Origin of the sequence: Rhodoplanes tepidamans (genome assembly GCF_030813915.1) — a bacterium.
Classification (GTDB): Bacteria; Pseudomonadota; Alphaproteobacteria; order Rhizobiales; family Xanthobacteraceae; genus Rhodoplanes; species Rhodoplanes tepidamans.
The window spans coordinates 113,701-226,678 of sequence record NZ_JAUSUJ010000009.1; the positions used below are offsets into that span (position 1 = coordinate 113,701).

Sequence of the window (112,978 nt, forward strand, 5' to 3'; positions counted from 1 at the left end):
ACTGGTCCTGATAGTCGCGATCGGTGACGACGAGCGGTGCTTCGTCGGTCGCCCGGCCATGGACGTGAACGACCTGGATCGAATGCGGATTGGCCCCAGCCGCGAAATCGAGAAGGTCGACGGCGTTGTTTTCGCCCAGAACGATGTCGCGTGCGCGACCGCCCATCGGTCCGATGCGCTCGATCTCGTCGTCGGAGAGATCGTCCTGTGCTCCGAACGTCGTTCGTTTGAAGCCCAGCTGATCGATCAGCCGCTCGATCTCCAGGTCGTAATTCGTGGTGACGAAGCGCCCGACCTCGAGACCGACCGCGAGGTGCCACAGCGGATCCTTGTCGGGCGACGCGATCTCGGTTCGGCGGATTGGGACCGTGTTCGACAAGGCCGCATCGGGGGCGATGGCACCCGCGATCGTTTTCATTCCGTCTTTTGGCGGTGTCTTCGTCAGCAGATGAAATGTCCGGATCAGATCGATAGCGAAGCCGAGAGCGTGGTAGTTGACGGGGTCGAGGCCCGCCCGTGAGTTGGAGTGCGACACCGACAACTCTTCCGACAGGCGATCGAGTATCGCGGTGGATAAAGCGAGGAGGACATGTGGGTTCTGTGGAGCGAGACTGCCCACGTAGTCACGAGCGGCACTCACGACCTTGGTCGAGAAGATGTTGTGGAGCCGGCGACTGTGGTTGCCGGGAAATCGCGTCATCGAGGTGTGCGCCAACCCACGGGCGATGGCGTCGATCGAATCGCGATCGTTGTACGGATTCGAAAGGATCCGGCGGACATGATGTGTCTCGTCGTAGGTCGCCTGCTTGATCGAACGCCGGAAGCGGTCGCGGCGATAGAGGTCGGACTTGCGTGACGGCGGGAGGTCGCGTTCGGTTTCTCCGATGCAAAAGTGGGATTCCAGCGCGTTCAGCAGCGGCTTGTCGGCCAGGATCCAGATCTGCTCGGCGATCTGCATGGCGAGCATAATGGCGTCGGACTTCTCGGCCTTGACCTCGACGAGGAGGTTCTTGAGCTGCGTCTTCAGAGAGACGATCGGACCGGGCTGAGCGTGTCCGGAACTCTCGGATGCATTAATCGTGTCGAGGATTCCGGTGACGACGTGACCTCCGAGCTCGCCCCATGACACGCGTCCATAGGCCATCGAAGCTCCGGCGCCGACGAAGGCGACCAGACGCCGGGTGTTGAGCGCGCGACAAAGAAAAAAGCGGCCTTGCGCCTCGATACGTCGCGGATCGAGCAGCGCCGTCGCGGCCTCCCAGTTGTACGGCCATGCAGCATCGTGCAATCCATTGTCGCGCAATCCGTTCGACATCGCTGTCTCTCTCTGAAATACCGCAAACAATACGCAATCAATGATAGAAAATGACAATAGTGCACGCAAGCGCTCGTCTCCCGTCGGGTTCTCGACGGCTTTCCGAATGCGATGAGCCACATTTCAAGGGGCTGCCGGTCATGCAGGAGATGCGACGACGGGGCGTAGAGCGGAGCAACGATCCTGGATCGGCACGCGAAACGGCGCCCCCTCGTGGCTGAGGCGGCGGCCCCGACGGGACAGGCTCGTCCAGGTCCGGCCAAGCAGGGGCCGGACGCACCGCCCGGCCACGGACGGCGCCGCGCGGCGTTCGGGTTCGTCTTCGTCACGGTGGCGATCGACATGCTGTCGGTCGGCATCTTCGTGCCGGTGCTGCCGCGGCTGGTCGCCGACTTCATGGGCGGCGACGAGGTGGCGGCGGCCTCGATGTACGGGCTGTTCGGCACCGCCTTCGCGCTGATGCAGTTCGCCTTCTCGCCCGTGCAGGGGGCGCTGTCGGACCGCTTCGGCCGGCGGCCCGTGATCCTGATCTCCAATCTCGGGGTCGGCCTCGACTACGTCGTCATGGCGCTGGCGCCGTCCATCTGGTGGCTGCTCGCCGGGCGGGTGATCTCCGGCATCGCCTCGGCCTCGATCGCCACCGCCTTCGCCTACATCGCCGACGTGACCGAGCCGGAGAAGCGGGCCGCCCGCTTCGGCATGCTGGGCGCCGCCTTCGGGCTCGGCTTCGTGCTCGGCCCGGCGATCGGCGGGCTCGCCGGCAGCGTCGATCCGCGCCTGCCGTTCTGGATCGCCGCCGGCCTGAGCCTGCTCAACGCCTGCTACGGCTATTTCGTGCTGCCGGAGTCGCTGCCGCCGGAGAAGCGGGCGCCGCTGTCCCTCGCCCGGGCCAACCCGCTCGGCGCGCTCGTGCTGCTGCGCTCGCAGCCGCAGCTGCTCGGCCTCGCCGGGGTGTGGTTCGTCAGCCAGCTCGCCCATTTCGTGCTGCCGACCATCGGGGTGCTCTACCTCACCTTCCGCTATGGCTGGGACGAACGCACCATCGGCTTCACCATGGCGGCCGTCGGGCTCGCGGCCGTGATCGTCCAGGGCGGCCTGATCGGGCCCGGCGTCCGCCTCGTCGGCGAGCGCGCCGCGCTGATCGGCGGCTTCGCGGCCGGCATGGTCGGGCTCTCCATCCAGGGGCTGGCGCCGGAGGGCTGGATGTTCTGGCTCGGCATCCCGTTCACCAGCCTGTGGGGCTTCGCCAACGCGGCCGGCAACAGCCTGATGAGCCGCCGCCTCGGCCCCTCCGAGCAGGGCCGCCTGCAGGGCGCCAATGCCTGCCTGATGGGGATCGCCGGGCTGATCGGGCCGGGCCTGTTCTCCCAGGTCTATGCGCTCGCGCTGGCCAGCCCGGGCACCTTCCCGGGGCCGGGCGCCCCGTTCTTCCTCGCCGTCGCGCTGATCCTCGTCGCCATGCTGATGGCGGTACGGGCCAGCCGGTAGCGCCTGCGGCCGCGGCCGAAAAACCACACCTCCCGCCCGTCCACCCCGACGCTGCGCGAACCGGCTTGCATCGCGGCGCGCCAGCCTAGAATGTTTCCGAATTGTGACGAGTCCCGGGTGGCGTGTGACAGCCCGGGCCGGGCGCATCGCGCGGCCGTGGACGATCGCCCTCGGGCGTCCGGGAGGACGCCCCGTGCGGTTCGGGGCACCGTCGGGAGGGGGCGAGAAAAGATGACGTCTCAGGACGTTACCGCCGGGAGTTTGGACGCCGTCTCGGCTGGTGCCGCGGCCCGCACACGGGTGGCTGCGCATGTCGAGACGGGCTATCGGGCCGACATCGACGGCCTGCGCGCGGTCGCCATCCTGCCGGTCGTCTGTTTCCACGCATTTCCAGCCGCGATGCCGGGCGGCTTCGTCGGGGTCGACGTCTTCTTCGTCATCTCGGGCTACCTGATCAGCGGGATCATCCTGTCCCAGCTCGATCGCGGCACCTTCGGCCTCGCCGACTACTACGCCCGCCGGGTGCGCCGCATCTTCCCGGCGCTCGGGGTCGTGCTGTCGACCTCCTATGTGACCGGCTGGTGGCTGCTCTATCCGGACGAGTTCAAGCAGCTCTGCAAGCACATCGCGGCCGGCGCCGCGTTCGTCGCCAATTTCGCGCTGCGCCGCGAGGTCGGCTATTTCGACGGCGCCGCCGAGACCAAGCCGATGCTGCATCTGTGGTCGCTCGGCGTCGAGGAGCAGTTCTACATCGTCTGGCCGCTGCTGCTGTGGGCCGCCGTCAAGGCGCGGGCGAACCTGCGCACCGTCATCCTCGCGGCGCTCGCCGTCTCGCTCGCCTGGAACCTGTGGGCGGTCGGAGCGGACGACCCCAGGAGCTTCTTCTCGCCGCTGGTGCGGGTGTGGGAGCTGGCGACCGGGGCGCTGCTGGCGCAGGCCGGCGCCGGTGCGGCCGGCCCCGGGGCGCCGCGGCGCTCGCTCGGCCGCGATGCGCTGTCGGTCGTCGGCGCGGCGCTGCTCGTCGGGGCGGTGCTGCTGATCGACCGGGAGATGCCGTTCCCCGGCTGGCGCGCGGCCGTGCCGGTTGCCGGGACGGCGCTGCTGATCGCGGCGGGGCCGGGGGCGCTGGTCAACCGCACCGTGCTGGCGAACCCGCTGATGGTCGGGATCGGGCTGATCAGCTACCCGCTGTATCTGTGGCACTGGCCGCTGCTGTCCTTCGCCCATGTGGCGGTCCTCGACGCGGCCGAGCCGCTGGTGCGCGGCCTCGCCGTGGCGGCGGCCTTCGGGCTCGCCTGGGCGACCTGGCGGTTCGTCGAGCGGCCGCTGCGCTTCGGGCGGCTCCGCCGCGTCGCCGTGCCGGGACTCGCGGCCGCGCTGGTGGCGATCGGTGGCGTCGCCTGGGCGACCAACAAGGCCGACGGGCTTCCCGGCCGCGTCCCGGCCGAGACCGGCGGGCTCGCCTCCTGGCGCTACGACACCGCGCCGGCCTACCGGTCCGGCACCTGCTTCCTCGAGGAGCTGCGCGCCAGCGCCTTCGGCGACTGCGTCGACCCGCCTGCCGCCGGACCGCGGCTGGTCTTCCTGTGGGGGGATTCGCACGCCGCCCATCTCTATGCCGGGCTGCGGACGGCGGCGCCCCGCATGGCGCAGTACACGGCCTCCGGCTGCCCGCCGCTGCTGGAGACCGATTTCGGCTACCGCGCCAATTGCCGGGTCATCAACGAGGCGGTGCTCGAGCGGCTGGTGCGGCTCGCGCCCCACACGGTCGTGCTGGCGGCCCACTGGAAGGACCACGACTGGCGGCGGCTCGATGCGACGCTCGCCGCCCTCGAACGGGCCGGCGTCCCCCGCGTCGTCGTGGTCGGGCCGGTGCCGCAATGGCAGATCGCGCTGCCCAAGGTGCTGCTGCGTTACGCGGCGCGCAGCGGCGGCGCCTATCCGGAGCGCACGAGCTGGGGGCTCGCGTCGGAGATCGGCCGGCTCGACCACGCCATGAAGCCGTTCGTCGAGGCGCGCGGCGGCGTCTACGTGTCTCCCTATGCGGCGCTGTGCGACGCGCGCGGCTGCCTCACCCATGTCGGCCCGGTGCCCGACGGCCTGATCACCTTCGACGGGCACCACCTGACCGTGGTCGGCGCGACCCATGTGGTGCGGACGCTGGCGCTGCCCTGAGCCGGCGCGGGGCAGGCGTCCGCGGACGGTGCGAGGCGCTCAGATCCGGGCGCGCAGCACCACGTCCTGGGCATGGAAGCGGCCGCCGGCGAGCAGCGCGGCGAGGCGGGCCGGGTCGGCGTCCGGCACCGGCACCAGGGCGCCGGTCGCCGGCTCGAACAGCTCCACGGTGAAGGCCGCCAGGATCTCGGCGCGATCGGGCTCCGGCAGATGGTGCATCTCGATCATCGCCGCGAAGGCGGCGAAGCTCCGCGCGGCGTCGCCGAGGCCGCGCAGCACCGCCGCCTCGTGCCCCTCGACGTCGATCTTGACCAGCACACGCTTCGCGTCGTCGTCCGTGCCGGCCGCGAGCAGGCGCGCCAGCGTCGTCGCGTGGACCAGGATCGGCTCCAGCCGGTGGCCGGCCGTCTCGGCCGGCGACACCGCCGCGGCCGACAGGCCCGACCAGGTGCGGTCGATGGTCAGCGCCAGCGTGCCCTCGCGGTCGCTCAGCGCCTTCTGCACCAGCGTCACGGGGCGGCCGGCCTCCTGCAGGGTGCGGGCGAGGTGCCAGCAGACATGCGGGTTGGGCTCGACCGCGACGACCCGGGTGCCGGCCGGCAGGTCGAGGTCGACCAGCATCTCGCCGTAGTTGGCGCCGACGTCGACCACATCGGTCCACGGCCCGGCGTCGACGAGGCGCCGCCACAGCCGCAGCGACACCGGGTTCAGGTCGCCGGCCCGCGCCAGCAGGGCGTGGCCGCGGCGGTCGTCGGGGTCGACATGGATGGCCCGGCCTCCCGGCGACCGGGCCGCGGCCGGCGTCTCGGCGTGGACCGGCGGCGGGCCGGCCGGTCGCGGCGGCGGCGGGGCGCCGGTCCAGGCCGGAAGGCCGTGCGGCCCGGAGCGGCCGCGCAGCGTCCGGGCGATCCGGCGCATCAGCCGCGCCGGCGCCGGCCGGCCGGTGCCGCCGAGCACGTAGTCGAGGCGGCGGCGCAGCTCGTGCGACTCGCGCTCGGCGTCCATCCCGGCCGTCGTCCGGAGGCCGGCGCGCAGCAGGCGCCGCTCCGCCGCGTCGATCCAGGCCGCGGCGAGGCCGCGGCCGCGCGCGGTGCGCACGGCGTCGTCGAGCGCCACGAGCGTATAGGGGTTGTCCTCCAGGCCCTCGATCGCCTCCGGCGCCGGCACGGCCCCGCCGAGCGAGGCCGGCACCGGATGCCCCAGTGCCGCGAACAGGAGCGCGGTCTGGAGGCACTTGCGGCAGCGACGGCAGGGGCCGCCGTCGGGGCCCGGGTCGACGCAGCTGCGCAGCGCGGCGACGCCCTCGGGCCAGCCGGCGATCGCGTCGGCCTTGTCGATCCGCCGCATCCAGGCGCCGTGATGCCGGACCGGAAAGCCGGGCCGGCCGAGCAGGGGATCGGAGATCGGATTGGTCTCGTGCGGCAGGTCGAGCGCGACGTAGGGATAGGCCGACGGCATCGCCACGGCAGCGTGGCCGGAGAGCAGCAGCGGCACCGCGATCACGGGCGCGAAGTAGCCGAGATGGCCGGGCCGGCCGGGCGCGACCTCCTGCCAGTTGGTGGCGGCCTCGACCAGCGGCACGCCGAGCGACTGCGCGCAGGATCGCATGCCGGCGAGAGCCCCGGCCCAGCGTCCGGCGTCGGCCAGCGCGATGTCGAGCCCGCGAATGGCGACCAGCGTCCCGAGCGAGCCGTCGCGGGCGAGCGTCAGGGCCGAGAAGGCGCTGTCGAGCCCACCCGAATACGGCAGCACGATCCTGCGCTCCGGCCGGTAGGGCTCGTCCGGGACGAGGCTGTGCTGCCGGATCGCGACCGGGCGGAACCGGTCCGGCATCCAGGCCGACCAGCCGCGCTGGAACTCGGCCAGGTTCTCGATCAGGCCGGCGGTCAGCGGTCCGTCGACGGCGAGGTCGCGGCCGGCCGCCATCGCCATCGCGACGGCCGACACCGTGAAGGCGTGGGCGACCGCGAGCGGCTCCAGCGGCGGCGCCGGCGCCGGGTCGAGGCGGTACCACAGCCGCGCCGGTCCGCCGGCGAGGCCCGCGAGCACGGCCGCCACCGTGCAGGACGTGCCGTCCCGCGTCTCCGGCTCGATGCGAAGCGTGATCGCGGCCATGGCACCTGGTCCGCGGTGCGGCGTGGTCAGTCCGGCGGATTGTAGTGGAGGAGCCGCCCGGCGCGCAGGTCGAACAGCCGGCCGGTCTCCTGGAAGCTCGGCAGGCACAGCGACAGGATCGCCGCGGCGGCGTCCTCGGGCGGCTGTACGGTCTGCGGATCCTCGCCCGGCATCAGCTGGGCCCGCATGCGGGTGCGGGTCGGGCCGGGATTGATGACGTTGACGCGCACCGGCGTCGTCACCGTCTCGGCCGCGTAGGTGCGGCCCATCATCTCGAGCGCCGCCTTGGAGATCGCATAGGGGCCGCGATAGGCCTTGCCCGAATGGGCGGCGCCGGACGAGACGAACACGACGCGGGCCGCCGGCGCCTTGCGCAGCAGCGGGTCGAAGCAGCGCAGGATGTGCAGGTTGGCGGTGACGTTCACCTGCATCAGCTCGTCCCACTCCTTGGGATCGACATGCGGCAGCGGCGTCACCGGGCCGAGCCGGCCGGCATTGGCGACCAGCACGTCGAGCCGGCCGTAGCGGTCGTTCAGGACCAGGGCGAGACGGGCGATGCCGTCCGTGTCGGCGAGGTCGAGCGGCACCAGGGTCGCCGAGCCGCCGGCGGCCTTCACGGCGTCGTCGAGCTCCTCCAGCCCGCCGACCGTGCGGGCGACCGCGACCACATGGGCGCCGGCCTTGGCGAGGGCGAGCGCGGTCGCGGAGCCGATGCCGCGCGACGCCCCGGTGACGAGCGCAATCTTGTCGGAGAGCGGTTTGGTCATGCTGTGGTCAGGTCCAATCGTGTGGTCGGATGTGATTGAAATTCAAGACATCTTGGCCGCGGCGCGAAATCACGGCGGCGAGGCGGAAGTCGTCGGTCACAACCAGCACATCCGCGGCCCGGGCGGCCGCGAGAAGTCCCGTGTCGGTCAGACCGAGGCGCACATACGCCCCGTCACGCACAGCGTCCGACGAGGGAATATAGACCTCGAACGATTTTGCAATGATCTGGCCGGCGGTCGCCGCCAGAGCGTCATGCTCGTGTTCCGGGAGCTGCCGCGTCAGGTTGTCCGTCTCGGTCGGGATCGAGGGGGTCGTGACCCGGCGAGCGGCGCGGTCGGCGAGGGCGAGAACGATGTCGAAATCCGCTGCTGTGTAACGCTCGGTCCGCTTGAATGTCGCGATACGAGGCCGGCGACAGAGGCCGATCGTCAGCAGCAGCATCAGGTTCGTATCGAGCAGAATCCCTTTCGATCGGCAGCGGGCGACGAGGGTGTCGGGGAGCACGGCGAGCTATTCGATGGGGTGCAGCGTCCGAACCTTCATGGAGTTGACATGCCCGGTCTCGGCATCGACGCGAAACTGCCGGTAGTTCCGCTTCGACGAGAGTTCGGCCAGCGTCCCGGCATCTTTTGGAATGTCGATCATGCTCAGGGTGATCACCCACTGGTTCGAGCCGTCGTCGAATTCGGTTTCTTCCAGGCGAGCCTGGCGCGCACCGATGAAATCGTCGAACTGATCGAGATAGGCGGCCGCAGCCCGAACTGCCGCCCTCACGTCGACCACCGGAACGGGCATCGCGAACCTCCACCTCGATCGATCCGGAACGATCCTCTCAGCTTGCCTCGGCCAGCAGGGAGAGCTGCGACTTGCCGTTCGACTCGGCGGCGAGGTCGGTCAGCGGGGTCGGATACTCGCCGGTGAAGCAGTGGTCGGTGAACTGCGGCCGGGCCGGGTCGCGGCGCTCCTCGCCGACCGCCCGGTAGATGCCGTCGACCGACAGGAAGGCGAGGCTGTCGGCGCCGATGTACTGGCGCATCTCCTCGATCGAGTGGGTGGCGGCGAGCAGCTTCTCGCGCTCCGGGGTGTCGATGCCGTAGTAGTCCGGGTGGGTGATCGGCGGCGAGGCGATGCGGAAATGCACCTCGGTGGCGCCGGCCTCGCGCATCATCTGGACGATCTTCACCGAGGTGGTGCCGCGCACCAGCGAGTCGTCGATCAGCACGATGCGCTTGCCGGCCACCACGGCGCGGTTGGCGTTGTGCTTGAGGCGGACGCCGAGCTCGCGCACCGACTGGGTCGGCTGGATGAAGGTGCGGCCGACATAGTGGTTGCGGATGATGCCGAGCTCGTAGGGGACCCCGGCCGCCTGGGCGTAGCCGATCGCCGCCGGCACGCCGGAGTCCGGCACCGGCACGACCACGTCGGCGGGGGCGGCCGCTTCCCTGGCGAGCTCGGCGCCCATGTTCTTGCGGACCTCGTAGACGCTGCGGCCGCCGACCATCGAGTCCGGCCGCGAGAAGTAGATGTACTCGAAGATGCACGGGCGCGGGGCGACCGGCGGGAACGGCTTGTAGGTGTGGGCACCGGTCTCGTCGAACACGAAGACCTCGCCGTTCTCGATGTCGCGCACGTATTTGGCGCCGATGATGTCGAGCGCGCAGGTCTCCGAGGTGACGATCGGGCAGCCGTCGAGCTCGCCCAGCACCAGCGGCCGGATGCCGAGCGGGTCGCGGGCGCCGATCAGCTTCTTGTTGGTCATCGCGACCAGCGAGTAGGAGCCCTCCAGCTCGCGCAGCGCCTCGACGAACTTGTCGACGAAGCGGTTGCGGCGCGACCGCGCCACCAGATGCAGGATCACCTCGGTGTCGCTGGTCGAGTGCATCATGGCGCCTTCGCCGACCAGGCGGCGCCGCAGGGTCAGGCCGTTGGTCAGGTTGCCGTTGTGGCCGACCGCGAAGCCGCCCGACTCGAGCTCGGCGAAGAACGGCTGGACGTTGCGCAGGATGGTGCCGCCGGTGGTCGAGTAGCGCACGTGGCCGACCGCCATGTGGCCGGGGAGCTGCTCGATGACGTGGCGCTTGGAGAACGTGTCCTCGACCAGCCCGAGCCGCCGCTCGGAATGGAAGCGGCTGCCGTCGAAGGAGACGATGCCGGCCGCCTCCTCGCCGCGGTGCTGCAGGGCGTGCAGGCCGAGTGCCGTGATGGCGGCCGCGTCGCGGTGCCCGTAGATGCCGAACACGCCGCATTCCTCGCGGAGCCGATCGCCGTCGAGCACCGGATCGAAGGCCGACATCCCGGACGCAGGCGCGGTCGAAACAGTCATGGACAGGTCCTCGGGCATCAGGGTGCGGACCGGCCGGGCCCGCGGGGCGGCCGGCGGCGGACCGCCGGCCATGAAAAACAGAACATCGACCGCTCCGTCGATCCTGCTTTCGCAGGGGACGGATCGGCCGACACGTCGGTCGCGGCCTGACGAGGTCGCGTCGGGGTTACAGCACGCGCACGCCCGGCCCGTCCGGCACGAGGCCGGAACGACGGTCCGCCGGGGCGCGATCGGAGCGCTGCTCCGGCGGCGGTTCGGCGTCCTCGTCGGCGGGCCGTTTCTTGAACCGCTTCAAGATGGTGTTCTCGGGGTCTTCCGGCAACAGGGACATCAGCCACTGGCCGGTGCCGCGCAGCACCACCTGCGACCGGGCGTTGCGGACGGCGTCGGGCTGCGACTTCGCCGGGACCAGCCAGTCGAAGAAGATGAAGGCGACGACCACGATCAGCAGGCCGCGGCCGAGCCCGAACAGGAAGCCCAGCGTGCGGTCGAGGGCGCCGATTCGGCTGTCCAGCACGCGGTCGGAGATGCGCACCGTGAGGGCCGAGACGATGATCAGGGTGAGCAGGAAGACGCCGCCCGCGGTGGCGCCCATCGCCACGTAGTCGTTGTTGAAATACTGCTTGGCCCAGGGCAGCAGCCGGGGAAACGAGTACAGCGTCGCGACCGCGGCGCAGCCCCAGGCGGCGATCGACAGCACCTCGCGCATGAAGCCGCGCACCATGGCCAGCAGCCCCGAGATCAGCATCACGGCGATCAGGAAGATGTCGAGGTACATCTGAGGCGGGCTCGTTCCATGGGGCCGCGGCCGGTCGCCGACCGGCCGGCGGGATGCGGGCCCGTGTATAGAGCATTTTCCGTCGGCCTGGGAACCGGCGCGGCCAGAAATCCACGGCGCTGCCCACGGTTCCGGGAGACCTGTGGCAACCCGGTCATGGGTGGGAGGCGAACCTGTCGCGGCCGGCGCGCCGGACGGCGCGGGCCGGTGACCCGGCCACGGCCGCTGACCCTCTCCCGCGAGGGGAGAGGGAAAAGGGTGCCGGTTTCCAAGGTAGGTCGAGCGATCGACCGGAGGTCTCGCTCGCGGGCGCCGTCAGCTCCGCGCCTCCCGCCGCTGCGCCGGGCGGCCGGGGACGATGCGGGCGACGAGGTCGGTCAGGCTCGCGACCGGGGCGAGGGCGAGGCCGTCGCGCTCGGCCCCGCGGGTCGCGTCGGGGACCACGGCGCGGGCGAAGCCGAGCTTCTGGGCCTCCTTCAGCCGGGCCGGCGCATGCGACACCGGGCGTACCGCGCCGGACAGCGACACCTCGCCGAAATGCACGGCGTCGGCGGGCAGGGGGGTCTTGGCGAGCGAGGAGACCAGCGCGGCCGCCGCGGCGAGGTCGGCCGCCGGCTCCTGGATGCGCAGGCCGCCGGCGACGTTGAGGTAGACGTCGTAACCGCCGAGCTTGACACCGCAATGGGCCTCGAGCACGGCCAGCACCATGGCCAGCCGGCTGGGATCCCAGCCGACCACGGCGCGGCGCGGGGTGCCGAGCGAGGTCGGCGCGACCAGGGCCTGCATCTCGACCAGCAGCGGCCGGGTGCCCTCCATGCCGGCGAACACGGCGGTGCCGGGCGCACCGAGGTCGCGCTCGGACAGGAACAGGGCGGAGGGGTTGGCGACCTCGGAGAGGCCGCCGCCCGTCATCTCGAACACGCCGATCTCGTCGGTCGGGCCGAAGCGGTTCTTCACGGCGCGCAGGATGCGGAAGTGGTGGCCGCCTTCGCCTTCGAAGGAGAGCACCGCATCGACCATGTGCTCGACCACCCGGGGGCCGGCGATCTGGCCGTCCTTGGTGACGTGGCCGACCAGGATCACGGCGGCGCCGGCCCGCTTGGCGAAGCGGATGAGGAGCTGGGCGGAGGCCCGCACCTGGGTGACGGTGCCGGGCGAGGACTCCACCATGTCGGTCCACATGGTCTGGATGGAATCGATCACCACGAGGCGTGGAACCCTGCCTTGCGAGAGGGTTGCGACGATGTCCTCGACCGAGGTCTCGGCCGCGAGCTCGACCGGCAGCCTGGTCAGGCCGAGCCGCTCGGCGCGCAGCCGCACCTGCGCGACCGACTCCTCGCCCGTGATGTAGACGGCGCGGTGGCCGGCCGCGGCGAGCGCCCCGGCGATCTGGATCAGCAGGGTCGACTTGCCGATTCCCGGGTCGCCGCCGACCAGCAGCACCGAGCCGGGGACGAGGCCGCCGCCCGCGACGCGGTCGAACTCGGCATTGCCCGAGGCGATGCGCGGCGCCTCCTTCTGCTCGCCGGCGAGCGGGGCGAGGGGGAACGGCTTGCCCTTGCGCGGGGGGCGGCCGGGGCCGGAGAACATGCGCTCGGTGGCGGCGCTCTCCTCCGAGATGGTGTTCCACTCGCCGCAGGCGTCGCACTTGCCCTGCCAGCGCTTGTAGGCGGCGCCGCAGTTCTGGCAGACGAATTCGTCGGTCTTCTTGGCCATGCCCGATACGGGCCTCGCGCCCCCGAGAAGTCAACGATTCGGCGAGCCGGGACCCGCCCGACCCTCGCAATCCGCCGCCGACGTGCTATATCAGGCTTACTGCAATATCGCAGTGAGGAGCGCCATGTCTGCGTTACCGCAGGAGAGGACCGCGCCCGACGTCCTGGCCGTCGAGCACCATCGGGCGGCCGTGACGGGGTTCTTCGCGATCATGGACCGGTGGGGCGTCGACAACCGCACCGCGCGAAAACTCCTCGGCAATCCGGCGGAGCGCACCTTCTACGACTGGAAGCGCGGACGGGTGGGGCGGCTGCCGGACGACACGCTGCGGCGGATCGGCTGGGTCGCCGGCGTCTGGAAGGCGCTGCAGATCGTCTACTCCGATCCGGCGCTGGCCGACTCGTGGCCGAACCGGCCGAACGCCGCCTTCGGCGGGCAGGCGCCGCTCGCCCGCATGGCGGCCGGCGACGTCACCGATCTGGCCGCCGTACGGGCCTATCTCGATGCCGCCCGCGCCCCCTGGTCCTGAGCCGGCCGTGCCGGCCCGGCTGGTCGACTGGCCGCAGGCCTGGCGGATCATCGCCTCGCGCTATCCGCCCATCGACCTGTTCGAGCGGCTGACGCCCGATACCGCGGTCTGGGACGCGTTGGCCGCGCTGGAGCAGGCGACCAACCCGCGCGTGCGCGACGCGCTCGGCGAGATCGCCCTCGTCCCGCCGGAGCGGCGGGTGAGCGGGCCGGGCGCCTCCTTCGTGATGGCGGCGTTCACGCATCTCAACCCGAAGGGCTCGCGCTTCTCCGACGGAACGTTCGGCGTCTACTACGCGGCCGCCTCGCTCGACACCGCGATCGCCGAGACCGTGCACCATTTCGGCCGCTTCGCCGCCGACGCCGGCGACCCGCTGCGCCGCGAGGACATGCGGGTCCTGGTCGGCACCATGCGGCATCGACTGGACGACGTCGCGGCGCTGCCCGACGCCGATCGCGGCCCGCTGCTCGACCCGGAGTCCTATGCGGCGAGCCAGCCCTTCGGCCGTGCCCGGCGCGCCGCGGGCAGCGACGGCCTCGTCTATCCGAGCGTCCGCCATCCCGGCGGCGACTGCGTCGCCGCGTTCTGGCCCGACGTGGTCGGCATCCCGGTCCAGGAGCGCCACCTGCAATACGAATGGGACGGGCGACGGGTGGCGCGATACTTCGACTACGCTCGCGGGGCCTGGATGCGGCTCGGCTGAACCGCCGTCAACCGTCGAGGAGCTGGGCGGCGAGCGACGGCTTGCCGTACATCACCGCGGCGACCAGGGCCTGGGCGGCGCGGATCTCGGGGCGGTCGTCGGACCGGAAGAAGACCGCGTCGGCCCACAGGAGCCGGTCGGGCGAGGCGACGCCGCGTCCGTTGACGCAGGCGTAGCGGCTGCAGGTCGGAAAGTCGACGAAGTGGAAGCCGTGCGTCCGCAGGAAGGCGGCGACCTCGGGGAACAGCGGCTGGCCGCGGTAGATCGCCTCGAACTCGACCTCGCAGTGGATGCAGGCGGTGTCGCGCAGCACCCGCGCGGCGCCCGTCAGGGCCATCAGCTCGGCGCCCTGGATGTCGAGCTTGAGCAGGTCGACCTGGCGCTCCGGCAGCACCGAGTCGAGCGTCCGGGTCTCGATCGCGACGGTGCGCACGGTGCGCAGCATGCAGAGATCGCGGAAGCGCGCGGTGACCGCCGGGTCGAGCGGGTAGAGCGACGAGGTGGCGTCGTTGCTGTTGACATGGAGCGTCTGGCGGGTGCCGTCGCCGATCGCGTAGGGCAGCAGCACCACGTCCTGGTCCGGCTCCGCCGCGAGGCGCTTCTCGATCTGGTCGGCGAGCGGCTCGAAGCCGGTGATCTCCACCGGGCAGAACCGCATCAGCGCGTCGTAGACATGGGTGCCCTGGCCGAGCGTCTGGGCACCGACGTCGACGATGCGCGGGCGCCGGCCGAGGGCCTGGTGCGCCTGCGCGGCGATGCGGTCGAGCGCCGGGCTGCGGGGCGGGTTCCGGAGGGCGTACTCCTCGCTCTCGACGATTCCCCGGATGGCGGTCGTCGGGTCGCCGCTGTCGGCGATCACGGTCGACCAGCTCGCCAGGCCTGCCGGATCGGGCTCCCGCTGCAGGAGGTGGCGATAGAGCAGGGCGACGACCTCCTGCGGAGTCATGGCGGGTCGGGCCGGGCGGGGCATCGCGGGTCTCGCGGACGCGGAAGGAGGGAGGCGGGGCGGTTCGGCCCGCGTCGACCGCGCGGACGCAGGCGGTGCGCCGGCCGGACCCCCGTCCGTGCTGTCCCCGAATATGGCCGCCGCCAGCCGTTCCACAATCCGCCGACAGGGCTAGGCGGATGCGCGCGGGGGCGCCTTGCCGCGGAGGACCTGCCGGGATTATGGCAGACCCGGGTGCCGTGCGGGCCCCTTCGGCCGCGGCATCGTGCCTGCAGGGCGGCGGGGCCGACGACGTGCAGCGGCGCCCGGATCTGGACGTGTGTGGATGACCGACGTGATCGTTCTCGGGGCCGGAATCGCCGGGGTGGCGGCCGCCCTGCACCTGCAGCGGCGCGGCCGCGCGGTGGCGCTGGTGGACCGGCAGGCGCCGGGGCGCGAGACCAGCTACGGCAATGCCGGCATCATCCAGAGCGAGGCGGTCGAGCCCTATCCGATGCCGCGCGATCTGGCGTCGCTGCTCGGCGTCGCCCTCGGCCGCGGCAACGACGTGCGCTATGCGCTCGGGGCGCTGCCCGGGCATGCCGGTCCGCTGCTGCGCTACTGGTGGCATTCGGCCCCGGCGCGGCACCGCAGGCTGGCGGTCGCCTGGGCCGGGCTGATCGCCCGCGCCACCGCCGAACACCAGGACCTGATGACCGCCGCCGGCGTGCCGGACGATCTCGTCCGCCGCGGCGGCTTCCACGACATGCACCGCTCGGAGAAGAAGCTCGATGCCGAGACGGTGCGGGCCGAGCGGCTGCACGCCACCTACGGGGTGAAGTTCCGGCGGCTGACGCCGACCGAGCTGCTGGCGGCCGAGCCTGGCCTGCGGCAGGCCGGGGTCGGCGCCATCCACTGGTGCGACGCCTGGGCGGTGCGGGATCCGGGTGCCCTGGTCGAGGCCTATGCGAATCTGTTCGCCCGCTCCGGCGGCACCGTCGTGCACGGCGACGCCGACACGCTGGAGACGCGCCCCGGCGGCGGCTTCAGGGTGCGGACGGCGGACGGCCCGCTGGAGGCGGCCGCCGTCGTGGTGGCGCTCGGGCCGTGGTCGCCGGCGCTGCTGCGGCGCTTCGGGGCCGCCATCCCGATGCTGCGCAAGCGCGGCTATCACCGCCACTACCGGGTCTGGCGCGGCCTCGACCGGCCGCTGCGCGATGCCGCCTTCGGCTATGTCGCGGCGCCGATGGCGGCGGGGCTGCGACTCACCACCGGGGCGGAGTTCTCCGGGATCGAGGCGCCGGCGACGCCGGTGCAGCTCGGCCGCGCCGAGCAGGCCGCCCGCGACCTCGTCGACCTCGGGCCGCCGGTGGAGAACGCGCCGTGGCTCGGCACCCGGCCGTGCCTGCCCGACATGCTGCCGCTGATCGGCGAGGCGCCCGGCCATGCCGGCCTGTGGCTGCATTTCGGCCACGGCCACCAGGGTTTCACCCTCGGCCCCGCGACCGGTCGCCTGCTCGCCGAGATGATGACGGGCGAGACGCCGGTGGTCGACCCGGCGCCGTTCCGGCCGGAACGCTGGTGGCGGTGACGTCTCCGGCCGTCGTTCCGGGGCGCGGACCGCAGGTCCGCGAACCCGGAATCCGGCGGCGAATGGCGAGGTCTGGGCTGGATGCCGGGCTCGCCGCTGCGCGGCGCCCCGGAATGACCGTCCTCAGCTCCGCCAGCTGCGGTGGTAGCGGCGGCCGAGGCTGGTCAGGACCTCGTAGCTGATCTGGCTGCCGAACGGCGCGGCGGCGTCGACGCCGAACTCCTCGCCGAGCAGCGTCACCCAGTCGCCGCGGCGCGGCGACACCTCGGGCAGGGCGGTGACGTCGATGGCGAGCAGGTCCATGGAGATGCGGCCGACGATCGGGCACCGCTTGCCGACCACCACGGCCACCGGCTTGTCCTGTCCCACCGCGGCCGCGGCGCGCAGGAAGCCGTCGCCGTAGCCGACCGCCGCGACGGCGATGCGGGATTCGCGCGGCGCCGTCCACGAGGCGCCGTAGCCGACCGTCTCGCCGCGGCGCACCTTGCGGACCTGGACGACGCGCGCCTCCAGCCGCACCACCGGCCGCATCGGGTTCGGCGCGCCGGGGGTGGGGTTGATGCCGTAGAGGGCGGCGCCCGGCCGCACCATCTCGCAATGGGTCGACGGCCCGAGGAAGATGCCGGACGAGTTGGCCAGCGAGGCGTCGATGCCGCGGAACAGCATGCGGACCTCGCGGAACGCCTGGATCTGGCGGTCGTTGAGCGGGTGCGCGGTCTGCTCGGCGCAGGCGAGGTGGCTCATCACCAGCGCGATGCCGTGGTCGGGCGTGTCGACCCGCACCGCCAGCGCCGCCGCTTCCTCGAGCGACAGGCCGAGCCGGTTCATGCCGGTGTCGACATGCAGGGCGGCGCCGCCCCTCCAGGCGTTCACCCGGCAGAACGCGTCCCACTCGACCAGCTCCGGCATGCTGCCGATCACCGGCCGCACCCGGGCGTCGGCGAAGGCGGCGGAGCCGGCCGGCGGGATGCCGTTGAGCACGTAGATCACCGCCTCCGGCACGGCGCGGCGCAGCGTCCGCGCCTCGGTCAGGTGGGCGACGAAGAAGGTCCGGCAGCCGGCCCGGGCGAGCGCGCCGGCGACCTCGACGAGGCCGCAGCCATAGGCGTCGGCCTTGACCACGGCGGCGCAGTCGGCCGGCGCGACGCGGCGCGCGAGGTCGGTCCAGTTGGCGACGATGGCGGCGAGGTCGATGGTCAGCACGCCGCCCGTCTCCATCACGGGCGGGCCGGCCTCGGCGACCGGGACGCTCGGCGGCGCGGCGGCGGCGCCGGCGGCCGCCTGGAGCTCGTCCGCGCGCGTCCTCTCCTGCACCGTCATGGCACCCTCCGTTCGGCTCGGCCCCCATGGCCTGAGGACCGGCACTAGACCCGTTCGCCGCAGAGGACAAGGGCGGGGACGGGCAGGGCGCTCGCGCTCCTTCTCCCCGCATGCGGGGAGAAGGTCGGAACGAGGGGGCATCTCGGCACCGTCCGGCCTTCGTGTCCCGGACGCGGGGCAGCGCGCAGCGCTGCAGCGCGAGCCGGGACCCAGGAGCGGCACGGCAGGGCGCACCGACCGACGGGCTTCGGTGCGGCGCCCCTGGGTCCCGGCTCTGCGGCGGATCGGGCCTGCGGCCCGTTCCGCCTGGTCCGGGACACGCGAGTCCGAGAGAGGGGGCCGGACCTCAATCCCCCATCCGCTCCGGCAGCTTGTCCTCGTCGGCGAGATCGGCGAAGCGGGTGACCTCGGCCTTGAACTGCAGCTGCACCGTGCCGGTCGGGCCGTGGCGCTGCTTGCCGATGATCACCTCGGCCTTGCCGTGCACGGCGTCCATCTCGGTCTGCCACTTGTAGTGCTCCTCGGTGCCAGGCCGCGGCTCCTTGTTCTTGAGGTAGTACTCCTCGCGGAACACGAAGATCACCACGTCGGCGTCCTGCTCGATCGAGCCGGATTCGCGCAGGTCCGAGAGCTGCGGGCGCTTGTCGTCGCGGCTCTCGACCTGGCGGGAGAGCTGGGAGAGGGCGATGATCGGCACCGCCAGCTCCTTGGCCAGCGCCTTGAGGCCGGTGGTGATCTCGGTGATCTCCTGGACCCGGCTCTCGCCGGCGCGCTTCGCCGAGCCCGAGAGGAGCTGAATGTAGTCGATGACCAGGAGGTCGAGGCCGCGCTGGCGCTTGAGCCGCCGCGCCCGGGCCGCCAGCTGGGCGATGGCGAGGCCGCCGGTCTCGTCGATGTAGAGCGGCACCACCTCCATCTCGCGGGCGGCCTCGGCGATGCGGTCGAAGTCGTAGGCCTCGATCTCGCCGCGCCGGATCTTGTAGGACGGGATCTCGGTCTGCTCCGCGATGATGCGGGTGGCGAGCTGCTCGGCCGACATTTCCAGCGAGAAGAAGCCGACGATGCCGCCATTGGTGGATTCGATCCGCCCGTCCGGCCGCACGCCGCCCTCCCAGGCCTTCGCCACGTTGTAGGCGATGTTGGTGGCGAGCGAGGTCTTTCCCATGCCGGGGCGGCCGGCCAGGATGATGAGGTCGGAGCGCTGCAGCCCGCCCATCATGCGGTCGAGGTCGCGTAGGCCGGTGGAGATGCCGGACAGCGAGCCGTCGCGCTGGTAGGCCTGGGCCGCCATGTCGACGGCCGAGGTGAGGGCCTGGGCGAAGCGCTGGAAGCCGCCGTCGTAGCGGCCCGATTCGGCGAGCTCGAACAGGCTCTTCTCGGCCGCCTCGATCTGGTCGCGGGGGCTCGAATCGACGGCCGCGTCGTAGGCCTCGTTGACCAGGTCCTCGCCGATGCCGATCAGCGCCCGGCGCAGCGCCAGGTCGTAGATGGTGCGGCCGTAGTCCATGGCGTTGATGACGGTCGTCGCCTCGGCGGCGAGCCGCGCCAGGTACTGGCTGCCGGTCAGGCCGGCGACGTCGAGGTCGGCCGGCAGGAAGGTCTTCAGGGTGACGGGCGTCGCGGTCTTGCCGGCCCGCACCAGGCTGGAGGCGAGCTCGAAGATCCGCTGGTGGATCGGCTCGAAGAAATGCGTCGGCTCGAGGAAGTCGGAGACCCGGTAGAACGCCTCGTTGTTCACCAGGATGGCGCCGAGCAGCGCCTGCTCGACCTCGATGTTGTGCGGCGCCGTGCGGAAGGCCGGCGTGGTTGCGGGGGTGAGCTTGCGGGCGACGGTCTCGAGGGCCATGGCGGTCGGCGATCTGCTTCGGCGGTTCACTGTTCTTCTGGGCGGACGCGGGACGTCCGGTGACGCCGTGCGGCGTCGGATTTTTTTACGCAAGCTCGCCAGGACTACGCGGCACCAAGCTCGGGAGGCGCGGAGATAGCGCAAGCGCGCCCCGGGCGCGACCCCCGGCACGGCGCGAATCCGAATCGTCCCCACAGATCACCGCGGAAAAAATTGTCCCGAGCGTGTCCGCGCGATCGTGCTTGACTGTGGCGACTCGGAGGAGACGGGTGCCGGCGACCGGCACGGGGCGGGAAAAGCGAAACGGGCCCCGCGTGGCGGGACCCGTTCCGGGACACGGGGGCGTCCGGCATCGGCCGATCCGGGCGCCTGCCGATCCGGGCGCCGGCGGCGGCCACCGCCGGACCGGCTGCCGGAGACGAACCCGCTACCGGGCCGTCGGGTAGCCGCGCTCCGCGTAGGGCTCGTCGCTCGAGATCGCCTTCGAGAACGGCACGAGCTGCCACAGCGCCGACACGCCGACCAGGACGTAGACGATGCGCGACAGCGCCGCACTCTGGCCGCCGAACAGGGCGGCGACGAGGTCGAACTGGAAGAGGCCGACGAGGCCCCAGTTGACGCCGCCAACGATGACGAGCAGCAGCGTGACGAGGTTGATGGCTTTCATGGCATGGCTCCTGTGAGAGGGGTCTCCCAGGAAAGAAAGGGCGGGCGTCCCGGTTGTTCCATCGCCTTGACAGCCAGGCCGTCGACCGAGGCGAACGGTCGCGCCGCCGCCGGCCCGGGCGGCGCCCGGCGGTGATCGGCGGCCGCCGGCCCGGCGACCGCGTCCCGCTCCGCACCGGCGGGACGCGCCGCGCGGCGTCCCGTCAGGTGCGATATTCCGGCGACTTGAAGCTGAGCCGGCGCGCCGCCTCCGGGGCCGCCGCGAGCTTGCGGATGTCGGCCCAGGTCTGCTTGTAGTTGGGGATCACCAGCTCGTTGACGCCGCCGTTGATGACGTTGCCCTGCACGCCGGTCGGATAGGCGAACAGCATGAAGGTCTGCCGCCGCTTCGCCGAGGGCGTCGGCTGGGCGATCGCCTGGGTCGAGCCGACGTCGTTGTGGATCTCGACCAGGTCGCCGGCGGCGACGCCGAGCTCCTTCATGTCGTCGGGGTTCATCTCGATGAACGGGTAGGGCATGCGATCCATCACGAACTCGCTGTACTGGTCCATGAAGGCGTTCTGCCACACCATGTTGGTGCGCCCGTTGTTGATCAGGAAGGCGAACCTGGCCTTCTGCTCGGCCTTGCCGGCGGCCTGCAGGCCGCGCCACGGTGTGATCATGAACCGGGCCTTGCCGTCCTTGGTCGAGAACCTGCCGTCGGTGTAGAGCCGCCTGGTCCCGACGATCCGGCCGTCCTGCACGCCGGTCGCCGGCTCCTGGAAGCCGTTGGTGCCCATCGCCCGCAGGCGCGCATAGGTGACGTGCTCGCCGCCCTTCTCGTGCTTGTGGTAGCCGTCCAGGAAGGCGTCCTCCTCGGTGGTCCAGTCGAAGCCCTCGAACTGGTCCGCATAGGCCGTCTTGCCGCGCTCGCGCAGCACCCGCTCCATCGCCTTGGCGAGCCGGGCCGCGATCAGGCAGTCGGGCAGGGCGCTGCCGGGCGGATCCATGTAGCGCTCGGTGAGCCGCATGCGGCGCTCGCCGTTCATCGAGGTGAGGTTCATCTCGCCGGCGATCGCCGCCGGCAGCCAGACATGGCTCGCCTGGCCGATCTGGGTCGGCACGATGTCGACGTCGACCGAGAACAGCCCGCCCTGGCGGATCGCCGTCATGATCGCGTCGACCATCGCCTGGCGGTCGCCCCACGGCACCGTGTTCATGGCATCCTTCACCATGTCGGTGCGGCGCTTGTAGACCTGCTTGAACTTCATCGCGTTCAGCGTGGTCTTGTAGTGGTCGCAGGCCCACACGTGATGGACGCCGCCGCGGCCCTCGATCAGCAGCTTGTCGACATAGGCGGCGGGCCGGCCGACATGGGCGTCGGAGGGGCGCGAATAGCCCTCCTGGTGGCCGCCGAGCCGCACCACGCCGCCGCCGGGCCGGCCGACATTGCCGGTGGCGAGCGCGAGATTCACGATGGCGCCGTTGGTACGGTAGTTGTCGTTGCCCCAGATGATCCCCTTCTCGTAGCCGATCATGGTGCGGCGGCGCCGGCCGCCGGCCTTGGGCTCGGCGATCCACTGCGCCGCCTTGACGATGTCCTCGGGCTTCAGGCCGGTGATGCGGGCGGCCTCCTCGATCGTGGTGCGGTTGGCGGCGACCGCGGCGGCGAAGTCGGTCAGTGGGTCCGGCGCGCCGGGGCCGCCGCCGCCGGGCCGCGACATCAGCGCCGCGCCCTGCGCCGCCGGCACGGTGCTCGCCGCGATGAAGTCGCGGTCGATCCAGCCCTTGTCGGCGATGTAGGTGAGCAGCGCGTTGAACAGCACCAGATCGGTGCCGGGCTCGATGGCGAGGTGGAGCACCCGGTCCTTGCCGGCCTCCGTCTCGCAGGCCGCGACCGTGAGGGTGCGGCGCGGATCGACGACGACGATGCGGCCGGGCTCGACCGGCTCGCCCGGGAGCTCGCGGCGCTTCTTGTCGAGCGAGGTGCCGCGCAGGTTGGGGACCCAGTGGTTGAGGAAATAGTTGGTCTGGGTCTCCAGCGGGTTGGTGCCGACCGCGACGATCGTGTCGGCGAGCTCGGCGTCCTCGTAGCAGTTGTTGAGCTCGCCGACGCCCATGTCGCGGGTCGCGTGGACCTCGGAATTGTAGGCCGGCCGGTTGTGGATGCGGACGTTCTTCACCTTCATGGCGCCGAAATACAGCTTGCCGGTGCCCCAGGTGTTCTCGTAGCCGCCGGCCGAGCCGCCGTGGTCGAACATCGAGACGAACAGGCCGTCCTCGCCCTGCTCGTCGATGACGGCGGCGGTGACGCGGGCGACGAGGTCGAGCGCGTCGTCCCAGTCGGTCGGCTGCATCGACCCGTAGCGCCACACCATCGGCGTGGTCAGGCGCGAGAGCTGGGTGCCGCGCTGGAGCGAGGTGTGGTTCTCGGCCATGCGGGCGCCGCGGATCGAGCCGAGGCCGGAGTTCACGACGCAGTCGGGATCGGGCTTGATGACCAGGTGGACGTCCTGCCCGTCCTGCCGGACGATGTTGTACATCGACGGCGCGTACCAGGCCGCCGTCTCGGCCGGCTGCTGCTGGCCGAGATCGACGCCGAGCTTGTTGGCCGTCGCGGCGACGCCGCCCTGCTGGTTGATCGGCCACGTGTAGGCCTTGTAGCCGCAGCCGACGATGCAGTAGTGGCAGGTGACGTTGTGCTCCTTGGCGCTGGTCGGGATGATCGGCAGGCGATCGACGTGGCGCTTGTAGGTCATGGCGATCTCCTCACAGCACGTTGTTGAGCCGGCCGTACAGGAGCTCGTCGACGCCCTCGGCCCAGATGTCGCCCTTGGCGTCGACGCGCAGCGCGTACTGCGCCAGGTTCTGGGTCGCGTGGCCCCAGATCTGCTGGCCGCCCTTCTCGCAGTCGTAGCGGCCGTAGTGCCCCGGGCAGTTGAGGGTCCTGTCCTCCTTGAGGTAGGCGAGCGGGAAGCCCTTGTGCGGACAGACCGTCGAGTAGCCGACGACGTCGCCGTCGGGGCCGGCGCCGCCGGGCACCCGGGTGCCGAGCTTGATCAGCACGCCGGGCGCGTCCTTGTCCGGATAGGCGACGGCGAGCGGCTCGTCGGTCTTCAGCTGGGAGAGATTGGCGAGGTGGTGCGAGGGATACTCGACCAGGGCCGGTGCCGGAGCGGCGCCCGCCTGCGGCGCCGTGGCGGCCGATGCGGCGGCCCCCGCCGCGGCGACACCGAGGCCGCCGAGGAACCGCCGGCGGCCCACCTCGACCATCAGATCACAACCTTTCATGACGTCCTCCCGAGGCATGCGACATGGAATCGTCGGCCTTTCGGCCGCGACAGTCCGTTCGGCGCCGTCGCGCGGCGCCGGAGATCCAGGTCGAGGAAGGGAAAGGGTGCCGGTCGTCACGACCGGACACCCGGTCAGGCGGAGTCCGCCGGCCCGGTCATCGCGTCTCTCTCCCTCGGTTCGTTCTTGGTTGTTATGAGTTCGAATCTATACGCCGGATACGCAACAGCCACTCACGCCCGCGTGACACCGTCCGGCCGTCCGCCGACGCGGACCCCGCAGTCGCTCCGTCCGCGGGCCGGCCGTCAGGTCCGCGGGGCCGCCGTCGATCCGCGGACCGGCACGCCCTCGTACCAGTCCTTGCTGCGGTTGACGATCCACACCACGGTCAGCATCACCGGAACCTCGATCAGCACGCCGACCACGGTGGCGAGCGCGGCGCCGGACTGGAAGCCGAACAGGCTGATCGCCGCCGCCACCGCGAGCTCGAAGAAGTTCGAGGCGCCGATCAGGGCCGACGGGCCGGCCACGCAGTGCTGCTCGCCGGCGAGGCGGTTGAGCAGATAGGCGAGGCCGGCGTTGAAATAGACCTGGATCAGGATCGGCACCGCGAGCAGCGCGATGATCAGCGGCTGGTCGAGAATCTGCTCGCCCTGGAAGCCGAACAGCAGGACGAGGGTCGCCAGCAGCGCGACGAGCGACACCGGGGCGACCCGCGCCAGCACGGCGGTCAGCGCCGGCTGGCCGCCGGAGGCGAGCAGGCGCCGGCGCAGCACCTGGGCGATCGCCACCGGCACGACGATGTACAGCACCACCGACAGCACCAGCGTGTCCCACGGCACCGTGATGGCCGACAGGCCGAGCAGCAGGCCGACGATCGGCGCGAAGGCGAACACCATGATGACGTCGTTGACGGCGACCTGCGACAGCGTGAAGTGCGGCTCGCCCTTCGTGAGGTGCGACCACACGAACACCATGGCGGTGCAGGGCGCCGCCGCCAGGATGATCAGGCCGGCGATGTAGGAGTTGATCTGGTCGGCCGGCAGCCACGGGCGGAACAGGTATCCGACGAACAGCCAGCCGAGCGCCGCCATGGAGAACGGCTTGACGGCCCAGTTGATGAACAGCGTCACGCCGATGCCGCGCCAGTGCTCGCGCACCTGCCCGAGCGCCGCGAAGTCGATCTTGATCAGCATCGGGATGATCATCAGCCAGATCAGCACCGCGACCGGCAGGTTGACCTTGGCGATCTCGGCGGCGCCGATCGCCTGGAAGACGCCCGGCATCACGTGCCCGAGGGCGATCCCGACCACGATGCACAGGGCGACCCAGACGGTCAGATAACGTTCGAACGTCGACATGTCGGTTCCTTCACGCGGTCACGCGGTGGCGAGGCGCCGTCCGGCGTCGTCGATCACCAGCTCGCCGTCCTCCTTGCGGAACGCGCCCCGCTGCGGCGGCAGCAGGTCGAGCACGAGCTCGGAGGGACGGCACAGGCGGACGCCCTTCGGGGTCACCACGAACGGCCGGTTGATCAGGATCGGATGCGCCACCATGGCGTCGAGAATGGCGTCGTCCGAGAGGGCGGGGTCGGCGAGGCCGAGCTCGTGGAAGGGCGTTCCCTTCTCGCGCAGGGCCTGCCGCGGGGTGAGGCCGGCGCGGGCGATCAGCGCGGCCAGCAGGGGCCGGCTCGGCGGGCATTTCAGGTACTCGATGACATGCGGCTCGACGCCGGCGTTGCGGATCATCGCCAGCGTGTTGCGCGACGTTCCGCACTGCGGATTGTGGTAGATGACGACGTCCATCAGGCGAGTTCCGCCCTGTGGCCGGTCGCCCCCTCCATGCGGCCGATGTCGCGGATCTTGCTGCCGATCGCCAGCGGGTCGAGGCTGCGGATCGGCAGCGCCGTGAACACCGCGATTCGGTTCTTCAGATACTTGAAGGCCTGGACGAAGGCGCGCTTCTTCTCGATCGCGATGCCCTCGACGGCGGCCGGATCCTCGATGCCCCAGTGCGCCGTCATCGGCTGGCCGGGCCACACCGGGCAGGCCTCGCTGGCGGCGTCGTCGCAGACCGTGAAGACGAAATCCATCACCGGCGCGTCCGGGCGGGCGAACTCCTCCCAGCTCTTGGAGCGCAGCCCCTCGACCGGGTACTCGCCGTCCGCCAGCACCTCGATGGCGATCGGATTGACCACCCCCTTGGGCTGGCTGCCGGCCGAGAACGCGTTGAAGCGGCCGGCGCCGAGCTTGCGCAGGATGCTCTCGGCCATGATCGAGCGGGCCGTGTTGCCGGTGCACAGGAACAGGACGTTGTAGACGCGGTCAGCCATCGACGGACTCCTTCCTCGGACAGCACGGGGTGAGATCGGCGATCAGCGTGTTGCACAGCGCCGGATGCCCGCCGCAGCAGTCGGTCAGCAGGAACAGCACCACGGCGCGGAAGCGGTCGAGGCCGGCCCGGTAGACGATCGAGCGGCCGTTCCGCTCCGCCGTGGCGAGGCCGGCGCGCGCCAGCACGGCGAGATGCGCCGACATGGTGTTGGCCGGCACGGCCAGCATCCTGGCGATGTCGCCGGCCGGCAGCCCGTCCGGCTCGTGCTGCACGAGCAGCCGGAACACCTCCAGCCGGGTCGCCTGGGACAGGGCCGCGAGGGCCTCAATGACGGTGTCGGATTCCATGATTCCAGAATAATGGAAATGTTGTGCGCGTCAAGATCGCCGGGCCGCGACGGGGCCCGGCGACCAGCCGGGAAATGGCAAAACCGCCGCTAGGCGGCGAGCCAGCGGGCGACGTCCTCGGGCTTCGGCAGCCCGCCGGCGTGCACGACCTTGCCGTCGATCACGATGCCCGGCGTGGCGGCGATGCCGAACCCGGCGATCGCCGCCATGTCGGTGACCTTCTCGACCGCGACCGCGATGCCGAGCCGGTCGGCCTCCTGCTGCACCATCTCGGCGGTGGCGGTGCAGCGCTTGCACCCCGGTCCCAGAACCTTGACATCCTTCATGGACGAGACTCCCGAAAATCACCCGAACAGGGCGTTGAACAGATAGCCGACCGCCAGGATGCCGAGCCCGACGACGCCGACGAACACGGCGATCAGGCGCACGGTGAGCACCTTGCGGAGGATGACGAGCTCCGGCGCCGACAGCGCGATCACGCTCATCATGAAGGCGAGGGTGGTGCCGAGCGCGGCGCCCTTGCCGAGCAGGGCCTCGACCACCGGCACGATGCCGGCGGCGTTGGAGTACATTGGAATGCCGAGGGCGACGGCCGCCGGCACCGACCACCAGGCGTCGCGGCCCATGATCGCGGCGAGCAGGGTCTCGGGCACCCAGCCGTGGATGAAGGCGCCGACCGCGATGCCGGCGATCACCCAGGGCCAGACCCGGCCGACGATGTCGACCACGGCCTCGCGGCCGGCGTCGATGCGGTCGGCGAGCGTCAGGGTGGGCGCCTCGACGGCGGCGGGCGCGACGCGGAGATCCCGCACCCAGGGCTCGAGCCAGTCTTCGAGCTTCAGCCGGCCGATGACGGCGCCGGCCACGATCGCGAGCATCAGCCCGAAGCCCAGATAGGCGAGCGCCACCTGCCAGCCGAGCAGGGCGAACAGCAGGCCGAGCGCCACCTCGTTGACCATCGGGGCGGCGATCAGGAACGAGAAGGTGACGCCGAGCGGCACGCCGGCCGAGACGAAGCCGATGAACAGCGGCACGGCCGAGCAGGAGCAGAACGGCGTCACGATGCCGAGGCCGGCGGCCGCGACATTGCCGACGCCCTCGCGCCGGCCGGCGAGCAGCGCGCGGGTGCGCTCGGGCGAGAAGAAGCTGCGCACCACGCCCATGGCGAACACCACCAGGGTGAGCAGCAGCAGCACCTTCGGGGTGTCGTAGAGGAAGAAGGCGAGGGCCCGGCCGGGCGGGGCCTCGGCATCGAGCGGAAGCTGCCGGACGATCCATTCGGCCGCCGGCAGCAGGCTCGCATAGACGGCGGCCCAGAGGAGCAGGAGGCCGGCGAGAAGGGCGATCCGCGGTCCGGTCGCCCGGGGCAGGGCAGGCCGGCCGGGCGAGGCGGTGCTCATGCGGCGCTCCTCTCCTGTGCGGCGGGGGCCGGCAGCGCCAGCGCGGCGTCGACCAGGGCCGCGACCTCCGGCGACAGCGTCCGGGTGCGGCGATAGCGCACCCACTGGGCGTCGCGCCGGTCGGTCACCAGGCCGGCGCTCTTGAGCACCCCCATGTGGCGCGACATCCGCGACTGGCTGGCGCCGACGAGGCGCATCAGCTCGCAGACGCAGTGCTCGCGCCCGTCCCACAGCAGGCGGACGGCGGCGAGACGGGTCGGCTCGGCGAGGGCGGTCAGGATCGTGAGGGCGTCGCTCATGGGTGAATATTACTCCTTGCGCATATGCGCGCAAGCGCAAATACTGCCGGCCGCGCCGCCCCCGTCCCGGACCCGCGCCCAGGAGAGCCCGATGACCCAGCCCGACCCGCACAGCCCCGACGTGAAGGACGTGGTCCGCGAGACCTACGCGGCCGCTGCCCGGCAGGCCGCGTCCGGGCGCAGCGCCTGCTGCGGCCCGTCCGGCGCCGGCGGCTGCGACCCGATCACCACCGATCTCTACGACGCGGCGCAGGCCGAGGGGCTGCCGGCGGAGGCGCTGCTCGCCTCGCTCGGCTGCGGCAACCCGACCGCGCTCGCCGCGCTGAACGAGGGCGAGACCGTGCTGGATCTCGGCTCCGGCGGCGGCATCGACGTGCTGCTGTCGGCCCGCCGGGTCGGCCCGACCGGCAAGGCCTACGGCCTCGACATGACCGACGAGATGCTGGCGCTCGCCCGCGACAACCAGCGCAAGGCCGGCCTCGACAACGTCGTGTTCCTGAAGGGCGAGATCGAGGCGATCCCGCTGCCCGACGCCGCGGTCGACGTGATCATCTCCAACTGCGTCATCAATCTGTCGGCCGACAAGGACCGGGTGTTCCGCGAGGCGTTCCGGGTGCTGAAGCCGGGCGGCCGCCTGGCCGTCTCCGACGTGGTGACGCGCGGCGCCATTCCGGCGGCGCTGCAGGCCGACATGCTGCTGTGGGTCGGCTGCCTCGCCGGCGCGCTCGACGAGGCCGACTACGTGGCGCGGCTCGCCGCGGCCGGCTTCACGGCGATCTCCATCACGCCGACCCGCGTCTACGAGGTCGAGGACGCGCGCGACCTGCTGGTCGGCAGGGGCCACGACGTCGATGCGCTGGCCGAGCAGGTCGACGGCCGGTTCTTCGGCGCCTTCGTTCGCGCCGAGAAGCCGGCGCCGGACCGTGACGTCGGGGCCGGCCCCTGCTGCGGGCCGACCTGCTGCGCGTGATCTGTCGACAGTCCTCGGCGGGCCACCTGTCCTGCGGCGCCGTGACGCCGTGACGCCTGTCCCGGCGGGCGCGGACGTTTGTCGCGGCCGGGAACCGCGCTATCGTGTCCGCCGCACCGCCGGCCGGCCGGCGGTGCGAAGCGAGGCGTGGACCGATGGCGAATGGACGACGTGCCGCCTGACCAGGACGATCAGCTTCGGCTCGCCGTCGAGGCCGCCGGTCTCGGGGTCTTCACCCTCGATCTCGCCACCGACAGTGCGCCGAACCGCTCGCTGCAACACGACCGGCTGTTCGGCCATGCGGCGCTGCAGCCCGCCTGGGGGCAGGCGATCTGCGAACGTCACGTGATCGAGGAGGACCGGCCGCGGTTCCGCGACGCCTTCGCGGCGGCGCTCGAGACCGGCGTGCTCGCGGTCGAGCTGCGGGTGCGCTGGCCGGACGGGAGCGTCCACTGGCTGGCGCTGCGCGGCCGCACCCGGGCGGGTCCGGACGGACGGCCGGCCCGGATCGTCGGGTCCGTCGCCGACGTCACGGCGCAGAAGGGGGCCGAGCTGCGCCACCGGATGCTGCACGAGACGATGCGCGACGCCTATGTGCTGGTCGACATGGACGGGCACATCGTCGAGACGAACGCGCTGTACCGGGAACTCGTCGGCCACACGGCCGCGGAGCTCGCGGCGCTGACCTATCAGGATCTCACGCCGGAGCGCTGGCACGCCGCCGAGGCGGCGATCGTCCGCGAGCAGGTCCTGCCGCGCGGCCATTCCGACGTGTACGAGAAGGAGTATCGGCGCAAGGACGGGACGCTGGTGCCGGTCGAGCTGCGCACCGCGCTGGCCCGCGACGACGCCGGCCGGCCGATCGCCATGTGGGCGATCGTGCGCGACATCGGCGAGCGCAAACGCACCGAGGCGCAGCTCCGCCGCGGCTACGAGACCTATCTGGACCTGATCGAGAACGCGCCGTTCGGCGTCTATCTGATCGGCGACGATTTCCGGCTCGCCCAGGTGAGCGCCGGCGCCCGCAAGGTGTTCGGTTCGGTGACGCCGCTGATCGGCCGCGACTTCGCCGAGGTGCTGCGGATCGTCTGGTCCGAGCCCTTCGCCAGCGAGGCGATCGCCCGCTTCCGCCACACGCTCGCGACCGGCGAGCCGTTCCGGGCCCACGACACGACCGAGACCCGCGGCGACATCGGCGAGGTGGAGTCCTACGACTGGCAGATCGAGCGGGTGGCGTTCCCCGACGGACGCCACGGCGTCGTCTGCTGGTTCTACGATCTCACCGAGCGCAAGCGCTACGAGCAGCGCATCGAGCTCCTGATGCACGAGGTCAACCACCGCTCCAAGAACATGCTGAGCCTCCTGCAGGCGGTGGCGCGGCAGACGGCGGCGAGCTCGCCGGAGGAGTTCCTGTCGCGCTTCACCGAGCGCATGCAGGCCCTCGCCGCGAGCCTCGATCTGCTCACCGGCAGCGGCTGGACGGGCGTTCCGCTCGACGAGCTGGTCCGGGCTCAGCTCGCGCATTTCCGCGACAGCGTCGGCCGCCGCATCCGGCTCGACGGCGAGCCCGTGGTGGTCTCGGCCACGGCGGCCCAGACGATCGGCATGGCGCTGCACGAGCTGGCGACCAACGCCGGCAAGTATGGTGCGCTGTCGGGCGAGACCGGATGGGTCGCGGTGCGGTGGGGCCTGCGCGGTGACTCCGGTGCGCCGGACTTCTCCATCGCCTGGACCGAGCACGACGGCCCGCCCGTCGTCCCGCCGACCCGCAAGGGCTTCGGCTCGGTGGTGATCGACCGTCTGGCACGCGGCGCCCTCGACGCCGACATCGCCCTCGACTACGCGCCCGGCGGCGTCGCCTGGCGGCTCACCTGCAAGGCCGCCGCCGTGCTGGAGCCGGGATCGCGGCCGGGCCCGGCGCGCTGAGGCCGGGCATGAAGCTGGCGCCGGGCATGAAAAGAGGCCGGCGCGGGGCGCCGGCCTCTCGGGCGAGATCGCGGTGACGGGCCGCGACGCGGGGGCGAAACCGCGCCGCGGCGGCGCCTCGCGCTCCCGTCAGTAGTCGATGCCGCCCTTCGCCTGATCGTGACGGTCGGGGGCCGACAGGCTCGAATAGCCGGTGCCGTGGTAGCCGTAGCCCTGGGGCGCCCAGGCATAGGCGCCCCAGGCCGCCGACGGCACGCCCGGCGCCGCGGCGTAGGCGCCCCAGGCCTGCGGGGCCGGACCGACATCGCGGGCGGCCTGTCCCTGGCCGCGGCTGGCGGCGAGCGCGCCCGTGGCGGTCGCGACGGTCAGGACGGCGGCGAGGGCGAAGCGGGCGGGGGTGCGGACCTTGATCGACATGGTTGTTGGTCTCCGATCGTTCGGCGGCGCAGACGGATGAGGTCGCCACCGTGGGAGGGTCTTCGTTGTCCGTCGCGGCCTGATGTGCGGTGCGGCATGCGGCTTCGCCAATCAACAAAAGGTGTCCCGCGACGACGTTGAAAGACGCCTGAGGCAGAATATGGAGCCGCGGAAAGATGGCGAATCGTATTCGTCGGGCGGCCGAAGATGTCGAAACCTCGGCACTGGGATGGCGTCTGCTTGCTGCGGTGCAAATACGCTCGTGCGTGGCCGCAATCCCGGCCCGAATCTCGGATGCCGACGCGCGACGACGGTCGACGACACGGAGTCGCAAAGGGCGACGACGCCCGGCCGCGCGACAGCGCCCGGCGCCGCCGCAGGCCGGTGCCGGCGTCCCGTCAGGCCTCGAAGCGGGTGACGATGTCGGCCAGCGCCGGGCGGGCGCGATCCTCGGGCGTGCCGGCGAAGCGGCCGATATGGACGAAGCCGATGAAGCGCTCGTGCTCCTCCAGGCCGAAGGCGCGCATCACCTGGGCGTCGTAGGCGAACCACTCGGTCAGCCAGCACGCGGCATAGCCGAGCGCGTGGGCGGCGAGCAGCAGGTTCTGGGCCGCCGCGGCGCCGGAGAGCTGCTGCTCCCAGGCCGGGATCTTCTGGCTCTCCACCGGGCTCGACACCACGGCGACCACGACGGGCGCGCGGGCGAGCCGGTTGGTCTCGAAATAGATCTGGTCGCCGCTGGCGTCCGGATACTTGGCCGCATAGGCCGAGGCGATGGCGGCGCCGGCCTCCTCGCGGTGGTCGCCCTCGAAGACGATGAAGCGCCACGGCACCAGCTTGCCGTGGTCGGGCACCCGCGCGGCGATGCCCAGCATGGTGTCGAGATCCTCGGCGGTCGGCGGCGGACCGGAGAGCTGGTCGGGCTTGACGGAACGGCGGGTCTTGAGGAGCGCGAGGGCGTCGGTCATGTGGGGAAACTCTCCCGTGGCGCGGTAATGGAAACGGCCGTCCGGCTACCATACGCAGGACAGCCGATAAAGGCCGCGCGGCATGAAATTGCCTCAAAGTGCCGCCTATCTGACTCGATGGGCAGGGCAGGGGGTGGCTCGATCCGATTCGTGGGCGGTTTCACCCGCGTCGCCATGGGCGTCGCGGCGGTGCTGACGCTCGCCTGCGCGGCCTCGCCGGCCGCCGCCCAGAACCGCCCCGAGCAGGCGATCGTCGGCGCGATGCAGCGCTTCGTGAACTCGCTGCCGTTCGGCGGCCTGCTGTCGCCCTCCCAGAACCAGAAGTCGCCGCCGCCGGGCCTCGGCCTGATGTCGCCGCCGGGCGGCGTGCCGGGTCCGGCTCCGCTGCCGGCCGGGCCGCAGCTCCAGTCGCTCGCCCCGGCGCCGGCCGGACCGGTGGCGCCGCTGCCGCTCGGCCCCGGGCCGCAGCTCTCCGTCCCGCCCGCCGCCGCGACGATCTCGCCGGCCGTGCCGCGCGACGTGCCGCTCTCGCTCGCCGCCCGCTACGGCCGCGACAGCGCGCCCGTGAACGGCGGCGTGGTGTGGCGCGTCTACGCGGTGCGGCCCGACATCACCGGCGCGTTCCGGCCGCTGCGCGAGGACCGCACGCCCACCCCGAATCTGGCGCTGCCGCCGGGCGACTACGTGGTGCACGTCGCCTTCGGGCTCGCCAGCGCCGCCAAGACGGTGTCGCTGCGCAACGAGCCGGTGCGCGAGGTGTTCGACCTGCCGGCCGGCGGCGTGCGCATCGAGGGCCGGGTCGGCGACGCCCGCATCCCGCACGGGCAGATCGCCTTCGACATCTTCAGCGGCAGCCAGTTCGAGACCGGCGACAAGCGCCAGGTCGCCTCCGGCATCGCCACCGGCGACGTCGTGGTGGTGCCCGAGGGCACCTATCACATCGTCTCGAACTACGGCGACTCGAACGCCGTGGTGCGCTCCGACATCAAGGTGCAGGCCGGCAAGCTCACCGACGTGACGGTGACGCACCGGGCCGCCGTGATCACCCTCAAGCTGGTCGGCGAGCGCGGCGGCGAGGCGCTCGCCAACACCAGCTGGACCGTGCTGACGCCGGGCGGCGACGTCATCAAGGAGACGGTCGGCGCCTTCCCGCGCGTCGTGCTGGCGGAGGGCGACTACCGCGCCATCGCCCGCAACGAGGGCCGCACCGTCGAGCGCGAGTTCAAGGTCATCACCGGCGTCGACGGCGAGATCGAGCTTCTGGCCCGCTGACCGGGCCCTGGCCCGATGGCAGGCTGGCCCCGCTGATCGGGCGGCGGCGCCGTCGTGGACCTTCGCGGAACCCGCGAGATGCCGATTTCACGCGACAAGGCGCCGGCTTCGCGCCATCCTGGCAGATGGAATTGCCACTCGCGACTTTTGGCCGCCGTGCCGACTTCGGGATTGCCCATGCCGCTGCGTCGTCGTTTCGCGCCCCTCGCCCTCGCCGTTCTGCTCGCGTCCGTCGCCGGGCCGGCGCCGGCCGAGTGGCTGTTCGCGCAGGGGCAGGGGCCGCGTCCGGGCGTGGCGTCGCCGGCCGATCCGGCCCGCGGCGCCGCGATCGCGCAGCGCTGGTGCGCCACCTGCCACGTCACCGCGGTCGACCAGACCCAGGCGACCGGCGAGGCCACGCCGTTCCCGAGCATCGCCCGCCGCAACACGTTCGACGCGGCCGCCCTGGCGCTGTTCCTGCTCGACCCGCATCCGCGGATGCCGGACATGAACCTCACCCGCGCCGAGGCCGCCGACCTCGCCGCCTATGTCCGCAGCCTGGCGCCGAAGTGACGGTGGTCAGCGCGGCCGGATGGGCCCGACCACGTCGTAGATCACCGGCACGCCGTCGATCGTCTGCGGCAGCGCGGACGAGTCGGCCGGCCGACTGCGCAGATTGACCTTCAAGGCGGGATCGGCGCCGGACAGCCCGATCCCGAGCCCGACCACGTCGACATCTTTCGGTGCCACCTCGGCAAACCGTTTCTTGGCTCGGCGCACGGCCGCGATCTTGCTGTCGTCCATGAGAGGCATCTAGGGACTCGCGAGCTCGATCGCCAGCTTGCGGAGGACGGGTCCGATCGGATTGGCATAGGTGAGCCCCCGGCCGTTCGTGCCGCCGGTGTCGCTCCCGGCGAACAGAAGCGCACAGCCGCGGCCGTCGCGGTCGAGGATCAGCGAGCCGGAATCGCCACCTGCGCTGAATGGACCGCGCCCAGTCGACTCGATCTCGATCTGATCGTCGAACGACAATGCTCCGGCGTCGTAGTCGACCACCACATTGTCGAGCTCGATCGCCGTGACCCGCCCCCGCGTCGTGCCTGTCGTCCGGCCGAGCTTGGCGACCTCGACGCCCGGCAGCAGCGGCGCGACACGCGGTCCCGCCAGACGGCCGAGATCATGGTAGTCGAGCGGGTCGACTGCGATCGCCCGCCGGACCTCCGCCACCGCGGCGTCCATCACGTTGGCCGTCCGCGGCTTCAACTTCACGAACCTCGTGAGCTTGGCGACGACGTCACCCGGGCGGTGCCCGCCATCGTAGGCGCCCGGCTGCAGGATGGCGTCGCCCGCCTCCGCGTCGTTCTCGTTGGCGAGAACGTGATTGTTGCTCAGGATCACGGTCCGGCCGGATCGGCGGTCGATCGCGAGGGCACCGATGGTTCCTGCCGTGATCCGGAGGTGGCCGACTGACGCTCCGGCGACCAGGGGGCGAACTCTGGACTGGTACCAGGGTCGCTTTTGACGGATCACGCGGCCGACGAAGCGGATGTCGACCTCGTTTCGCGCGCGCTTGCGGATGCGGTCGATGAGATCCTCGGCGGCCTCGAGGGAGCGGCGCTACAGCCGCACCGCGAGCGTCACGTCGCCGGCGCCGCGTCCCGCCGCCAATCCGAGGGCGAGCTGAGGCTCGACGCCGGTTCGTGCCTTTTCGAGCGAAAGGACAGTCACCGAGAGCCCGCCCTGTGCCCGGATGGCCTCGATGGCTCCGGGCACGATCCGGGTGGCGATCTCCGCTTTCAAGGCGCGCGCCGAGTCGATCTTCACCGGGGCCCCTCCTTCGGAAGGGTCTCATCGTGCGCGTAAAAATAGAAAAAGTCACACCCTCGCGTCGACGGCGCGCGCTCTCACCGCAGCGGGGCGGCGGGGGGCGGGCCGGCGTTCGGCGGGCGTCGCGGCGGGGCGCCGTTCGGCGGCGGCGCAGGCGGACCCGCGGCCATGCAGCTGATCGAGCCGATGCTGGCGGGCCCGTACTGGACGTAGCCGGACTGGGTCGGCGCCGAGTGCGGCACGTTGATCGGCAGGTACAGGTAGCACACGGTGCCGTCGGCCGGATCGCGCCAGCGCTGGATCACCGTGTCGGCGAGCGGCCCGGCGAACTGTCGCTCGAGCTGCATGCGCGGCATCTTCGACCACTCCGCCTGCTGGGCGGTGGCCGGGACGGCGGCCGTCGAGACGACGACGGCACCGAGCGGAGCAGACAGACGCTTCAGGACGTGCACGGGACCTCGGGGATTGTCACGTCGCCGGCCGCGCGAACCGTCTCGCCGCGGGACAGGCGACTGCACCTGCAACTCGAACGTTCTCGCCGGCCGGCTCGGACCGCCCGCCGGTCGAAAAATCTACCGCATGCCTCCGGGCGCGCAACCGGGCCACCGTGTCGCGGCTCAGTTCAGCGTCAGCGACGCGCCGGCGACGACGCCGTAGTCGCTCACGTCCGGCGCGCCCGAGAAGGCGGCGTTGACACGCCAGCGGTCGCTCACCGCGTAGCCCAGTCCGACGGCGAGACCCGACTGGCCGCGGTAGTGGCCGAACGCGGCGGCGAGCGACGCCTTGCCGGGCCGGTTGTCGTAGCGCAGGCCGGTGGCGGCGAGCGCCAGCGCCGTGCCGGAGCGCGCCTCGCGCTGGTTGTCGTCCACCCGGGTCTGCAGGCCGGAGACCTGGCTCTGCAGGCCGGCGATGCTCGAGCCGAAGCCGGCGGTCGCGGCCTGGAGCTGGGCGACGTTGACGGCGTCGGTGGCGTTGACGCCGGCGGCCACGTTGGTGACCCGCCGCTCGCTGCCGCTGGCGCCGACCGACACGGTGTTCGCCTCGCTCGCCACCGAGCCGGCGCCGAGCGCGACGCTGTTGGCCGCCGTCACGGTCGCGCCGTTGCCGATGGCGGTGCCGTTGGCGACCGTCGCCGACGCGCCGGGGCCGACCGCGGTGCTGCCCGCGCCGGTCGCCACCGCGTAGTCGCCGAAGGCGGCGCCGCCATTGGCGGCCGAGGCCGCGGTGCCGACCGCGACCGAGCCGGTGGCGCTCGCCCCGGTGCCGATCGCGATGGCGTTCTGGCCGGTCGACGCTGCGCCGAGCCCGATGGCGAGCGCGCCGGCCGCCGAGGCCAGCGCATTGGTGCCGATCGCCACCGCGTTGTCGCCGCTCGCCGTGGCGCCGCTGCCGGCCGCCAGCGACGCGGTGCCGGAGGCGGTCGAGGCGGCGCCCAGTGCGGTGGCACTGGTGCCCGAGGCGGTCGCCGACGGCCCGAAGGCCGCGCTGTTGGTGCCGGACGCGGTGCTCGAAGCGCCGACCGCGGTGGCGCCGTTGCCGGCCGCGCTCGCCCCGCCGCCGATCGCCACCGCCTCGCTGCCGCCGGCCGAGGCGGCCGCCGCGCTCGAATTCACCGCCGTGTAGGCGGAGGCGGCGGCGAGCGTGGTGATCTGGGTCTGCAGGCTGGTCGTGGTGGTCTGCAGCGCCGTGACCGAGGTCTGTAGCGCCGTGATGTCGGTCGCGTAGGTGGCGAGCATGGTGCCGTAGGAGGCGAGGGTGGTGCCGTAGCCGGACAGCGCGGCGTCGACCGCGGCGAAGCTGTCGGCGATGGTCGCGTAGGCGGTGCCCTGGATCGTGTAGCTCGCCGCCGCGATGGTGCCGTCGGCGTTGAGCGTGGTACCGAGGATCTGCGCCATGGTCGCGTTGGTGCCGTAGAGCTGCTTCCCCGTCACCGCGTCGGTCGAGCTGGCCGACAGCCGGCCGTCGGCGACGTTGACGATGCGCCGCTCGGTGCCGGCCGCGCCGACCGACACCGTCTCGGCCTCGTCGGCGATCGAGTTGGCACCGATCGCCACGCTGTTGTGACCCGTGACCGTGGCCCGCGCCCCGATCGCGACGGCGTTCTGCGTCGTGGCCGCTGCCGTGGTGCCGAACGCGATGCTGTCCTGTCCGCTGGCGTAACTCTGGCGTCCCATCGCGAGGGCGGAGTCTCCCGCGGCCACGGCGCTGCTGCCGACCGCCACGGCAGAGCTCGCGCTCGCCGACGCGCTCGCACCGATCGCCGTGCTGACGTCTCCGGTGGCGAAGCTGTAGCTGCCGAGCGCCGTCGAGGCGAGGCCGGACGCCGTGTTGCCGGCCCCGAGCGCCGTGGACCCGAGCCCGGATGCGACGGCGCTGGCCCCGAAGGCGGAGCTGGAGTCCGCGCCCGCCGTCGCGCTCGCCCCCATCGCGGTGCCGCTCGCCTTGGCGCTGCTGCCGCTGCCCACCGCGACGCCGAAGGCGCCGGTGACGCTCGCGGCGTTGCCGAGCGCCACGCCGCTGAAGCCCTCGTCGCTGACCCGCGACCGGTTGCCGATGGCGATGGCGTTCGCCGCCCCGGAGTCGACGAAGGCGGCATTGCCGGCCCCGCTCGCCGAATTGCCACCGATGGCGATCGAGTTCGCCGCGTTCGCCTGCGCATTGGCTCCGGTCGCGGTCGCATAGTTGCCGTTCGCCACCGCCTGCGGCCCGCAAGCGGTCGAGGCGGTCCCGGTGGCCGTCGCGGCGTAGGCGTTGCCATTGGCATCGACACAGGCCAGCTGCGCCGCGGCGCCGTGCGGCAGCGCCGCCACGGCGATCACGGCGGCCGAGGCGAGCAGGGCGCCGCGGCCCATCGCCCGGCGCCGCCGCCGGCCCGCCGTGCCGCACAGGCCCGCGATCGTGCTCCGGGCCGTCGCCTGTCGCCAGCAGTCCGTCGCCATGCCGAGACCCTCGTGCCCGAACCCGAGGGTCCCACCTGTTATGCCCGCGGGTGGTCCGGCAATTGTGGAATTTTGGGTGGATTTGCTAGCCTGACGGGATAAGGGTGGGTGTATGCCATTCATTGTACGTCGGTGAAAATACCAATGACGTTCGGGGTTTCTCCCTCCGCGGTCGCCGCCATGCGGGCCCGTCCGGGGTTCTCGGCGGGGATGCGGACCCATGCGAACGGCGTCGTCGCGTTGTTTCGCGGCAACACGGTCCTGAACCTGCTGATGAACGACCGCGCCCGTGCGCTGTTCATGCTGGTCGCGCTGTACCTCCACCACCACGGCGGCGGCGATGGCCGGCCCGGCCTGACGGTCGGCGCCCTGAAGGACATGTGCGTGAAGCTCGCCTTGTGCAGCCGCGGCCGCTGCGAGGCGATGCTCGCGGTGCTGCGGGCGGCGGGCTATCTCGAGCCGGCCGCGGACCCCGATCGCCGCCGCCGTCTGCTGGTGCCGACCGAGCGGCTGCTCGACCTGCAGAAGAAGCGGTGGGAGGCGCATTTCGCGGCGCTGGCCGAGGTGGTCCCGGCGGCATCCCGGTTCTCCGCCGCGCTCGCCCGCCCGGAGTTCGTGCCGGCCTTCGTCGGCGCCCTCGGCGAGCCCTATATCGCGGGCTTCCGGCTGCTGCAGCACGCGCCCTGCCTGGCGTCCATCTCGGACCGCAACGGCGGCATCCCGGTGCTGTTCGCGCTCGCCCTCGAAGGTCCCGAGGACGGCCCGTTCCCGCCGACGGAACCGGTCCGGCTGTCGATCAACGCGCTGGCGACGCAGTTCGGCGTCTCGCGCAAGCACGTGCTCACCCTGCTGCGCGAGCTCGAGGCCGGCGGCCTGCTGGTGCGCGGCCCCGAGCCGGACCGCGTGACCTTCCGGCCGCCGCTGCGCGAGGGCCTCGAGCTCCTGACTGCCACCATCTTCGTGTTCTTCGTGCAGGCCGGCGAGCGGGCGCTCGCCGCGATCGGCGACACCGCCGTCGTCGTCGAGCCGGCGATCTGATCACGTCGCGGCGCCGGCGCCCGGCGACGCGGCCCGACCTCGGCCTGCCGCGGACACGATCCGGTCAGAACTCCACCGCGACGCCGCCGCGGGCGATGTGCTCGGCGCCGCCCGCATTGGCGTAGCTGCCGTGCACGATCAGCGGCACCGTCGTGTTCAGCCGGTGGGCCAGGGCGACGCCGAGCGCCGTCTCGCCGTGGAAGTGGCTGGTGTTGAGCGACATGGTCGTCCGGCCCGGCGCCGACGGGGTCATCGCCACGGCGAGCGCGGCCGCGCCGGCGATGCCGCGGCGGGCCTCGCGCTGGTTGTCGGTGATCTGGCTCTGCAGGCCGGCGACCTGGGTCTGCAGGCCCGTGATGGTCGAGCCGAAGCCGGCAGTCGCGGCCTGGAGCTGGGCGACGTTGACGGCGTCGGTGGCGTTGACGCCGGCCGCCACGTTGGTGACCCGCCGCTCGCTGCCTGCGGCGCCCACCGACACGGTGTTGGCCTCGCTCGCCACCGCGCCGGCGCCGAGCGCCACGCTGTTCGCCGCCGTCACGGTCGCGCCGCTGCCGATCGCGGTGCCGCTGGCCACCGTGGCCGAGGCATTGGGCCCGACCGCCGTGCTGCTCGAGCCGGTCGCGACCGCGAAGTCGCCGAAGGCGGCGCCGCCATTGGCGGCCGCGGCGGCGGTGCCGACCGCGACCGAGCCGGTGGCGCTGGCGCCGGTGCCGATCGCGATGGCATTGGCGCCGGTCGACGATGCGCCGAGCCCGACGGCGAGCGCGCCGGCCGCCGAGGCGAGGGCGTTCGAGCCGATCGCCACCGCGTTGTCGCCGCTCGCCGTGGCGCTGCTGCCCGCCGCCAGGGAGGCGACGCCGGATGCCGATGCCGACGCCCCGAGCGCGGTGGCGCTGGCCCCGGACGCGGCGGCGGAGGCGCCGTAGGCGGCGCTGTTGGTGCCCGACGCGGTGCTCGCCGCGCCGACCGCGGTGGCGCCGTTGCCGGCGGAGCTCGCCCCGCCGCCGATCGCCACCGCCTCGCTGCCGCCGGCGACCGCCGCCGCGGCGCTGGAGTTGACGGCCGTGTAGGCGGAGGCCGCGGCGAGCGTGTTGATCTGGGTCTGCAGGCTGGTGGCCGTCGTCTGCAGCGTCGTTACCGAGGTCTGCAGCGCCGTGATGCTGGTGCCGTAGGTGGCGATCGTGGTGCCGTAGCCCGAGAGCGCGCTGTCGACCGCCGCGAAGGTGTCGGCGATGGTCGCGTAGGCGGTGCCGCCGATCGTGTAGCTCGCCGCCCCGATGGTGCCGTCGGCGTTCAATGTCGCGCCGAGGATCTGCGCCATGGAGGCGTTGGTGCCGTAGAGCTGGCGACCCGTGACGGCATCGGTCGAGCTCGTCGACAGCGTGCCGTCGCCGACATTGACGATCCGGCGCTCGTTGCCGGCCGAGCCGACCGACACCGTGTCGGCCGCGGTGGCGAGCGAGCCGGCGCCCAGAGCCACCGAATTGCTGCCGCTCGCCACCGCGCCGGTGCCGATCGCGGTGGCGCTCGCCGCCGTCGCCTGGGCGGTGGCGCCGAGTGCCGTGGCGCTCGCCGCATTGGCGCGCGAGGTGGTGCCGAGCGCGGTCGCGTTGGTCTGCCCGGCGGCGGTCGCGCCGGCCTGGGCGCCCTGGCCGATCGCCGTCGTGTTGTTGTTGGTGAAGGCGTTGCTGCCGCTGGAGTCGTAGCCGGCGAACGCGTTGTACCCGACGGCGCTACTGTTCTCCCCGGCGGCCCGCCCGTTGCTGCCCAGCGCGGTGCTGCCGAACGCCGAGGCCGCGCTGCTGACGCCGACCGCCGTCGAGGCGAGGCCGGAGGCGGTCGAGCCGGCACCGGCCGCGATGCTGTTGCCGCCCGAGGCCGTGCTGCCGACGCCGAGCGCCGTGGAGCCGCCGCCGGACGCGATGCTCGACGCGCCGAAGGCAGAGGCGTTGATGGCATTGGCGCGCGACTCGGCGCCGACCGCGGTGGCGTTGATCTGGCCCGCCGCCGTCGCGCCGGCCTGGGCGTCGCCGCCGATCGCGGTCGCGTTGTCGTTCTCGTAGGCGCTCCCGGCGGTGCCGCCGGCTTTCGAGAGATAGCCGACCGTGACGGAGTTGGCGCCGCGGGCGATCGTCTCGCCGGGTGCGCTGGCGACGCCGCCGATGGCGATGGCCCCGGTGCCGGTGGCCGCCGCGCCCGAGCCCAGCACGGTCGAGTTCGCGCCCGGCGTGACGTAGCGGTTGGCGTCGACGCCGATGGCGGTCGATCCCGACGCGCTGGCGTTCGAGTTGGCGCCGATGGCGATCGAGAAGTCGCCGCTGCTGTTGGCATTGAGGCCGTAGGCCGTGCTGCCGTTGCCGGTGGCGATGGAGCCGGTGCCGCAGGCGAGCTCCGCGGTGGCCGTGTACTGCAGACAGGTGATCGGCGTGCCGGTGCCGCCGACCGTCTGAGCCGCTGCCGGGACCGTCAGCGGACCCGCCAGGCACGCGCAGCTCGCCAGCAGGGCCGCATCGATCGTTCTGGCGCCCCGCCGCCCCCTTCCAACCGTCGTCCGCATCGTCCCCCCGCACCACTCCGGCGCGCCGAAGCGCATCCGCCTAGACCGGTACGACGAGAGTAATCCATCCCGGTACCCGCGTGTGTTGCGGCGAGGCGACAGCCGCCTGCTATCTGTGATCTGCGACCGGCCAATATTCGCGTTTTGCGGTATTGAAATACGGGGTGATGCCGAGCGGCTCAGAACTCGCCGCCGAGCCCGACGTAACCGGTGTGATCGCGGCCGCCGCCGTTACCGTAGCCCGCCACGATGGCGAGCGGCGTCGTGGTGGTGAGCCGGTGCGCCATGCCGAAGCCGACCCCGAACTCGCCGTTGAAGGTCGCGCCGCGCACCTGCCAGGTGGTCCTGCCGGCCGCCGACGGCATCGGGGCGCTGGCGGTCGCCACCGCGGCGGCGACGCCGCGGCGGGCCTCGCGCTGGTTGTCGGTGATCTGGCTCTGCAGGCCGGCGACCTGGGTTTGCAGGCCGGCGATGGTGGAGTTGAAGCCGGCGGTCGCGGCCTGGAGCTGGGCGACGTTGACGGCGTCGGTGGCGTTGACGCCGGCCGCCACGTTGGTGATCCGCCGCTCGCTGCCGCTGGCGCCGACGGACACGGTGTTGCTCTCGCTCGCGACCGAGCCGGCGCCGAGCGCGACGCTGTTGGCCGCCGTGACGGTCGCGCCGCTGCCGATGGCGGTGCCGTTGGCGACCGTCGCCGACGCACTGGGGCCGACCGCGGTGCTGCCCGCGCCGGTCGCCACCGCATAGTCGCCGAAGGCGGCGCCGCCATTGGCGGCCGCGGCGGCGGTGCCGACCGCGACCGAGCCGGTGGCGCTGGCGCCGGTGCCGATCGCGATGGCATTGGCGCCGGTCGACGACGCGCCGAGCCCGACGGCGAGCGCGCCGGCCGCCGAGGCGAGCGCGTTGGTGCCGATCGCCACCGCGTTGTCGCCGCTCGCCGTGGCGCTGCTGCCCGCCGCCAGGGAGGCCATGCCGGAGGCGGTCGAGGAGGCACCGAGCGCCGTCGCGCTGGTGCCCGAGGCGGTCGCCGACGCGCCGAAGGCCGCACTGTTGGTGCCCGAGGCGGTGCTCGAAGCGCCGACCGCGGTGGCACCGTTGCCGGCCGCGCTCGCCCCGCCGCCGATCGCCACCGCCTCGCTGCCGCCGGCCGAGGCGGCCGCCGCGGTCGAGTTGACGGCCGTGTAGGCGGAGGCGGCGACCAGGGTCGAGACCTGGGTCTGCAGCACCGTCACCGAGGTCTGCAGCGTGGTGATGCCGGTGCCATAGCTCGACAGCGCCGCGTCGATGGCCGCGAAGCTGTCGGCGATGGTCGAATAGGTCGTCCCGGCGATCGTGTAGCTCGGCGTCGCGATGGTGCCGTCGGCGTTCAGCGTGGTGCCGAGGATCTGCGCCATCGTGGCGTTGGTGCCGTAGAGCTGGCTGCCCGTCACGGCCTCGGTCGAGGCCGCCGACACGGTGCCGGCCGCGACGCCGGTGAGGACGCGGCTGCCGTCGGTGCCGGTGAAGTCGACCGAGCCGCCGCCGGTCGTCGCCGCCACCGTGATGGTCTTGGTGGTCGCATCCTGCTGCACCAGGCCGATGGTGCCGCCGGTGATCTGCGAGGTCAGGCCGGTGAGCGAGGCGTCGACCGCCGTGAAGGCCCCGGCGACGCTCGTGTAGGCGGTGCCGCCGATCGTGTAGCTCGCCGCCGCGATGGTGCCGTCGGCGTTGAGCGTGGTGCCGAGGATCTGCGCCATCGTGGCGTTGGTGCCGTAGAGCTGCTGGCCCGTCACGGCGTCGGTCGAGGTCGCCGACAGCGTGCCGGCCGCGACGTTGACGATCTTGCGCTGATTGCTGCTCGAGCCGACCGACACGGTGTTGGCGACGTCGGCGACCGAGCCGGCGCCGAGCGCGACCGCATTGGTGCCGCTCGCGGTGCTGCTCGCGCCGATCGCCGTGCTGTTGGTGCCGCTCGCCTCGCTTCCGGTGCCGAAGGCCGTGGCGTACTGCGCCGTGGCCGAGCTGGCCCATCCCACCGCGGTCGCCCACGGCCCGGAGGCGTTGGCGTCAGAGCCGATGGTCGTCGCGTACATGCCGCTCGCCGTCGCGTTGAAGCCGATCGCGATGCTGCTGTCGCCCGAGGCCAGCGCTCCGCCGCCGAGCGCGGTCGAGTAGCCCCCCTTCGCGGTGGCGGCCCAGCCGACCGCGGTGTCCCAGCTTCCGGCGGAGCTGTCGTTTCCGAGCGCCGTCGCGTAGCTGCCGCTCGCCTTGCTGTTCGTCCCGTAGGCGGAGGCGTAGGAGCCCGCCGCGGTGCTGTCGTAGCCGGTCGCGGTCGCCCCCGTGCCGCTCGCGGTGCTGCTCGCGCCGAGCGCCGTGCTGTTGGCGGCGCTGGCCGAGCTCCAGGTGCCGTAGGCCGAGGCGAGCTGCCCCGCCGCCGAGCTGGTCGATCCCGCCGCGATCGCCCACGACCCGGTGGCGGTCGAGAACGGGCCGACGGCTGTCGCCTCGTAGCCGCTCGCCGTCGTGTAAAGGCCGATCGCGATGCTGCTGTCGCCCGAGGCCACAGATGCGCTGCCGAGCGCGGTCGCGGAGCTCCCACTCGCGTTGGCGGATCCGCCGACCGCAGTTCCATAGTCCGTGGCGCTGCTGTTGGACCCGAGTGCCGTCGAGGAGGTGCCGCTCGCATTGCTGTTCGTGCCGTAGGCGGACGCGTAGTTGCCGCTGGCGGAGCTGCCGGAGCCGGACGCGATCGCGTAATCGCCGGTCGCCGTCGCGCCGCGGCCCAGCGCGAGGCTGTTCGCACCGCTCGCCGAGGCCGTGTACCCGAACGCCGCCGCGTAGTCGCCGCTCGCCGAGGCCTCGGCGCCGACCGCGGTGGCGCCGACGCCGCTCGCCGTGCTCTGGGTCCCGTAGGCCGTGGCGTAGCTCGCCAGGGCCGCGCTCTTGTAGCCGGACGCGATCGAATCCGCGCCGGTGGCCTGGGCGAAATATCCGACCGCCGTCGCATAAAAGGCGCTCGCCGTGGTCGAGGCACCCAGGGCGGTCGCGTATTCGCCCGAGGCGGCGCTCTCGGATCCGACCGCCGTCGTATAGGTTCCGCTCGCCGCGCTCTTGTAGCCGGCCGCCACCGCCGCCGCGCCCGAGGCCTGGGCATAGGGGCCTAAGCTCGCCGAGACGTTGCCGCTCGCCACCGCCGAATAGCCGCAGGCGATCGAGGCGATGCCGGTGGCCGAGGCACCGCCGTTGTCGCCGTTCTCGTCGGCGCAGGCCATCTGGGCCGCGGCGGCGTGCGGGAGCCCGGCCACCGCGACCACGGCGATGGAGGCGAGCAGTACCAGACGTCGCTCCACCGATCGCTGCCGGCCGCCGACCCGGCAGCCGCTGCCGGTCGACGTGTTCTCCAACTCGCGGCTCATGAGACAGTCCCCTCGCACCCCGTATCGGGTTCTACTTTTCGGCTTCGGGAGGGGCCGGCAATTGTGGAATTTTGGGCGGGTTTTTGCGTCGGTCGCACCGCAGGGCCGTCACCGCATCACGGCTAAGTCGTTTGCGGACGATCGGTTTGCGCCGTCACGAGACAGCGGTGAAACATGCGATCGGGCAGCTCCGCCGCGCGATCGCACCGGCAGCGTTGCCTCCCCGCCACACGGCGTCCAGCGGCAGGACGGGTCTCGGACGCGAATTTTTGCAAATGGCCGAGGTCGACGGCGTCCGTGACCTCGTCGCTGGTCGCCCCTCGGTGGGATGTCGCTCGCCGGGACGCCGACATCGCCGAAAAGGCGTCGTCGGATTCAGGCGTCCGGCGCCGTGTTCCTCAGGCCGAGCCGAAGACTGCGCAGGTCGGCCGCGACCACCTGCCGGAGAATGTCGACGAACTGGAGGGCCAGCCGGGAGCGCTCGTCGCCCGGCGGATAGACGGCCGAGAACTCGAACGGCAGGCCGGGCTTGAACCGGCGGATCTCCACCTGATCACGTCCCGGTCCGAGCACGGCGAACGGATCCGTTATGGCGAGGCCCAGTCCGGCGGCCACATAGCCGACGACCGTGGAGGAATAGAGCGTGCCGAGACGGATGCGCGGCCGCACGCCGGTCGCCCGTAACGCCTCCTCCACCCGCAGTCGCAGCAGACTGCTGCTGCCCAGCGAGACGAAATCCTCGCCGTCGAGGTCGCGGACATGGATCACCTTGCCGCGGGCCAGCCGGTGGCCGCGCGGCATCACGCACACCGCCTCGACGGCGGCGAGTGGCGTGTGGGCAACGTCGGCGCGGTCGGCCGGGATCGAGCTCAGCCCGAGATCCAGCTGCCCGTGGCTCACCATTTCGACGATGTCGAGCGAGCTGTCGGAGTGGATCGAGACGGTGACGTCGGGATGGCGACCGAGAAAGGCCTGCACGGCGCGCGGCAGGCAGCCGGTCGACAGCGTCAGCATCGCGCCGATCCGCAGATGGCCGGTCCTGAGCTCGCGGATCGCCCGCGCAGCCTCGCGGATGTGCGCCACGCCACTGAAATAGCGCTCGACCTCACGATGGAGCTGACGAGCCTCGGCCGTCGGTGAGATGTGGGTGCCGGAGCGACGGAACAGCGGCAGGTCGAGCTCGATCTCCAGGTCGCGGATCAGCCGTGTCACGGCTGGTTGCGAGATGGTCATCAGCTTGCCGGCGGCGGTCATGCTGCCTGTCAGCATGACTGCTCTGAAGGCTTCGATGCGACGAAAATTGAGCGGACGCTGCATAAGTTTTCATCATAACATTAGAGCATTCACCGATACGAACATTGTATTCGACATTATTCGAGGCCGTCACGACAATTCCGTTCTCGCACCCGCCGGGGTTCGTGAGAGGGTACGAAAAGGAATTGCCGACATGCCGGATATCTCGGGAGAGTACATCGATCGCCTGGTGACGGTGGAGATGCGCAACCGCGCCATGAACCACAACATCGTCCGGCAGATCTATGACGAGGCGCGGCGAGAAGGCGGCGGCCGGCCGATCACCACGCGGGTCGCCGAGGCGCTGATCGCCGCCGTCAGGCCGGGCGACACCGTCCTCATCACGGTCGGCGCCGGTTATGCTCCGGAAGTGCCGAACGGAGAAAGCGACGGCCCGCCCGGCGGGGCCGTGCTGGCGCGGGCGCTCTACTGGGGCCTGAAGGCGGTGCCGGTCTACGTGACGGAGCGCTGTCACGAGCCGCCGATGCTGGCGTCGAGCCGCGCCGCCGGTCTGATGATCCGCGACTACGATCTGTGCAAGACCCGCCGCCTCGGCGCGGCCAGCGTGACGGCGCCGGAACGCCAGGACGAAGTCGGCCCGTGGGCCCGCAAGCTGTTCGACGACTACCAGCCGAAGGCGGTCGTCGCCATCGAGCGGCTCGGGTCCAACGAGCACGGCTACATCAACTATTCGACCGGTGTCCGACCGGAGAACTGCGTCGACCTGAAGCCCGTCTTCGAGGAGGCCGCGGCGCGCCGCATCGTCTCGATCGGCATCGGCGACAACGGCAACGAAATCGGCTTCGGGCGCATCCATCCGTTCATGAAGAGGTTCCACCCCTACGGCAGTCGCACGCAATACTGCGACGACGCCGGCGCCGTCACCACCACGGCGACCGACATCCTGCTGCCCGCCTCGGTGTCGAACTGGGGCGCCTACGGGGTCGCGGCGATGCTCGCCGTGCTGCTCGATAATCCCGAACTGATTCACTCCGCCGAGATGGAGCGCCAGATTCTGACGGCGTGCCTCGATGCCGGTGGCTGGGAGATGCGCTACTGCTCGTCGCGGTTCATCGTCGACGGGATCGAGGGCGAGGCTTCGATGGCCTTGGTCCGCCTTCTGCGCGAACTGGTGCGGCTCAACATCGCCAAGCCCGATCGCGGTCTCTCCCACGGCGTCTACGAACCGCAAGGAACATGACATGAGACTGAGCACGACGTCTGCAGCGGCGCGGTTCTTCCTGCTGGCGGTACCGCTGCTTCTCGGCGCCCTCACGCTGCCGGCGCGTGCACAGGAGTATCCGACTCACGCCATCAGGATCATCGTGCCCTACGCGCCCGGGGGGCAGGGCGACATCACCGCACGCCTGGTGGCGGAGGGTCTGCGCACGCGACTTCCGCAGACCGTCGTCGTCGAGAACCGGCCGGGCGCCAACGGCACCATCGGCACCGCGCAGGTCGCGCAGGCGGCCCCCGACGGCCATACGCTGCTGCTGGTGGTGGCTTCGCACGTGCTGACCAAGGCGCTGATGCCGAACGTCACCTTCGATCCGGTCAAGAGCTTCGTTCCGATCACCATGACGGCGCGCACGCCGGTGGTGATGGTCGTGTCCCCGACGCTGCCGGTGAAGACGCTCGCCGAGTTCGTCGCCTATGCTCGATCGAAGCCGGGCGAACTGGTCTACGCGTCGGCCGGCTCCGGAAGCAATGTTCACGTGTTCGCACAGTGGTTCAATCAGCTGGCCAAGCTGAACATGATCCATGTGCCCTACAAGGGCAGCGCCGCAGCCCATTCCGATCTGATCGCGGGCCGCGCCCACATGGTCTTCGACACGCTCCCGTCCGTGCAGGGGCACGTCGCCCAGGGCAACCTCAAGCTCGTCGCTGTCGGTGGGACCACGCGCCTGCCGCAATATCCGGACGTTCCGACCATCGCCGAATCCGGCTATCCGGAGTTCGAGGCGGCATCGTGGGGCGTCGTGCTCGCACCCGCCGGAACGCCGAAGCCGATCGTCGACAAGCTCAATCGCGAGATCGTCGCGGTCCTCCGGTCGCCGGAGGTCAAGGAGCGCTTCGCGTCCTTCGGGTCCGAGGTGGTCGCGAACTCTCCGGCGGAGATGCTGACCATCCTGCAGGCGGAGGAGAGGCGGGCCAGCGCCCTCGTGCGCGAGCTCGGCATCGAGATCGGCCAGTAAGCCGCCGAACGCGGCGCTGCTGATCCCGCTCACGGTCGCCGACGAGCCGCCGCCATCGGTGCTTTCGCAGACGAACCGGGCGCGCGCGCCGCTCGGCAGCGCCGCCATGGAGAGCACGGCGACGGAGGCGAGCAGCACCAGACGGTGCTGGGGCCGCCGCCCGCGTCCGCTCCGGCCCGCGGTGCCGGCCGGCGTCTCCTGCATCCCGCGCGTCATGACGGCATCCCCGCGTACCCCGTGTGCGGAGTCAACCTTTCGGCTCGGGGTCGGGACGGCAATTGTGGAAATTTGGGCGGAATATTCCGACGGCCGCGCCGGCACGCCAGCATCGCGCGGACGCTAAACCGTTCATGGACGGCCGGCTTCCGGCTGTCGCGCGACACCGGTGTGTCGTCGGCCCGGGCGGCTGCACCACGCGATCGAACGCGCGGCGTTGCCCTGCCGCAACACGGCAACACGCCCCTTGGGTCTCCGAGATTGCCGCCGTCGAGCATGAGAGCGATGAAGTCGCTGCTCCCGGACCATAAAAAGTCGGGCAGGTCGCGCCGCATCTCAGCGAGCATGTACGGGGAGTCGGCAGTCTCTCGCGAATGCGAGCCGCGTCCAGCCGTTGCGCGGCCCGCCTCAACACCGGCTTGAAGCCGCGGATGCCGAGTCGAGTAACGGCTTCTCACCTTGATCACCACGCGGCGTGATCTGCCGCGTATCGAACGTCAGGAGGCCCAGGATGTGTCTATCGAAGATCGAGTGTGTCTGTCGAGGACCGAGAGTGTCTGTCGAAGATAGAGTGTGTCTGTCGGCCGATTGAATGCCTCTGTGCTCGGACCACAACTCCGGGTACCATAATCAAACCGGATAGGCTTCTGAAATATACTTATGCTTCCGGGTCCCATAACAAAACTGGATAGGCCTCCAAATATTTCATATAGGGGAATCCCGGCTGACTCACCTATTGTTTTTCTGCACGGCGGTAAGGGATGCGATCATTCCGCATTCAACCAAACAGCGATACCCCCGAGCTGTGCAATTACCGCTATCGGTCGTGCAATTGTGCCGTGTGTCGCGGTTGCAGCCACGCCGGCAGGTAAAACGGGGGAGAGTCATGTCTGGCGACGAAGAGACGTCCGTCATCGAAAGAGAAGCGATGCGGAAGATTCGATGGAGAATCTTTCCGTTCATGACGATCGGGATGGCAACCTGCTTCCTTGATCGCGTCAATATCGGGTTCGCCGCCCTGCAAATGAACGCGGATATAGGCTTGACGCCCACGGCGTTCGGGTTTGCCGCAGGGGTTTTCTTCTTCGGCTATTTCTTTTTCGAAGTTCCCAGTAATCTGGCGCTCGCCAAATACGGTCCGCGACTTTGGCTGTTTCGCATCATGCTGACCTGGGGCCTGGTCTGCATGGCGACCGCCTGGGTGACCACGCCGTTCCAGCTCTATATCGTTCGTTTCCTGTTGGGCGTCGCCGAAGCGGGCTTTTTCCCGGGACTGGTCTATTACGTCACGCTCTGGTTCCGCGGGCGCGAGCATGCCCGGGCTGTCTCCTTCATCGTGTTGGGATCCTATTCGGCTGCGATGCTGGCCGGCCCGTTGTCGGGTTGGCTGATGCAGTTTACGCCTTTTGGTTTCAAGGGCTGGCAATGGCTGTTCCTCGTCGAAGGAGCGATACCATTCCTATTCAGCTTCGTGCTGCTCGCCCTCTGGACCGACCGGCCCGAGAAAGCCAAATGGCTCACGCCCGAGGAGCGCGACTGGGTCGTGAAGAGTATCGCGGCCGAAGAGGCAACCCGGGATACGCCCCGGAAGATCACGTTGCGGGAGGCCCTGACTCGTCCGGGCACGCTCGTGCTGACGCTGGTCTACTTCCTGTGGGCCGTCGGACAACTGGGCCTGCTGTTCTGGATGCCGCAACTCGTCAAGAACGTCGGCACCGGCCTCTCGTCCCTGCAGATCGGCTTCGTCACCGTGCTTCCCACGCTGTGCATGACGGTGGCGATGCTGCTGTGGGCCAGGCATTCGGACAAGACAGGGGAACGGCATTGGCACATCGTCGTGGCTGCCCTGGTCGGAGCGGCGGGCCTCTATCTCGTTCCGTTCTGTGACAGCCTCATAACGGCGGTGGGGGCGATGTCCCTGGCCGCGATCGGCCTTGGCGGCTGCCAGGCGACCTTCTGGACCGCCAGCACGGAGTTGCTCGGCCCGAAGGAGAAGGCGGCCGGACTGGCCCTGATCAATTCCGGCTCGGCGTTGGGTGGGTTCGTGGGCCCGTATGTCGCCGGTATCGCCCGCGATCTGAGTGGCAACTATTGGATCGCCATGATGATCCTGGCGACCGCGCCGGTACTGATGGCGGTCCTGATCCACGGGTTCTACTCGATGAAGCAGTCGGCACCCGCGCAGGTTTCGAAATCTACCTGATGGGAGCGATATCGACCCGGCGCGCAGCTCGGCTGCGCGCCGGGGGCACGCGTCTATCATCTCGGCACACCGGTCGAGGTGTGAGACGTCAGCGCCGACAATCGAACCGTATTGGTCACCCAGATCACGCCGTACCGCATCGACCGGTGAGGCGATTGGGCAATCGTGGGAGAAATGTATGAATCCGGATGTTCCAAAGCCCAGTGTTCTCGCGCTCGGCGCATTTCCTCCGGGGATGCTGACGACCATGGGCGAGCAGTTCACGCTTCATTACTTCACGGACTTTCCGTTGCCGCACGACGCGTTGCTGCCCGAGGTGGCGGCTGGCATTCGCGGCCTTGCCACCGAAGCCAATCGGGGCGCTCCTCGTGATCTGATCGATCGCCTTCCGAATCTCGAGATCATTTCCACGTTCGGAGTCGGCGTCGACGCTGTCGATATTCCAGCCGCACGCGCGCGGGGCATCGCGCTCACCAACACGCCGGGCGTCATCGCCGATGACGTCGCCGATCTCGCGATCGGATTGATGATCGCGGCGGCGCGCGAGATCGTCGCCGCCGACAGCTATGCTCGCGAGGGACGCTGGACCGCCAAGACGAGTTACGGACTGGCCCGTAGCGTCACCGGAAAACGTCTCGGTATCATCGGCCTGGGCGCCATCGGCAACGCCGTCGCCGAGCGCGCCTGCGGTTTCCGGATGAAGATCGCCTATTCGGACGTCGAACCGAAATCATCCGTGCCGTACTCCTATGTCGCCGATCCTGTCGAGCTTGCCCGTAACAGCGACTTTTTGGTCGTCGCCTGTTTCGGCGGCCCGTCGACACGTCATCTGGTGTCTGCCGAGGTCATTGAGGCCTTGGGCGCGAAGGGCACGCTGATCAACATCGCGCGCGGAAGCATCGTCGACGAGGGGGCGATGATAGACGCGCTGAAATCCGGCCGTCTCGGAGCCGCGGGGCTCGACGTGTTCGAGAACGAACCCGATATTCCAGCCGAGCTTCTCGCGATGCCGAATGTCGTCCTGCAACCACACGTCGGTACGGCCACGACGGAGACGCGCGAGTTGATGGGCCGGATGGTGATCGACAACCTGGCCGCCAAGTTCGCGGGGAAGCCTTTGCCAAACGAGTTGTCGGCCTAGAGCATGGTCGTTTCGAGCCGAAGCGTATTCAGCGTTGGCCCCAGTCGACAGCCCGATGATCTCTCGCGGCTGTAGAATGAGAAACCGCCGCGCGATGGGCTCGCGCGGCGGTTCCGGAGGTGTCTGGTCGTCTGTCCGATCGCGGACGCCGCCGCGCCTGGTTCAGTCGGCATCGAGATCGGCCAGTAAGCCGCCGAACGCGGCGCTGCTGATCCCGCTCACGGTCGCCGAATTGCCGCAGGCGATCGAGTTCGTCGCGGTCGCCGACGAGCCGCCGCCGTCGGTGCTTTCGCAGACGAACCGGGCGCGCGCGCCGCTCGGCAGCGCCGCCATGGAGAGCACGGCCACCGAGGCGAGCAGCACCAGACGGTGCTGGGGCCTCACCAGAACAGGGCGACGCCGCCGCGGGCGCCGACCACGCCGGTCTCGAATCCGAGCCCGACGGACCCGCTCGCCTGGACCTGATAGGTCCGGGTGTCGTGCAGGACGCCGGTGATGCCGAAGCCCGCGGCGCCGCGGCCGTCATAGGCCGCGACATTGCCGAATACGCCCACCCGGCGGCCGTTCGGCACGGCGGGGACGCCGCCCGCCGCCATGGCGACCGCGACCCCGTCCTTCAGGCGGCTGGTGTCCTCCTGCAGGCCCGCCACCTGTGTCTGCAGACTCGTGATGCTCGATCCGAACCCGGCCGCGACGCTCTGGAGCTGGCCGACATTGACGGCATCGGTCGTGTTGACGCCGGCCGCCACGTTGGTGACCCGCCGCTCGCTGCCGCTGGCGCCGACCGACACGGTGTTGCTCTCGCTCGCGACCGAGCCGGCCCCGATCGCGACGCTGTTCGCCGCCGTGACGGTGGCGCCGTTGCCGACGGCGACGCCGTTCGCCACCGTGGCCGACGCATTCGGTCCGACCGCGGTGCTGTTCGACCCGGTCGCGACCGCATAGTCGCCAAATGCGGCGCCGCCGTTGCCGGCGGAGGCGGCGGCGCCGACCGCGACCGAGCCGGTGGCGACCGCGCCGGTGCCGATCGCGATGGCGTTGACCCCGGTGGCCTGCGCGCCGGTGCCTTGCGCCATCGCGTTGGCCGCGGTCGCCTGGGCCCCGGACCCGACCGCCACCGCTCCGTCGGCGCTCGCCAGCGCGGTGGTGCCTTGCGCGATGGCGTTCGTCGCGGTCGCCTGGCTGCCGTTGCCGATCGCCACGGCGTTGGTTCCGGTCGCGTAGGCGGCAGCGCCGGCACCCGTTGCGGCATTGCCGCCGATCGCGATGGCGTTCGCTCCCTGCGCCTGCGCATTGGCGCCGATCGCGGTGGCATAGGTGCGGCCGCTGGCGGTCGTGCCAGCGAGCGCGCCGGCGCCGAGCGCCAGCGTGCCTTCGTTGCCGAACGTGCCGCCGGCATTTGCCAACGCCCCGAAGGCGGCGGAGATCCGGCCCGACGCGGTTCCCCCGGCGCCGATCGCGGCGGCGGAGTCGCCGGTCACGCTCAGGCCGTTGCCGATCGCGATCGCATTGGGGGCGTCGACATAGTTGTCCGAGCCGATCACCGAGGCGCCGGCCGCGGTGGTCGTCACGGCGACCGTGTTGTTCGAGCCGATCACCTGGATCTTGCCGACGCCGCCCATGCCGGAGACGTTGACGTTGTTGTTGCCGCCGTAGACGAAGCTCGCATTGGCGTTGACCGTGTTGAGATTGCCGATGGCGAAGCTGCCGGTGCCGGCGACCCGAAGCCCGACGCCGATCGCCCCGCTTTCGGTTCCGGTCACGGTGTTGAAGCTGCCCAGCGCGATGCTGCCCCTGCTGTTGGCGTCGACCTTGCTGCCGTTGCCGATCGCGATCGCGTTGTTCGAGGTCGCGTCGACGAAGGCCGCGCTGCCTGCACCGCTGCCGGCGCCGATCGCGATCGAGCTCGTCGCGTTGGCCTGCGCGCCGGCCCCCAGCGCCGTGGCGGACGCGGCGTTGGCGAGGGCCGACCAACCGACCGCCGTCGCGTTGGCCTGGCCCGCGGCGCCGGTGCCGGCCTGCGCGCCCATGCCGATCGCCGTCGTGTTGTCGTTGGTGAAGTCATTGTTGCCCGAGAGGTCGTAGCCGGCGAACGAGTTGTATCCGAACGCGCTGCTGTTGTTCCCGGCGGCGTGGCCATCCTTGCCGACCACGGTGCTGCCGAATCCCGACGCGTTCGCCCCGAAGCCCACCGCTGTCGAGGCGAAATTTGAGGCGCTCGAGCCGGCGCCGGCCGCGGTGCTCTCACCCTGCGAGGCGGTGCTGCCGACGCCGAGCGCCGTGGCGCCACCGCCCGACGCCGTGCTCGCTTGGCCGATCGCCGTGGTGTTGACGTTGGTCGCGCTCGCGCCCGCGCCGACCGCGGTCGTGGTGTTCCCGGTGGCGCTCGCACCGATGCCGTAAGCCGTGCTGCTGGTACCGGTGGCGACCGAGCCGGTGCCGCAGGCGAGTTGGGCCGAGCCCGCGTTCTGCAGGCAGTCCGCCGTCGTGCCGGTGCCGCCGACCGTCTGGGCGAAGGAGACCGTCGATACGGCGAACTCACCGGCGAGGGCGCAGCTCAGCGCGAGGGCCGTCTCGACCACCCGGCCGCCCGCCCGCCGCATCCGTGCCCGTGCCGTCATCATCGCCCCCGCCGTTGCTCACGCTCGGACCGAGTCCGGAACGCGCTAGGCCGGGGCTATAGTAGCGAAGTCGGATGCTGGCGTGTGTTGCGGCGGGGAGACAACCGCCTGGAAATCGCGATTGAGCGGTCGCGAGCCTCCATCGTTAGTGGTAAAATGATCCACTGAGGCGGCTGATCAGAACTCGCCGCCCAGCCCGAAATAGCCGGTATGCCCGGTGCCGCTGCCTTAGCGGGCATACCGGCGGGCGCGGCACCGTTTGATGAAGGCCGTCTGCTGCCGCCGAGCGGGTGCTCGCCGCGACCGAACCGCGCGGGTGGAGCCGGCGATGCAATCGCCGGCCCGCTCGCCGGTGCCCGGATCACTCCGCCGCGACGACCGGCGTCTCGGCTTTCAGCCGCTTGAGATCGGGCGGTACCGCCTCGTCGACGAGTGCGGCGAGCGCCTGGTCGAGCGGCACCACGGTCGACTTGTCGGAGCCGAGCCGGCGGATCGACACGGTGCGCTCCGCCGCCTCCTTCTTGCCGACCACCAGCAGCACCGGGACCTTGGCGAGCGAGTGCTCGCGGACCTTGTAGTTGATCTTCTCGTTGCGCAGGTCGATGCCGACCCGCAGGCCCAGGCGGCGCGCCGCCGCGACCGCCTCCCTGGCGTAGTCGTCGCCGTCCGAGGTGATGGTCGCCACCACGGCCTGCACGGGCGCGAGCCACAGCGGGAAGTGGCCGGCGTGGTGCTCGATCAGGATGCCGAGGAAGCGCTCCATCGAGCCGCAGATCGCCCGGTGCACCATCACGGGGGTCTTCTTCTGCCCGTCGGCGTCGATGTAGAAGGCGCCGAACCGCTCCGGCAGGTTGAAGTCCACCTGGGTGGTGCCGCACTGCCAGTCGCGGCCGATGGCGTCGCGCAGCACGTACTCGAACTTGGGCCCGTAGAACGCGCCTTCGCCGGGATTGACCGCGGTCTTGATCTTGCCGCCCGACTGCGCGGCGATCTGCTCCAGCACGCGGCCCATCACCTCTTCGGCGTGATCCCACGAGGCGTCGGAGCCGACCCGCTTCTCCGGCCGGGTCGAGAGCTTGACGGTGAGGTCGCCCGAGAAGCCGAAGTCCTCGTAGGTGCTGAGGATCAGGTCGTTGATCTTCAGGCACTCCTCGGCGAGCTGGTCCTCGTTGCAGAAGATGTGCGCGTCATCCTGGGTGAAGCCGCGCACCCGCATCAGGCCGTGCATGGCGCCGGACGGCTCGTAGCGGTGCACCAGGCCGAACTCGGCGAGGCGGATCGGCAGGTCGCGATAGCTCTTCAGCCCGTGCTTGAAGATCAGCACGTGGCCCGGGCAGTTCATCGGCTTGATGGCGAACCAGCGCTTGTCCTCGGCCTCGTCGCCCGCCGACTGTGCCGCGAACATGTTCTCCCGGTACCACTCCCAGTGGCCGGAGGTCTCCCACAGGACCTTGTCGAGCATCTGCGGCGCGTTGACCTCGTCGTAGTCGCCGGCGAGGCGGCGGCGCATGTAGGCGACGACCGACTGGAACATCGACCAGCCCTTGGCGTGCCAGAACACGACGCCCGGGCCTTCCTCCTGGAAGTGGAAGAGATCGAGCTCGCGGCCGAGCTTGCGGTGGTCGCGCTTCTCCGCCTCCTCGATCTGCTTGAGATAGGCGTCGAGGTCCTCCTGCCTGGCCCAGGCGGTGCCGTAGATGCGGGTCAGCATCGGGTTGTTGGAGTCGCCGCGCCAGTAGGCGCCCGCGACCTTCATCAGCTTGAACGCGGTGCCGATCTTGCCGGTGGAGGTCATGTGCGGGCCGCGGCACAGGTCGAACCAGTCGCCCTGCTTGTAGATCTTGATGGTCTGATCCTCGGGGATCGCGTCGACCAGCTCGACCTTGAAGTTCTCCCCCTTGTCCCGGAAGACCTGCTTGGCCTCGTCGCGCGACCACACCTCCTTGGTGAACGGCCGGTCGCGCGCGATGATCTCCTTCATCTTCTTCTCGATCGCGGCGAAGTCGTCCGGGGTGAACGGCTCGTTGCGGAAGAAGTCGTAGTAGAAGCCGTTCTGGATCACCGGGCCGATGGTCACCTGGGTCCCGGGCCACAGGCTCTGCACGGCCTCGGCCATCACGTGGGCGGCGTCGTGGCGGATCAGCTCGAGGGCGCGCGGGTCGTCGCGCGACACGAACTCGATTTTCGCATCGTGCTCGATCGGGTCGGCGAGGTCGGCGAGCACGCCGTCGAGCGCCATCGCGACGGTGCGCTTGGCGAGCGAGGGCGAGATGCCTTTGGCGATGTCGAGGCCGGTGATGCCGGTGGGGTACTCCCGACGCGCGCCGTCGGGGAAGGTCAGGGCGACCATGCAAGACTCCTGTTGCTCACTCGCTGCCTACGAACGCAGGTAAGCGGATTTCTTCGATGCCAGCGGCATATAGCAGGGCAGGGCCGAAGCGCAAGGCGGGCCTGCCGCGGCCCGGCGGCATGGCTGCGGCGGCCGTCCGCCCGCCCGCGGGGGCGCCGTCCGCGGTGGCCGGGGTTCGACTTTCGTATAGCCTATCGAGCCGCCGGACGGCCGACTCCCGTCGGCTATATCGAGTATCTTGCGTGTATCATGAAAGTGGATGGAACCGCGGGATGTCCTCGAATCCGAGGTCCGTCGTGTGATGTCGTGCGATCGCGGTGAGTTCGGTATAAGTGTAGGAAATGTCATATATAAATTATCAGGGGTCGGGCCCGAGTCTTTGTTCAAAAGTCCCAACAAAAGATAAAACATAAAGATCGTGCCGGCCTTTTCCATGGCGAGGGGCGAGCCGGGGCCGGCGCCGCTGTCGATTCGTTAGCCTTGATGGCAAAGTTGCCAAATCCGCGTGTAAAGGTATATTCGACAACCGATGGATTAGCGCGCAGATTATAGCCCACGAAGCGCCGCCAGGGCGACGACCGACGGCGTGTGCCGTCGAGAAACGACAAGCGCCAGAGCTGGATTGCGGGCCGCTGTTTGTGTGTCGGGCTCGCGGCACGGGAACGATTTCATGACTCGACGGGATTTCTTGCCTCGGACGGCTCGACGGCTTCGCGGCGGGCGTCACTGGACCGGCCTGCGGCGCATGGCCGTGGCCGCGGCGGCGATCGTCGCGGCGGCCGCATGCGTCACGGCGCTCGGCACCGCGCCGTCGGCCGCGCAGTCGCGGCCGGGCTACGACACGGGCCGCCCCGAGCAGCCGACCCACGCGACGCGGCGTGGGCCCTCCGAGGCGGCGCTCGGCTCGATCGGCGACCGGGTGAACGCCAACACGGTCACCATCGTCTCCGGCAACATCAACGGCACCTACCTGACCATCGCCTACGATCTCTCCGCCGTGCTGGACGACGGCGACTCCTTCCGGGTGCTGCCGGTGATCGGCAAGGGCGGCGGACAGAACATCCGCGACGTGCGCTTCCTGCGGGGCGTCGACCTCGGCATCACCCAGTCGAACCTGCTGCGCTACTTCCAGCGCACCAACGAGGTCGGCCGCATCGACGACAAGCTCGCCTACGTCGCCCGGTTGTTCAACGAGGAGATGCATCTCGTGGTGCGGGCGGACTCGGGCGTCCACACGATCGCCGATCTGGCCGGCCAGAAGGTGAACTTCAGCGACGCCGGCAGCGGCACCCAGCTCACCACCCGCGACGTGTTCACCCGGCTCGAAATCGCCCCGGTCGAGGTCAACATGGGCCAGGCGGACGCGTTCGAGAAGCTGCAGTCGGGCGAGATCGCCGCCACCGTGCTGATCGCCGGCAAGCCGGCGGCGGCGATGCGCAAGCTCGGCGCCACCTTCCGGATGCTGCCGATCGCCTTCGCCAGGCCGCTGCAGGGCGACTACCTGCCGGCGCGTCTGACCAGCGAGGACTACCCGGGCGTGATCCCGCCCGGCGAGGCGGTCGACACGATTGCGGTCGGGACCGTGCTGTTCGCCTACAACTGGCCCCGCAACACCGACCGCTACCGCCGCATCGCCGCCTTCGTCGACCGGTTCTTCCCGCGGCTCGCCGAGTTCCAGAAGCCGCCGCGCCATCCGAAATGGCGCGAGACCAATCTCAACGCGACGGTGCCGGGCTGGATCCGCTTTCCGGCCGCACAGGAGTGGCTGGAGCGCAACGTCGCCGCCGACACCACCCGCGAGCAGTTCGAGCGCTTCCTCGCGGCGCGCGGCCCGGTGGCCGGCGACATCGACTCGCCGGCCGAGCGCGAGCGGCTGTTCCAGAACTTCCTTCAGTGGAACCAGTCGCGCGAGCGCCGCTGACATGAGCGCCCGCGCGACCCGATCGCCCTGCACGAGGAACGGGGAGGAGTACCGATGAGTACCCCGATCGACGACGATTTCGACCCGCGCATCCGCTACGCACCGCCCTGGGTGCGCGATCCCGACGCACAGGCGCCGTCCGGCCGGCTGCCGGAGAACGGCCCGGACGACCGGCGTCGCGATCCGCGTCTCGACGCCGAAGCCGGTCCGGTCCGCGCGCCCGATCCGGCGCCGGCCGTGCTGTCGTTCACCGCGGCCCCGAGCATGGCACCCACCGCCATCGAGCGCGACGCGCCGGTGCGGCGGGGCGCTTCGGGGCGCGCCGGCGACGGCGCATCGCGCGAGCGGCCGGCGCGGTCGACGCGCGACCCGCAGCGGAGCGTGCCGGAGCCGCCCCGGACCGGAAGCCGGGTCTCGGCCCGGGGGGCGACCCGGGCCGCGACGCCGTCGGCGTCACGGCGGATGCGCCCGGTGCTGATGAGCGTCGCCGCCGCCGCCGTCACGGCAGCGGCGGTGTCGGCGCTGCTGACCGGTCCGGCCGTCCCGCCGCCGGGTGCCGAGCGGGCCGCGGCGCCCGGTCAGCCCGTCGCCAAGACCGACCGCTCGCGGCTCGGCGATCCGCGCGACGGTGCCGATCCGGCCCGGCCGGACGAGCCCGTGCGGGCGGCCGAGCCGGCGCGGCCGGCCGAGCCGGTCCGCTCCGCCGCGCCGGAGCGCCGCCAGGGCGACGAGGCGGTCGTGCAGGCGGCGGTTGGATCGGTCGCGGCGGTCTTGCCGGCGCCGACCGCGCCGCCCGCACCGGTGGCCCCGGCGGTCGCCGTGCCGTCCCGGCCGGCAGCGCCGAGCCTCGTGCTGCCGCCGGGCGAGATGCTGGTGCTGATCAAGCGCGGCCAGGACGCCATCGAGGCCGGCGACATCGCCGGCGCCCGGCTGCTGCTGACCCGCGCCGCCGAGGCCGGGAACGCGCACGCGGCGCTGCTGCTCGGCACCACCTACGATCCGGCGGCGCTGCGCGAGCGCAAGGTGCTCGGCCTCGCCGGCGATCCGCAGCAGGCCCGGTTCTGGTACGAGCGTGCCGCCGACCTCGGCTCCACCGACGCCGGGCGAAGGCTGGACGATCTGGCGCGCGGCCGCTGAGCGCCGCGTCGCCGCGGCGTCGTCGCCGCGGTGGCGGCCGTGGACGTGACCGACCGGCCGTGAGTCCGGTCGGTCGTCGCGCTGCGGGGCGCGGGTCGCGCCGCGGCTCACGTCAGATCGCGGTCCTCGCCCCATCGCGAAGACTACGGACCGCGGCTCGTGCGCGCGCCGCCTCGGGCGGTTCGGCATGGCCGGTCGACGGGCCGGCGACGGTGCCGGTGAATCGCGGTCAACCGCGCGGCAGCAAATAACAATCGGCGCAAGTCGAAATCGAAAAGAGCGGCCGTGTTTGCTCGGTCGCGACAAGCATTCGAGGCCTCGTGATCCGCAACATGCAGGGAGGCGAGGCACTTCGGGTTAAGAATTCGTTAGTGCGATCACAAAGTGGCCAAATTGCAGAGTCACGGTTTTGCTCGGGGACAGGGGGAGCTCGACCGGACAGCACGGTTCAAACATCACAATCGAAATCCTCGACCGGATCCGCCGGACGCATCGTCGATCGACGTCGTGATCGACATCGTCGGCCGGGATCGCGATCGAGACGGTCGCTCCGGCGACGTCCTGCCCATGGCGTGGTCGACGTCTCGACCGTCGTCGTGCCGGCGTGACGGTGTCGCGGCGAGCCGCATGCGTCGTCGGCCGCGAGGCCGCGGCGCGCACGGAACGGCGCGCGCTCCGGCGCGCGGCGCGGATGCCTGCGAGTCGCGTGTGCGAGTCTTGTGTCAGTCGGCGCGAGTGAGTGCGTGTGAGAGTGCGTCAGTGCGTGAGTACGTGAGCACGAGTGCGTGAGTGTGAGTGCGTGAGTGCGTGAGTTTGTGAGTTCGTGAGTTCGTGAGCGTGAGTGTGTGAGCGTGGAGAAGTTCGGCATCCGGAGCACGGGGAACGCTTCATGGATGAAGGCCTGCAGCGGGCGTGCTGGTGGCATGCCTGTTCTCGCGTCCTGACGGCAGCGGCGGCCGCTGCGGCCTTCTTCGCCATGATCGGTCTCGGGCTCGCAACCGTGCCCTCCGCCGCCGCGCAGGCGTCGCCGCCGCGCGCGGCGGCGGAGGTCTCCCAGGCGGTCGGAAGCGCCGGGCGGCCGCGTTCGGCGCCGCGCCGGTCGACCGGCGAGCCGGCGCTCGGGCCGCTCGCCGAGCAGGCCAATGCCGACACGCTGACGATCGTCGCCGACGGTGTGGAGACGACGGCGCTCGCCGCCGCCGCCGATGTCGCCGCGGTGATCGACGGCGGCGAGGGCCTGCGGGTTCTGCCGATCGCCGGCCGCGGCGGCGGCCAGGCGATCCGCGACGTGCGCCTGCTGAAGGGCGTCGATCTCGGCATCGCGCCGGCCACGGCGCTCGGCCTGCTGCAGCGGTCGAACGCGATCGGCCGGATCGACGACAAGATCAGCGTCGTCACCAAGCTGTTCAACGAAGAGATCCACGTCGTGGTGCGGACGGATTCGCCGGCCGGCACGGTCGCGGATCTGGCCGGCAAGCCGGTGGCGCTCGGCGAGACGGGCTCCGCCACCGCGCTGACGGCGGGCGACGTCTTCGACAAGCTCGGCGTCGCGGTGGACGGCGTCAACCTGCCGGGCGCCGACGCGCTGGAGAAGCTGCGCGCCGGCGAGATCGCCGCCGCCGTGCTGGTGTCGGGCAAGCCGGCCGCCGCGATGGCGCGGCTTCCGGCCGGGACGTTCCGGCTGCTGCCGCTCGACTACGCCAAGCCGCTGCAGGCCGACTATCTCCCGGCGAGGCTGACGGCCGACGACTATCCGGGCCTCGTCGCGCCGGACGCCGCGGTCGCCACCGTGGCGGTCGGCACCGTGCTGTTCGCGCCGACCTGGCCGAAGGGATCGGAGCGCTACAAGCGCATCGAGCGCTTCGTCGGAGCCCTGTTCCCGAAGCTCGCCGAGCTGCAGAAGCGGCCGCGCCATCCCAAGTGGCTGGAGACGAGCCTCGCCGCGACGGTGCCGGGCTGGTCGCGCTTTCCGGCCGCCGAGGAGTGGCTGCGCCGGAACGCGCCGCCGACGCAGATCTCGCGCGAGCAGTTCGAGAGGTTCCTGGCGAGCCGCCGCGTCGCGGCGGACGACGCCGCGACGACGGTCGACCGCGAAAAGCTGTTTCAGGAGTTCTTGCGCTGGAACGAGACGCGTGAGCGCCGCTGACCGCCGGCGTCCGGTGTTCCGCGCCCGTCGGGTGGAGGAGTTGTCATGAGTGCCCCGATCGACGACCAAGGCTTCAGCGACGCCTTGCGCTATGCGCCGCCCTGGGCCCGTCGGATCGCCCCCGAGACGGCCGACGCGGACCTGCGCACCGCGACGCCGGAGCCGGCCGTCGACGCGACCGGGGCGGGCTTCGACCTCGCCGACGACCTCGCAGCGGACGACACCGCCCCCGACGATCCGGCGCGCGACGACCCGGGACAGGCCGGCGTCCCGCACGACGACGACCCGGGTGCGGACCTCGCGCGCCCCGACTTCGCACAGGCCGACTTCGCACACGACGACTTCGGACGCCCCGAGGTCCCGCCTTCGCCCGTCGCGCCGGGTGGCGCCGGCCCCGAGGTCATTCTCGGCGTGCGGTTCGGCGACACGCCGACGCTGCCGCAGGATCTCGACGAGCTCGCCGCCGCGCGCAGGCGCGCCCGACGGGCGGCCGCGGGGAACCGCGGCGTCGAGGCTGGGCGCGAGGCGGGGCAGGGGACGGCGCCGGTCGATCGCGCCGCCGAATCCATGCCGGCCCCGGAGGCCGCGGGCGCCGACGCGGTGCCGCTGCCGCGCGCGCCGGCCCTGGCCGAGCCGCCGCGCCAGGAGGAGCAGCGCCCACCCGCCGTCTGGCTGGTCGCCGAGACCGCGCCGATCCGCACCGAGCCGCCGCGGCAGGAGCCGCCGCCGGTGGTCGAGTCGCCCGCCACGGTGCCGTCGCCCGGTGATCCCGGCGGCTTCGGCTGGCTCAGGCCGCGGCCGTTCGAGGGCGACGTGGCGGTGCGCGAGATGTCCCGGCGCCTGGCGCTCGATCCGCACGGCGTGCCCGAGCCGCCGCGCCCCGACCGGCTGCGGGTGCCGTGGCGGGGCGCCGCCGCGCTCGCCGCCCTGGCCGGAGTCTCGGCCGCCGTGGCGCTCGCCCTGGTGACGGTGCTGTTCCCCGGGCCCGTGCCGGCCGGGCGGGACCAGGCGCGCGGACCGGCGCTCGCCAGCACCAAGACGGACCGCGCCCTGATGGCCGGCCTGGAGCGGGCCGCGCCGGTGCGGCTGGTGCTGGTCGAGCTGCGTCGCGCGGCGCGCGGCGAGGAGGTGCCGCTCGGCATCACCCTGACCCGCGGCCTCGGCGAAGGCACGCTGGTGCTGACCGGCCTGGTGCCGGGCAGCCGCCTGACCGTCGGCATGCCGGCGGGGCCGGAGAGCTGGCGGGTGCCGCTCGCCGAGCTCGGCCGCGCCGCCGTGGTGCCGCCCGCGGACTTCGTCGGTGCCCTGGAGCTCGGGCTCGAGCTGCGTCTCGCCGACGACACGGTCGCCGATCGCGGCACCATGCGGATCGAGTGGAACGGTGCGGTGATCATGGCGCTCGGCGCCGAGGGGACGGCAGCCCGGGCCGCCCCGGCCGCGCTGCGCGGCACGACCGCGGCCCGGCCCGGCGCGGCCCGGCCGGACCCGGCGCCTGCCGTGGCCCCGGCGGTACCGGTCCCGGCGGTCGACCCGGAGGAGATCGCCATCCTCATCGACCGGGGCAAGACGTTCCTGGCCCGCGGCGACCTCGCCGCCGCCCGGCTGCTTCTGCGCCGTGCCGCCGAAGCCGGCGACGCCGCCGCGGCACTGCTGCTCGGCTCGACCTTCGACCCGGCCGCGCTGAAGCAGCTCGAGGTGCTGGGCGCGGTCGGCGACGCCGCCCAGGCGCGGATCTGGTACCGGCGGGCGGCCGAGCTCGGCTCGGCCGACGCCGCCCGCAAGCTCGGAGCGCTCGGCGATCGGGCGCCCTGACCGGCGGACCGGGCGAGCTTTTGCAGGTTTTCCGGGGCGCGCCGCAGGATGCGGTGCGATCGGGAATGCTTTCGGATGCAAGGGGTGAGAATTTTGCTGCGTTCACAGTTCGCCAGATTTGAGCCGTATTTTCTACATCTGGCGGCCGCAAGTTTCTTGGTTTGGCCCGATCCGTATCTCCGACCGTCGGGCGGTAACCAATCATAAAGGTTTTCGACGAAACAGAAAAGCTATCCAGTTCAACGACTTATCTCGATAAATTCCAGGAGTTCGAAGCCGGCCGCCCGTCGGGGCCGGGGACACCCGCCATGGGGTTCGGCGGGTGCGAGCCGTCGCGAGTCGGCTAAGCCGATAGGGCCAAAATAATGATCTTTGCTTAACCGAGGTGTTTATTTTGTTGCGAGGTATGATATTATGTGTAAGGTTTCGGTGTTCAGTGGGAATTGCGTAGCCATGGACTGCTGTGGTCGCGATCCGGTCCGCTCCCCTCGTCGTTGATGCGGGAGCGCGGATGGAGTCGGTAGGACACATGTGCATGCGCCGGCGGTGGCCTGGCGCAGTGCGGAGCTTGGCGGCGGTAGCGACCGGCCGCCCGGCGGTCCGCATCGAAGGCCCCGCGGCGGCGCAGTCGCACCGCGGACCCGTGTCCGGCCCCCACGGCAGGGGCGCGCCCGACCTCGTCGCAAATTCCGATTCCGTCGCCGATTCCGATCTCGTCTCCGATCCCGCGCCCGCCGCCGATCGCCGCGGCCGTCGTCGGCGTCTCGACCGGATCGTCGCGGCGCGCGACGCGGTCGCGTCGCGTGATCCGGCGTCGCCCGGGCGCCGGCGGGCCGAGATCGACCGGGCGATTCACGACCTCGTGCCGTGGAACTGGACGGCGATGCGCGCACGCCGGTGAGGAGGGCGAGCCCGATGGATGGGGGGACGACCGTGACGACACCGATGGACGACGATCACGATCCGCGCACCAAGTATGCGCCGCGCTGGGCACGGCCGATCGTCGACGAGGCCGACATGGAGCCGGAGCCCGAGGCGCCCGACATTCCCGACTACATTCTGCGGTCGCGCCTGCGGGTGGACGATGCGCCGCCCTCCGCGCCGGTGGCGCCCGGCGCCCGGCCGGTGCGCGGCGCCGAGCCCGCCGACGAGTGGCCCCGCCGGGGCGGGCGGCCGTTCGAGGGCGACGTCGCCATCCGCGAGCTCAACGAGCGGCTGGCCCTGCATCCCGACATCGTGCCGGAGCCGCGGCGTGCTCCGCGCCGGCGCTGGGGCCGGACCATCGGCCGGGCCGCCCTGACGCTGACCGGCGCGGTCGGCCTCGCCGCCGGCCTGATGGTGTTCGGAATGCCGCTGCTCGACCGCGAGATGTCGGGCGGGGTGCGGACCGCCTTCCGGCCGGCCTCGCCGCGCCCGGCCGCCGAGCCGGCGGCACCGGCGGTCCCGGCTCGCCTGTCGATCGGCGCGGGTCGCTTCGCCGCCGCCAACGAGATCGTCCCGCTCCCGGTCTCGCCGTCGTATCCGATCGATGGCCACCTGGCGGTGGGCGGGCTTCCGGCCGGCGCCCGGCTCACCACGGGCGCCCCGCTGGCGCCGAACGGCTGGCTGGTGCCGATCGCGCTTCTGCCCCAGACCTCGATCGTCCCGCCGCCCGATTTCGTCGGGCCGATCAACCTGGTGATGGAGCTGCGCCGCCCCGACGACACGGTGCTGGACCGCGGCACGCTGCAGATCGCCTGGGGCCACACCGCCGCGCCGGCGGCACCGCCGGTCCAGGCGTCGGCCGCCACGCCGGCCGCGGCCTCGGCCGTCCCGTCGTCGCCCGCCACGGAGAGCGTGGCCGCGACCACACCGGCGACGCCGGCCGCCGGGCCGGTCAGGCGGCTCGATCCCGAGGAGACCGCCGCGTTGATCAAGCGTGGCCAGGAGCTGCTCGCCAGCGGCGACCTCGCTTCGGCGCGGTTGATGCTCCGGCGTGCCGCCGAGGGCGGCAGCGCGGCGGCGGCCCTGCTGCTCGGCAGCACCTACGACCCGGCGACCTTCCGGCAGCTGGTCGTGATCGGCGAGACGCCGGACCAGGCGCAGGCTCACTTCTGGTATCAGCGCGCCGCCGAGCTCGGCTCGACCGACGCCGCCCGCCGGCTCGACTTGCTCGCCCGCGGCGTCCGCTGATCACACGGCCCGGAGGCCGGCGCCGGCTGCCGGCCCGACCTCCGGCGGATCGTGGTCGGATCGACCGCGGCATTGTCTGCGCTGCATCGGCACCGTCCCGAGGATTTCCGCCCGCGTTCTCCCGCCGGAAGCCGCCGCGCCGGTCATGTCCTTCCGCGTCTCCCCGCCCATCCCGGGCTCCTGGTCCGTGCCGGGCTCCGGACCCGCACCGGGCTCCTGGCTCGTACCGATCGGCGCGTGCGTCGGCGCCCGCCGGCGACCGTGGGCATGCCCGCGGCGTCGGGGCGGGACGCGGCGGCGACGAGGTGGTTATTCGGGCTGGGCCCAAAAGCCGGCCCTGCTCGGGAGCCACGCGACGGTCCGGTTATTGCCACACTGTCGGTGGAGCGAAATAGGGTGAACCTTTTTCAGGTTGTGATCGCGCCGGACCGATAAGGGCGCGGGCGCGTGACGCTCGCTCGTCAATTCTTCTCGTCATCTTTTGCTGTCGATAAAAACAAACTAATGTCAGGTACATGTGTAGATATTGTGCGGATAAATTAGCATTTAATCACGTTCGTTATTGCAGGTTGTGCGGTGGTGCAAGAGTCCGAAAATGTAACACGAGCGGGCTAGTCGCAGCCATGTTTACGATAAATTGCATAGCTGTCCAATCAATGATGAATCTTTCTTGTTGCATGGTATGAAAACGGTAGGTTAGCAGTGAATACTCTTTGGAAGTCTCGGTAGGGTCGGGTATGGCGTTGCGTCGGCCGGTTGTCGGCCACGATCCGGTTCGCGCCCACGAGAGAAGACGCGGGAGCGAGGATGGATCGGTTCGGTGGAGAGTGCGGGCGGCGTGAGCGGCCCGGTATCGCACGTCGCATGATCGGGGTCGCGACCGCGGCCGTCGCGCTGGCGGCCTGGTTCGGCCAACCCGCGGCGGCGCAGCCGCGCCATGGCGCCGAGGACAAGGCGCCGCTCGTGCTCACGCAGGCGCAGTCGCGTGTGTCCGGGCTGCCGGCCGGCTACGGCGAGCGCATGAACAACAACACGCTCACGGTCATGACGAGCGCGCCCGGCGGCGGCTGGCTGCTGCTCGGCCACGATATCGCGACGGTGCTGGACGACGGCGAGGAGATGCGCATCCTGCCCCTGGTCGGGCGGGGCGGCGGTCAGAATGTCCGCGACGTGCGCTTCCTGAAAGGGGTCGATCTCGGCATCGTGCAGCTCAACGTGCTGACCGAGATGCAGCGCACCAACGAGATCGGCCGGCTCGACGACAAGATTTCCTACATCGCCAAGCTGTCCAACGACGAGATGCATGTCGTCGTCCGGGCGGACTCGGGCATCAACTCGCTCGCCGACCTGAACGGCAAGCGAGTGAACGTCCACAACGCCGGCAGCGGCACGGCGATGCTGGCGCCGAGCGTGTTCGCCAAGCTCGGGGTGCAGCCGATCCTGACCAACATGCCGCAGGCCGACGCGCTCCTGAAGATGAAGTCGGGCGAGATCGCCGCGACGATCCTGATCTCGGGCAAGCCGCTGTCGCCGTATCAGCGGCTCGCAGCCGGGTCGGGATATCGTCTTCTCCCGATTCCCTACAGCCGGCAGCTGCACAGCGAGTTTCTGCCCGCGACGCTGTCGTCCGCGGATTACCCGAACCTCATCGCCGCGGGGCAGGAGGTGGAGACGATCGCGGTCAGCACCCTGCTGATCGCCTACAACTGGCCGAAGAACACCGATCGCTATCGCCGCATCGCCAACTTCGTGCACCGTTTCTTCGAGCACATCGAACAGTTTCAGAAGCCGCCGCGCCATCCGAAGTGGCGGGAGATCAATCTGCACGCCTCGGTGCCCGGCTGGCACCGGTTCCCGGCCGCCGAGGAGTGGCTGCAGCACAACTCGCAGGCGCGCGAGATCAGACAGCAGTTCGATCGCTTCCTCCTGGCGCGGGACGGCAACGCGCGTCCGCAGAGCCATGCCGAGGTCGAGCAGATGTTCCGTGAATTCATGCAGTGGAAGGACACCCGTCCGCGCCGCTGAGCATCGCGTGCGGCTCGGATGACGACTGGAAGGGGGTGGAGCGTGACGGCATCGATCGACGACAGCGACCCGCGTGTATCCTACCCACCGCCATGGGGACGGCCGGTCGGCGAGGAGCCCTACGCCGAGGCGCCCTACGCCGAGGCGCATGACGATGCCGCCGACCTGTCCGACCTCGGGCAGCGCGTGCGCAGCCGCACCGACGCGGCGCCGGTCGCCGGGCCGGCGCGTGCGTCCGCCGCACCGGAACGGGCGCGCCGGGGGGCCCGGCCGTACGATGGCGACGTCGCCATCCGCGAGCTCGAGGAGCGGCTGAGCCTCGATCCAGACCTCGTCCCCGAACCGCGGCGGGCGCCGCGGTCCGGCGTGTGGCGGACCATCGGCCGGGTCGCGCTGGTGCTGAGTGGCGCGGCAGCGCTGGCGGGCGGAGCCGTGGTGTTCGGCCTCCCGGCGCTGGAGCGTGCCGGCTCGGGGACGTCGCAGCAGGCCGCGCCGGTGAGCATGACGCTCGGCAGTGGCCGGGTCGCCGGCATCGACGAGCCGATTCCGCTAGCGGTCGGGCTGTCGCGTCCGGTCGATGGCCATCTGGCGATCGGCGGCCTTCCGTTCGGCATGCGGCTCACCACGGGCAGGCCGCTGGCGCCGGACGGCTGGCTGGTGCCGGTTTCCCTGATCGGGCAGACATCGGTCGTTCCGCCGCGCGGCTTCTCGGGACGTGCCAACCTGGTCGTCGAGCTGCGCCGGCCCGACGACGCGGTGCTGGCTCGGGCCAACCTGCAGCTCGGCTGGTCGGAGCCGGCGCCGCCCCCGCGGCCGGTGCAGAACGCCCCGGCCGGCGCGGTGACGCCGTCCGCGACGAGCGTGCCGCCGGCGTTCACGGCCCGGCCGATGCGGCCCGGCCCGGCCGCCACCGCGGCCCCGCCGATCGACCCCAACGAAGCCGCAGCCATGATCAAGCGGGCCGAGGATCTCGTCAGCCGCGGCGATCTCGCCTCGGCCCGGCTGCTGCTGCGGCGTTCCGCGTCCGGCAACGGGCACGCGGCGCTGCTGCTGGGGATGACCTACGATCCCGACACCTTCTCGCAACTCTCCGTCATCGGCGAGGTGCCGGACCCGGAGAAGGCCCAGTTCTGGTATCAGCGCGCCGCCGAGCTCGGCTCGTCGGACGCCGCCCGCAAGCTGGAGGCGCTGGCGCGCGGCCGCTGAGCATCGTCGCATGCGCAAGCCGCCGGCGCGGTCCGCACCGGCGGCTCGGCGAGCGTGCCGCGCCAGCGGCCGTAACGCCAGGGCAGCCACCAGCGGGCGCCCGCCGGCAGCTCGGCCGGCACGAAGTCGAGCCCCCGGGTGCCGAACGGGTGGCAGCGGCAGAACCGCGCCAGCGTCATCCAGCCGCCGGCCCACAGGCCGAACCGGTCGATCGCCTCGTCCCCGTAGACCGAGCAGGTCGGCAGGTGCCGGCACTGCGTCCCCACGAACGGCGACAGCGTGAGCTGATACGCCCGGATCAGGCCGCGGGCGGCGATCCGCGGCAGCCGGGACACGAGGTCGGCGGTCGGGTGGTGTGGCATCGTCCTTGCAACATAGATCGCCGCGGTCGCGGGGCAAGGGGAATGCCGCGAAGCACTCGTTCAGGTCAGGAAAGTATTTTTGTACCTGCAGGGCAGCATCCCGCCTTCGCAGTGCCGCAAAAGGACCGCTTGCGATGGTCGATTGCGTACGTAAGATCACAGTTGCGCGAAAGTCTCGTCATGTGGCGAGATTGCCGATGCTGGAAGATCCAACAAGAACAAGAAGAAATCTAACGTGTACCGAACACGCGTTGCTGAAACGGCACGGGGAACCTCGATGAAGCGGTGCTGGGTCGTGAAGCGATCCTGGGTCGGCGCGGTCGCTCTGGCGATCTTCGCGATGCCGGTGGTCGCCGGCACGCCGGAGCTTCCGGCCAACCCCCGCATCCTGCCGATGCAGTTCGTCCTGCAGGAGCCGGCCGCGAGCTGCGCCGCCGACTGCCGGCCGCTCGTCTTCGCCGCCGGAATGATCACGTCCGACACGCCGCGCCGCTTCGAGGCCTTCGCGGTCGAGCGCGGCCTGCGCGACGGCACGGTGGTGCTCGACTCCGACGGCGGCTCGGTGCTCGGCGCACTGGCGCTCGGGCGATCGATCCGGCGCCTCGGGCTCGACACCACGGTCGGCCGCGCCGACCGGTCGGGCGGGGCCGGACGGGCCGCGACCGTCGCCCCGGCGAACTGCGAATCCATGTGCGCCTTCGTGCTGCTCGGCGGGACGCACCGCGAGGTGCCGGCCCGCTCGCGCGTCCTCGTCCATCAGATCTGGCTCGGCGACCGCCGCGACGACGCCGTCGCCGCGTCCTACTCGGCCGAGGATCTGGTGCTGGTGCAGCGCGACATCGGCGCCATCGTCCGCTACACGGCCGAGATGTCGGGCAATCTCGGCGGCGCCGCCGAGCTGATCGAGATCGCGCTGCGCATCCCGCCCTGGGAGCCGATGCGGCTGCTCACCCGCGACGAGCTGCGCCGGACCGGCCTCGACCGCGAGACCGTGCCGGTCGCCGCCCGCCAGACCTCGGCGGCCGTGGTGCCGGCATCGCTGACGCCCGACCGGGTGCCGGCGATGAGCGAGCGCGGCTGGAGCGCGGTCGAGGGGAGCAGCGGGCCGATGCTGGTGCGCCGGCACCCGCTGACCGTCGAGGGCGAGCGGATCGGCACCTTCGACCTCAGCCTGAGCTGCGGCGACGCCGCCGGCACCTACGCCCTGACCTATGCGGAGAAGCGGCACGGCGGCGCCGGCGGGGCCGACGCGCCGACGCTGGAGAACGCCCGCCTGTGGATCGAGCAGAGCGAGGTGCCGTTCGAGATCCTGTCGTCGCGCAGCGACGGCGCGCGGGCCGAGAGCGTCGCGATCGCCACCGTTCCGGCGGCGCTGGTGCGCACCTTCGCCGGCGCGGCCACCCGTTCGCTGTCGGTGCAGACCAGGGCGCCCGGCGGCGCCGCGACCTCGACCCGGATCGGCAATGCCGGCATCGGCAAGGTGTTCGCCAAGCTGGAGACGGCCTGCGGGCGGGGCAACGGCAAGCGCGACGCCCATGCCCGCCTGGAGGCGGCGGCGCGCTGAGTCGGCACGCGCCGGGAGGGGCCGGTGCGGCCGGCGCGCAGGCGCGCTACGCCCCGTTGCGGGCCGCCGCGATCTGGTCCAGCGCCGAGCACACTGCATCGAACGTGAGCAATGTCGACGCGTGGCGTGCCTTGAATTCGCGCACCGGTTCCAGGACCGCGATGTCGGCCCAGCGGCCGTCCGGCGGCGGTCCGTTCTCCTTGAGCATCCGGCGCACCGTCTCGCGCAGCGCCCGCAGCTCGCCGGCGGTGGCGCCGACGACATGGCTCGCCATGATCGAGGAGGACGCCTGGCCGAGCGCGCAGGCCTTCACGACATGGCCGAAATCGACCACCGTGTCGCCCTCCACCTTGAGGTCCACCGTGACGGTGGATCCGCACAGCTTCGAATGGGCCGTCGCCGTGCCGTCGGGCGCGTCGAGGCGCCCGAGACGCGGGATGTTGCCGGCCAGCTCGAGGATGCGGCGGTTGTAGACGTCGTTCAGCATGGCGTGCGGGTCCGGGCGGGCTGCGGGTCGATTTGCCTCGACCTCTGTCACCGACTATACCCCGTCATATAGGATGCCGACCGGGTCAGGCGAGAGGTGCTTGCGCCCGGGTCCGTCCGGTCCCACATGGATCCCGTCCGGTCGCGCTGCGGCCGGGCAGTCGAGATCGGCGCATGCCGGGCCCGTCCGGGGAGGCTCCGCCGAGAAAGTCGCCGTCCCTTCGGTGCGCGGCTGGCCGGTCCGGGCAGCCCGCGTCGCGTGCGACGTGCGGTCGGTGGACCGGTGCGACGCCTGTCGGCGTCGGCCGAACGGAGACGTCGCTCGCGATGGACCACGTGATCAAGACCCTGACCCCCGCCGCGCGACCGCCCGAGGCGCCGGGGGAGGTTCCGGCCGCGCCGCTGCGCGCGCGTCCCTCGCGGGCCGAGGCGGAGGCGGCGGTGCGGGTGCTGCTCGGCTACATCGGCGACGATCCCGACCGCGAGGGTCTCGTCGACACGCCGCGCCGCGTCGTGTCCGCCTATGACGAGCTGTTCGGCGGCTATCACGAGAATCCCGGCGAGGTGCTGGAGCGCACCTTCTCGGAGATCGGCACCTACGACGACATCGTGCTGGTGCGCGACATTCCGTTCGCCTCGCACTGCGAGCACCACATGATGCCGTTCGTCGGCCGCGCCCATGTCGGCTATCTGCCGGTCGAGCGCGTCGTCGGCCTCTCCAAGATCGCCCGCCTGATCGACATCTTCGCCAAGCGCCTGCAGACGCAGGAGCGGCTGTCGTCGATGATCGTCACCGAGATCGACACGGTGCTCAAGCCGCGCGGCGTCGCCGTGATGCTGGAGGCGGAGCACACCTGCATGTCGATGCGGGGCGTGCAGAAGGCCGGCAGCCGCACCATCACGACCCAGTTCACCGGCGTGTTCCGCGACGATCCGAAGGAGCAGTTCCGGTTCGTCAGCCTGGTGCGCAACGGAATCGGCTGACTCCGCTCTCGGAGTAGAGCCATCACGGCCGGCGCCGCGGGCAGGGGACCGACGCGCGGCATCGTCGGCTTCTGACGTCGTCCCCGCCCGGACCTTGCCTATCATGAAGAGCGTGTTCGCACCGCGCGGCACCACCGAGCAGATCGAGGAGGGGCGCGTCTTCGCCCCCAAGTTCGACGCCGACGGGCTGATCCCGGCGATCGTCGCCGACGCCTGGTCGGGGGACGTGCTGATGCTCGCCTGGATGAACGACGACGCGCTGGTGCGCTCGATCGAGACCTGCGAGGCGTGGTTCTACAGCCGCTCGCGCGGCAAGCTGTGGAAGAAGGGCGAGTCGTCCGGCCACGTGCTGCGCATCATCGAGCTGAAGGTCGACTGCGACCAGGACGCGCTGCTGCTGCGCGTCGAGCAGACCGGGCCGGGCGTCTGCCACACCGGCCGCGCCTCCTGCTTCTACCGCGCCGTCTCGCTGCGCGAGACGGCCGGCCACACGCTCGTGCTGCAGTTCAAGAAGGCCGAGAAGGTGTTCGATCCGGACGCCGTCTACGGCGCGGGTGCCGGCGCGGAGACGAAGGGCGAGTAGCGCCGCCGCCGCCGGCGCGGATCACCAAGCAAAACGGCCGGGCGGTGCCCGGCCGTTCGTGTTTCGAGGATCGAGCGTGTGTCGGCGCAGGCCGATCACTCCTCCTCCTGGCCGGCCTGGCCGGCTTCCGGATTCTCGAAGAACTCCTCGGCCGCCGCCTCGGCGACCTCGCGGTCCTCGCGGCGCGCCGTGACGTCCTCGCCGCGCTTGATGCGCTCGGCCTCGTCGGCGTTGCGCGCGACGACGACGGAGACCGTCACCTCGAGCTCCGGATGCAGCACGATCGGAACGCTGTGCTGGCCGATGGTCTTGATCGGGGCGTTGATGGCGACCTGGCTGCGGTCGATCGAGACGCCGCCCTCGCCGAGCAGCTCGGCGATGTCGCGGGTGGTCACCGAGCCGTAGAGCTGGCCGGTGTCGGAGGCCTGGCGCAGCACGACGAAGCTCTGGCCCTCGAGCTTGCCGCCGACCTTCTCGGCCTCGACCTTGCGCTCCAGGTTGCGGGCCTCGAGCTGCGCCTTCATGCCCTCGAACTTGGCGAGATTGGCCTTGGTGGCGCGCAGCGCGCGACCCTGCGGCAGCAGGAAGTTGCGGGCGAAGCCGTCGCGCACCCGCACGACGTCGCCCATCTGCCCGTGCTTGCCGACGCGCTCCAGCAGAATCACTTCCATGTCGTTTCTCCTTCTCGGAACCAGGGAACTCTTTCAGGGAACTCTTTCAGGTGGACGGACCGGGGGGCGCCGGCGCGCCGCCGAAGCGGGCGCGCAGGTCGATCGCGGCGTCGACCAGCCCGATCAGCATCACGACGAACAGCGGCCAGCCGAACAGCAGCACCGACGCGTAGAGCGTCGCGAGCACCAGGGCGCGGCTCTTCAGCCGGCGGGTCAGCGTATGCACCACGGCGAAGCCGAGCGCCGTGAAGGCGATCGAGAGCGTCGCCGCCAGCATGCCGGCGAGCAGGCCGGCGAGGCCGGGCAGCAGCGAGGCGGCGATCGCCGCGGCGAAGATCACGGCCGAGGCCAGTGGGAACGAGATGGCGGAGAGCGGCGGCCACGGCCGCGGCAGCCGGCCCGACACGCTCACCACCTTGGCGCCGACCCACAGGTTGAACAGCAGCGTCGTCGTCATCAGCGAGGCGGCGGCCGGCGGCAGCGCGATGGCGAGGAACTCGAGCAGCGGCTCGGAATCCGGGGTGCCGGGCAGGCCGGGGGCGCCGGGCCGGCGGGTGAACACCCGGGCGAAGCCTTCGCGCAGCGTGGCGCGGATCTCCTCGACGTCGCTGCCGAAGGTCGGCAGCGCCAGCGCCACGGCGAGCGCGCCGAGAACCGCGGCCCACAGCACGATGCGGCCGACCGGATACCAGTCGAGCGTCGGCGCGGCGGGATCGCCGCCGGGACGCGCCAGCAGCGCGAGATAGGAAAGCCACCAGCCGGGCAGGGCGAGGCCGAGCAGGAAGACGAGGAAGAACAGCGAGCCGAACCAGGCGGCGAGCGCGATCGTGCCGGCCAGGGTGGCGAGCAGGCCGGCCCAGTGGCTCCAGCCGAGCGCCGCGATCATGATCGGCAGCGGCGCCAGATAGAACAGCAGCATCGACAGGGTCGACCCGGCCGCGAGGGCCGCGAAGGTCAGGGCTGCCACGGCGCCGGCCCCGAGGCCGACCAGGATGAACTGGATCATCGTCTCGCTGTCCCGCTCGTGGAGCGGTTAGAGGCGGATCAGCGTCGCTCGCCTGCGGCGTGCGACCGTCCGCCCCAACCAGAGGACCGGCCCGCGATGCCGTGCGGCAGGCGGGCCGGATGTCGTCGTCAGTCGTCGTCGGGCCGGTCTTCGGGCCGGCGCGTGCCGGCCGCGCGGACCGCCGCGGTCAGCGGATCACGTAGGGCAGCAGGCCGAGGAAGCGGGCACGCTTGATGGCGCGCGCCAGCTCGCGCTGCTTGCGGGCCGACACCGCGGTGATGCGGCTCGGCACGATCTTGCCGCGCTCCGAGATGTAGCGCTGCAGCAGCCGCACGTCCTTGTAGTCGATCTTCGGCGCGTTGGCGCCGGAGAACGGGCAGGTCTTGCGGCGACGGAAGAACGGACGGCGGGCGCCGCCGGCGGATTGCATGGCCATGGCGCTCACTCCTCGGTGGCTTCGACTTCGGCGGTCTCGACGCGGTCCTCGCGCGGGCCGCGCGGCGCGTCGCGGTCACGGCGCGGGCCGCGATCGCCGCGGTCGCCCCGGTCCCGATCGCCGCGGTCGCGGTCGCCCGGACGGCGGTCGCCACGGTCGTCGCGGTCACGGTCGGACTTGCGCATCATCGCCGACGGGCCGGCCTCGAGCTCGTCCACCTTGACGGTGAGGGCGCGCAGGACGTCCTCGTTGATGTGCTGCTGGCGCTCGACCTCGGCGACGGCGGCGGCCGGCGCGTCGAGATTGAGCAGGGTGAAGTGCGCCTTGCGGTTCTTGTTGATCCGGTAGGTCAGGGACTTCACGCCCCAGTACTCGACCTTGGCGACGGTTCCGCCGAGGCTCTCGATGACGCCCTTGTATTGGGTCGTCAGCTCCTCGACCTGCTGCGCCGAGAGATCCTGGCGCGCGAGATAGACGTGCTCGTACAACGGCATGGAATGCCTTTCCTGGTTCGTGGCGGCGCGTCCGACGCGAAGCCCTTCGTGCCCTTCGGGAAAGGCGCGAAAGAAAGCCCTGAAGGCGGGAACACGGGACGCCGGATCCGCGAAGGATCCTGCCGGCCATCCACGAGGACACGTCCTCGAGAATGGGCACGGCCGTCCGTTCAGCCCCCGGCCGGAGCCGAGCCGAAGCGCGTGCTTATACGGTTTTCCGGCACGAACGCAAGAGCGGCCGGGCTTACGAGGCCCGGCCGCCGTGGGCGCCCGCCGTGCCCGCCCGCCGCGGCGTCAGGCCGGGGCGTCGGCCGGAAAGTCGGTGCTGCGCGTCACCGCCTCCCAGCGGTTCATCTCCTCGACCACGGCGTCGAGCTTCGCGCGCGCCCGGCGCAGGGCGTCGGAGCCGAGGAGAAGATGCAGGGGCGGGGTCTCGGCCGCCACGGCCTGGAGGATCGCCCGGGCGGCCCGCTCCGGGTCGCCCACCTGGCGGCCGCCCATGGCCGCGAATGCGGCCGAGCTGCGCCCGACCGTCGCCCCGTAGGCGTCGCTCTCCGGGTCGCTCCGGCGGATCGAGTGGTCGGACAGGAAGTCGGTCCGGAACGCGCCGGGCGCCACCGCCGTCACCTTCAGGCCGAGCGGCGCGACCTCCTGGGCGAGGCTCGCCGACAGGCCTTCGAGCGCATGCTTGGCGGCCGAATAGAGGCCGGCGCCGGGGCCGGGCGCGCGGCCGGCGATCGAGGTGATGTTGACGATGTGGCCCGAGCCCTGGGCGCGCAGGTAGGGCAGCGCGGCGCGGACGACCCGGAACGGGCCGAACACGTCCACCGCGAACAGCTGCGCCACCTCGGCGTCGGTCGCCTGCTCGATCGCGCCGAGAAGCCCGTAGCCGGCATTGTTGACGATCACGTCGATGGTTCCGGCCCTGTCGCCGGCCTTTCCGCCGGCCGGAGGCGCGGCGTTGTCGCCGGCGAGCGCGAAGGCGCGTCGGACCGCGGCCTCGACGGCCGGCCCGTCGGCCATGTCCAGGGTGAGGACGTGAAGTCGTCCGCTGTCGGTCGCGAGCTCGGGGGTGCCGCTGCGCACCGTGCCGATCACAGTGTCGCCGGCCGCGAGCGCGGCGCGGGCGAGGGCGAGGCCGAGGCCCCGCGAGATGCCGGTGATGAACCAGGTCTTCATGGATGTTCTCCCGTTGCGACCGCAACATGGGAGGTCGATTCCTGTTTCATAATACGTCGAATCGTGCGTGCTCTTGTAAGCTGGACTGAAAAATCAGACAGTGCCGGCATGGAACCGCTCCTGTCCGGCAGCGACTTCAACCAGCTCCGCGCCTTCGTCGCGGTGGGTGAGCTCGCGAGCTTCAGTCGGGCCGCCGAACGGCTCGGCGTCTCCCCCTCGGCGCTGAGCCAGACGGTGCGCGCCCTGGAGGAGCGCATCGGGACCCGCCTCTTCAACCGCACCACCCGCAGCGTCGCGCTGACGGAGGCGGGCGAGACGCTTCTACGGCGCGTACGGCCCGCCGTCTCCGAGCTCGGCGACGCCATCGGCGCGATGCGCGCGAGTCGCGGGCGGCCGGCCGGCGTGGTGCGCATCCATGCGTTCCGGAGCGCCGCCGAGACCTGCCTCGAACCGATCCTGCCGGCCTTCGCGCAGGCCTATCCGGACATCGTGCTCGACATCACGCTGGACGACGCCGTGGTCGACCTGGTGGCGGGCGGCTTCGACGCGGCGATCCGCATCGGCGAGGTGATCGAGCGCGACATGGTCGCGCTGCGGCTCGGCCCGGACCTGCGCCACGTCCCGGTCGCCACGCCCGGCTATCTGGCCGCGCACGGCACGCCGGCGCATCCGCGCGATCTGGTGCACCACCGCTGCATCCGCTGGCGCTGGCCCGGTCGCATGACGCCTTATGCCTGGGAGTTCTGCGACGACGGCACCTGGTTCGAGGTCGCGGTGGACGGACCGCTGATCGTCAACGACAAGGAGATGGCCCTGCGGGCGACCCTCCAGGGGGTCGGCATCGGGTTCCCGGTCGAGCGCACGGTCTCGCAGCATGTCGCGGCCGGCCGGCTGGTCCGGCTCCTGGAGCCGTGGTGTGCCACGTTTCCGGGCCTGTACCTGTGCTATCCGCGCCAACGCCAGATGGCTCCGGCCCTGCGGGCCTTCGTCGACGCGCTGCGAAATCCCGCGGCCGTGCAGGCCTCCGGGGCCACGCCGCCGGTAGTAAGTGTCTGCCCCACTTGACTTTGGCCCCCCTGACGGTGTGTTAGCGCGCAACGTCGAGGAGGGAGCACCATGGCGGTCGCATTCGTATTCCCGGGCCAGGGCAGCCAGGCCGTCGGCATGGGCAAGGCGCTGGCGGAGAACTTCCCCGTCGCGCGGGCCGTGTTCGAGGAGGTCGACGAGGCGCTCGGCGACAGGCTCTCGACCGTCGTGTTCGAGGGCCCGGCCGAGACCCTGATGCTGACCGAGAACGCCCAGCCGGCCCTGATGACCGTGTCGCTCGCCGCGCTGCGCGTGCTGGAGCAGGAGGCCGGGGTCGATCTCGCCCGTGACGCCATGTTCGTCGCCGGCCATTCGCTCGGCGAGTATTCGGCGCTCGCCGCCGCCGGGGCGATCTCGATCGCCGACACGGCGCGGCTGGTCCGCACCCGCGGCCGCGCCATGCAGAAGGCCGTGCCGGTCGGCGTCGGCGCCATGGCGGCGCTGCTCGGCCTCGAGTTCGACGCCGCCGCCGAGGTCGCCCGCGAGGCGGCCGAGGGTGCCGTCTGCCAGGCGGCGAACGACAACGGCGGCGGCCAGGTGGTGGTCTCCGGTGACAAGGCCGCGGTCGAGCGCGCCGTCGAGATCGCCAAGGGCCGCGGCGCCAAGCGCGCCACCCTGCTGCCGGTCTCCGCCCCGTTCCACTGCACCCTGATGGCGCCGGCCGCCGAGGTGATGGCCGAGGCGCTCGCGTCCGTCACGGTGGACCGCCCGGTCGTCCCGGTGGTCGCCAACGTCCTGGCCGCGCCGATCACCGCGCCGGCCGACATCGTCGCGGCGCTGATCGCGCAGGTCACCGGCACGGTGCGCTGGCGCGAATCGGTCGCCTTCATGGCCTCGGCCGGGGTGACGAGCTTCTACGAGGTGGGCGCCGGCAAGGTGCTGACCGGCCTCGTCAAGCGCATCGCCGAAGGGGCGACCGGCACGGCCATCGGCTCGCCGGCCGACGTCGCGAGCTTCGTCGCGGCGCGCGCCGCCCTCCGGCAGGGCGCGGCGTGATGTTCGACCTGACCGGCAAGACCGCGCTCGTCACCGGCGCCACCGGCGGCATCGGCGGCGCCATCGCGCGGGCCCTGCACCGGCAGGGCGCCACCGTCGCGGTGTCCGGCACCAAGGCCGACCGGCTGGAGGCGCTGAAGGCGGAGCTCGGCGAGCGCGTTCATGTGCTGCCGTGCAATCTCGCCGACCGTGCCGAGGTGGAAAAGCTCGTCCCGGCCGCCGAGGCGGCGATGGGGCAGCTCGACATCCTGGTCAACAATGCCGGCCTGACGCGCGACAATCTCTTCATGCGCATGAAGGACGCCGAGTGGGACGACGTCATCGCCGTCGACCTCACCGCCGCCTTCGTGCTCGCGCGGTCCGCCGTGAAGGGCATGATGCGCCGGCGCTTCGGCCGAATCGTCTCGATCACCTCGGTGGTCGGGGTGAGCGGCAATCCGGGGCAGGGCAACTACGCGGCCGCCAAGGCCGGCATGATCGGCATGAGCAAGGCGCTCGCCCAGGAGGTCGCCTCGCGCGGCATCACGGTGAACTGCGTGGCGCCGGGCTTCATCCAGACCGCGATGACCGACGTGCTGAACGAGAAGCAGCGCGAGACGGTGCTGTCGCGGGTGCCGGCCGGCCGGCTCGGAACCAGTGAGGAGATCGCCGCCGCGGTGGTCTATCTGGCCTCCGATCAGGCCGCCTACACGACCGGTCAGACGCTGCATGTAAATGGTGGCATGGTAATGATCTGACTGGGTTTTTCCGGTCCGCACAGGGATCGTGTGCGGCCTGTCCTGCACTTCTGGTCAAGCCTGAGGAAGTATGATAACCGATCCGCTGGGCTGGACGAGGAAGTGCGACGGGGCTGGGGCGACGGCATGCACCCCTTGGCCGGATGAGCGTTCAACAGCGTCCATCATGACGAGGCTGCCGGCGGGCTCTGCTGCATGCAGGCCCGGGCGAAATGCCGAAAGCACGAGGGTTAGCAATGAGTGATATTGGCGAGCGGGTCAAAAAGATCGTCGTGGAGCACCTCGGCGTCGAGCCCGACAAGGTGACCGAGAGCGCGAGCTTCATCGACGATCTGGGCGCCGACAGCCTCGACACCGTCGAACTGGTGATGGCGTTCGAGGAGGAGTTCGGCTGCGAGATCCCGGACGACGCCGCCGAGACGATCCTGACGGTGGGTGACGCCGTCAAGTTCCTCGAGAAGAACGCGAAGAGCTGATTCAGCCGAACGCCGTCGCCGCAGGCTTCCGGGCCTGCGGCGTGACCCCGCCCGAAGTCGCTGCCGTTCGTCTCCGTCCCGCCCGCGCTGATCATCGCTCAGATCGGGTTCGAGTCCTCCGTCCATGGCGTCCGTCCATGCCGGAGAGCCGCGGTCGGATGCGGTTCGGCATCGCTTCGTGAATGAACCGCCCGAGACGGGTTGCAGCGGGACGCGGCGAACCGGCCGGTGCGGGACATGTGACATGAGGCGCGTGGTCGTCACGGGACTGGGCATGGTGACGCCGCTGGGATGCGGCGTCGAGCCGACGTGGAAACGCCTTCTGGCCGGCGAGAGCGGGGCCAGCAAGATCGACCGGTTCGAGGTCTCCGACCTGCCGGCCAAGATCGCCTGCACGATCCCGCGCGGCGACGGCTCGGACGGGACCTGGAATCCCGACCAGTGGATGGAGCCGAAGGAGCAGCGCAAGGTCGACGACTTCATCGTCTACGCGAAGTCGGCGGCCAAGCAGGCGCTCGACGATTCGGGCTGGCATCCGGCCACTTACGACGATCAGATCAGCACCGGCGTGATGATCGGCTCGGGCATCGGCGGGCTCGAGGGCATCGCCGAGACCGCCGTGCTCCTGAAGGAGCGCGGCCCGCGTCGCGTCTCTCCCTTCTTCATTCCGGGCCGCCTGATCAATCTGGCCTCCGGCTACGTGTCGATCGAGCACGGGCTGAAGGGGCCGAACCACGCCGTGGTGACGGCCTGCTCGACCGGCGCCCACGCGATCGGCGACGCCGCCCGTCTGGTCGCCTTCGGGGACGCCGACGTGATGGTCGCGGGCGGCGCCGAATCGCCGATCTGCCGCATCTCCATCGCCGGCTTCTCGGCGTGCCGAGCGCTGTCGACCTCGTTCAACGACGAGCCGACCCGCGCCTCGCGGCCCTACGACAAGGACCGCGACGGCTTCGTGATGGGCGAGGGCGCCGGCGTCGTGATCCTCGAAGAGTACGAGCACGCCAAGGCGCGCGGCGCGAAAATCTACGCCGAGGTCATCGGCTACGGCCTGTCGGGCGACGCCTATCACATCACGGCGCCGTCCGAGGACGGCGACGGCGCCTTCCGCTGCATGTCGATGGCGATCAAGCGGGCCGGCATCCAGGCCTCCGAGATCGACTACATCAACGCGCACGGCACCTCGACGCCGCTCGGCGACGAGATCGAGCTCGGCGCCGTGCAGCGCATCGTCGGCAACGACGCGGCGCGGGTCTCGATGTCGTCGACCAAGTCGTCGGTCGGCCACCTGCTCGGCGCCGCCGGCGCCGTCGAGGCGATCTTCTCGATCCTGGCGATTCGGGACGGCATCGTGCCGCCGACCATCAATCTCGACAATCCGTCCGTCGACACGCCGATCGACCTCGTCCCGCATCAGGCGAAGCGGCGCGACGTCGACGTGGCGCTGTCGAACTCGTTCGGGTTCGGCGGCACCAACGCTTCGCTGGTCTTCCGCCGCGTGGTTCAATAGGGCATCGTCCGGGCGGTTCTCCCGCCCGGAGAACCGGCCGTTCCGGGCGCGCCCGCAGCGCGCCCCGGACGATTCGCCGGCGTGGCCGCCGGTTCCGACCGGAGGGCGGCGTGTTCGATAAATTGGCCACAATTTTCAGAGTATTGGTCGGATCGGCGAAGATCCGATCGGAGCACGCCCGACCGCGGGCCGCCGCCGGCCGGAGGGTCGCCGCCGCCCGTCTCGCCCCGCCGGGGAGGCTCGCCGAGATCGCGGGTTCTCGAACGGTCACCCGTCCTGGAGCCGACTGAACGATGAACAATCTGGACACGCCGCCCGGCCAGGGCGCTCCGCTCCCCACCGAGCCGAAGCGCATCGCTCCGCGCAGCCCGCGCGCAGCCCTCGAGCCCGAGCGCGTGCCCGTCCCGACCCGACGCTCGGCGCGGGCCCGCCATCCGCTCGTGGTGGTCGGCAACGCCATCTTCACGTTCCTGGTGCTGGTCGTGATCGTGGTCGGCGGCGCCGTCTGGGTCGGCAAGCAGCGGCTCGACGACGCCGGGCCGCTCGCCGAGGACAAGGTGGTGATCATCCCGCGCGGCGCCGGCATCCGCGACATCGCCGACCAGCTGGTCCGCGAGGGCGTCATCGACCAGCCGTGGACGTTCGTCGGCGCCGTGCTGGTGCGCAAGGCGCGCGAGGATCTGAAGTCCGGCGAGTATCAGTTCCAGAAGCAGGCGACGCTCGGCGACGTGATCGCCACGCTGATCGACGGCAGGGTGGTGCAGCACGCGCTGACCATGCCGGAGGGGCTGACCTCCGAGCAGATGGTGCAGCGGCTGCTCGAGACCGACATCCTGGCCGGCAACGTGCGGGAGATTCCGCGCGAGGGCTCGCTGCTGCCGGAGACCTACAAGGTGGTGCGCGGCACGCCGCGCGAGCAGGTGATCCAGCGCATGCAGCAGGCGCAGCGGCGCGTGCTGCAGGAGGTGTGGGACCATCGGATGGCCGACCTGCCGCTGCGCACGCCCGAGCAGCTCCTCACGCTGGCGTCGATCGTCGAGAAGGAGACCGGCAAGCCGGAGGAGCGCACCCGCGTCGCCGCCGTGTTCGTCAACCGGCTCAAGCAGCGCATGCGGCTGCAGTCCGATCCGACCATCATCTACGGCCTGGTCGGCGGCAAGGGCACGCTCGGCCGGCCGATCATGCGCAGCGAGATCGACCAGCCGACCCCCTACAACACCTATGTGATCGACGGCCTGCCGCCCGGGCCGATCGCCAATCCGGGCCGCGCCGCCCTGGAGGCGGTCGCCAATCCGGCCCGCACCAAGGAGCTGTTCTTCGTCGCCGACGGCACCGGCGGGCACACCTTCTCGGAGACGCTCGACCAGCACCAGCGCGCCGTGGCGAAGCTGCGGGCGCTGGAGGCGGCGCAGCGCGGCGAGGCCACCGCGGCGCCGGCCGCGGCGGCGCCGGCGGCGGCCGCCGCGCCGGCCCCCGCACGCCCGGCCGCCCGGCGGTCGCAGACCCAGACGCGCTGAGGCGAAGGCCGCGCGCCGGGGTCCGAGCCGGGCCGCGGGCGCCGACGGCTTTCCATCGCGCCGTCCATTCCCCCGCCGGCCGGGCGGCTGCCAAACGCCTGGGCGGCTTGTGGTGACTCGCCTTGTCTTCTATGCCGTCGGGACGGCGGGCCCCGGCTCGGCCGTCTCGTTCCTCACGACGCGAGCACGCCCATGGCCCTCTCCAGCATGACCGGTTTCGCCCGCAGCCACGGCACCAGCGGGCCCTATGCGTTCGCCTGGGAGATCAAGTCGGTCAACGCCAAGGGGCTGGACGTGCGGCTGCGCCTGCCGCCCGGCTGGGACGCGGTCGAGGCACCGGCGCGGGCGCGGGCCGCCGAGGTGCTGTCGCGCGGCACCGTGTATGCCAACCTGACGGTCGACCGCCCCGGCGCCCAGCCGGTGGTGCGGGTCAACGACGCGGTGCTGGCCGCCGTGCTGGAGACGCTGAAGGGACTCTCCGGCCGGGTCGAGGCCGAGCCGCCGCGGCTCGACGGCATCCTCGGCATCAAGGGCGTGGTCGAGGTCGTCGAGGCGGACGAGAGCGAGGAGGTGCGTCGTGCCGCCGAGGCCGCCCTGGTCGCCGGCTTCGCGACGGCGCTCGACGGGCTCGCCGCCATGCGCCGCCACGAGGGCGAGGCGCTCGGCCGGCTGCTCGGCCAACGGCTCGGCGAGATCTCGGCCCTGGTGGCGCGCGCCGAGGCGGCGCCCGGCCGCAAGGCGGAGGCGATCCGCCAGCGGCTCGCCGACCAGGTCGCGGCGCTGCTCGAGACCAGCGAGCGCTTCGACGCCGACCGGCTGCACCAGGAGGCGATCCTGATCGCCTCCAAGGCCGACGTGCGCGAGGAGCTCGACCGCCTGGTGGCGCACGTCGCCCAGGCGAAGAGCCTGATCGCCAAGGGCGGCGCGGTCGGCCGCCGGCTCGATTTCCTGTCGCAGGAGCTCAACCGCGAGGCCAACACGGTGTGCTCGAAGTCGAACGACCTCGAGCTCACCAATATCGGCCTCGAGCTGAAGAGCGTGGTGGAGCAGTTCCGCGAGCAGGTGCAGAACCTGGAGTAGGACGATGCCGGCCGAGGCAGCGAGCAGTCAGCACCGTTCGATCGCGCGGCGCGGCATCATGCTGGTCGTGTCGTCGCCGTCCGGCGCCGGCAAGACCACCCTGACCCGCAACCTGATCGAGCAGGAGAAGCACATCACCCTGTCGGTCTCGGTGACGACGCGGCCGCGCCGCCCGAGCGAGATCGACGGCGTGCACTATCATTTCATCTCGAAGCGCCGCTTCGACATCATGCGCGACTCCGCCGAGCTGCTCGAATGGGCCGAGGTGCACGGCAACTGCTACGGCACGCCGCGCGAGCCGGTGGAGCAGGCGCTCGCCGCCGGCCGCGACGTGCTGTTCGACATCGACTGGCAGGGCACCCGCCAGCTCTACGACGCGATGCGCGACGACGTGGTCAGCGTGTTCGTGCTGCCGCCGTCGGCGGCCGAGCTGAAGGCGCGGCTGGAGCGCCGCGCCGAGGACTCCGACGAGATCATCGTCAAGCGGCTGCGCAACGCCGCCGAGGAGATCGCCCACTGGCCCGAATACGACTACGTGCTGGTCAACCGCGATCTCGACAAGAGCTTCCTGCGGCTGCGCTCGATCCTCACCGCCGAACGCCTCAAGCGCGTCCACCGCGCCGACATGGAGAGCTTCGTCGAAGGCCTGCTCGACGGGCTGAGGGAGATCACGGCGTAGCGGCGGGCACGGTGGAGAACGACGTCCTGAAGCCTTCGGGTGTCGATCTCAGGGTGTTCAACGCAGGGAGGTTCTGCTAATGTTCGCGACCGCAGCGAGGAAATCCCCTTGTACGCCGAATCGATCCACATCTACGGCTTCAAGTGCTTCGGCAAGGCAGAGCTGCGTCTTCAGTATCCGGGGCGCACCGGTACAGGCGTTTCCGAGCTCTCGAACATCAATCTCGTGCTGGGCGACAACGGCGGGGGAAAGTCTTCCGTCCTTCGGGCCGTGGCAATTGCCATTCTGACTCCCGCCCTCCTGGATTCGGGGTTCGTTCCGTATCGGCTGGTTCGTCGACCGAGGCCGGGCCAGGCGGCGGTCCGTAAGTCTTTTCTGAAGGTCAAGGCGGTGCCCGAGCCGGGTGAGCTTCCTTCGGCCTTCACGGGTCGCAAGTCGATCGAGCTGATCGCTCGCCTCGAGACGCGCGGACGCGGCAGTCTCGATCGCCTTCACCTCGAGAGCACGCCGGATTCACCGATCACGGAGATGCTGAGCGACGACTATTCTACGGCCTTCTTCGTCGTCGGGTACGGGGCGACCCGCCGCGTCGAGGTCGGCGAATATTCGGAGAGCAGCGCCCGCCGGGCGCGCGGATTGCGGTATCAGCGGATCGCCGGGCTGTTCGAGGACCACGTCGCGCTGAGGCCGCTACAAGCATGGCTTCCGCGGCTGCGAGAACGGGACAGTCGACGCTTCCGTGAGGCCGTCGATCAGATCAACGGCGTCCTGCCCCCCGGCATCGCTTTCGACGGCCTTTTCGACGAAGACGAGGACCAGTTCGTTTTCGATTTCGGGGGTGTCCCGACGCCGTTCTCGGCCCTGTCCGACGGCTACAAGGCGTTCATCGGCTGGATCGGTGATCTCGTCGGACATCTGTCCGATGTGGTGCCGGGGGCGAGTCGGATCGGCGAGGTCGCGGGGATCGTTCTCGTGGACGAGATCGACCTGCACCTTCATCCCGAGTGGCAACGTAACGTGGTTCCGAAGATTGCCGCGGCGTTTCCGAAGCTGCAGTTCGTGCTCACATCGCACAGCCCGTTGGTCGCGAGCACGGTCAGGCGCGAGAACGTCTTCGTCACCGACACGGCTGAGGACGGAACGGCGACCATCACGCAGCTGCAGGAACGCGTGTTCGGGCGCAGCCCCGAGGACTTGTTGCTGTCGTCGTATTTCGGACTTCAAACGACCCGGCCCGAAGCCTTTCAGGACGATGCCCGAGCATTGTTCCATCGCGCCGCGAGCGGCGACGCGAATGCCGCGCTCGATTATCTCGATCGTCTCACGACTCCGGCCGGCAGCGACCGCCGGCCGTCGGGCGGCCGGCGTCGAAGTAAATGATTCGATACAACTACGATCCAGTGCAGGTCGCGGCCGAGATCCGGGCCGTCGATCGGACTTGGTTCGAAAAGGCCCAGGAGAGGACGAGTACTTTCATAGCGCTGGGCCGTTTCCAGGAGAGGTCGTCGATCTGGAGCAAGGTGAAGCCTGCCTTCATGCGGCTCCAGCACGACAAGTGCGTTTTCTGCGAACGACAGTTCGAGAGCAGAGAGTTCGGTGCGATCGAGTTCGATATCGAGCACTTCCGACCGAAATCCGAAGTCGCGGTGTGGCCGGACCCCAGGCGGCATCCGAAGCTCGCCTATTCGTTTTCGACCGGAGATGCCGCCGACGGGTATTTCTGGCTCGCCTACGAGCTGACCAACTACGCTGCTTCCTGCAAGGTTTGTAACACCCGGTTCAAGCTGAGCTACTTCCCGGTCGCCGGAACGCGCGGGCGATCGCCGAGCTCGCCTCGCGAACTCGCAGCGGAGAAGCCGTTTCTTTGCTATCCGATCGGTGATCTCGACGAGGATCCCGAGGAGTTGATCACGTTCCTCGCCACGACCGCCGTTCCGGCTCGGAAATTCGGCCCGAGTCGAAGGCGTGGTCAGGTCATCATCGACTTCTTCGGGCTGAACGAGAGGGAGCAGCTTCACCGCCAGCGGGCGAGGATGATCAGCTTGTTCGGACCCGCTCTGCAGGCTGTCGCCGATGGCCGCGCCAGCCCGAAGGATCGGGCGGTCGTTGATCGGATGAATGCCCCTGATTTGCCGCATGCGGGGTGCGTTCGGGCTTTCAGAAGGTTGTGGGAGACGGACCGAGAAGTGGCGCGCCGGGCCTACGACCTGTGTCACGCCTTTGCGGTGAGCGATAAGAGAACCCCACCTCCGGAAATCTGATGCGCCGAGAGCATGCCGGAGCAAGGCTCACGGCCCGACGCGGGCGTGCGGCACCGGCTCGTCGGCGCCGGCGATCGGCACCGTGAGGTGATCGGTCCCGGCGTCGCGGCCGTCGGCGAGATGCCAGGAGACCGACCAGCGGACGTCGTAGTGCGGGCAGCCGTCGCGGCCGGTGAGGATGTCGACCATGCCGGTCCCCGGCGCGTGGCAGGTGCGGCCGAACGTGGTGCTGGTGTCGACGGAGACCGTGTACCAGCCGGCCTCGCGGGCGACGAACACGATGCTGCCGCGGCGCTCGCCGGCGACATGGGCGGACGCCCGGATCGTCGACCAGAACGGCTGCCTGACCACCAGCCACAGCGCGCCGATCTTGGCGTCGACCGTGTAGTCGGCCCGCACGGCGCGGCCGGCCGGCAGGTACACGGGCAGCGGTCCGAAGGTCGAGGCGAGCCCGCTGCTCTCGACGACCAGGCCGCGGCTCACGGCGTTGCCGCTCTGCCAGCCGACCAGCGTCACGGCCCCGGTGGCGAGGCCGGCCAGGTAGAAGCTCAGGGCGCCGAGGGCGACGGCCGTGATCGGCAGGGCGGGCAGTTGCACGGGCGGCTCCCGGCGGCGTCTCGCGCTGCAGGGTAGTGGGACCGGCGTTGCCGGCCGGTTCATGCGGACCGGCCGGGCGGGCGCCGACGGGCCGGCAAGTGCGGGCGGTGGTTAAGGGACGCTTGTCGCGGCCGTCCGCACCCCGGGCGGATCGGCCGTGAGGGCATCGAGCGCCCGGGCGAGCGCCACGAAGCCGTCGACCGGCACGGTCTCGGCGCGGGCGGTCGGGTCGAGGCCGGCGGCCGCGATCAGCGGCAGCGGGTCGGGGAGGAGCGCCTTCAGGCTCTGGCGCAGCATCTTCCGGCGCTGGCCGAAGGCGGCCGCGGTGACGCGTTCGAGCGCCGGGAGCCGGCACGGCAGCGGCGCCGGGCGCGGCACCAGCCGCACCACCGTGGACGTCACCTTGGGGGGCGGCACGAAGGCGGACGGCGCGATGTCGAACAGGAGCTTCGTCTCGCAGCGCCATTGCGACAGGACGGCGAGGCGCCCGTAGCTCTTGCCGCCGACGGGGGCGACGATGCGCTCCGCCACCTCGCGCTGGAACATCAGCACCAGCCGGTCGAACCAGGGCGGCCACGGCTCGATCGACAGCCAGCCGACCAGCAGGGCGGTCGCGATGTTGTAGGGCAGGTTGGCGACGATGCGGACCGGCCCCGCGCGGGTGAGCATCGGGGTCGGGTCGAGCTCCAGCGCGTCGCCCTCGATCACCTCCAGGCGATCCGGCCAGCGCGCGGCGATCTCGGCCAGCGCCGCGACCGCGCGGGCATCGCGTTCGATCGCCACCACGCGCCGCGCCCCTTCGGCGAGCAGCGCCCGGGTGAGGCCGCCCGGGCCCGGGCCGACCTCGACCACGGTGACGCCGTCGAGCGGGCCGGCGGCCCGGGCGATGCGGGCCGTCAGGTTGAGGTCGAGCAGGAAGTTCTGGCCGAGGGACTTCCGGGCCGAGAGATCGTGACGGCGGATGACCTCGCGCAGCGGCGGCAGGTCGTCGATCGCGCTCATGCCGCGGCGGCCGCCCGCGACCGTGCCGACAGCCGCGCCGCGAGGCGCAGCGCCGCGATCAGGCTCGACGGATCGGCCCGGCCGGTGCCGGCGATGTCGAAGGCGGTGCCGTGGTCCGGCGAGGTGCGGACGAAGGGCAGGCCGAGCGTCACGTTGACGGCGTCGTGGAACGACAGCGTCTTGATCGGGATCAGCGCCTGGTCGTGATACATGCACAGCGCCGCGTCGTAGGTCTTTCGCGCGGCCTCGTGGAACAGGGTGTCGGCGGGCAGGGGGCCGCGCGCCGCGATGCCCTCGGCCACCAGATCCGCGACGGCGGGGGCGATCACGGCCTCGTCCTCGGCGCCCAGCGCGCCGCCTTCGCCGGCATGCGGATTGAGGCCGGCGACCGCGAGCCGCGGCCGCGCGACGCCGAAGCGCTCCGCGAGGTCGCGCGCGACGATGCGGCCGGTCTCGACGATCAGGTCGCGGGTGAGCCGCACCGGGACGGTCGACAGCGGCACGTGGATGGTCACCGGCACGACCGCGAGGGCGGGCGACCACAGCATCATCACGGCCCGCGGCGTCGCGCCGACATGCCGGCCGGCGAGCTCGGCCAGGTATTCGGTGTGGCCCGGCTGGCGGAAGCCCGCCTGGTAGAGGACGTGCTTGGCGATCGGGTTGGTGACCACGGCGGCGGCCTCGCCGGCCATCACGGCGTCGACCGCGCGGTCGATGGCCGCGATCGCGGCGGGAGCGCTCGAACCGTCCGGAACGCCGGGCTCGGTGGCGACCGGCACGCCGAGATCGACCACCGGCAGGGCGCGGGGAAACACCGCGGCGGCCTCGCCGAAGCCGACGGTCTCCACCGGGACGTCGAGGCCGAGGCGGCGGGCGCGGGCCGCGACGCAGGCCGGATCGGCGAGCAGCGCGAAGGGGGGAAGGGCGGCAGCGTCGCGGCGCCGCCAGGCGAGAAGCGTGATGTCGGGCCCGATGCCGGCCGGCTCGCCGAGCGTCAGGGCGAGCGGCGGGGCGGCGGCGGTCATTTCCGCTCGATCATGGCGCTGCGCCGCAGCTCGGCGAGCAGCTTCTTCGACTTGGCCTGGAACGTGTCGGTGAACAGCTGGGCCCGCACCTCCTTGAGCACCGGCGCGTCGACCTTGACCTCGCGCTTGGCGCAGACCGCGAACATCTCGATGCCGTTCGGCGTGGTCTCCGGGCTGGTGAGGCGGCCGACGCCGGTCTTGTCGAGGATCTCGCGCAGGGCCGGCGGCAGGTCGGTCGAGGTCTTGACGATCTGCTCGCGCACCGCGACCTCGCGGAGGTGGCGCGCGAAGGGCAGGCCGGTGTCGCAGCTGTCGAAGCGGGCGCGCAGCGCCTCGGCGTCGCGGCGGCGCTGGTCGGCGGCGCCGCCCTTCGGCACCACGAACAGGATCGGCCGCAGCACGTATTCGGTCGCCGCGATCTTGTCGGCGACCGGCTCGTCGCCCTTCCGCTTGGCCTCGGCGGCGGCGAGCACGTCGCGGTCGCGGAACTGGAAGCTCGACTGGTACTTGCCGCGCACCAGCTGCTGCCAGGTGATGTCGGCGCGGATGCGCGACTTCAGGGTGCCGGCCTGCACGCCGCTGTTGGCGAGCGTGGCGGTGAGCTGCTCGGGCGTCATCCGCATGCGCTTGGCCATGTCGGCGAAGGAGGAGTCGACGTCGGAGTCGCTGATGTCGAGCCGGTAGCGGCGCCCGGCGTGGATCTTGATCCGCTCGTCGATCAGCTCCTCGACGACCTCCTGGCGGCCCGGCGTCTTGCGCGTCACCAGGGTGGTGAACTTCTGGCGCTGGTCGATGTCGAACGAGGTGATCGGATCGCCGTTGACCATCACGACGACGGTCTGGGCGGCGACCGGGGCGACGGTGCCGTCCGCGAGCGTGATCGCCAGGGCACCGGCGAGGGCGCCCAGTACCAGGGTCAGTCGCGTGCGAGCCGGTCGGTTACGAGCCATGGCACCGTTCATCCGATGTCGAGCGTTGGTCCCCGGGACCCGGATGGGTCCGGCGATGCCGCCGTCGGGCGCAGCCGAAGCCGCGGCCCCGCGGACGGCACCGTGCCTGGACGAGGCTTAGGGGCGGAAATGGGCGAAATTATTGTGTCGTGCCGAGCGACGAGATGGTGGAGGACGAGCTCGAGCTCGACGTCGAGCCGATGGTGCGCAGCCCGATCTGCAGCATGACGGTGTGGTTCGACGTCACGTTGCCGCTGTACGTGTAGTCGGTGATGTAGTTCAGCCCGATCAGGAAGCAGTCGTCCATGTAGCCGAGCCCGACCCGGGTCTGGCTGACCTTGTTGTGCTGGATGTCGTAGCGGGCGGCGCCGTTGACCACCCAGTTGGCGTCGAGCTTGACCGAGCCGCTGCCCAGCACGCCCTCGCGCCGCTCCAGGAAGCCGAGCTCCGGCTGCTCCGCGTAGTTGCCGTACATCAGCGACACGTTCCAGCGGTCGACGGACATCCGGCCCTCGACCTCGAGGCGCTGGAGGGTGAGGTCCTCCTCGTCGAACCGATAGCGCGAGATCACGCTGAAGATGCGGTTCGGCGTGTAGGCGAAGCGGGCCACGTAGTCGGAGGCGCGCTTGTCGAGGCCGGAGTCGAGACCCGTGTTGGATGTGTCGCCGACCGCGAAGGAGTTCGTCCCGAACAGGTGATAGGACTGGCCGACCAGCATGTTGACGGCACCGGCCCCGTTCACCTGGGCGGTGTATTGCAGGCCGTAATTGGCGCGGCCGCCGCCCTCGGCGCGGTCCCAGCCGGAGAACTTGTCGACCCGGAACAGGTTCGAGTCGTCGAACACCAGGCTCTGGGCGTCCTCGTTCGGCAGCTTGCCGATGTTGCTCTCGTTCGGGCGGGCGATGACCTGGGCGATCGGCTCCAGCGTCTGGGTGCCCCAGGAATGGACCGAGATCAGCGGCAGGCGATACTCGAGGCCGACCGTCGGCATCACCCGCAGCTCGGAGGAGTCGCCGGTCTGGATGAAGTTGCCGACGCTGGTGTCGCCCGAGTTCACGTGCACCTGGGCCGCGTCGGCGCGCAGCGAGGCGAACGGGATGAACACGTTGCCGAAGGAGTCGACGTAGCGGGTGCGCCAGTCGACCTCGGCCGAGAAGCGCGAATAGGTGCCCGGGATGCCGCGCAGCAGGCAGTCCTTGGCGGTCTTGGCGGTGTCGGCCGAGCTGCTGCACAGGCCGGTGTTGTAGGCGGCCTGGCTGATCGCGTTGTACTCGGCCTGCTCGCGCGACAGGCTGGTCAGGTTGGCCCGGTAGCCGAGCTCGCCGCCGAACACCGACTGGCCGAGGATGTTGCTGTAGTCCATCACCGGATGGACGACCGGCAGGGTCTTCTGCACGTCGGATTCGGAGAATCCGTAGAAGTGCATCGCCCGGATGTCGAAATAGCTGCGGTCGCCGCGCCCGGTGAGGAACAGTTGCGACACGCCCTCGGTCAGGTTGCTGAAGAACTCGCTCCCGGTGCGGCTCTGCAGCGACTTGATCTTGTAGTTGTCGAAGAAGGTCGGATCCGTGATCAGGATGCCGTCGAAGCCCCAGGTCCAGCGCGGCGACAGGTTGAAGCGGCCGGTCGTCTCGATGCTGCCGCGGAAGTCGCGGAAGCCGGGCGCGTCGTTGCCGTAGGTCCGCTGGAAGTAGTCCTTGTCGGCCTGGAAGATGCCGGCGCCCTTGATCGAGTAGTAGCCGTCCTCGAGCCGGTGACGCCACTCGCCCTGCATCAGCAGGCCCTGCTTGGTCATCACCCGGGGCGAGACCGTCAGGTCGTAGTTGGGGGCGAGCGCGAAGTAGTAGGGCGTCTCCAGGCCGTAGCCGTAGATCGTGCTCGTGGTGGCGAGCGGCATCAGGAAGCCGCTCTTGCGCTTCACGGTCGGGTCTGGCGCCGCGAAATACGGCATGTAGGCGAGCGGGACGCCGAAGAACTCGATCTTCGCGTCCTCGAAATAGACCATCTTCTCGTTCTGGTCGTGGATGATCCGCGCCGCCTTCACCTGCCACAGCGGCGGCTTCTGCGGGTTCTCCTTGCACGCCTCGCAGGCCGTGTAGACGCCGCTCTCGAAGACCGTGTAGTTGCCGCCCGAGCGCTGGCCGCGGGCGGCCGCGAAGCGGGTCTGGTCGGGGGTCTCGATGCGCAGCGAATCGATGAAGCCGTCGCGATAGTCGTCGGTCAGGTCGATCAGCGAGCCGTAGGTGATCTTGCCGTCCGGCTCGGTCAGCCGGACGTTGCCCTCGGCCTGCAGGTGCTTGGTCTTCTGGTCGTAGACGACCCGGTCGGCCTCGATGGTCGAGCCCTTGTAGTAGATCTGCACGTTGCCGGACGCGACCACCCGCTCGTTGGTGTAGTCGTACTGGATCTCGGCCGCCTGCACGAGCATCTGCGGGTCGGCGACCGGCGCCGCCTTCGGCTGCGCGGGGCGGACCTGCGAGCGGAAGTCGAGCGTCTGGGCGTCGGCCGGGGCGACGCCGAGCGCCAGCGTGCCGGCCAGCACGGCGAGCGCCGACGCGGCGGCGAGCAGCCGCGAGCGCAGCCGCACCGCGATCGGCAGGGACGCGGTCGACAGGGACGCGGTCGCCATGGACGACGTCGTCAGGGACGGGGTCGGACGCACGGCCGGCATCAACCGTCCTCCTGGTACAGCAGGGGCACGAGGCCGGTGAGGACGCCGATGATCACGGGGAGCCAGGCGGCGGCGGCCGGGTGCATCAGCTCGGCCTTGCTCAGGTCCTCGGTGACCTTGGACAGAACGTAGAGCAGGAAGCCGGCGACGATGCCGCTCAGCACCATCTTCTGGACGCCGCCGAAGCGGAAGAACCGCAGCGAGAAGGCGGCGGCCACCAGCACCATGGCGGCGAGCAGCGCCGGCCGCGAGATCAGCTTCTGGTACTGCAGCCGGTAGCCCGCGGCGGCGAGACCGGCATGGTCGGCCATCTCGATGAAGAACGGCAGGTCCCAGAACGACACCGTCTCCGGGGTGGCGAAGGTCTCGCGCACCTGGGCGAGGGTGAGGTTGGTCTTCAGCCGGTAGTCCTGCAGCCGCTCGGGCGGCGCGTCGACCGGGTAGCGCCGGGCGTCGACCAGCCGCCAGTGGCCCTCCTCGAGCATGGCGATCTTGGCCTCTGTCCGCTCGACGAAGCGGCCGGCCTGGTCGTACATGAAGACCGTCACGCCGCCGAGCCGCACGCCCTGGTCGGTGCTGGAGACGGCGTTGATGATCGACTGGCCGTCGACGCTCTTCTGTCGCACCCAGAAGCCGGTGCCGGTGGCCTGCAGGCCGGAATGCTGGGCGTTGTTGAAGGCGCGGTCCTCGAGCCGCTTGGACTGCTCCTGCAGCATCGCCGCGATCGGGTTGTAGACGGCGGTCGCGACGGCGCCGACGAGCAGCGCGGCGATCACGGCCGGTGCGACGAACTGCCAGGCCGACATGCCGGCCGAGCGCGCCACCACCAGCTCCAGCCGGCGCGACAGGTTCAGGTAGCACAGCATGGCGCCCACCAGCACGGCGAACGGCATGATGCGTTCCATGATCTGCGGGACGCGCGTCACCGAGATGCCGGCCGCGAGCAGGGCGGAGGCGTTGGCCTCGCCGGCGCTGCGCCGCATCAGCTCGATGTAGTCGACCAGGAGGACGAGCCCGAACACGCCGACGAACACGGTGAGAGAGGCGCCCAGGAAGCGCCTTCCAAAATAGCGCGAGAGTCGACCCGCCACCATTCGCTACGCTCTCACGGTCCGACCGGCAGGCCGACCGGCCCGCCGGGCTGAAGGTGTCCACGATCGGACGAAACGACGGATGCCGGCCCCCGCCGAACGGGTGCACGCGATTCGGACGCGCTCCGATCGGACCGGCTCGCGGCGGACGCAGGCGACAGCCCGCGCGCCCCGACGGAGCGTCCGTTCGGCCCGAATCCGATGCGGCCGGTCGATGTCACCATTCCCCCCACGTTCCCGGCTCCCCCGAGCCGTCGAGCCTGCGGCGCCCGCCGTCCGGCGGCCGACCGCAAGGTCCCAGGATACACGAGATTGGCGGGCCGATCTGTCGACAAAAAGGCCGTTCCTCTCCTCGCGCCCCTGGCAGCCCCTCGGTGTGGTTAACCGAGTGTCACAGCGGGGACTCTGTAATGCTATGCCAAGCTTTCGGTCACGGGTCACTACCGCGACAGGGGAATTGCTGGCACCGTGGCCCCGAGGCCACAGAATCGGGGCCGACGGATCAAGAGGATAGCTGGAATGGCTGAGGGATTTCGGATCAGGTTCGGGACGTTCGCGCCGCCGACCAAGGGCGTTCTGGTCGTGTTCTGCGACGACGGGCTTCGGATGGGTCCGCAGACCCGGGCGATTCTCGGCAAGACGGCCGCCCTGGTGACCCGGGCGGCGGCCGCCGACACGTTCAAGGGCAAGCTCGGCTCGGCCCTCGACATCGTCGCCCCGGCGGACCTGGCCGTCGACCGGCTGGTGGTGGTCGGGCTCGGCAAGCCGAAGGACTGGACGCCGAACGACTCGGTCAAGCTCGGCGGCGCCGCCATGGGCAAGGCGGGGTCGGCCGCCGAGGTGACCATGGTGGCCGAGCTGCCGACCGGCGCCATGGACGCCGAGCTCGCCGCGGATCTCGTCCTGGGTGCGCGGCTGCGCGCCTACACGTTCGATCGCTACAAGACCAGGAAGAAGGACGACGAGGAGCCGAAGCGCGCCGTCACCCTGACGGTGGCGGTGAAGGACCCGGCGGCGGCGCGGCGGGTCGGGGCCGAGCGGGAGGCGGTGGCGGACGGCGTCGTGCTCGCCCGCGACCTCGTCAACGAGCCGCCCAACGTGCTGTTTCCGGCCGCCTTCGCGGAGCGCGCCGCGGAGCTGCGCAAGCTCCGGGTGGGGGTCGAGATCCTCGACGACCGCGCGATGACGCGGCTCGGCATGAACGCCCTGCTCGGGGTCGGGCAGGGCTCGGCGCACGAGAGCCGGGTGGTGATCATGCGCTGGAACGGCGGCAAGGCGACCGACAAGCCGATCGCCTTCGTCGGCAAGGGCGTCTGCTTCGACACCGGCGGCATCTCGATCAAGCCGGCGGCCGGCATGGAGGACATGAAGGGCGACATGGCCGGCGCCGCCTGCGTGGTCGGGCTGATGCATGCGCTCGCCGCCCGCAAGGCCAAGGTGAACGCCATCGGCGCCATCGGGCTCGTCGAGAACATGCCGGACGGCGCCGCCCAGCGGCCGGGCGACATCGTCACCACCATGTCGGGCCAGACGGTGGAGATCATCAACACCGACGCCGAGGGCCGGCTGGTGCTCGCCGACGTGCTCCACCACGTCGTCACCAAGTACAAGCCGCAGGCCATGATCGACCTCGCGACGCTCACCGGCGCCATCATGGTGGCGCTCGGCCAGGAGCACGCCGGGCTCTTCACGAACGACGACAAGCTCGCGGAAAACCTGGTGAAAGCCGGTCAGGCCACGGCCGAGCGGGTGTGGCGCATGCCGCTCGCGCCGGAATACGACAAGCTGATCGATTCGAAGTTCGCCGACATGAAGAACACCGGCGGGCGCTTCGGCGGGGCGGTCACGGCGGCCCAGTTCCTGCAGCGCTTCGTCGGCAAGACCCCGTGGGCGCATCTCGACATCGCCGGCACGGCGCTCGGCTCGCCGCAGACCGACACCAACAAGAGCTGGAGCTCCGGCTGGGGCGTCCGCCTGCTCGACCGCTTCGTGGCGGACGTCTACGAGCCGTGAGGGCCCGAGCCGGAGGCCGGGGCCGGCGGCCCCGGCTCAGCCCCGAACGGATCGATCACCCGGGCTCCGAGACCCGCGACGTCGGCGACGTTGCGGGTCACCAGGGTCATGTCGTGCACCAGCGCGGTGGCCGCCATCAGCCCGTCTGCCACCGGGACGGACCGGATCGCCGCGAGCCGCCCCCAGGCGTCGGCAACGGCCCTGTCTATCGGCAGAATCCGGCTTCCGAAGGTGTCCTCCAGGGTGGCGAGCCAGCGCTCGAAGACGGCCGCGCGGGCCGGGTCGGCGCGCCGGGCCTTCTCGATTCCGCGGCGAATCTCGCCGAGCACCAGGACGCTCAGATGGAGCGTCGTGCCGTCCACGCCGGCGTACCAACGGGCGACGGCGGCGGCGCAGCGCTCGCCCTTGCGGAGTTCCGAGATCACGTTGGTGTCGATCAGCAGCCTCACAGCTCGACGTCCCGGCCCGTCTCGCGCGGGCGCTCGGGCTCGAGGTCGAGATCTGCCGGAGCGGCCGCCAGCACGGCCTTGAGGACGTCTCCTCGACGATCGCCGAACTCCTGCTCCAGCAAGGCTCTGGTCGCGGTCGCTCGGGTCGGATCGGAGAGGGCGCGGGCGACGCTGCGCAGCAGCCCGGCGTCGTCCTTGCGGATCTGCAGCTCCAGCCGCACCAGGCCCTTCCGGGTCTGGCGGTGCCGATAGGCGGTGAGCGCCTTCGTGTGCGCCGAGGTCGTGCGCGGTTCCTTGCGGCTCATATCCGGAATATATCCGGAAATCATCCGGGCTTGCAAACCGGCGTTCCCGCGGTCTTTCATCACGCCATGACCGAACTCCTCTTCTACCATCTGCAGCGGCGGGCGCCGGAATCGGTGCTGCCGGCGCTGCTGGAGAAGTCGCTGGAGCGCGGCTGGCGGGCGGTCGTGCAGGCGTCGTCCGACGAGCGGGTCGACGCGCTCGACGCCCATCTGTGGACCTACCGGGACGAGTCCTTCCTGCCGCACGGCACCGACCGCGACGGGCTCGCGGCCGAGCACCCGGTGGTGCTCACGGTCCGCGACCACAACCCCAACGGGGCCGCGGTGCGGTTCCTGATCGACCGCGCTCCGGTGCCGGCCGACGCCGCCTCCTACGCCCGCATCGTCGTGATGTTCGACGGCGAGGACGACGAAGCGCTCGCCGGGGCGCGCCTTCTCTGGCGTGAGAAAAAAGCCGAAGGATTCGACGTAACCTACTGGCAATGCGACGACAGAGGGCGCTGGCAGAAGCGCGGCTGAGGGCTCGCGCACGACGTGCGGCGGGGGCGGGGCACAGCGCATGCGGCGTCGTCCCGCCATCATGCCGACGCAAAAGCCCGCTTGAACTCATGGCGTTTCCGGTCGAAACAGCCGGCGGTTCCGCCGGCCGCGGAGCGCCCGGCCGGCCGCAGGGCCGCAGCGATCCGCGACGGCGTCGATCCGCGAGGATCGCGAGACCGGGGATCGCGAGGGATATTGTCGGGGAAGGGGCCCCCATGCGTCACACACGTTTCGTTCAGCCGACCTCCACGGTTTCCGGTGCCGCTCCGCGCCGAGCGCCCGGCATGCGAGCCGTCGCCGTCGCGGTCGCGTCGGCGGCCGTTCTCGCCGGATGCTCCAACATGCCCGAGGTGGGCGACGTGAAGCTGCTGCCGTCCGCCAGCGCCTTCGTCCCGGCGCCGACCGGCGAGTTCGCCAAGACGTCGGTCAACACCAACCGGCCGGTGGCGCCGGGCGACCTGGTCGATGGCCAGGGGGCCTGCGCCGGGGCGGCCGCGGCGGCGGAGCCGGGCGGCGTCGACCGCCCGCTGCGCGGCGTCGGCCTCGACATGACCGAATGCGAGGTGGTGACCGTGATCGGGCCGGCCAACTCCACCGAGATCGGCGCCAACGAGCGTGGCGACCGCACCGTGGTGATGACCTACGCCAGTGCCGAGCGGTCCGGCATCTACCGGTTCACCAACGGCCGGCTGACCTCGATCGAGCGCGGGCCCGAGCCGCCCCCGCCCGAGCGGCCCGCCCGCGGCAAGCCGCGGCGGCCGTCGAGCTGACCCGACGGCGGATCCCGAAGGGGCGCGTCGGCGGCCGTCCGACCCGACAACCGCCCCGGTCGACAACCCGTGGCCACCCGGCGCGTTGACGTCCCGGCGCGCCGATGCCGCGCGCCGGCCTGCCCGTGTTCCTCCCAGCCGGATCCGCCCATGACCGCGTTTTCTCCGGACCGTCCGTTCCCGCTCGGCCGCCGGGCCACCGGCCTCGCCCTGGCCCTGCTGCTGGCCGCCGCGACGGCCGCGCCGCTTCCGTTCGCCCCGGCCGCGCTCGCCCAGCCGGCTCCTGCCCAGCCGGCCGCCCCTGCGGAGGCGCGGCCGAACGACCCGGCCGGGACCCGCGAGGCGCCGCCGCCGGAGAGCCGTGCCGCGGAGCCGGCCCGCGAGCGGCCCGACGGCCGCCCCGACAGCCGGCCCGATCATCGCCCCGAGCGTGACGCCAAGGACCGCCGGCTGCCGGCCGATTCGGTCACCGAGCACGTGCTGGAGGCCGGCCGCCGGACGCTGCGCTTCACCGCGACGGCCGGCTCCATCCCGCTGTTCGAGGGCGAGGGCGGGCCGCTGCGCGCCGAGGTCGCCTACATCGCGTTCACGCTGCCGAAGCCGGCCGGCGCCGACGCGCCGCCGCGTCCCGTCACCTTCCTGTTCAACGGCGGCCCGGGCGCCGCCTCGGCCTATCTGAACATCGGGGCGATCGGTCCGTGGCGGCTGCCGCTCGACGGCGCCACCGCCTCGACCCCGCCGGTGCTCGTCCCCAATGCCGAGACCTGGCTCGACTTCACCGATCTCGTCTTCGTCGACCCGCCCGGCACCGGCCACAGCCGGATCGTCGGCGGCGACGCGGCGCGGCGGCACTTCTGGTCGGTCGACGGCGACGCCGAGGCGCTCGCCGTGATGCTGCGCAAGTGGATCGTGCAGAACGGCCGGCAGGCCGCTCCGAAGATCCTGGTCGGCGAGAGCTACGGCGGCTTCCGGGTGCCGAAGCTCGCCCGCGAGCTGGCCACCGGCCAGGGCGTCGGGGTGCGCGGCCTCGTGCTCGTCTCGCCGGTGCTCGACTTCACGCTGCTCGGCCAGCGCCGGCATCTGCCGCAGTCCTGGGTGGCGCATCTGCCGTCGATGGCGGCGGCCGCGATGGAGCGCCGCGGCGCCTATTCGCCGGTGGCGCTCGCCGAGGCCGAGCGCTATGCCGCGACCGACTATCTCGCCGACCTGATGCGCGGCGTGCGCGACAAGGAGGCGGTGGACCGCATGGCGCCGCGGGTCGCCGCGCTCACCGGCCTCGACCCGGCGCTGGTGCGCCGGCTCGCCGGCCGCATCGACACGCGGACCTTCCAGCGCGAGCTCCACCGCGACCGCGGCCTGATCGGCAGCGCCTACGACGCGACCGTGACGGCCTTCGACCCGACTCCCTCGGCGGCGCAGTCGCACCTGCCGGACCCGGTGCTCGACGCCACCAAGGCGCCGCTCACCGCGGCGATGACCGGGCTCTACCGCGATCGGCTGAACTGGCGGGCCGACGAGCCGTACCGGCTGCTCAACGGCGAGACGAGCAGCCAGTGGAACTGGGGCCGAGGCCGCGCCGCCCCGCAGGTGGTCGACGAACTGCGCACCATCCTGGCCGGCGACCGCGACGCCCGCATCCTGGTGGTGCACGGCGCGACCGACCTGGTGACCCCGTACTTCGCCAGCCGGATGATCCTCGACCAGCTCCCGGTCTACGGCTCGGCCGACCGCCTGCGGCTCGAGGTCTATCGCGGCGGCCACATGTTCTACTCGGTCGACGACTCCCGTCGGGCGCTGCGCCGCGACGCCGAGGCGTTCGTCCGCGCCGCCGTGAAGGGGGCGGACCGGGAGTAGAGCGGTTTTCCCTGACGTCGACCCACACTCCGCCCAGTCCCGCGGACGCGGGACTCCAAGGCGCCACGACTTGCCGCCCCTGGGTCCCCGCCTTCGCGGGGACGAGCGGACATCGAGGGGCAGGGGACGGCCGGAGCTTCCGCCTTCCCATCGTCGCACGTGCGTGCTAACCACCCTCGCCAACTCCGTACAGGGGCGTTCGAGTCCCGCCGGTCGCCCGCGACCGGCCCCGACCCGCTTTCCCATATCCCCTGCGGCGACCAGGAGCTTGGCATGGCCGTTCTGTCCGACGCCCCCCCGCGCGAGGCCCTCACCTTCGACGACGTACTGCTGCAGCCCGGCCTCTCGGACGTGCTGCCGTCCCAGGCCGACGTGCGCACCTTCCTGACCCGCGAGATTCCGCTCAACATCCCGATCATCGCCTCGGCCATGGACACGGTGACCGAGTCCGCCATGGCGATCGCCATGGCGCAGGCCGGCGGCATCGGCGTCATCCACCGCAACTTCGACCCCGAGGTGCAGGCCGCGCAGGTGCGGCAGGTGAAGAAGTTCGAGAGCGGCATGGTGGTGAACCCGCTCACCATCGGGCCCGACGCGCCGCTCGCCGAGGCGCTGCGGATGATGGCCGACAACCGGATCTCCGGCATCCCGGTGGTCACCTCGGAGGGCGGGGTCGACGGCCGGCTGGTCGGCATCCTCACCAACCGCGACGTGCGCTTCGCCCACGACCCGGACCAAAAGGTCTCCGAGCTGATGACCAAGGAGCGCCTGGTCACGGTGCGCGAGGGGGTGAGCCAGCAGGAGGCGAAGCGGCTGCTGCACCAGTTCCGCATCGAGAAGCTCTTGGTGGTCGACGACCAGTACCGCTGCGTCGGCCTGATCACCGTGAAGGACATCGAGAAGGCGGTGGCCAACCCCAACGCCTGCAAGGACGCGCAGGGGCGGCTGCGGGTCGCGGCGGCCACCACGGTCGGCGAGAGCGGCTACGAGCGCACCGAGCGGCTGATCGAGGCCGGCGTCGACCTGATCGTCGTCGACACGGCACACGGCCATTCGCGCCACGTGCTCGCGCAGGTGACCCGCATCAAGAAGATCTCCAACGCCGTGCAGGTGGCGGCCGGCAACGTCGCCACGGCCGACGGGGCGAAGGCGCTGATCGACGCCGGCGCCGATGCCGTGAAGGTCGGCATCGGCCCGGGCTCGATCTGCACCACGCGCGTGGTCGCCGGCGTCGGCGTGCCGCAGCTCACCGCCATCATGGACGCCGTGTCGGTCGCCCGCGACGCCAAGGTGACGGTGATCGCCGACGGCGGCATCAAGTACTCGGGCGACCTCGCCAAGGCGCTGGCCGCCGGCGCCGACTGCGCCATGATCGGCTCGCTGCTCGCCGGCACCGACGAGACGCCCGGCGAGGTGTTCCTCTATCAGGGCCGCTCCTACAAGACCTACCGGGGCATGGGCTCGGTCGGCGCCATGGCGCGCGGCTCGGCGGACCGCTACTTCCAGCAGGACATCAAGGACTCGCTCAAGCTGGTGCCGGAGGGCGTCGAGGGGCAGGTGCCCTACAAGGGGCCGGCGAGCGCCGTCCTGCACCAGCTCACCGGCGGGCTCCGCGCCGCGATGGGCTATGTCGGGGCCCGCACGCTCGCCGAGCTGCACGAGAAGGCGCAGTTCGTGAAGATCTCCGCCGCCGGCCTGCGCGAGAGCCACGTCCACGACGTCACTATCACGCGCGAGAGCCCGAACTACCCGACGCGGGTGTGACACCGACGCGCGATCGGATCGACTTACCCCTCATGGTGAGGAGCGGCCGCAGGCCGCGTCTCGAACCATGGGGCCGCCCCCGCCCTTCGAGACGCGCCCTTCGGGCGCTCCTCAGGGAGAGGGCGGAGAGAGGTCGGTTCAAGCGCGCAGCGGTGTGAGGTGCACAAGCGATTGCGTACCCCGGGGGGGGGGGGCGAAACGGACTTCCCGGTTCTCGGCCGCGTGCCCCGGACGAGATGCGTCGGCCGCGACCGAGACACGAGGTCTTCCGGGGCCGTGTGGTCGACCCGATGATGTCCTGGGTCTCTGCCCATCCGGGATGACCGGAGGACTCCGCATTTACGGACCGGACGCGCTCGCATTACTGTCATCCAACTGTCATGCGACCACCTGACTGTCCTGTCCGGACGATTCCGTCCGCATCGAGAAGACTTCACCGGAGCGACAGATGGACGACCGCAAGCCGGGCGACGGCAAGCCGGAGAATGGCGGGCTGGACTGGCTCGACGCCGAGCTCGCCGACACGCTCGACGAGGACTACGAGCTGGAGCTCTCCGAGCCGGCCCTCGCCGAGGAGATCCGCAAGATCTACAAGCGGACCCATCCGCCCTCGATCGACCGCCGCGACTATCTGCGCCATCTGATCAGGCTGCAGGTCGAGCTGATCAAGCTGCAGGACTGGGTGCAGCACAGCAAGACGAAGATCGTGGTGATCTTCGAGGGGCGCGACGCCGCCGGCAAGGGCGGGGTGATCAAGCGCATCACCCAGCGGCTCAATCCGCGCATCGCCCGGGTCGTCGCGCTGCCGGCCCCGACCGAGCGCGAGCGGACCCAGTGGTACTTCCAGCGCTACGTGCCGCACCTGCCGGCCGGCGGCGAGATCGTGCTGTTCGATCGCTCCTGGTACAACCGCGCCGGCGTCGAGCGGGTGATGGGCTTCGCCACGGAGGACGAGGTCGAGCAGTTCTTCCGTGACGTGCCCGAGTTCGAGCGCATGCTGGTGCGCTCCGGCATCGTCGTGCTGAAGTACTGGTTCTCGATCACCGACGAGGAGCAGCAGATGCGCTTCCTCATGCGCATCCACGACCCGATGAAGCAGTGGAAGCTGAGCCCGATGGATCTGCAGTCGCGGGTGCGCTGGGAGGACTATACCCGCGCCAAGGAGGACATGCTGATCCGCACCAACATCCGCGAGGCGCCGTGGTTCATCGTCGAGGGGAACGACAAGAAGCGGGCGCGGCTGAACTGCATCGACCACCTCCTGCACCAGATCCCCTACGCGCCGGTGCCGCACGAGCCGATCGCGCTGCCCGACCGGGTGTTCAACCCGAACTACGAGCGCCGCACCCTGCCGACCGAGCTCTACGTTCCGCAGAAATACTGATCGGGGCGCGGCGGGCGCGCGCGCCGAGGACCAAGGGCCGCTGGTGCGGACTCGTCATGCCCGGCACTCGGGTCCGGCCTTCGGCCGGCCCGAGCATGCCTCGTCCGGGCATCCACGTCTCGAGAGCCGTTCGACGGCAAGGCGTGGATGGCCGGGACGAGCCCGGCCATGACGGACGGAGCGGGTCGGAAATGGCCGACCGCCGCGCTCACTCCGCCCGGGCGAGGATGAAGATGTAGCGCAGCCGGCCGGTGCCGGTGTTGATCACGTCGTGCTCGGAATGCGCCGGCGCATAGGTGACGACGCCGGGGCGCAGGGCGATCGGCGGATGGTCGGCGAAGCGCAGCTCGCCTTCGCCTTCGAGCGGCACCAGCATCTCCTCGTTGACGCCGCTGTTGTGCACCCCGATCGACTTGCCCGGCGCCAGCGTGACGAGGCCGGAGCGCAGCGACCGGGTCTCCGGCGGTCCCTGCAGCAGCAGCATGTAGGGCCGGTCGCCCGGCTCCAGCGCCACCGACTTGATGGTCGGGGTGATCTCGACGTCCGGCGGCGCGCCGGGAGAGCTGTCGGTCATCGGTATCGTCTTCTTCGTGATCGCCGGCAGGGAGCCCGCGACCGGAGGGCCGCACCGGCGCCGGAGGCGGCGACGCGCGGACGCATGGCCGGGATCCGGCCGGGCCGGCCGGGCTGGATCCGGCGCGGAGCATATGATAATTCGTCGAAATGGTAATACCGGTTCCTGCGTATGCGGGAGCCGCCGTTCGGTGCCGTCCGGCGCATCCGCTGGATGCGCCTTCACGCCCCGCGCACGTCCCGGCGTGCGCCATGACGACCCGTGTCCGCGATGTTCGTTCCTCCCGTCGCCGGAGCGTGTGCCGAGCTGTCCGGCGAGTCCGCCGCGCCGGCGCTGGCGGACTGGTGCGCCGGCCTGCGCGGCGCGGCGCTGACGATCGACGGCCTGTCGTGCCGGTTCGGCGGGCTCGTCGCGGTCGACGACGTCGGCCTGCAGGTGGAGGCCGGCGAGCACGTCGCCCTCGTCGGCACCAACGGGTCGGGCAAGTCGACGCTGCTGCGCGCCGTCCTCGGGCTGCAGGGCCGCAGCCGCGGCCGCATCGTGCTCGACGGCACCGACGCGCGCAGCCCCGGCGAGTGGGACGCGCGGCGCCGGCTGGCGCCGTGGATCCCGCAGCGGCAGGCGACCGGCCGGTTTCCGCTGACCGTCGACGAGCTGCTCGACAGCAGCGGGCACCGCGCCGCGGCGGTCGGCGTGGCCACCCGGCTCGGCGTCGCCGCGCTCGCCCGCCAGCCGCTGCACACGCTCTCGGGCGGCCAGCTGCAGCGCTGCTTCATCGCCCGCGCCTTCGGGGCGATGGCGAACGGCGGCCGCCTGCTGCTCGCCGACGAGCCGACCGCGGCGCTCGACTTCGACGGGCGCGACACCGTCGCCGGCCTGCTGCGGGCCCTGCCGGCGAGCGTCCTGGTGGCGACCCACGACCGGGCGGTCGCGGCACGCTGCGACCGCGTGCTGGAGATGGCGAACGGCCGCGTCCGCGAGGTCCGGATGTGAGCGCGGACACGCTGGCGGCGGTGCTCGGCCTCGCCGTCGTCCACCGGGCGATCGCGGCGCTCCTGATCACCGGCGTCGCGATGCCGGTCGTCGGCGTCTTCATCATCGGCCTCGACGTCGTCACCATGCGGTTCGCGATGATGCACGTGGCGCTGCTCGGCGTCGCCGTCGGGCTGATGACGGGCTTCGACCCGACCGCCTGCGCCGTGCTGCTGTGCGCCGCGGCCGGCGCGTCGCTCGCGCCGTTCGCCGGACGGCGCGACGGGCTCTCCGGCCCGATGGTCATGCTGATGACGATGGCGATCGCCGCCGCGCTGCTGGTGCTGTCGATCTCCGGCGTCAACGCCGCCGGCGCGTTCGAGCTGCTGTGGGGATCGCTGCTCGCCGTCGGGATGCGCGAGCTGGTGCTGGTGGCGGTGCTCGCCGTCGCCGTGCTGGCGATCTATCTGGGCTTCCGCCGGCCGCTCGCCCTGCTGCTGTTCGACATCGAGCTGGCGCGCTGCTCCGGTGTCCGGGTCGAGGCGCTCGCCACGCTGCTGCTGGTCACCGTGGCGGTCGCGGTCGCCGCCGCGCTGCCGCTGACCGGCGCGCTGCTCGTCGACGCCGTGACGCTGCTGCCGGCGCTGTCGGCCCGCAACCTGGCGCGCTCCTTCGACGGCATGGTCGGCCTGTCGATGGTGTTCGGGCTGGTCGGCAACAGCGTCGGCTTCGTGATCGCCCTCCTGGTCGATCTGCCGCTCGGCCCGATCCTGGTGCTGACCGCCGGCGCGATCACGCTGCTCACCTTCGTCGTCGGGAGAAAACGATGAGACGAGTCCCCGTCCTCGCGCTGCTGGTCGCGGCGCTCGCCGCGGTCCTGGCGCCGCTTCCGGCATCGGCCCAGCCGGCGCCGCCCGCCAAGGCGCCCAAGATCGTGGCGTCGACCACCTGGGTGGCGGCGTTCGCCCGGGCGGCCGGCGCCACCGACATCACGGTCGTGGCGCCCGCGAACCTGCCGCATCCGCCCGACTACGACCCGCGGCCGTCCGATCTCGCCGCCGTCGCCGACGCCGCGTTCGTGCTGATGGCGCCGTTCGACGGCTTCGCCAGACGGCTGCGCGAGGCGGCTGGCAGCACGGCCCGGGTCGTCACGGTCGATCTGGTGAACGCGCCCGAGACCATCCGCGCCGAGGTGACACGGCTCGGCGCCCTGTTCGGCACCGAGGCCGCGGCGGCGGCGTTCCTGGCGCGGTTCGATGCGGAGCATGCGCGGCTGTCCGCCGAGATCGCGGACCGGCTCGGCCGGCAGCGGCCGCGGACGGTGGCGCAGCGCTTCATGGCGCCGTGGGCGCGGCTCGCCAGCCTGGAGCTGGTGGGGACCTACGGGCCGGGGCCGCTGCAGCCGGCGCAGCTCGCCGAGCTCGCGGCCAAGTCGCCCGGCCTCGTCCTGAAGAACGGCCATTCGGAGCGCGAGGGCGCGCCGTCCGCCGGCCGCGCCATCGCCCAGGCGACGGGCGCCCGGGAGGTCGCGCTCCTGAACTTCCCGGCCGACCAGGATCTGCTCGGCCTGTTCCGGGAGAATGCACGCCGGATCGTCGCGGCGGCAGGAGCGACGAACTGACCGGCAGACGGGCTGACCGGCACCGCTCCCGCCCGGGCCGCGCTGCGGCCGGAGCGGGTGGCGGTCGCGCCGGATCGTCGGGGATCAGATCAGGTCGTTGTCGACGCAGTAGGCGATGGCGGACCGGTCGGTCGTGGTGCGCGTCTCCTGACGGCCGGCGGGACGGCCCGGCTCGGCGCGCTCCACCGCGCTGTCGCGCCCGTCCTGGGCGGTCGGCGCGGTCGCGTCGGTGTCGAAGGTTCGCAGGTCGGAACGGCTCATTGCACTTCTCCGGAAGGCACGCCGGATGCGTGCCGGGGGTTCTTTCGGTCGTCGGCCCACGGGCGCTCTCGCCCGCCGGCCCCGTTTGATGTGGGGGCCCGATCGGGCGCAAGTAAGGTGTCGCGGTGGCGGGATTGGTTCGATGCCGGACGCGATCGCGGCACTGTCCGCGAGGCCGATGAACGATCTCTTGAGCCGAAGGCGCCGCGGCGCCGTTCGTGATCACGAAGGCGCGAGTGCGATTGCCGGCACGCGTGGCGCCGACGCAACGGTCGGCCGCCGGAACTCCGTATACGAAGTGTAAACCAAGGCGGGAAATCACCGCCGATGCAGCTGCGGCGCTACTCCGTCGCCGCGGCGCCGACGAACGGGGCGAGCCGCACCGCGAGGTCGAGCAGCACCTCGTCGCCGCCCGCCCAGCCGATGAAGGACAGGCCCACCGGGCAGCCCTCGATCGTGCCGACCGGGATGGTGACCTGGGGCAGGCCGGCCATCCCGGCCGTGCAGGTGAGCCGCATCACCCGCACCCGGAAGGACTCGAGCAGGTCCTGGGGCGCGTCGGCGCGCGGCGCGATGCACGGCACCGTCGGCAGGGCCAGCACGGTGCCGGGCTTCGCCACGCCGCGGATCCAGGCGAGCGCCTTGGCCTTGACGGCGTATTGCGCGGCGGCGGCCGCCTCGGTCACGGTGGAGGCGAACTCCATGCGCTCGCGCACGCCGGGCCCGAAGCGCGGCCGCTTCGTCTCGACGAAGTCGCCGTAGACCTGCCAGATCTCGCGGCCCTGGATGATGCGGAACGCCTCGCGCCAGACGTCGAAGCCGTCCGGTGCGATGGCGCCGTGGGTCATCGCGGGCAGGGCGCCGCGCATGGTGTCGAGCGCGTCCTGCAGGAGGGTGGCGACATCGTCGTCGGCCTGGCTGAAGGCGTCGTCGAGCACGATCAGCTTCTCGATCGCGGCCGGCACCGGCGTGCCGCCGAGCAGCACCGCGCCGAGCGCCCGGAACACCCCGGGCGCCGCCGACATCCAGCCGGCGACGTCGAAGGAGGGCGCCATCGCCATGGCCCCGGCGAGCGACACGCGGTCGTGGGTCGGCCGGATGCCGTACAGCCCGCAGAAGGCGGCCGGCACCCGCACCGAGCCGCCGGTGTCGGAGCCGATCGCCACGTCGCAGGCGCCGGCCGAGGCGGCCGAGGCCGAGCCGCTCGACGAGCCGCCCGGGATGCGGCCGGGCGCCCGCGGGTTGAGCGGCGTGCCGTAATGCGCGTTCACCCCGGCGACGCTGAAGAAGAACTCGTCGCACACGGTCTTGCCCGTGATGGTGGCGCCGGCCGCGAGCAGCTTCGCCACCAGGTCGGCGTGTGCGGTCGCCGGCGGATGCGCCTCGAGCCAGTCCGGATTGCCGCCGCCGGTGCGCTCGCCGGCGATGTCGTACATGTCCTTGACGGCGACCGAGAGTCCGGCGAGCGGGCCGGCCGGGGCACCCGCCACGGGCGCGGCGAGGTCGTGCGGCACGAAGGCGGAGCGGAAGGTTTCGGTCGGCATGGCGCTGTCCGGATTCTGTTCGGGAGGGGCTTCGTCGATGGTCGCGAAAGGGGACCCCGAGTCAACCGAGGCGGCCGCAACGCTTCCCCGCGGCCGGCGCGGGCCGCGGCGCGCGGGCGGCCGGTGCCGCGCTGCCGACGGAACCCGGCGGGACACCCCGGGTTACCACGACGGCGCCGGGCGGTCCGGCGCGGGAGACCCCCGATGTCGCTGCCCCTGGTGCTCGGCCCGACCATCATCCTGGTGGCCCTGACCTTCCTGCTGATGCTGTGCGCCGGCGGCCGGGTCGCGACCGGCCGCAGCCTGACCGGCCGGGGCGGGGCGGTGTCGTCCTCCGGCTGCGCGGCGGCGCTCGACGCGCAGTACCGGCTCCCGGTCCTGCTCTACGTGCTGACCGTGCTGTCGATGGCGACGCGGCACGCCGACCTGATCTTCGTGCTGCTCGCCTGGGTGTTCGCGGTGCTGCGCGTCCTGCAGGCGCTCGCGCTGGCGACCGGCCGCGCCGGCACCGGCCCCGGCATGCTGGACGCCGCCGGCGCCCTGGTGCTCGCCGTCGCCTGGGGCGTCTTCGCGGTCCGCATCCTGCTGGGGTTCTGAGGCCCGGCCGCTCACCCGCGCGCCGGGGCGCGGCGTCCCGCGAGGGCGAGGCCGTCGCGGATGTTCAGGCCGATCAGGGCGAGATTGACGGCGCCGGCGAGCAGCTCCAGCGCCTGCACGGCCTGGAAGGCCGGGCCGAAATCGCCGCGGCCGGACAGCACCGCCAGCGTGACGGCGCAGGGGACCAGCACGAGCACGCCGTTGGCCGCGATGAACGGCATGCGGCGCATCTTGGTCAGGACGGCGGGCGCGGCGCTGCCGCCGGCGAGGCGGGCGCCCGTCAGGCCGGTCACGGCGAGCGCCGGCACCAGCAGCAGGAGCCCCCAGGCGATCGCCTGCTTGACGGCCGTGACGGCGGCGAGATCGGCGAACAGCTCGGACCAGGCCGTGGTGGTCCAGAACACCAGGATGGTCACGAAGGCGGCGGTGCCGGCGAGGCCGTGGGCCACCGGCAGGCTCGAGCGGGCGGGGCGGACGTCGGTCGCGGACATGGCAGTCTCCCTCGGTCGCAATGGATCAGTCGGTCTCCGCGGCCGCCTCCGAAACGGCGTCCGGCGCGGTCTCGAGCGCGGCCTCCAGCCGCGCCAGCAGGGTGCGCATGACGACGGTGGCGTCGGCGATGTCGTCCGCCGACAGCCCGTCGGCGAGCAGGCCGTCGGCGAGGCCGTTCGACCAGCCGACATGGCGCAGGATGGCCGCGTCGTAGGCCTCGCGGCCCGACGGCGTCAGCACCGCCAGCTTGGCGCGGCGGTGGTACGGATTGGCCGCGAAGCCGACCAGCCCCTCGGCCGCCAGCACGTCGACGACGCGCTGCACCGACTGGCGGGTGAGGCCCATGTCGCGGGCGATGTGGGCGACCGGCGCCCCGCGCCCGGCCATCGCGATGGCGCCCAGCACCTGCCAGCGGGCGCTGGTGAGCCCGATCGGCGCCACCAGCCGGTCGCCGGCGGCGAGCAGCCGGCCGTTGAGCCGGAAGGTCTCCAGCATCAGCTCCGTGAGGGCGTCGCCCGCGGCGGTCTGGGTCTCGTGGAAGCGTCCTGACATGACAGGATACAATCATAACGACAGCATGCTGTCAATATGGGGGAGGCCCCGCCGGAGCGGGCGCGGGTCGATGCTGGATATTCGGGGCGCGGTGTGGGACAGGGGCGCATGACACCCGCTGCCCGCATCTCCGCCGCCATCGACGTGCTCGCCGATATCGAGGCCCGCCGCCGTCCCGCCACCGACGCCTTGAAGGACTGGGGCCTCTCGCATCGCTTCGCCGGGTCCGGTGACCGCGCCGCCATCGCCGGGCTGGTCTACGACGCGCTGCGCCGCAAGGCCTCGGCGGCGCATCTGCTGGGCGAGGCGACGCCGCGCGCCACCGTGCTCGGGATGCTGCGGCTGGACCGCGGGCTCGATCTCGCCGCGGTGGAAAAGCTGTGCGACGGCAGCCGCTTCGCGCCCGATCCTCTGGACGCGCGCGAACGCGCCGCGCTGGCCGGGACCGACCTCGTCGACGCGCCGGCCCATGTCGCCGGCGACTATCCCGAATGGCTCGACCTGCCGCTCGCCCGGGTGTTCGGCGACGACCGGGTCGAGGAGGGGCGGGCGCTCGCCCAGCGGGCGCCGCTCGATCTGCGCGTCAACACGCTCGCCGCCGACCGCGACAAGCTCGCGGGGGCGCTCTCCCACCTGCGGCCGGCGCCGACCCGGTGGTCGCCGGCCGGCCTGCGCGTGGTCGTCGGGGCCGAGCAGAAGAGCCCGCCCGTGCATGCCGAGCCGGCCTTCATCAAGGGCCAGGTCGAGATCCAGGACGAGGGCTCCCAGGTCGCCGCGCTGATCGCGGCGGCGCGGCCGGGCGAGCAGGTGATCGACCTGTGCGCCGGCGGCGGCGGCAAGACCCTGGCGCTCGCCGCCACCATGGAGAACAAGGGGCAGCTCTACGCCACCGACCTCGACAAGCGGCGGCTCGCGCCGATCCATGCCCGGCTGGAGCGCGCCGGGGTGCGCAACGTGCAGGTCCGCACGCCCGGCCGGGAGACCGACGTGCTGGAGGACGTGTCCGGCCGCGCCGACCTGGTGCTGGTCGATGCGCCCTGCACCGGCACCGGCACCTGGCGCCGCAATCCCGACGCCAAGTGGCGCATTCGGCCGGGCTCGCTGTCCGAGCGGCTCGCCCAGCAGGCGACCGTGCTGGACCGGGCCGCCGGCCTGGTGCGCCCGGGCGGCCGCGTCGTCTACGTCACCTGCTCGCTGCTCGCCGACGAGAACACCGACCAGATCCAGGCGTTCCTGGCCCGCCACCCGGGGTTCTCTCCGGTGCCGCCGGAGGAGGCCGTGACGGCGGCGCTCGGCGACGCAGCACCGGCCTTCCTGGAATCGGTGCTGACCTTCCCCGAAGGCCTGCTGATGACCCCGCGCCGCACCGGCACGGACGGCTTTTTCGTCAGCGTGCTGCGACGGGAGGAGTGATCTCGCCTGCCGGCCGTCGACATTGCGGGAAGACTTGTATCATGTCATGATACGGCGTGATCCGATCGTATCGGGACGAACTGACCAGGAAGATCGCGGCCGGACAGCGTCCGAAGGGGTTTCCGGCCGATCTGGTGCGCCGCGCCGTTCGCAAGCTGACCATGCTCGACCTCGCCGTTCGTCTCGACGACCTGCGCTCGCCGCCCGGCAACCACCTGGAGGCGTTGGCCGGCGACCGGGCCGGGCAGCACTCCGTCCGGATCAACGACCAGTTCCGCATCTGCTTCGTGTGGACCGAGTCCGGGCCCGAGCAGGTCGAGATCGTCGACTACCACGGCTGACCTCGGAGCCCGCCATGACCAGCATCCTGCCCCCCGTCCATCCCGGCGAGATCCTGCGGGAGGAGTATCTGGTCCCGCTCGCGATGAGCGCCGGCGCGCTGGCGAAGCAGCTGCACGTGCCGCGGACCCGGATCGAGCGGCTGGCGGCCGAGCAGACCGCGATGACACCCGACACGGCGCTGCGGCTGGCGGCGTTCTTCCGCACGACGCCGGAGTTCTGGATGAACATGCAGACCGCGTACGACCTCAAGATCGAGGCCGCGGCGAAGCGGGACGAGATCGCCAGGATCGCGGCGCGGGCCGCCTGATACCGCATTCGGCTGATCAGTTCGGTGGTCATTCCGGGGCGTCGCGCAGCGGCGAACCCGGCGACTGTCTTGAATGTCAAGCGTGCGAGTATGCGACGTCGGCTTTGACGAGGCCGTTGGCGATGACGAGGATCTTTCTGGCGACGG

At 71.4% G+C, this 112,978-nt stretch carries 101 protein-coding genes (1 of these 101 cut by a window edge); 47 read left to right on the top strand and 54 right to left on the bottom strand.

Annotation, left to right across the window (positions count from 1 at the left end; all coding sequences use genetic code 11):
* On the bottom strand, window positions 1-1,315 hold the beginning of the coding sequence (locus J2S22_RS12675) for an SIR2 family protein (protein WP_272778927.1). Its footprint begins 3,827 nt before the window's first position; 1,315 of the gene's 5,142 nt are visible here — the first part of the coding sequence; its start codon is at window positions 1,313-1,315; its stop codon lies off the left edge, out of view.
* A gap of 213 nt (window positions 1,316-1,528) precedes the next feature.
* Here J2S22_RS12675 and J2S22_RS12680 point away from each other — a divergent pair, with 213 nt between their 5' ends.
* Both J2S22_RS12680 and J2S22_RS12685 read left to right on the top strand, forming a co-directional pair.
* Window positions 1,529-2,803: a TCR/Tet family MFS transporter gene (locus tag J2S22_RS12680; protein ID WP_272778926.1), complete on the top strand. Its 1,275-nt coding sequence runs from the start codon at window positions 1,529-1,531 to the stop codon at window positions 2,801-2,803.
* 231 nt (window positions 2,804-3,034) lie between these two features.
* Complete coding sequence (locus J2S22_RS12685) at window positions 3,035-4,978, top strand: acyltransferase family protein (RefSeq protein WP_272778925.1); 1,944 nt, start codon at window positions 3,035-3,037, stop codon at window positions 4,976-4,978.
* Window positions 4,979-5,017: 39 nt separating this feature from the next.
* Here the strand turns inward: J2S22_RS12685 and J2S22_RS12690 are convergent, their stop codons facing one another.
* The 7 genes from J2S22_RS12690 to radA form a co-directional block, all read right to left on the bottom strand.
* Window positions 5,018-7,093, bottom strand: a complete 2,076-nt coding sequence (locus tag J2S22_RS12690) for an FkbM family methyltransferase (protein WP_272778924.1) — start codon at window positions 7,091-7,093, stop codon at window positions 5,018-5,020.
* Window positions 7,094-7,119: 26 nt separating this feature from the next.
* Complete coding sequence (locus tag J2S22_RS12695; protein WP_272778923.1) at window positions 7,120-7,860, bottom strand: SDR family NAD(P)-dependent oxidoreductase; 741 nt, start codon at window positions 7,858-7,860, stop codon at window positions 7,120-7,122.
* 7 nt (window positions 7,861-7,867) lie between these two features.
* Window positions 7,868-8,365, bottom strand: a complete 498-nt coding sequence (locus J2S22_RS12700) for a PIN domain-containing protein (RefSeq protein ID WP_272778922.1) — start codon at window positions 8,363-8,365, stop codon at window positions 7,868-7,870.
* Between the two features lie 6 nt (window positions 8,366-8,371).
* Window positions 8,372-8,656, bottom strand: a complete 285-nt coding sequence (locus tag J2S22_RS12705; RefSeq protein WP_272778921.1) for a hypothetical protein — start codon at window positions 8,654-8,656, stop codon at window positions 8,372-8,374.
* Window positions 8,657-8,693: 37 nt separating this feature from the next.
* Window positions 8,694-10,184: an amidophosphoribosyltransferase gene (gene purF / locus J2S22_RS12710; RefSeq protein WP_272778920.1), complete on the bottom strand. Its 1,491-nt coding sequence runs from the start codon at window positions 10,182-10,184 to the stop codon at window positions 8,694-8,696.
* Window positions 10,185-10,350: 166 nt separating this feature from the next.
* On the bottom strand, window positions 10,351-10,962 hold the full coding sequence (locus J2S22_RS12715; RefSeq protein WP_272778919.1) for a CvpA family protein: 612 nt from the start codon (window positions 10,960-10,962) through the stop codon (window positions 10,351-10,353).
* Between the two features lie 315 nt (window positions 10,963-11,277).
* The gene (gene radA / locus J2S22_RS12720; protein WP_272778918.1) at window positions 11,278-12,678 is read right to left on the bottom strand and encodes a DNA repair protein RadA; all 1,401 of its coding nucleotides are present in this window, start codon (window positions 12,676-12,678) and stop codon (window positions 11,278-11,280) included.
* A gap of 124 nt (window positions 12,679-12,802) precedes the next feature.
* Between radA and J2S22_RS12725 the strand changes: the two genes are divergently transcribed.
* Both J2S22_RS12725 and J2S22_RS12730 read left to right on the top strand, forming a co-directional pair.
* Window positions 12,803-13,207 (top strand): MbcA/ParS/Xre antitoxin family protein, encoded by a 405-nt coding sequence (locus J2S22_RS12725; protein WP_272778917.1) that lies wholly within the window; start codon window positions 12,803-12,805, stop codon window positions 13,205-13,207.
* Between the two features lie 7 nt (window positions 13,208-13,214).
* The gene (locus tag J2S22_RS12730; RefSeq protein WP_272778916.1) at window positions 13,215-13,910 is read left to right on the top strand and encodes an RES family NAD+ phosphorylase; all 696 of its coding nucleotides are present in this window, start codon (window positions 13,215-13,217) and stop codon (window positions 13,908-13,910) included.
* 7 nt (window positions 13,911-13,917) lie between these two features.
* Here J2S22_RS12730 and J2S22_RS12735 read toward each other — a convergent pair whose 3' ends face one another.
* On the bottom strand, window positions 13,918-14,856 hold the full coding sequence (locus J2S22_RS12735) for an FkbM family methyltransferase (RefSeq protein ID WP_272778915.1): 939 nt from the start codon (window positions 14,854-14,856) through the stop codon (window positions 13,918-13,920).
* A gap of 325 nt (window positions 14,857-15,181) precedes the next feature.
* Between J2S22_RS12735 and J2S22_RS12740 the strand changes: the two genes are divergently transcribed.
* Entirely contained in the window at window positions 15,182-16,426 is a 1,245-nt protein-coding gene (locus J2S22_RS12740) for an NAD(P)/FAD-dependent oxidoreductase (protein ID WP_272778914.1), read from the top strand.
* A gap of 123 nt (window positions 16,427-16,549) precedes the next feature.
* Here the strand turns inward: J2S22_RS12740 and alr are convergent, their stop codons facing one another.
* The 12 genes from alr to J2S22_RS12800 form a co-directional block, all read right to left on the bottom strand.
* The gene (alr, locus tag J2S22_RS12745) at window positions 16,550-17,746 is read right to left on the bottom strand and encodes an alanine racemase (RefSeq protein WP_272779150.1); all 1,197 of its coding nucleotides are present in this window, start codon (window positions 17,744-17,746) and stop codon (window positions 16,550-16,552) included.
* A 346-nt stretch (window positions 17,747-18,092) separates the two neighbouring features.
* Window positions 18,093-19,592 carry a replicative DNA helicase gene (locus J2S22_RS12750; RefSeq protein WP_272779149.1) on the bottom strand — a complete coding sequence of 500 codons (1,500 nt, stop codon included), beginning with the start codon at window positions 19,590-19,592 and terminating at the stop codon, window positions 18,093-18,095.
* Between the two features lie 427 nt (window positions 19,593-20,019).
* The gene (locus J2S22_RS12755; RefSeq protein ID WP_272779148.1) at window positions 20,020-20,259 is read right to left on the bottom strand and encodes a DUF378 domain-containing protein; all 240 of its coding nucleotides are present in this window, start codon (window positions 20,257-20,259) and stop codon (window positions 20,020-20,022) included.
* A gap of 202 nt (window positions 20,260-20,461) precedes the next feature.
* Window positions 20,462-22,996, bottom strand: coding sequence for an arsenate reductase (azurin) large subunit (locus J2S22_RS12760; protein ID WP_272779147.1), 2,535 nt, complete (start codon window positions 22,994-22,996; stop codon window positions 20,462-20,464).
* A 10-nt stretch (window positions 22,997-23,006) separates the two neighbouring features.
* Entirely contained in the window at window positions 23,007-23,528 is a 522-nt protein-coding gene (locus J2S22_RS12765; RefSeq protein ID WP_272779146.1) for an arsenate reductase (azurin) small subunit, read from the bottom strand.
* A gap of 305 nt (window positions 23,529-23,833) precedes the next feature.
* Window positions 23,834-24,889 carry an ACR3 family arsenite efflux transporter gene (gene arsB, locus J2S22_RS12770; protein WP_272779145.1) on the bottom strand — a complete coding sequence of 352 codons (1,056 nt, stop codon included), beginning with the start codon at window positions 24,887-24,889 and terminating at the stop codon, window positions 23,834-23,836.
* Window positions 24,890-24,907: 18 nt separating this feature from the next.
* The gene (gene arsC / locus J2S22_RS12775; RefSeq protein ID WP_272779144.1) at window positions 24,908-25,333 is read right to left on the bottom strand and encodes an arsenate reductase (glutaredoxin); all 426 of its coding nucleotides are present in this window, start codon (window positions 25,331-25,333) and stop codon (window positions 24,908-24,910) included.
* On the bottom strand, window positions 25,333-25,860 hold the full coding sequence (locus J2S22_RS12780; RefSeq protein WP_272779143.1) for an arsenate reductase ArsC: 528 nt from the start codon (window positions 25,858-25,860) through the stop codon (window positions 25,333-25,335). Before J2S22_RS12780 ends, arsC begins: the two co-directional genes overlap by 1 nt.
* Window positions 25,853-26,209, bottom strand: a complete 357-nt coding sequence (locus J2S22_RS12785; RefSeq protein ID WP_272779142.1) for an ArsR/SmtB family transcription factor — start codon at window positions 26,207-26,209, stop codon at window positions 25,853-25,855. Before J2S22_RS12785 ends, J2S22_RS12780 begins: the two co-directional genes overlap by 8 nt.
* Window positions 26,210-26,298: 89 nt before the next feature.
* Window positions 26,299-26,535 carry a thioredoxin family protein gene (locus tag J2S22_RS12790; protein WP_272779141.1) on the bottom strand — a complete coding sequence of 79 codons (237 nt, stop codon included), beginning with the start codon at window positions 26,533-26,535 and terminating at the stop codon, window positions 26,299-26,301.
* A gap of 18 nt (window positions 26,536-26,553) precedes the next feature.
* A complete protein-coding gene (locus tag J2S22_RS12795; protein ID WP_272779140.1) occupies window positions 26,554-27,609 on the bottom strand; it encodes a permease in 1,056 nt (351 codons plus the stop codon).
* On the bottom strand, window positions 27,606-27,908 hold the full coding sequence (locus J2S22_RS12800) for an ArsR/SmtB family transcription factor (protein WP_272779139.1): 303 nt from the start codon (window positions 27,906-27,908) through the stop codon (window positions 27,606-27,608). Before J2S22_RS12800 ends, J2S22_RS12795 begins: the two co-directional genes overlap by 4 nt.
* Before the next feature lie 91 nt (window positions 27,909-27,999).
* On the opposite strand from J2S22_RS12800, the gene J2S22_RS12805 reads away from it, so the two are divergent.
* Together J2S22_RS12805 and J2S22_RS12810 are read left to right on the top strand one after the other, a co-directional pair.
* Window positions 28,000-28,878 carry an arsenite methyltransferase gene (locus tag J2S22_RS12805; RefSeq protein WP_272779138.1) on the top strand — a complete coding sequence of 293 codons (879 nt, stop codon included), beginning with the start codon at window positions 28,000-28,002 and terminating at the stop codon, window positions 28,876-28,878.
* A gap of 147 nt (window positions 28,879-29,025) precedes the next feature.
* Window positions 29,026-30,804 (top strand): PAS domain S-box protein, encoded by a 1,779-nt coding sequence (locus tag J2S22_RS12810; protein ID WP_307155832.1) that lies wholly within the window; start codon window positions 29,026-29,028, stop codon window positions 30,802-30,804.
* Window positions 30,805-30,933: 129 nt separating this feature from the next.
* Here J2S22_RS12810 and J2S22_RS12815 read toward each other — a convergent pair whose 3' ends face one another.
* The gene (locus J2S22_RS12815; protein WP_272779136.1) at window positions 30,934-31,221 is read right to left on the bottom strand and encodes a hypothetical protein; all 288 of its coding nucleotides are present in this window, start codon (window positions 31,219-31,221) and stop codon (window positions 30,934-30,936) included.
* Between the two features lie 398 nt (window positions 31,222-31,619).
* Window positions 31,620-32,189, bottom strand: coding sequence for a nitroreductase family protein (locus J2S22_RS12820; RefSeq protein ID WP_272779135.1), 570 nt, complete (start codon window positions 32,187-32,189; stop codon window positions 31,620-31,622).
* A gap of 261 nt (window positions 32,190-32,450) precedes the next feature.
* Between J2S22_RS12820 and J2S22_RS12825 the strand changes: the two genes are divergently transcribed.
* Both J2S22_RS12825 and J2S22_RS12830 read left to right on the top strand, forming a co-directional pair.
* Window positions 32,451-33,461 (top strand): RgsD C-terminal domain-containing protein, encoded by a 1,011-nt coding sequence (locus J2S22_RS12825; protein WP_284701335.1) that lies wholly within the window; start codon window positions 32,451-32,453, stop codon window positions 33,459-33,461.
* A 177-nt stretch (window positions 33,462-33,638) separates the two neighbouring features.
* Window positions 33,639-34,013: a c-type cytochrome gene (locus J2S22_RS12830; protein ID WP_272779133.1), complete on the top strand. Its 375-nt coding sequence runs from the start codon at window positions 33,639-33,641 to the stop codon at window positions 34,011-34,013.
* Window positions 34,014-34,019: 6 nt separating this feature from the next.
* On the opposite strand, the gene J2S22_RS12835 is transcribed toward J2S22_RS12830, so the two are convergent.
* The 5 genes from J2S22_RS12835 to J2S22_RS12855 all read right to left on the bottom strand — a co-directional run bounded on the left by J2S22_RS12835 (window position 34,020) and on the right by J2S22_RS12855 (window position 38,206).
* A complete protein-coding gene (locus J2S22_RS12835; RefSeq protein ID WP_272840486.1) occupies window positions 34,020-34,244 on the bottom strand; it encodes a hypothetical protein in 225 nt (74 codons plus the stop codon).
* Window positions 34,245-34,253: 9 nt separating this feature from the next.
* Complete coding sequence (locus J2S22_RS12840) at window positions 34,254-34,838, bottom strand: hypothetical protein (RefSeq protein WP_272840487.1); 585 nt, start codon at window positions 34,836-34,838, stop codon at window positions 34,254-34,256.
* A 219-nt stretch (window positions 34,839-35,057) separates the two neighbouring features.
* Window positions 35,058-35,264 (bottom strand): hypothetical protein, encoded by a 207-nt coding sequence (locus J2S22_RS12845; protein ID WP_272779130.1) that lies wholly within the window; start codon window positions 35,262-35,264, stop codon window positions 35,058-35,060.
* A gap of 80 nt (window positions 35,265-35,344) precedes the next feature.
* Window positions 35,345-35,719 carry a hypothetical protein gene (locus J2S22_RS12850; protein WP_272779129.1) on the bottom strand — a complete coding sequence of 125 codons (375 nt, stop codon included), beginning with the start codon at window positions 35,717-35,719 and terminating at the stop codon, window positions 35,345-35,347.
* 165 nt (window positions 35,720-35,884) lie between these two features.
* Window positions 35,885-38,206, bottom strand: a complete 2,322-nt coding sequence (locus tag J2S22_RS12855; RefSeq protein ID WP_272779128.1) for a YadA family autotransporter adhesin — start codon at window positions 38,204-38,206, stop codon at window positions 35,885-35,887.
* A gap of 144 nt (window positions 38,207-38,350) precedes the next feature.
* On the opposite strand from J2S22_RS12855, the gene J2S22_RS12860 reads away from it, so the two are divergent.
* Window positions 38,351-39,244, top strand: coding sequence for a hypothetical protein (locus J2S22_RS12860; RefSeq protein WP_272779127.1), 894 nt, complete (start codon window positions 38,351-38,353; stop codon window positions 39,242-39,244).
* Window positions 39,245-39,308: 64 nt separating this feature from the next.
* Here the strand turns inward: J2S22_RS12860 and J2S22_RS12865 are convergent, their stop codons facing one another.
* From J2S22_RS12865 to J2S22_RS12875, 3 genes are all read right to left on the bottom strand, one after another.
* Complete coding sequence (locus tag J2S22_RS12865; protein ID WP_272779126.1) at window positions 39,309-41,801, bottom strand: YadA family autotransporter adhesin; 2,493 nt, start codon at window positions 41,799-41,801, stop codon at window positions 39,309-39,311.
* Between the two features lie 179 nt (window positions 41,802-41,980).
* Window positions 41,981-45,196, bottom strand: a complete 3,216-nt coding sequence (locus J2S22_RS12870) for a hypothetical protein (RefSeq protein WP_272779125.1) — start codon at window positions 45,194-45,196, stop codon at window positions 41,981-41,983.
* Window positions 45,197-45,571: 375 nt separating this feature from the next.
* Entirely contained in the window at window positions 45,572-46,465 is an 894-nt protein-coding gene (locus J2S22_RS12875) for a LysR family transcriptional regulator (protein WP_272779124.1), read from the bottom strand.
* Between J2S22_RS12875 and J2S22_RS12880 the strand changes: the two genes are divergently transcribed.
* The 4 genes from J2S22_RS12880 (at window position 46,422) to J2S22_RS12895 (ending at window position 52,244) form a co-directional block, all read left to right on the top strand.
* On the top strand, window positions 46,422-47,690 hold the full coding sequence (locus tag J2S22_RS12880; protein WP_272840567.1) for a glutamate cyclase domain-containing protein: 1,269 nt from the start codon (window positions 46,422-46,424) through the stop codon (window positions 47,688-47,690). The two genes, J2S22_RS12875 and J2S22_RS12880, sit on opposite strands and share 44 nt — an antisense overlap.
* A 1-nt stretch (window position 47,691) precedes the next feature.
* Window positions 47,692-48,684 carry a Bug family tripartite tricarboxylate transporter substrate binding protein gene (locus J2S22_RS12885; RefSeq protein ID WP_272779122.1) on the top strand — a complete coding sequence of 331 codons (993 nt, stop codon included), beginning with the start codon at window positions 47,692-47,694 and terminating at the stop codon, window positions 48,682-48,684.
* Between the two features lie 1,102 nt (window positions 48,685-49,786).
* On the top strand, window positions 49,787-51,103 hold the full coding sequence (locus J2S22_RS12890) for an MFS transporter (protein WP_272779121.1): 1,317 nt from the start codon (window positions 49,787-49,789) through the stop codon (window positions 51,101-51,103).
* 178 nt (window positions 51,104-51,281) lie between these two features.
* Window positions 51,282-52,244 (top strand): 2-hydroxyacid dehydrogenase, encoded by a 963-nt coding sequence (locus tag J2S22_RS12895; RefSeq protein WP_272779120.1) that lies wholly within the window; start codon window positions 51,282-51,284, stop codon window positions 52,242-52,244.
* Window positions 52,245-52,406: 162 nt separating this feature from the next.
* Here the strand turns inward: J2S22_RS12895 and J2S22_RS12900 are convergent, their stop codons facing one another.
* The 3 genes from J2S22_RS12900 to thrS form a co-directional block, all read right to left on the bottom strand.
* Window positions 52,407-52,607, bottom strand: a complete 201-nt coding sequence (locus tag J2S22_RS12900) for a hypothetical protein (RefSeq protein WP_272779119.1) — start codon at window positions 52,605-52,607, stop codon at window positions 52,407-52,409.
* 17 nt (window positions 52,608-52,624) lie between these two features.
* Window positions 52,625-54,865: a YadA family autotransporter adhesin gene (locus J2S22_RS12905; RefSeq protein WP_272779118.1), complete on the bottom strand. Its 2,241-nt coding sequence runs from the start codon at window positions 54,863-54,865 to the stop codon at window positions 52,625-52,627.
* A gap of 361 nt (window positions 54,866-55,226) precedes the next feature.
* Window positions 55,227-57,215, bottom strand: coding sequence for a threonine--tRNA ligase (gene thrS / locus J2S22_RS12910; RefSeq protein ID WP_272779117.1), 1,989 nt, complete (start codon window positions 57,213-57,215; stop codon window positions 55,227-55,229).
* A 745-nt stretch (window positions 57,216-57,960) separates the two neighbouring features.
* Between thrS and J2S22_RS12915 the strand changes: the two genes are divergently transcribed.
* The 7 genes from J2S22_RS12915 to J2S22_RS12945 all read left to right on the top strand — a co-directional run bounded on the left by J2S22_RS12915 (window position 57,961) and on the right by J2S22_RS12945 (window position 69,634).
* Window positions 57,961-59,136, top strand: a complete 1,176-nt coding sequence (locus tag J2S22_RS12915; protein WP_272779116.1) for a TAXI family TRAP transporter solute-binding subunit — start codon at window positions 57,961-57,963, stop codon at window positions 59,134-59,136.
* 54 nt (window positions 59,137-59,190) lie between these two features.
* The gene (locus tag J2S22_RS12920; RefSeq protein WP_272779115.1) at window positions 59,191-60,273 is read left to right on the top strand and encodes a hypothetical protein; all 1,083 of its coding nucleotides are present in this window, start codon (window positions 59,191-59,193) and stop codon (window positions 60,271-60,273) included.
* 889 nt (window positions 60,274-61,162) lie between these two features.
* Window positions 61,163-62,419, top strand: a complete 1,257-nt coding sequence (locus J2S22_RS12925; protein ID WP_272840732.1) for a TAXI family TRAP transporter solute-binding subunit — start codon at window positions 61,163-61,165, stop codon at window positions 62,417-62,419.
* A 45-nt stretch (window positions 62,420-62,464) separates the two neighbouring features.
* Window positions 62,465-64,231, top strand: a complete 1,767-nt coding sequence (locus tag J2S22_RS12930; RefSeq protein WP_272779113.1) for a hypothetical protein — start codon at window positions 62,465-62,467, stop codon at window positions 64,229-64,231.
* Window positions 64,232-65,164: 933 nt separating this feature from the next.
* Window positions 65,165-66,403: a hypothetical protein gene (locus J2S22_RS12935; RefSeq protein WP_272779112.1), complete on the top strand. Its 1,239-nt coding sequence runs from the start codon at window positions 65,165-65,167 to the stop codon at window positions 66,401-66,403.
* 756 nt (window positions 66,404-67,159) lie between these two features.
* Complete coding sequence (locus J2S22_RS12940; protein WP_272779111.1) at window positions 67,160-68,428, top strand: TAXI family TRAP transporter solute-binding subunit; 1,269 nt, start codon at window positions 67,160-67,162, stop codon at window positions 68,426-68,428.
* Between the two features lie 42 nt (window positions 68,429-68,470).
* Window positions 68,471-69,634 carry a hypothetical protein gene (locus J2S22_RS12945; protein WP_272779110.1) on the top strand — a complete coding sequence of 388 codons (1,164 nt, stop codon included), beginning with the start codon at window positions 68,471-68,473 and terminating at the stop codon, window positions 69,632-69,634.
* Here J2S22_RS12945 and yidD read toward each other — a convergent pair.
* Window positions 69,565-69,996, bottom strand: coding sequence for a membrane protein insertion efficiency factor YidD (gene yidD / locus J2S22_RS12950; RefSeq protein ID WP_272779109.1), 432 nt, complete (start codon window positions 69,994-69,996; stop codon window positions 69,565-69,567). The genes J2S22_RS12945 and yidD overlap by 70 nt on opposite strands.
* Window positions 69,997-70,291: 295 nt before the next feature.
* Between yidD and J2S22_RS12955 the strand changes: the two genes are divergently transcribed.
* Window positions 70,292-71,560 carry a COG3904 family protein gene (locus J2S22_RS12955; protein ID WP_272779108.1) on the top strand — a complete coding sequence of 423 codons (1,269 nt, stop codon included), beginning with the start codon at window positions 70,292-70,294 and terminating at the stop codon, window positions 71,558-71,560.
* 46 nt (window positions 71,561-71,606) lie between these two features.
* Here J2S22_RS12955 and J2S22_RS12960 read toward each other — a convergent pair whose 3' ends face one another.
* Window positions 71,607-72,047 (bottom strand): iron-sulfur cluster assembly scaffold protein, encoded by a 441-nt coding sequence (locus J2S22_RS12960; protein ID WP_272779107.1) that lies wholly within the window; start codon window positions 72,045-72,047, stop codon window positions 71,607-71,609.
* A gap of 326 nt (window positions 72,048-72,373) precedes the next feature.
* Between J2S22_RS12960 and folE the strand changes: the two genes are divergently transcribed.
* Window positions 72,374-73,030: a GTP cyclohydrolase I FolE gene (gene folE / locus J2S22_RS12965; protein ID WP_272779106.1), complete on the top strand. Its 657-nt coding sequence runs from the start codon at window positions 72,374-72,376 to the stop codon at window positions 73,028-73,030.
* 103 nt (window positions 73,031-73,133) lie between these two features.
* Window positions 73,134-73,613 carry a phosphoribosyl-AMP cyclohydrolase gene (gene hisI, locus J2S22_RS12970; RefSeq protein WP_272840577.1) on the top strand — a complete coding sequence of 160 codons (480 nt, stop codon included), beginning with the start codon at window positions 73,134-73,136 and terminating at the stop codon, window positions 73,611-73,613.
* 95 nt (window positions 73,614-73,708) lie between these two features.
* Here hisI and rplI read toward each other — a convergent pair whose 3' ends face one another.
* From rplI to J2S22_RS12995, 5 genes are all read right to left on the bottom strand, one after another.
* Window positions 73,709-74,284 carry a 50S ribosomal protein L9 gene (gene rplI / locus J2S22_RS12975; RefSeq protein WP_272779802.1) on the bottom strand — a complete coding sequence of 192 codons (576 nt, stop codon included), beginning with the start codon at window positions 74,282-74,284 and terminating at the stop codon, window positions 73,709-73,711.
* A gap of 46 nt (window positions 74,285-74,330) precedes the next feature.
* Window positions 74,331-75,290, bottom strand: a complete 960-nt coding sequence (locus J2S22_RS12980; RefSeq protein WP_272779803.1) for a DUF2232 domain-containing protein — start codon at window positions 75,288-75,290, stop codon at window positions 74,331-74,333.
* A 187-nt stretch (window positions 75,291-75,477) separates the two neighbouring features.
* Window positions 75,478-75,726: a 30S ribosomal protein S18 gene (rpsR, locus tag J2S22_RS12985; protein WP_111420860.1), complete on the bottom strand. Its 249-nt coding sequence runs from the start codon at window positions 75,724-75,726 to the stop codon at window positions 75,478-75,480.
* A 5-nt stretch (window positions 75,727-75,731) separates the two neighbouring features.
* Window positions 75,732-76,220, bottom strand: coding sequence for a 30S ribosomal protein S6 (gene rpsF, locus J2S22_RS12990; protein WP_272779804.1), 489 nt, complete (start codon window positions 76,218-76,220; stop codon window positions 75,732-75,734).
* 294 nt (window positions 76,221-76,514) lie between these two features.
* The gene (locus tag J2S22_RS12995; protein WP_272779805.1) at window positions 76,515-77,399 is read right to left on the bottom strand and encodes an SDR family NAD(P)-dependent oxidoreductase; all 885 of its coding nucleotides are present in this window, start codon (window positions 77,397-77,399) and stop codon (window positions 76,515-76,517) included.
* 108 nt (window positions 77,400-77,507) lie between these two features.
* On the opposite strand from J2S22_RS12995, the gene J2S22_RS13000 reads away from it, so the two are divergent.
* From J2S22_RS13000 to J2S22_RS13045, 10 genes are all read left to right on the top strand, one after another.
* Window positions 77,508-78,464: a LysR family transcriptional regulator gene (locus tag J2S22_RS13000; protein WP_272779806.1), complete on the top strand. Its 957-nt coding sequence runs from the start codon at window positions 77,508-77,510 to the stop codon at window positions 78,462-78,464.
* Window positions 78,465-78,515: 51 nt separating this feature from the next.
* Window positions 78,516-79,481 (top strand): ACP S-malonyltransferase, encoded by a 966-nt coding sequence (gene fabD / locus J2S22_RS13005; protein ID WP_272779807.1) that lies wholly within the window; start codon window positions 78,516-78,518, stop codon window positions 79,479-79,481.
* Window positions 79,481-80,218 (top strand): 3-oxoacyl-[acyl-carrier-protein] reductase, encoded by a 738-nt coding sequence (fabG, locus tag J2S22_RS13010; protein WP_272779808.1) that lies wholly within the window; start codon window positions 79,481-79,483, stop codon window positions 80,216-80,218. Before fabD ends, fabG begins: the two co-directional genes overlap by 1 nt.
* A gap of 236 nt (window positions 80,219-80,454) precedes the next feature.
* A complete protein-coding gene (locus J2S22_RS13015) occupies window positions 80,455-80,694 on the top strand; it encodes an acyl carrier protein (protein ID WP_272779809.1) in 240 nt (79 codons plus the stop codon).
* A gap of 244 nt (window positions 80,695-80,938) precedes the next feature.
* Window positions 80,939-82,204 (top strand): beta-ketoacyl-ACP synthase II, encoded by a 1,266-nt coding sequence (gene fabF / locus J2S22_RS13020; RefSeq protein WP_272779810.1) that lies wholly within the window; start codon window positions 80,939-80,941, stop codon window positions 82,202-82,204.
* Between the two features lie 293 nt (window positions 82,205-82,497).
* Window positions 82,498-83,721 carry an endolytic transglycosylase MltG gene (gene mltG, locus J2S22_RS13025; RefSeq protein ID WP_307155833.1) on the top strand — a complete coding sequence of 408 codons (1,224 nt, stop codon included), beginning with the start codon at window positions 82,498-82,500 and terminating at the stop codon, window positions 83,719-83,721.
* 192 nt (window positions 83,722-83,913) lie between these two features.
* Window positions 83,914-84,801: a YicC/YloC family endoribonuclease gene (locus J2S22_RS13030; RefSeq protein ID WP_272779812.1), complete on the top strand. Its 888-nt coding sequence runs from the start codon at window positions 83,914-83,916 to the stop codon at window positions 84,799-84,801.
* Between the two features lie 4 nt (window positions 84,802-84,805).
* A complete protein-coding gene (gene gmk / locus J2S22_RS13035; RefSeq protein ID WP_272779813.1) occupies window positions 84,806-85,480 on the top strand; it encodes a guanylate kinase in 675 nt (224 codons plus the stop codon).
* 108 nt (window positions 85,481-85,588) lie between these two features.
* A complete protein-coding gene (locus J2S22_RS13040; protein ID WP_272779814.1) occupies window positions 85,589-86,860 on the top strand; it encodes an AAA family ATPase in 1,272 nt (423 codons plus the stop codon).
* Window positions 86,857-87,741, top strand: a complete 885-nt coding sequence (locus J2S22_RS13045) for an HNH endonuclease family protein (RefSeq protein ID WP_272779815.1) — start codon at window positions 86,857-86,859, stop codon at window positions 87,739-87,741. The genes J2S22_RS13040 and J2S22_RS13045 overlap by 4 nt, the downstream gene beginning before the upstream one ends.
* Before the next feature lie 27 nt (window positions 87,742-87,768).
* Here the strand turns inward: J2S22_RS13045 and J2S22_RS13050 are convergent, their stop codons facing one another.
* The 6 genes from J2S22_RS13050 to lptG all read right to left on the bottom strand — a co-directional run bounded on the left by J2S22_RS13050 (window position 87,769) and on the right by lptG (window position 95,080).
* Window positions 87,769-88,338, bottom strand: a complete 570-nt coding sequence (locus J2S22_RS13050; protein ID WP_272779816.1) for a hypothetical protein — start codon at window positions 88,336-88,338, stop codon at window positions 87,769-87,771.
* Window positions 88,339-88,449: 111 nt separating this feature from the next.
* Window positions 88,450-89,340: a 16S rRNA (adenine(1518)-N(6)/adenine(1519)-N(6))-dimethyltransferase RsmA gene (gene rsmA, locus J2S22_RS13055; RefSeq protein WP_272779817.1), complete on the bottom strand. Its 891-nt coding sequence runs from the start codon at window positions 89,338-89,340 to the stop codon at window positions 88,450-88,452.
* The gene (pdxA, locus tag J2S22_RS13060) at window positions 89,337-90,365 is read right to left on the bottom strand and encodes a 4-hydroxythreonine-4-phosphate dehydrogenase PdxA (protein ID WP_272779818.1); all 1,029 of its coding nucleotides are present in this window, start codon (window positions 90,363-90,365) and stop codon (window positions 89,337-89,339) included. The genes rsmA and pdxA overlap by 4 nt, the downstream gene beginning before the upstream one ends.
* Window positions 90,362-91,315 (bottom strand): peptidylprolyl isomerase, encoded by a 954-nt coding sequence (locus J2S22_RS13065; RefSeq protein ID WP_272779819.1) that lies wholly within the window; start codon window positions 91,313-91,315, stop codon window positions 90,362-90,364. The genes pdxA and J2S22_RS13065 overlap by 4 nt, the downstream gene beginning before the upstream one ends.
* A gap of 139 nt (window positions 91,316-91,454) precedes the next feature.
* Window positions 91,455-93,944 (bottom strand): LPS-assembly protein LptD, encoded by a 2,490-nt coding sequence (locus tag J2S22_RS13070; RefSeq protein WP_272779820.1) that lies wholly within the window; start codon window positions 93,942-93,944, stop codon window positions 91,455-91,457.
* A 41-nt stretch (window positions 93,945-93,985) separates the two neighbouring features.
* Window positions 93,986-95,080 (bottom strand): LPS export ABC transporter permease LptG, encoded by a 1,095-nt coding sequence (gene lptG / locus J2S22_RS13075; protein ID WP_272779821.1) that lies wholly within the window; start codon window positions 95,078-95,080, stop codon window positions 93,986-93,988.
* A 516-nt stretch (window positions 95,081-95,596) separates the two neighbouring features.
* On the opposite strand from lptG, the gene J2S22_RS13080 reads away from it, so the two are divergent.
* Window positions 95,597-97,090: a leucyl aminopeptidase gene (locus tag J2S22_RS13080; RefSeq protein ID WP_272779822.1), complete on the top strand. Its 1,494-nt coding sequence runs from the start codon at window positions 95,597-95,599 to the stop codon at window positions 97,088-97,090.
* On the opposite strand, the gene J2S22_RS13085 is transcribed toward J2S22_RS13080, so the two are convergent.
* Both J2S22_RS13085 and J2S22_RS13090 read right to left on the bottom strand, forming a co-directional pair.
* Entirely contained in the window at window positions 97,078-97,539 is a 462-nt protein-coding gene (locus J2S22_RS13085; protein ID WP_272779823.1) for a type II toxin-antitoxin system VapC family toxin, read from the bottom strand. The two genes, J2S22_RS13080 and J2S22_RS13085, sit on opposite strands and share 13 nt — an antisense overlap.
* Window positions 97,536-97,844 (bottom strand): hypothetical protein, encoded by a 309-nt coding sequence (locus J2S22_RS13090; RefSeq protein WP_272779824.1) that lies wholly within the window; start codon window positions 97,842-97,844, stop codon window positions 97,536-97,538. Before J2S22_RS13090 ends, J2S22_RS13085 begins: the two co-directional genes overlap by 4 nt.
* Window positions 97,845-97,910: 66 nt before the next feature.
* Between J2S22_RS13090 and J2S22_RS13095 the strand changes: the two genes are divergently transcribed.
* The 5 genes from J2S22_RS13095 to ppk2 all read left to right on the top strand — a co-directional run bounded on the left by J2S22_RS13095 (window position 97,911) and on the right by ppk2 (window position 104,156).
* On the top strand, window positions 97,911-98,363 hold the full coding sequence (locus J2S22_RS13095; protein ID WP_272779825.1) for a DNA polymerase III subunit chi: 453 nt from the start codon (window positions 97,911-97,913) through the stop codon (window positions 98,361-98,363).
* A 305-nt stretch (window positions 98,364-98,668) separates the two neighbouring features.
* Window positions 98,669-99,154, top strand: a complete 486-nt coding sequence (locus J2S22_RS13100) for a hypothetical protein (RefSeq protein WP_272779826.1) — start codon at window positions 98,669-98,671, stop codon at window positions 99,152-99,154.
* 150 nt (window positions 99,155-99,304) lie between these two features.
* Window positions 99,305-101,008 (top strand): S10 family peptidase, encoded by a 1,704-nt coding sequence (locus J2S22_RS13105; RefSeq protein ID WP_272779827.1) that lies wholly within the window; start codon window positions 99,305-99,307, stop codon window positions 101,006-101,008.
* Between the two features lie 273 nt (window positions 101,009-101,281).
* Complete coding sequence (guaB, locus tag J2S22_RS13110; RefSeq protein ID WP_272779828.1) at window positions 101,282-102,772, top strand: IMP dehydrogenase; 1,491 nt, start codon at window positions 101,282-101,284, stop codon at window positions 102,770-102,772.
* Window positions 102,773-103,220: 448 nt separating this feature from the next.
* Window positions 103,221-104,156 (top strand): polyphosphate kinase 2, encoded by a 936-nt coding sequence (gene ppk2 / locus J2S22_RS13115; protein WP_272779829.1) that lies wholly within the window; start codon window positions 103,221-103,223, stop codon window positions 104,154-104,156.
* Window positions 104,157-104,364: 208 nt separating this feature from the next.
* On the opposite strand, the gene J2S22_RS13120 is transcribed toward ppk2, so the two are convergent.
* Window positions 104,365-104,730 carry a cupin domain-containing protein gene (locus J2S22_RS13120; protein ID WP_272779830.1) on the bottom strand — a complete coding sequence of 122 codons (366 nt, stop codon included), beginning with the start codon at window positions 104,728-104,730 and terminating at the stop codon, window positions 104,365-104,367.
* A gap of 270 nt (window positions 104,731-105,000) precedes the next feature.
* On the opposite strand from J2S22_RS13120, the gene J2S22_RS13125 reads away from it, so the two are divergent.
* The 3 genes from J2S22_RS13125 to J2S22_RS13135 are packed head-to-tail and all read left to right on the top strand — an operon-like array spanning window position 105,001 to window position 107,323.
* The gene (locus J2S22_RS13125; RefSeq protein WP_272779831.1) at window positions 105,001-105,723 is read left to right on the top strand and encodes a metal ABC transporter ATP-binding protein; all 723 of its coding nucleotides are present in this window, start codon (window positions 105,001-105,003) and stop codon (window positions 105,721-105,723) included.
* Window positions 105,720-106,532, top strand: a complete 813-nt coding sequence (locus tag J2S22_RS13130) for a metal ABC transporter permease (protein WP_272779832.1) — start codon at window positions 105,720-105,722, stop codon at window positions 106,530-106,532. The genes J2S22_RS13125 and J2S22_RS13130 overlap by 4 nt, the downstream gene beginning before the upstream one ends.
* Window positions 106,529-107,323, top strand: a complete 795-nt coding sequence (locus tag J2S22_RS13135) for a TroA family protein (RefSeq protein ID WP_272779833.1) — start codon at window positions 106,529-106,531, stop codon at window positions 107,321-107,323. The genes J2S22_RS13130 and J2S22_RS13135 overlap by 4 nt, the downstream gene beginning before the upstream one ends.
* 84 nt (window positions 107,324-107,407) lie before the next feature.
* On the opposite strand, the gene J2S22_RS13140 is transcribed toward J2S22_RS13135, so the two are convergent.
* Window positions 107,408-107,584 carry a hypothetical protein gene (locus tag J2S22_RS13140; protein ID WP_272779834.1) on the bottom strand — a complete coding sequence of 59 codons (177 nt, stop codon included), beginning with the start codon at window positions 107,582-107,584 and terminating at the stop codon, window positions 107,408-107,410.
* Window positions 107,585-107,925: 341 nt separating this feature from the next.
* Window positions 107,926-109,128, bottom strand: a complete 1,203-nt coding sequence (locus J2S22_RS13145) for an amidase (protein WP_272779835.1) — start codon at window positions 109,126-109,128, stop codon at window positions 107,926-107,928.
* Between the two features lie 204 nt (window positions 109,129-109,332).
* Here J2S22_RS13145 and J2S22_RS13150 point away from each other — a divergent pair, with 204 nt between their 5' ends.
* The gene (locus J2S22_RS13150) at window positions 109,333-109,725 is read left to right on the top strand and encodes a hypothetical protein (protein ID WP_272779836.1); all 393 of its coding nucleotides are present in this window, start codon (window positions 109,333-109,335) and stop codon (window positions 109,723-109,725) included.
* 11 nt (window positions 109,726-109,736) lie between these two features.
* Here J2S22_RS13150 and J2S22_RS13155 read toward each other — a convergent pair whose 3' ends face one another.
* On the bottom strand, window positions 109,737-110,216 hold the full coding sequence (locus J2S22_RS13155; RefSeq protein ID WP_272779837.1) for a hypothetical protein: 480 nt from the start codon (window positions 110,214-110,216) through the stop codon (window positions 109,737-109,739).
* 25 nt (window positions 110,217-110,241) lie between these two features.
* Window positions 110,242-110,769: a MarR family winged helix-turn-helix transcriptional regulator gene (locus tag J2S22_RS13160; protein ID WP_272779838.1), complete on the bottom strand. Its 528-nt coding sequence runs from the start codon at window positions 110,767-110,769 to the stop codon at window positions 110,242-110,244.
* Window positions 110,770-110,877: 108 nt separating this feature from the next.
* Between J2S22_RS13160 and J2S22_RS13165 the strand changes: the two genes are divergently transcribed.
* The 3 genes from J2S22_RS13165 to J2S22_RS13175 are packed head-to-tail and all read left to right on the top strand — an operon-like array spanning window position 110,878 to window position 112,831.
* The gene (locus J2S22_RS13165) at window positions 110,878-112,182 is read left to right on the top strand and encodes an RsmB/NOP family class I SAM-dependent RNA methyltransferase (protein ID WP_272779839.1); all 1,305 of its coding nucleotides are present in this window, start codon (window positions 110,878-110,880) and stop codon (window positions 112,180-112,182) included.
* A 56-nt stretch (window positions 112,183-112,238) separates the two neighbouring features.
* Window positions 112,239-112,523, top strand: coding sequence for a type II toxin-antitoxin system RelE/ParE family toxin (locus J2S22_RS13170; RefSeq protein WP_272779840.1), 285 nt, complete (start codon window positions 112,239-112,241; stop codon window positions 112,521-112,523).
* Between the two features lie 14 nt (window positions 112,524-112,537).
* Window positions 112,538-112,831 (top strand): HigA family addiction module antitoxin, encoded by a 294-nt coding sequence (locus tag J2S22_RS13175; RefSeq protein ID WP_272779841.1) that lies wholly within the window; start codon window positions 112,538-112,540, stop codon window positions 112,829-112,831.
* Window positions 112,832-112,978: the final 147 nt, after the last annotated feature.

Coding starts and splice junctions, on each gene's coding strand:
- J2S22_RS12685 (WP_272778925.1), top strand. CDS start 3,035: ATGACGTCTCAGGACGTTACCGCCGGGAGTTTGGACGCCGTCTCGGCT.
- J2S22_RS12690 (WP_272778924.1), bottom strand. CDS start 7,093: ATGGCCGCGATCACGCTTCGCATCGAGCCGGAGACGCGGGACGGCACG.
- J2S22_RS12695 (WP_272778923.1), bottom strand. CDS start 7,860: ATGACCAAACCGCTCTCCGACAAGATTGCGCTCGTCACCGGGGCGTCG.
- J2S22_RS12705 (WP_272778921.1), bottom strand. CDS start 8,656: ATGCCCGTTCCGGTGGTCGACGTGAGGGCGGCAGTTCGGGCTGCGGCC.
- purF (WP_272778920.1), bottom strand. CDS start 10,184: ATGACTGTTTCGACCGCGCCTGCGTCCGGGATGTCGGCCTTCGATCCG.
- J2S22_RS12715 (WP_272778919.1), bottom strand. CDS start 10,962: ATGTACCTCGACATCTTCCTGATCGCCGTGATGCTGATCTCGGGGCTG.
- radA (WP_272778918.1), bottom strand. CDS start 12,678: ATGGCCAAGAAGACCGACGAATTCGTCTGCCAGAACTGCGGCGCCGCC.
- J2S22_RS12725 (WP_272778917.1), top strand. CDS start 12,803: ATGTCTGCGTTACCGCAGGAGAGGACCGCGCCCGACGTCCTGGCCGTC.
- J2S22_RS12735 (WP_272778915.1), bottom strand. CDS start 14,856: ATGACTCCGCAGGAGGTCGTCGCCCTGCTCTATCGCCACCTCCTGCAG.
- J2S22_RS12740 (WP_272778914.1), top strand. CDS start 15,182: ATGACCGACGTGATCGTTCTCGGGGCCGGAATCGCCGGGGTGGCGGCC.
- alr (WP_272779150.1), bottom strand. CDS start 17,746: ATGACGGTGCAGGAGAGGACGCGCGCGGACGAGCTCCAGGCGGCCGCC.
- J2S22_RS12750 (WP_272779149.1), bottom strand. CDS start 19,592: ATGGCCCTCGAGACCGTCGCCCGCAAGCTCACCCCCGCAACCACGCCG.
- J2S22_RS12755 (WP_272779148.1), bottom strand. CDS start 20,259: ATGAAAGCCATCAACCTCGTCACGCTGCTGCTCGTCATCGTTGGCGGC.
- J2S22_RS12760 (WP_272779147.1), bottom strand. CDS start 22,996: ATGACCTACAAGCGCCACGTCGATCGCCTGCCGATCATCCCGACCAGC.
- J2S22_RS12765 (WP_272779146.1), bottom strand. CDS start 23,528: ATGAAAGGTTGTGATCTGATGGTCGAGGTGGGCCGCCGGCGGTTCCTC.
- arsB (WP_272779145.1), bottom strand. CDS start 24,889: ATGTCGACGTTCGAACGTTATCTGACCGTCTGGGTCGCCCTGTGCATC.
- arsC (WP_272779144.1), bottom strand. CDS start 25,333: ATGGACGTCGTCATCTACCACAATCCGCAGTGCGGAACGTCGCGCAAC.
- J2S22_RS12780 (WP_272779143.1), bottom strand. CDS start 25,860: ATGGCTGACCGCGTCTACAACGTCCTGTTCCTGTGCACCGGCAACACG.
- J2S22_RS12785 (WP_272779142.1), bottom strand. CDS start 26,209: ATGGAATCCGACACCGTCATTGAGGCCCTCGCGGCCCTGTCCCAGGCG.
- J2S22_RS12790 (WP_272779141.1), bottom strand. CDS start 26,535: ATGAAGGATGTCAAGGTTCTGGGACCGGGGTGCAAGCGCTGCACCGCC.
- J2S22_RS12795 (WP_272779140.1), bottom strand. CDS start 27,609: ATGAGCACCGCCTCGCCCGGCCGGCCTGCCCTGCCCCGGGCGACCGGA.
- J2S22_RS12800 (WP_272779139.1), bottom strand. CDS start 27,908: ATGAGCGACGCCCTCACGATCCTGACCGCCCTCGCCGAGCCGACCCGT.
- J2S22_RS12805 (WP_272779138.1), top strand. CDS start 28,000: ATGACCCAGCCCGACCCGCACAGCCCCGACGTGAAGGACGTGGTCCGC.
- J2S22_RS12815 (WP_272779136.1), bottom strand. CDS start 31,221: ATGTCGATCAAGGTCCGCACCCCCGCCCGCTTCGCCCTCGCCGCCGTC.
- J2S22_RS12820 (WP_272779135.1), bottom strand. CDS start 32,189: ATGACCGACGCCCTCGCGCTCCTCAAGACCCGCCGTTCCGTCAAGCCC.
- J2S22_RS12825 (WP_284701335.1), top strand. CDS start 32,451: ATGCAGCGCTTCGTGAACTCGCTGCCGTTCGGCGGCCTGCTGTCGCCC.
- J2S22_RS12830 (WP_272779133.1), top strand. CDS start 33,639: ATGCCGCTGCGTCGTCGTTTCGCGCCCCTCGCCCTCGCCGTTCTGCTC.
- J2S22_RS12835 (WP_272840486.1), bottom strand. CDS start 34,244: ATGGACGACAGCAAGATCGCGGCCGTGCGCCGAGCCAAGAAACGGTTT.
- J2S22_RS12855 (WP_272779128.1), bottom strand. CDS start 38,206: ATGGCGACGGACTGCTGGCGACAGGCGACGGCCCGGAGCACGATCGCG.
- J2S22_RS12860 (WP_272779127.1), top strand. CDS start 38,351: ATGACGTTCGGGGTTTCTCCCTCCGCGGTCGCCGCCATGCGGGCCCGT.
- J2S22_RS12865 (WP_272779126.1), bottom strand. CDS start 41,801: ATGCGGACGACGGTTGGAAGGGGGCGGCGGGGCGCCAGAACGATCGAT.
- J2S22_RS12870 (WP_272779125.1), bottom strand. CDS start 45,196: ATGAGCCGCGAGTTGGAGAACACGTCGACCGGCAGCGGCTGCCGGGTC.
- J2S22_RS12880 (WP_272840567.1), top strand. CDS start 46,422: ATGGTCATCAGCTTGCCGGCGGCGGTCATGCTGCCTGTCAGCATGACT.
- J2S22_RS12875 (WP_272779124.1), bottom strand. CDS start 46,465: ATGCTGACAGGCAGCATGACCGCCGCCGGCAAGCTGATGACCATCTCG.
- J2S22_RS12885 (WP_272779122.1), top strand. CDS start 47,692: ATGAGACTGAGCACGACGTCTGCAGCGGCGCGGTTCTTCCTGCTGGCG.
- J2S22_RS12890 (WP_272779121.1), top strand. CDS start 49,787: ATGTCTGGCGACGAAGAGACGTCCGTCATCGAAAGAGAAGCGATGCGG.
- J2S22_RS12895 (WP_272779120.1), top strand. CDS start 51,282: ATGAATCCGGATGTTCCAAAGCCCAGTGTTCTCGCGCTCGGCGCATTT.
- J2S22_RS12905 (WP_272779118.1), bottom strand. CDS start 54,865: ATGACGGCACGGGCACGGATGCGGCGGGCGGGCGGCCGGGTGGTCGAG.
- thrS (WP_272779117.1), bottom strand. CDS start 57,215: ATGGTCGCCCTGACCTTCCCCGACGGCGCGCGTCGGGAGTACCCCACC.
- J2S22_RS12915 (WP_272779116.1), top strand. CDS start 57,961: ATGGCCGTGGCCGCGGCGGCGATCGTCGCGGCGGCCGCATGCGTCACG.
- J2S22_RS12920 (WP_272779115.1), top strand. CDS start 59,191: ATGAGTACCCCGATCGACGACGATTTCGACCCGCGCATCCGCTACGCA.
- J2S22_RS12925 (WP_272840732.1), top strand. CDS start 61,163: ATGGATGAAGGCCTGCAGCGGGCGTGCTGGTGGCATGCCTGTTCTCGC.
- J2S22_RS12930 (WP_272779113.1), top strand. CDS start 62,465: ATGAGTGCCCCGATCGACGACCAAGGCTTCAGCGACGCCTTGCGCTAT.
- yidD (WP_272779109.1), bottom strand. CDS start 69,996: ATGCCACACCACCCGACCGCCGACCTCGTGTCCCGGCTGCCGCGGATC.
- J2S22_RS12960 (WP_272779107.1), bottom strand. CDS start 72,047: ATGCTGAACGACGTCTACAACCGCCGCATCCTCGAGCTGGCCGGCAAC.
- folE (WP_272779106.1), top strand. CDS start 72,374: ATGGACCACGTGATCAAGACCCTGACCCCCGCCGCGCGACCGCCCGAG.
- hisI (WP_272840577.1), top strand. CDS start 73,134: ATGAAGAGCGTGTTCGCACCGCGCGGCACCACCGAGCAGATCGAGGAG.
- rplI (WP_272779802.1), bottom strand. CDS start 74,284: ATGGAAGTGATTCTGCTGGAGCGCGTCGGCAAGCACGGGCAGATGGGC.
- J2S22_RS12980 (WP_272779803.1), bottom strand. CDS start 75,290: ATGATCCAGTTCATCCTGGTCGGCCTCGGGGCCGGCGCCGTGGCAGCC.
- rpsR (WP_111420860.1), bottom strand. CDS start 75,726: ATGGCCATGCAATCCGCCGGCGGCGCCCGCCGTCCGTTCTTCCGTCGC.
- rpsF (WP_272779804.1), bottom strand. CDS start 76,220: ATGCCGTTGTACGAGCACGTCTATCTCGCGCGCCAGGATCTCTCGGCG.
- J2S22_RS12995 (WP_272779805.1), bottom strand. CDS start 77,399: ATGAAGACCTGGTTCATCACCGGCATCTCGCGGGGCCTCGGCCTCGCC.
- J2S22_RS13000 (WP_272779806.1), top strand. CDS start 77,508: ATGGAACCGCTCCTGTCCGGCAGCGACTTCAACCAGCTCCGCGCCTTC.
- fabD (WP_272779807.1), top strand. CDS start 78,516: ATGGCGGTCGCATTCGTATTCCCGGGCCAGGGCAGCCAGGCCGTCGGC.
- fabG (WP_272779808.1), top strand. CDS start 79,481: ATGTTCGACCTGACCGGCAAGACCGCGCTCGTCACCGGCGCCACCGGC.
- J2S22_RS13015 (WP_272779809.1), top strand. CDS start 80,455: ATGAGTGATATTGGCGAGCGGGTCAAAAAGATCGTCGTGGAGCACCTC.
- fabF (WP_272779810.1), top strand. CDS start 80,939: ATGAGGCGCGTGGTCGTCACGGGACTGGGCATGGTGACGCCGCTGGGA.
- mltG (WP_307155833.1), top strand. CDS start 82,498: ATGAACAATCTGGACACGCCGCCCGGCCAGGGCGCTCCGCTCCCCACC.
- J2S22_RS13030 (WP_272779812.1), top strand. CDS start 83,914: ATGGCCCTCTCCAGCATGACCGGTTTCGCCCGCAGCCACGGCACCAGC.
- gmk (WP_272779813.1), top strand. CDS start 84,806: ATGCCGGCCGAGGCAGCGAGCAGTCAGCACCGTTCGATCGCGCGGCGC.
- J2S22_RS13045 (WP_272779815.1), top strand. CDS start 86,857: ATGATTCGATACAACTACGATCCAGTGCAGGTCGCGGCCGAGATCCGG.
- rsmA (WP_272779817.1), bottom strand. CDS start 89,340: ATGAGCGCGATCGACGACCTGCCGCCGCTGCGCGAGGTCATCCGCCGT.
- pdxA (WP_272779818.1), bottom strand. CDS start 90,365: ATGACCGCCGCCGCCCCGCCGCTCGCCCTGACGCTCGGCGAGCCGGCC.
- J2S22_RS13065 (WP_272779819.1), bottom strand. CDS start 91,315: ATGGCTCGTAACCGACCGGCTCGCACGCGACTGACCCTGGTACTGGGC.
- J2S22_RS13070 (WP_272779820.1), bottom strand. CDS start 93,944: ATGGCGACCGCGTCCCTGTCGACCGCGTCCCTGCCGATCGCGGTGCGG.
- lptG (WP_272779821.1), bottom strand. CDS start 95,080: ATGGTGGCGGGTCGACTCTCGCGCTATTTTGGAAGGCGCTTCCTGGGC.
- J2S22_RS13080 (WP_272779822.1), top strand. CDS start 95,597: ATGGCTGAGGGATTTCGGATCAGGTTCGGGACGTTCGCGCCGCCGACC.
- J2S22_RS13090 (WP_272779824.1), bottom strand. CDS start 97,844: ATGAGCCGCAAGGAACCGCGCACGACCTCGGCGCACACGAAGGCGCTC.
- J2S22_RS13095 (WP_272779825.1), top strand. CDS start 97,911: ATGACCGAACTCCTCTTCTACCATCTGCAGCGGCGGGCGCCGGAATCG.
- J2S22_RS13100 (WP_272779826.1), top strand. CDS start 98,669: ATGCGAGCCGTCGCCGTCGCGGTCGCGTCGGCGGCCGTTCTCGCCGGA.
- J2S22_RS13105 (WP_272779827.1), top strand. CDS start 99,305: ATGACCGCGTTTTCTCCGGACCGTCCGTTCCCGCTCGGCCGCCGGGCC.
- guaB (WP_272779828.1), top strand. CDS start 101,282: ATGGCCGTTCTGTCCGACGCCCCCCCGCGCGAGGCCCTCACCTTCGAC.
- ppk2 (WP_272779829.1), top strand. CDS start 103,221: ATGGACGACCGCAAGCCGGGCGACGGCAAGCCGGAGAATGGCGGGCTG.
- J2S22_RS13120 (WP_272779830.1), bottom strand. CDS start 104,730: ATGACCGACAGCTCTCCCGGCGCGCCGCCGGACGTCGAGATCACCCCG.
- J2S22_RS13125 (WP_272779831.1), top strand. CDS start 105,001: ATGTTCGTTCCTCCCGTCGCCGGAGCGTGTGCCGAGCTGTCCGGCGAG.
- J2S22_RS13135 (WP_272779833.1), top strand. CDS start 106,529: ATGAGACGAGTCCCCGTCCTCGCGCTGCTGGTCGCGGCGCTCGCCGCG.
- J2S22_RS13140 (WP_272779834.1), bottom strand. CDS start 107,584: ATGAGCCGTTCCGACCTGCGAACCTTCGACACCGACGCGACCGCGCCG.
- J2S22_RS13145 (WP_272779835.1), bottom strand. CDS start 109,128: ATGCCGACCGAAACCTTCCGCTCCGCCTTCGTGCCGCACGACCTCGCC.
- J2S22_RS13150 (WP_272779836.1), top strand. CDS start 109,333: ATGTCGCTGCCCCTGGTGCTCGGCCCGACCATCATCCTGGTGGCCCTG.
- J2S22_RS13155 (WP_272779837.1), bottom strand. CDS start 110,216: ATGTCCGCGACCGACGTCCGCCCCGCCCGCTCGAGCCTGCCGGTGGCC.
- J2S22_RS13160 (WP_272779838.1), bottom strand. CDS start 110,769: ATGTCAGGACGCTTCCACGAGACCCAGACCGCCGCGGGCGACGCCCTC.
- J2S22_RS13165 (WP_272779839.1), top strand. CDS start 110,878: ATGACACCCGCTGCCCGCATCTCCGCCGCCATCGACGTGCTCGCCGAT.
- J2S22_RS13175 (WP_272779841.1), top strand. CDS start 112,538: ATGACCAGCATCCTGCCCCCCGTCCATCCCGGCGAGATCCTGCGGGAG.